Annotated in this window: 98 protein-coding genes and 7 pseudogenes (2 of these 105 cut by a window edge); 26 read left to right on the forward strand and 79 right to left on the reverse strand. The window is 70.6% G+C overall.

Annotated features, from left to right (window positions below; all coding sequences use genetic code 11):
* The 8 genes from ACZ5NH_RS21920 to ACZ5NH_RS21955 all read right to left on the reverse strand — a co-directional run.
* A protein-coding gene (locus ACZ5NH_RS21920; protein ID WP_468777469.1) for a GNAT family N-acetyltransferase crosses the window boundary here: on the reverse strand, positions 1–492 show its 5' portion. Its footprint begins 39 nt before the window's first position; only the first 492 of its 531 coding nucleotides appear in the window; its start codon is at positions 490–492; its stop codon lies off the left edge, out of view.
* A 20-nt stretch (positions 493–512) separates the two neighbouring features.
* Positions 513–1,361, reverse strand: coding sequence for a GNAT family N-acetyltransferase (locus tag ACZ5NH_RS21925; RefSeq protein WP_468777471.1), 849 nt, complete (start codon positions 1,359–1,361; stop codon positions 513–515).
* Between the two features lie 86 nt (positions 1,362–1,447).
* Positions 1,448–1,804 (reverse strand): barstar family protein, encoded by a 357-nt coding sequence (locus ACZ5NH_RS21930; protein ID WP_468777473.1) that lies wholly within the window; start codon positions 1,802–1,804, stop codon positions 1,448–1,450.
* 321 nt (positions 1,805–2,125) lie between these two features.
* Positions 2,126–2,386: a hypothetical protein gene (locus ACZ5NH_RS21935; RefSeq protein WP_451009514.1), complete on the reverse strand. Its 261-nt coding sequence runs from the start codon at positions 2,384–2,386 to the stop codon at positions 2,126–2,128.
* A complete protein-coding gene (locus tag ACZ5NH_RS21940; protein ID WP_468777476.1) occupies positions 2,383–6,732 on the reverse strand; it encodes a DUF6531 domain-containing protein in 4,350 nt (1,449 codons plus the stop codon). The genes ACZ5NH_RS21935 and ACZ5NH_RS21940 overlap by 4 nt, the downstream gene beginning before the upstream one ends.
* Positions 6,729–7,106, reverse strand: a complete 378-nt coding sequence (locus tag ACZ5NH_RS21945; protein ID WP_468777477.1) for a WXG100 family type VII secretion target — start codon at positions 7,104–7,106, stop codon at positions 6,729–6,731. The genes ACZ5NH_RS21940 and ACZ5NH_RS21945 overlap by 4 nt, the downstream gene beginning before the upstream one ends.
* A 104-nt stretch (positions 7,107–7,210) precedes the next feature.
* Positions 7,211–7,408, reverse strand: a complete 198-nt coding sequence (locus tag ACZ5NH_RS21950) for a DUF397 domain-containing protein (RefSeq protein ID WP_468777478.1) — start codon at positions 7,406–7,408, stop codon at positions 7,211–7,213.
* The gene (locus tag ACZ5NH_RS21955; RefSeq protein WP_468777757.1) at positions 7,405–8,259 is read right to left on the reverse strand and encodes a helix-turn-helix domain-containing protein; all 855 of its coding nucleotides are present in this window, start codon (positions 8,257–8,259) and stop codon (positions 7,405–7,407) included. The genes ACZ5NH_RS21950 and ACZ5NH_RS21955 overlap by 4 nt, the downstream gene beginning before the upstream one ends.
* Before the next feature lie 137 nt (positions 8,260–8,396).
* Here ACZ5NH_RS21955 and ACZ5NH_RS21960 point away from each other — a divergent pair, with 137 nt between their 5' ends.
* Complete coding sequence (locus ACZ5NH_RS21960; RefSeq protein ID WP_468777480.1) at positions 8,397–8,816, forward strand: ATP-binding protein; 420 nt, start codon at positions 8,397–8,399, stop codon at positions 8,814–8,816.
* A 25-nt stretch (positions 8,817–8,841) separates the two neighbouring features.
* Here the strand turns inward: ACZ5NH_RS21960 and ispG are convergent, their stop codons facing one another.
* The 3 genes from ispG to dxr form a co-directional block, all read right to left on the reverse strand.
* Positions 8,842–9,999 (reverse strand): flavodoxin-dependent (E)-4-hydroxy-3-methylbut-2-enyl-diphosphate synthase, encoded by a 1,158-nt coding sequence (gene ispG, locus ACZ5NH_RS21965; RefSeq protein WP_388627852.1) that lies wholly within the window; start codon positions 9,997–9,999, stop codon positions 8,842–8,844.
* Positions 10,000–10,169: 170 nt separating this feature from the next.
* The gene (locus tag ACZ5NH_RS21970) at positions 10,170–11,474 is read right to left on the reverse strand and encodes a M50 family metallopeptidase (RefSeq protein ID WP_388627856.1); all 1,305 of its coding nucleotides are present in this window, start codon (positions 11,472–11,474) and stop codon (positions 10,170–10,172) included.
* Positions 11,471–12,742 (reverse strand): 1-deoxy-D-xylulose-5-phosphate reductoisomerase, encoded by a 1,272-nt coding sequence (gene dxr, locus ACZ5NH_RS21975; RefSeq protein ID WP_468777481.1) that lies wholly within the window; start codon positions 12,740–12,742, stop codon positions 11,471–11,473. Before dxr ends, ACZ5NH_RS21970 begins: the two co-directional genes overlap by 4 nt.
* Positions 12,743–12,998: 256 nt before the next feature.
* Here dxr and ACZ5NH_RS21980 point away from each other — a divergent pair, with 256 nt between their 5' ends.
* On the forward strand, positions 12,999–13,466 hold the full coding sequence (locus ACZ5NH_RS21980; RefSeq protein ID WP_468777483.1) for a hypothetical protein: 468 nt from the start codon (positions 12,999–13,001) through the stop codon (positions 13,464–13,466).
* 38 nt (positions 13,467–13,504) lie between these two features.
* On the opposite strand, the gene ACZ5NH_RS21985 is transcribed toward ACZ5NH_RS21980, so the two are convergent.
* Positions 13,505–15,442, reverse strand: coding sequence for an acyl-CoA dehydrogenase family protein (locus tag ACZ5NH_RS21985; RefSeq protein ID WP_468777484.1), 1,938 nt, complete (start codon positions 15,440–15,442; stop codon positions 13,505–13,507).
* Positions 15,443–15,783: 341 nt separating this feature from the next.
* On the opposite strand from ACZ5NH_RS21985, the gene ACZ5NH_RS21990 reads away from it, so the two are divergent.
* The 3 genes and pseudogenes from ACZ5NH_RS21990 (at position 15,784) to ACZ5NH_RS22000 (ending at position 17,825) form a co-directional block, all read left to right on the forward strand.
* Entirely contained in the window at positions 15,784–16,797 is a 1,014-nt protein-coding gene (locus ACZ5NH_RS21990) for a LacI family DNA-binding transcriptional regulator (protein ID WP_468777485.1), read from the forward strand.
* 82 nt (positions 16,798–16,879) lie between these two features.
* Positions 16,880–17,626, forward strand: a pseudogene (locus ACZ5NH_RS21995) (glycoside hydrolase family 31 protein); the annotation flags it as partial.
* Between the two features lie 25 nt (positions 17,627–17,651).
* On the forward strand, positions 17,652–17,825 hold the full coding sequence (locus tag ACZ5NH_RS22000) for a hypothetical protein (RefSeq protein WP_468777487.1): 174 nt from the start codon (positions 17,652–17,654) through the stop codon (positions 17,823–17,825).
* Between the two features lie 65 nt (positions 17,826–17,890).
* Here the strand turns inward: ACZ5NH_RS22000 and ACZ5NH_RS22005 are convergent, their stop codons facing one another.
* Positions 17,891–18,511 (reverse strand): chorismate mutase, encoded by a 621-nt coding sequence (locus ACZ5NH_RS22005; protein WP_468777489.1) that lies wholly within the window; start codon positions 18,509–18,511, stop codon positions 17,891–17,893.
* A gap of 37 nt (positions 18,512–18,548) precedes the next feature.
* Between ACZ5NH_RS22005 and ACZ5NH_RS22010 the strand changes: the two are divergent.
* Positions 18,549–18,923: pseudogene (locus ACZ5NH_RS22010) on the forward strand (carbohydrate-binding protein); the annotation flags it as partial.
* 101 nt (positions 18,924–19,024) lie between these two features.
* Here the strand turns inward: ACZ5NH_RS22010 and ACZ5NH_RS22015 are convergent.
* From ACZ5NH_RS22015 to ACZ5NH_RS22030, 4 genes are all read right to left on the reverse strand, one after another.
* Positions 19,025–20,389 carry a S53 family peptidase gene (locus ACZ5NH_RS22015; RefSeq protein WP_468777490.1) on the reverse strand — a complete coding sequence of 455 codons (1,365 nt, stop codon included), beginning with the start codon at positions 20,387–20,389 and terminating at the stop codon, positions 19,025–19,027.
* A gap of 250 nt (positions 20,390–20,639) precedes the next feature.
* Positions 20,640–22,085, reverse strand: a complete 1,446-nt coding sequence (locus ACZ5NH_RS22020; protein WP_451557851.1) for an aldehyde dehydrogenase family protein — start codon at positions 22,083–22,085, stop codon at positions 20,640–20,642.
* Between the two features lie 161 nt (positions 22,086–22,246).
* Positions 22,247–23,863, reverse strand: coding sequence for a PucR family transcriptional regulator (locus ACZ5NH_RS22025; protein ID WP_468777492.1), 1,617 nt, complete (start codon positions 23,861–23,863; stop codon positions 22,247–22,249).
* 110 nt (positions 23,864–23,973) lie between these two features.
* Positions 23,974–26,400 (reverse strand): ATP/GTP-binding protein, encoded by a 2,427-nt coding sequence (locus ACZ5NH_RS22030; protein WP_468777494.1) that lies wholly within the window; start codon positions 26,398–26,400, stop codon positions 23,974–23,976.
* A 301-nt stretch (positions 26,401–26,701) separates the two neighbouring features.
* Between ACZ5NH_RS22030 and gabT the strand changes: the two genes are divergently transcribed.
* Positions 26,702–28,036 carry a 4-aminobutyrate--2-oxoglutarate transaminase gene (gabT, locus tag ACZ5NH_RS22035; RefSeq protein WP_388627882.1) on the forward strand — a complete coding sequence of 445 codons (1,335 nt, stop codon included), beginning with the start codon at positions 26,702–26,704 and terminating at the stop codon, positions 28,034–28,036.
* Between the two features lie 826 nt (positions 28,037–28,862).
* Positions 28,863–29,129, forward strand: a pseudogene (locus ACZ5NH_RS22040) (phosphatase PAP2 family protein); the annotation flags it as partial.
* Between the two features lie 49 nt (positions 29,130–29,178).
* On the opposite strand, the gene ACZ5NH_RS22045 reads toward ACZ5NH_RS22040, so the two are convergent.
* The 9 genes and pseudogenes from ACZ5NH_RS22045 to ACZ5NH_RS22085 all read right to left on the reverse strand — a co-directional run bounded on the left by ACZ5NH_RS22045 (position 29,179) and on the right by ACZ5NH_RS22085 (position 39,784).
* Positions 29,179–31,026, reverse strand: a complete 1,848-nt coding sequence (locus ACZ5NH_RS22045; RefSeq protein ID WP_468777759.1) for a chitinase — start codon at positions 31,024–31,026, stop codon at positions 29,179–29,181.
* A 96-nt stretch (positions 31,027–31,122) separates the two neighbouring features.
* Positions 31,123–31,568: pseudogene (locus ACZ5NH_RS22050) on the reverse strand (hypothetical protein); the annotation flags it as partial.
* 524 nt (positions 31,569–32,092) lie between these two features.
* Positions 32,093–32,410 carry a hypothetical protein gene (locus tag ACZ5NH_RS22055; protein ID WP_388627888.1) on the reverse strand — a complete coding sequence of 106 codons (318 nt, stop codon included), beginning with the start codon at positions 32,408–32,410 and terminating at the stop codon, positions 32,093–32,095.
* Positions 32,411–32,558: 148 nt separating this feature from the next.
* Positions 32,559–33,989 carry an NAD(P)/FAD-dependent oxidoreductase gene (locus tag ACZ5NH_RS22060; protein WP_468777496.1) on the reverse strand — a complete coding sequence of 477 codons (1,431 nt, stop codon included), beginning with the start codon at positions 33,987–33,989 and terminating at the stop codon, positions 32,559–32,561.
* Positions 33,990–34,011: 22 nt separating this feature from the next.
* The gene (locus ACZ5NH_RS22065; protein ID WP_388627893.1) at positions 34,012–34,812 is read right to left on the reverse strand and encodes an ABC transporter permease; all 801 of its coding nucleotides are present in this window, start codon (positions 34,810–34,812) and stop codon (positions 34,012–34,014) included.
* Complete coding sequence (locus ACZ5NH_RS22070; RefSeq protein WP_451555935.1) at positions 34,813–35,748, reverse strand: ABC transporter permease; 936 nt, start codon at positions 35,746–35,748, stop codon at positions 34,813–34,815.
* Positions 35,748–36,896 carry an ABC transporter ATP-binding protein gene (locus ACZ5NH_RS22075; protein WP_468777498.1) on the reverse strand — a complete coding sequence of 383 codons (1,149 nt, stop codon included), beginning with the start codon at positions 36,894–36,896 and terminating at the stop codon, positions 35,748–35,750. The genes ACZ5NH_RS22070 and ACZ5NH_RS22075 overlap by 1 nt, the downstream gene beginning before the upstream one ends.
* A gap of 8 nt (positions 36,897–36,904) precedes the next feature.
* Complete coding sequence (locus ACZ5NH_RS22080; RefSeq protein WP_468777499.1) at positions 36,905–38,152, reverse strand: ABC transporter substrate-binding protein; 1,248 nt, start codon at positions 38,150–38,152, stop codon at positions 36,905–36,907.
* Between the two features lie 96 nt (positions 38,153–38,248).
* A complete protein-coding gene (locus ACZ5NH_RS22085) occupies positions 38,249–39,784 on the reverse strand; it encodes a gamma-aminobutyraldehyde dehydrogenase (RefSeq protein WP_468777501.1) in 1,536 nt (511 codons plus the stop codon).
* Between the two features lie 210 nt (positions 39,785–39,994).
* Here ACZ5NH_RS22085 and ACZ5NH_RS22090 point away from each other — a divergent pair, with 210 nt between their 5' ends.
* The gene (locus tag ACZ5NH_RS22090; RefSeq protein ID WP_468777503.1) at positions 39,995–40,558 is read left to right on the forward strand and encodes an NADAR family protein; all 564 of its coding nucleotides are present in this window, start codon (positions 39,995–39,997) and stop codon (positions 40,556–40,558) included.
* A 786-nt stretch (positions 40,559–41,344) separates the two neighbouring features.
* Here the strand turns inward: ACZ5NH_RS22090 and ACZ5NH_RS22095 are convergent.
* Both ACZ5NH_RS22095 and ACZ5NH_RS22100 read right to left on the reverse strand, forming a co-directional pair.
* Positions 41,345–41,770 (reverse strand): DUF4190 domain-containing protein, encoded by a 426-nt coding sequence (locus tag ACZ5NH_RS22095; RefSeq protein ID WP_468777504.1) that lies wholly within the window; start codon positions 41,768–41,770, stop codon positions 41,345–41,347.
* A gap of 105 nt (positions 41,771–41,875) precedes the next feature.
* The gene (locus tag ACZ5NH_RS22100) at positions 41,876–42,619 is read right to left on the reverse strand and encodes a DUF4190 domain-containing protein (protein ID WP_468777506.1); all 744 of its coding nucleotides are present in this window, start codon (positions 42,617–42,619) and stop codon (positions 41,876–41,878) included.
* Between the two features lie 286 nt (positions 42,620–42,905).
* On the opposite strand from ACZ5NH_RS22100, the pseudogene ACZ5NH_RS22105 reads away from it, so the two are divergent.
* Positions 42,906–44,028, forward strand: a pseudogene (locus ACZ5NH_RS22105) (adenosine deaminase).
* Between the two features lie 36 nt (positions 44,029–44,064).
* The gene (locus ACZ5NH_RS22110) at positions 44,065–44,775 is read left to right on the forward strand and encodes a glycerophosphodiester phosphodiesterase (RefSeq protein ID WP_468777507.1); all 711 of its coding nucleotides are present in this window, start codon (positions 44,065–44,067) and stop codon (positions 44,773–44,775) included.
* Between the two features lie 133 nt (positions 44,776–44,908).
* On the opposite strand, the gene ACZ5NH_RS22115 is transcribed toward ACZ5NH_RS22110, so the two are convergent.
* Positions 44,909–45,118: a hypothetical protein gene (locus ACZ5NH_RS22115; protein WP_468777508.1), complete on the reverse strand. Its 210-nt coding sequence runs from the start codon at positions 45,116–45,118 to the stop codon at positions 44,909–44,911.
* A 242-nt stretch (positions 45,119–45,360) separates the two neighbouring features.
* Positions 45,361–45,825 (reverse strand): annotated as a pseudogene (locus ACZ5NH_RS22120) (alginate lyase family protein); the annotation flags it as partial.
* Between the two features lie 265 nt (positions 45,826–46,090).
* Here ACZ5NH_RS22120 and ACZ5NH_RS22125 point away from each other — a divergent pair.
* Positions 46,091–47,269: a serine hydrolase domain-containing protein gene (locus ACZ5NH_RS22125; protein ID WP_468777509.1), complete on the forward strand. Its 1,179-nt coding sequence runs from the start codon at positions 46,091–46,093 to the stop codon at positions 47,267–47,269.
* Here the strand turns inward: ACZ5NH_RS22125 and ACZ5NH_RS22130 are convergent.
* On the reverse strand, positions 47,256–47,756 hold the full coding sequence (locus ACZ5NH_RS22130) for a hypothetical protein (protein WP_388627922.1): 501 nt from the start codon (positions 47,754–47,756) through the stop codon (positions 47,256–47,258). The genes ACZ5NH_RS22125 and ACZ5NH_RS22130 overlap by 14 nt on opposite strands.
* Positions 47,757–47,828: 72 nt before the next feature.
* Positions 47,829–53,660 carry a WD40 domain-containing protein gene (locus ACZ5NH_RS22135; protein ID WP_468777510.1) on the reverse strand — a complete coding sequence of 1,944 codons (5,832 nt, stop codon included), beginning with the start codon at positions 53,658–53,660 and terminating at the stop codon, positions 47,829–47,831.
* Between the two features lie 102 nt (positions 53,661–53,762).
* Here ACZ5NH_RS22135 and ACZ5NH_RS22140 point away from each other — a divergent pair, with 102 nt between their 5' ends.
* Positions 53,763–55,046, forward strand: a complete 1,284-nt coding sequence (locus tag ACZ5NH_RS22140; RefSeq protein WP_468777511.1) for an ArsB/NhaD family transporter — start codon at positions 53,763–53,765, stop codon at positions 55,044–55,046.
* Between the two features lie 120 nt (positions 55,047–55,166).
* On the opposite strand, the pseudogene ACZ5NH_RS22145 reads toward ACZ5NH_RS22140, so the two are convergent.
* The 9 genes and pseudogenes from ACZ5NH_RS22145 to ACZ5NH_RS22185 all read right to left on the reverse strand — a co-directional run.
* Positions 55,167–55,526 (reverse strand): annotated as a pseudogene (locus ACZ5NH_RS22145) (helix-turn-helix domain-containing protein); the annotation flags it as partial.
* 57 nt (positions 55,527–55,583) lie between these two features.
* Entirely contained in the window at positions 55,584–56,558 is a 975-nt protein-coding gene (locus ACZ5NH_RS22150; RefSeq protein ID WP_468777512.1) for an inositol monophosphatase family protein, read from the reverse strand.
* Positions 56,542–57,198, reverse strand: a complete 657-nt coding sequence (locus tag ACZ5NH_RS22155) for a hypothetical protein (protein ID WP_468777513.1) — start codon at positions 57,196–57,198, stop codon at positions 56,542–56,544. The genes ACZ5NH_RS22150 and ACZ5NH_RS22155 overlap by 17 nt, the downstream gene beginning before the upstream one ends.
* A gap of 63 nt (positions 57,199–57,261) precedes the next feature.
* Positions 57,262–58,218 (reverse strand): hypothetical protein, encoded by a 957-nt coding sequence (locus ACZ5NH_RS22160; protein WP_388627942.1) that lies wholly within the window; start codon positions 58,216–58,218, stop codon positions 57,262–57,264.
* Positions 58,219–58,368: 150 nt separating this feature from the next.
* Positions 58,369–58,788, reverse strand: a complete 420-nt coding sequence (locus tag ACZ5NH_RS22165) for a hypothetical protein (RefSeq protein ID WP_468777514.1) — start codon at positions 58,786–58,788, stop codon at positions 58,369–58,371.
* A 286-nt stretch (positions 58,789–59,074) separates the two neighbouring features.
* Complete coding sequence (locus tag ACZ5NH_RS22170) at positions 59,075–59,596, reverse strand: hypothetical protein (protein ID WP_451554560.1); 522 nt, start codon at positions 59,594–59,596, stop codon at positions 59,075–59,077.
* A gap of 85 nt (positions 59,597–59,681) precedes the next feature.
* Positions 59,682–61,511 carry an alpha/beta hydrolase gene (locus ACZ5NH_RS22175; RefSeq protein WP_468777515.1) on the reverse strand — a complete coding sequence of 610 codons (1,830 nt, stop codon included), beginning with the start codon at positions 61,509–61,511 and terminating at the stop codon, positions 59,682–59,684.
* Positions 61,512–61,520: 9 nt separating this feature from the next.
* The gene (locus ACZ5NH_RS22180; protein ID WP_468777516.1) at positions 61,521–61,961 is read right to left on the reverse strand and encodes a hypothetical protein; all 441 of its coding nucleotides are present in this window, start codon (positions 61,959–61,961) and stop codon (positions 61,521–61,523) included.
* Positions 61,962–62,376: 415 nt separating this feature from the next.
* Entirely contained in the window at positions 62,377–62,838 is a 462-nt protein-coding gene (locus ACZ5NH_RS22185; protein WP_468777517.1) for a pyridoxamine 5'-phosphate oxidase family protein, read from the reverse strand.
* Between the two features lie 316 nt (positions 62,839–63,154).
* Between ACZ5NH_RS22185 and ACZ5NH_RS22190 the strand changes: the two genes are divergently transcribed.
* Entirely contained in the window at positions 63,155–63,454 is a 300-nt protein-coding gene (locus tag ACZ5NH_RS22190; RefSeq protein ID WP_468777519.1) for a hypothetical protein, read from the forward strand.
* Positions 63,455–63,707: 253 nt separating this feature from the next.
* On the opposite strand, the gene ACZ5NH_RS22195 is transcribed toward ACZ5NH_RS22190, so the two are convergent.
* Entirely contained in the window at positions 63,708–64,901 is a 1,194-nt protein-coding gene (locus ACZ5NH_RS22195) for an ABC transporter substrate-binding protein (RefSeq protein ID WP_468777521.1), read from the reverse strand.
* A gap of 53 nt (positions 64,902–64,954) precedes the next feature.
* Here ACZ5NH_RS22195 and ACZ5NH_RS22200 point away from each other — a divergent pair, with 53 nt between their 5' ends.
* Positions 64,955–65,323, forward strand: a complete 369-nt coding sequence (locus ACZ5NH_RS22200; protein WP_468777523.1) for an aldo/keto reductase — start codon at positions 64,955–64,957, stop codon at positions 65,321–65,323.
* A gap of 88 nt (positions 65,324–65,411) precedes the next feature.
* Here ACZ5NH_RS22200 and ACZ5NH_RS22205 read toward each other — a convergent pair whose 3' ends face one another.
* Complete coding sequence (locus ACZ5NH_RS22205) at positions 65,412–66,851, reverse strand: gamma-aminobutyraldehyde dehydrogenase (RefSeq protein WP_468777525.1); 1,440 nt, start codon at positions 66,849–66,851, stop codon at positions 65,412–65,414.
* A gap of 170 nt (positions 66,852–67,021) precedes the next feature.
* On the opposite strand from ACZ5NH_RS22205, the gene ACZ5NH_RS22210 reads away from it, so the two are divergent.
* The 7 genes from ACZ5NH_RS22210 to ACZ5NH_RS22240 all read left to right on the forward strand — a co-directional run bounded on the left by ACZ5NH_RS22210 (position 67,022) and on the right by ACZ5NH_RS22240 (position 73,806).
* Positions 67,022–67,543, forward strand: a complete 522-nt coding sequence (locus tag ACZ5NH_RS22210; RefSeq protein WP_388627961.1) for an Lrp/AsnC family transcriptional regulator — start codon at positions 67,022–67,024, stop codon at positions 67,541–67,543.
* A gap of 19 nt (positions 67,544–67,562) precedes the next feature.
* Positions 67,563–68,927: an aspartate aminotransferase family protein gene (locus ACZ5NH_RS22215; RefSeq protein WP_468777528.1), complete on the forward strand. Its 1,365-nt coding sequence runs from the start codon at positions 67,563–67,565 to the stop codon at positions 68,925–68,927.
* Between the two features lie 196 nt (positions 68,928–69,123).
* Positions 69,124–69,870, forward strand: coding sequence for an ABC transporter ATP-binding protein (locus ACZ5NH_RS22220; RefSeq protein WP_468777529.1), 747 nt, complete (start codon positions 69,124–69,126; stop codon positions 69,868–69,870).
* Positions 69,852–71,303 carry a hypothetical protein gene (locus ACZ5NH_RS22225; protein WP_468777531.1) on the forward strand — a complete coding sequence of 484 codons (1,452 nt, stop codon included), beginning with the start codon at positions 69,852–69,854 and terminating at the stop codon, positions 71,301–71,303. Before ACZ5NH_RS22220 ends, ACZ5NH_RS22225 begins: the two co-directional genes overlap by 19 nt.
* A gap of 100 nt (positions 71,304–71,403) precedes the next feature.
* Positions 71,404–71,811, forward strand: coding sequence for a VOC family protein (locus ACZ5NH_RS22230; protein WP_388627974.1), 408 nt, complete (start codon positions 71,404–71,406; stop codon positions 71,809–71,811).
* Between the two features lie 16 nt (positions 71,812–71,827).
* Positions 71,828–72,952 carry an LOG family protein gene (locus ACZ5NH_RS22235; protein ID WP_468777533.1) on the forward strand — a complete coding sequence of 375 codons (1,125 nt, stop codon included), beginning with the start codon at positions 71,828–71,830 and terminating at the stop codon, positions 72,950–72,952.
* Between the two features lie 194 nt (positions 72,953–73,146).
* Positions 73,147–73,806 carry an LAETG motif-containing sortase-dependent surface protein gene (locus ACZ5NH_RS22240; protein WP_468777535.1) on the forward strand — a complete coding sequence of 220 codons (660 nt, stop codon included), beginning with the start codon at positions 73,147–73,149 and terminating at the stop codon, positions 73,804–73,806.
* 71 nt (positions 73,807–73,877) lie between these two features.
* Here the strand turns inward: ACZ5NH_RS22240 and ACZ5NH_RS22245 are convergent, their stop codons facing one another.
* From ACZ5NH_RS22245 to ACZ5NH_RS22270, 6 genes are all read right to left on the reverse strand, one after another.
* On the reverse strand, positions 73,878–74,675 hold the full coding sequence (locus tag ACZ5NH_RS22245) for a maleylpyruvate isomerase family mycothiol-dependent enzyme (RefSeq protein ID WP_388627982.1): 798 nt from the start codon (positions 74,673–74,675) through the stop codon (positions 73,878–73,880).
* A gap of 25 nt (positions 74,676–74,700) precedes the next feature.
* The gene (locus ACZ5NH_RS22250) at positions 74,701–75,720 is read right to left on the reverse strand and encodes an ABC transporter ATP-binding protein (protein ID WP_468777536.1); all 1,020 of its coding nucleotides are present in this window, start codon (positions 75,718–75,720) and stop codon (positions 74,701–74,703) included.
* Positions 75,721–75,749: 29 nt separating this feature from the next.
* Positions 75,750–77,351 carry an ABC transporter permease gene (locus ACZ5NH_RS22255; RefSeq protein WP_468777537.1) on the reverse strand — a complete coding sequence of 534 codons (1,602 nt, stop codon included), beginning with the start codon at positions 77,349–77,351 and terminating at the stop codon, positions 75,750–75,752.
* A 47-nt stretch (positions 77,352–77,398) separates the two neighbouring features.
* Entirely contained in the window at positions 77,399–78,484 is a 1,086-nt protein-coding gene (locus tag ACZ5NH_RS22260; protein ID WP_468777538.1) for a thiamine ABC transporter substrate-binding protein, read from the reverse strand.
* 216 nt (positions 78,485–78,700) lie between these two features.
* Positions 78,701–79,807 (reverse strand): dual-specificity RNA methyltransferase RlmN, encoded by a 1,107-nt coding sequence (gene rlmN / locus ACZ5NH_RS22265; protein WP_388627993.1) that lies wholly within the window; start codon positions 79,805–79,807, stop codon positions 78,701–78,703.
* 112 nt (positions 79,808–79,919) lie between these two features.
* Complete coding sequence (locus ACZ5NH_RS22270; protein ID WP_388627995.1) at positions 79,920–80,126, reverse strand: hypothetical protein; 207 nt, start codon at positions 80,124–80,126, stop codon at positions 79,920–79,922.
* Between the two features lie 253 nt (positions 80,127–80,379).
* Between ACZ5NH_RS22270 and ACZ5NH_RS22275 the strand changes: the two genes are divergently transcribed.
* A complete protein-coding gene (locus ACZ5NH_RS22275) occupies positions 80,380–81,036 on the forward strand; it encodes a YceI family protein (protein WP_468777539.1) in 657 nt (218 codons plus the stop codon).
* 21 nt (positions 81,037–81,057) lie between these two features.
* Here ACZ5NH_RS22275 and ACZ5NH_RS22280 read toward each other — a convergent pair whose 3' ends face one another.
* The 6 genes from ACZ5NH_RS22280 to rpsB all read right to left on the reverse strand — a co-directional run bounded on the left by ACZ5NH_RS22280 (position 81,058) and on the right by rpsB (position 86,424).
* A complete protein-coding gene (locus tag ACZ5NH_RS22280) occupies positions 81,058–81,504 on the reverse strand; it encodes an SRPBCC family protein (protein ID WP_388627999.1) in 447 nt (148 codons plus the stop codon).
* Positions 81,505–81,630: 126 nt separating this feature from the next.
* Positions 81,631–82,809: a phosphatidate cytidylyltransferase gene (locus tag ACZ5NH_RS22285; protein ID WP_388628002.1), complete on the reverse strand. Its 1,179-nt coding sequence runs from the start codon at positions 82,807–82,809 to the stop codon at positions 81,631–81,633.
* Positions 82,809–83,366: a ribosome recycling factor gene (gene frr, locus ACZ5NH_RS22290; RefSeq protein ID WP_014675285.1), complete on the reverse strand. Its 558-nt coding sequence runs from the start codon at positions 83,364–83,366 to the stop codon at positions 82,809–82,811. Before frr ends, ACZ5NH_RS22285 begins: the two co-directional genes overlap by 1 nt.
* 175 nt (positions 83,367–83,541) lie before the next feature.
* On the reverse strand, positions 83,542–84,300 hold the full coding sequence (gene pyrH / locus ACZ5NH_RS22295) for a UMP kinase (protein ID WP_228623032.1): 759 nt from the start codon (positions 84,298–84,300) through the stop codon (positions 83,542–83,544).
* Positions 84,301–84,503: 203 nt separating this feature from the next.
* A complete protein-coding gene (gene tsf / locus ACZ5NH_RS22300) occupies positions 84,504–85,340 on the reverse strand; it encodes a translation elongation factor Ts (RefSeq protein ID WP_388628005.1) in 837 nt (278 codons plus the stop codon).
* A 175-nt stretch (positions 85,341–85,515) separates the two neighbouring features.
* Complete coding sequence (gene rpsB, locus ACZ5NH_RS22305) at positions 85,516–86,424, reverse strand: 30S ribosomal protein S2 (RefSeq protein ID WP_468777540.1); 909 nt, start codon at positions 86,422–86,424, stop codon at positions 85,516–85,518.
* 272 nt (positions 86,425–86,696) lie between these two features.
* Between rpsB and ACZ5NH_RS22310 the strand changes: the two genes are divergently transcribed.
* Entirely contained in the window at positions 86,697–87,281 is a 585-nt protein-coding gene (locus ACZ5NH_RS22310; RefSeq protein WP_468777542.1) for a murein hydrolase activator EnvC family protein, read from the forward strand.
* A gap of 55 nt (positions 87,282–87,336) precedes the next feature.
* Here the strand turns inward: ACZ5NH_RS22310 and ACZ5NH_RS22315 are convergent, their stop codons facing one another.
* The 17 genes from ACZ5NH_RS22315 to ACZ5NH_RS22395 all read right to left on the reverse strand — a co-directional run bounded on the left by ACZ5NH_RS22315 (position 87,337) and on the right by ACZ5NH_RS22395 (position 100,569).
* Positions 87,337–87,894, reverse strand: a complete 558-nt coding sequence (locus ACZ5NH_RS22315) for a TetR/AcrR family transcriptional regulator (protein ID WP_388628443.1) — start codon at positions 87,892–87,894, stop codon at positions 87,337–87,339.
* Positions 87,895–87,990: 96 nt separating this feature from the next.
* Positions 87,991–88,833 carry an RNA polymerase sigma factor WhiG gene (gene whiG, locus ACZ5NH_RS22320; protein WP_388628014.1) on the reverse strand — a complete coding sequence of 281 codons (843 nt, stop codon included), beginning with the start codon at positions 88,831–88,833 and terminating at the stop codon, positions 87,991–87,993.
* Positions 88,834–89,154: 321 nt separating this feature from the next.
* A complete protein-coding gene (dprA, locus tag ACZ5NH_RS22325) occupies positions 89,155–90,315 on the reverse strand; it encodes a DNA-processing protein DprA (RefSeq protein WP_468777544.1) in 1,161 nt (386 codons plus the stop codon).
* Entirely contained in the window at positions 90,312–91,937 is a 1,626-nt protein-coding gene (locus ACZ5NH_RS22330) for a YifB family Mg chelatase-like AAA ATPase (protein WP_468777546.1), read from the reverse strand. Before ACZ5NH_RS22330 ends, dprA begins: the two co-directional genes overlap by 4 nt.
* A complete protein-coding gene (locus ACZ5NH_RS22335) occupies positions 91,938–92,300 on the reverse strand; it encodes a YraN family protein (protein WP_388628022.1) in 363 nt (120 codons plus the stop codon). It abuts the gene before it with no gap.
* Between the two features lie 112 nt (positions 92,301–92,412).
* The gene (locus ACZ5NH_RS22340; protein ID WP_003965949.1) at positions 92,413–92,721 is read right to left on the reverse strand and encodes a DUF2469 domain-containing protein; all 309 of its coding nucleotides are present in this window, start codon (positions 92,719–92,721) and stop codon (positions 92,413–92,415) included.
* Positions 92,722–92,777: 56 nt separating this feature from the next.
* Entirely contained in the window at positions 92,778–93,314 is a 537-nt protein-coding gene (locus ACZ5NH_RS22345) for an NUDIX hydrolase (protein ID WP_451553030.1), read from the reverse strand.
* On the reverse strand, positions 93,304–94,089 hold the full coding sequence (lepB, locus tag ACZ5NH_RS22350) for a signal peptidase I (RefSeq protein ID WP_468777549.1): 786 nt from the start codon (positions 94,087–94,089) through the stop codon (positions 93,304–93,306). The genes ACZ5NH_RS22345 and lepB (ACZ5NH_RS22350) overlap by 11 nt, the downstream gene beginning before the upstream one ends.
* 206 nt (positions 94,090–94,295) lie before the next feature.
* Positions 94,296–95,306 (reverse strand): signal peptidase I, encoded by a 1,011-nt coding sequence (gene lepB, locus ACZ5NH_RS22355; protein ID WP_468777551.1) that lies wholly within the window; start codon positions 95,304–95,306, stop codon positions 94,296–94,298.
* A complete protein-coding gene (gene lepB / locus ACZ5NH_RS22360) occupies positions 95,194–96,285 on the reverse strand; it encodes a signal peptidase I (protein WP_451553027.1) in 1,092 nt (363 codons plus the stop codon). The genes lepB (ACZ5NH_RS22355) and lepB (ACZ5NH_RS22360) overlap by 113 nt, the downstream gene beginning before the upstream one ends.
* The gene (gene lepB, locus ACZ5NH_RS22365) at positions 96,278–96,973 is read right to left on the reverse strand and encodes a signal peptidase I (protein ID WP_468777553.1); all 696 of its coding nucleotides are present in this window, start codon (positions 96,971–96,973) and stop codon (positions 96,278–96,280) included. The genes lepB (ACZ5NH_RS22360) and lepB (ACZ5NH_RS22365) overlap by 8 nt, the downstream gene beginning before the upstream one ends.
* A gap of 45 nt (positions 96,974–97,018) precedes the next feature.
* Positions 97,019–97,369, reverse strand: a complete 351-nt coding sequence (rplS, locus tag ACZ5NH_RS22370) for a 50S ribosomal protein L19 (RefSeq protein ID WP_055704359.1) — start codon at positions 97,367–97,369, stop codon at positions 97,019–97,021.
* Between the two features lie 135 nt (positions 97,370–97,504).
* Positions 97,505–98,338, reverse strand: coding sequence for a tRNA (guanosine(37)-N1)-methyltransferase TrmD (gene trmD, locus ACZ5NH_RS22375; RefSeq protein WP_388628038.1), 834 nt, complete (start codon positions 98,336–98,338; stop codon positions 97,505–97,507).
* Complete coding sequence (gene rimM, locus ACZ5NH_RS22380; RefSeq protein WP_451553024.1) at positions 98,338–98,889, reverse strand: ribosome maturation factor RimM; 552 nt, start codon at positions 98,887–98,889, stop codon at positions 98,338–98,340. The genes trmD and rimM overlap by 1 nt, the downstream gene beginning before the upstream one ends.
* 103 nt (positions 98,890–98,992) lie before the next feature.
* Complete coding sequence (locus ACZ5NH_RS22385; protein WP_003973401.1) at positions 98,993–99,232, reverse strand: RNA-binding protein; 240 nt, start codon at positions 99,230–99,232, stop codon at positions 98,993–98,995.
* 5 nt (positions 99,233–99,237) lie between these two features.
* Positions 99,238–99,657 carry a 30S ribosomal protein S16 gene (rpsP, locus tag ACZ5NH_RS22390; protein WP_184970374.1) on the reverse strand — a complete coding sequence of 140 codons (420 nt, stop codon included), beginning with the start codon at positions 99,655–99,657 and terminating at the stop codon, positions 99,238–99,240.
* Positions 99,658–99,972: 315 nt separating this feature from the next.
* Positions 99,973–100,569, reverse strand: coding sequence for a hypothetical protein (locus tag ACZ5NH_RS22395; RefSeq protein ID WP_388628043.1), 597 nt, complete (start codon positions 100,567–100,569; stop codon positions 99,973–99,975).
* Positions 100,570–101,246: 677 nt separating this feature from the next.
* On the opposite strand from ACZ5NH_RS22395, the gene ACZ5NH_RS22400 reads away from it, so the two are divergent.
* Complete coding sequence (locus tag ACZ5NH_RS22400; protein ID WP_468777761.1) at positions 101,247–102,254, forward strand: SAM-dependent methyltransferase; 1,008 nt, start codon at positions 101,247–101,249, stop codon at positions 102,252–102,254.
* A gap of 8 nt (positions 102,255–102,262) precedes the next feature.
* Here the strand turns inward: ACZ5NH_RS22400 and ftsH are convergent, their stop codons facing one another.
* From ftsH to nsdA, 6 genes are all read right to left on the reverse strand, one after another.
* A complete protein-coding gene (gene ftsH / locus ACZ5NH_RS22405; RefSeq protein ID WP_468777556.1) occupies positions 102,263–104,203 on the reverse strand; it encodes an ATP-dependent zinc metalloprotease FtsH in 1,941 nt (646 codons plus the stop codon).
* A 127-nt stretch (positions 104,204–104,330) separates the two neighbouring features.
* Positions 104,331–105,878: a signal recognition particle protein gene (gene ffh / locus ACZ5NH_RS22410; protein WP_388628047.1), complete on the reverse strand. Its 1,548-nt coding sequence runs from the start codon at positions 105,876–105,878 to the stop codon at positions 104,331–104,333.
* Positions 105,879–105,986: 108 nt separating this feature from the next.
* Positions 105,987–108,428, reverse strand: coding sequence for a [protein-PII] uridylyltransferase (locus ACZ5NH_RS22415; RefSeq protein WP_388628049.1), 2,442 nt, complete (start codon positions 108,426–108,428; stop codon positions 105,987–105,989).
* Between the two features lie 29 nt (positions 108,429–108,457).
* Positions 108,458–108,796: a P-II family nitrogen regulator gene (locus tag ACZ5NH_RS22420; protein ID WP_030990174.1), complete on the reverse strand. Its 339-nt coding sequence runs from the start codon at positions 108,794–108,796 to the stop codon at positions 108,458–108,460.
* The gene (locus tag ACZ5NH_RS22425; RefSeq protein WP_468777559.1) at positions 108,793–110,136 is read right to left on the reverse strand and encodes an ammonium transporter; all 1,344 of its coding nucleotides are present in this window, start codon (positions 110,134–110,136) and stop codon (positions 108,793–108,795) included. The genes ACZ5NH_RS22420 and ACZ5NH_RS22425 overlap by 4 nt, the downstream gene beginning before the upstream one ends.
* Before the next feature lie 343 nt (positions 110,137–110,479).
* Positions 110,480–111,958, reverse strand: a complete 1,479-nt coding sequence (gene nsdA, locus ACZ5NH_RS22430) for a transcriptional repressor NsdA (RefSeq protein ID WP_468777561.1) — start codon at positions 111,956–111,958, stop codon at positions 110,480–110,482.
* Positions 111,959–112,415: 457 nt separating this feature from the next.
* On the opposite strand from nsdA, the gene ACZ5NH_RS22435 reads away from it, so the two are divergent.
* Positions 112,416–113,072 (forward strand): bifunctional DNA primase/polymerase, encoded by a 657-nt coding sequence (locus tag ACZ5NH_RS22435; RefSeq protein WP_388628057.1) that lies wholly within the window; start codon positions 112,416–112,418, stop codon positions 113,070–113,072.
* Positions 113,073–113,292: 220 nt separating this feature from the next.
* On the opposite strand, the gene ftsY is transcribed toward ACZ5NH_RS22435, so the two are convergent.
* Position 113,293 carries a 1-nt sliver of a signal recognition particle-docking protein FtsY gene (gene ftsY / locus ACZ5NH_RS22440; RefSeq protein WP_468777564.1) on the reverse strand. The gene runs 1,202 nt beyond the window's last position, so just 1 of its 1,203 coding nucleotides falls inside the window; its start codon lies off the right edge, out of view; only part of the stop codon is in view: it crosses the right edge, with 1 base visible at position 113,293.

Below are 113,293 nucleotides of genomic sequence, written 5' to 3' on the forward strand. Positions count from 1 at the left end.
GTACGGCTTCGGCGCGCTCGGGAAGTGGACCTGGCGGGCGAGGTCGACATAGCCGAGGGAGAAGTACAGACCGCGGGCGGGACTGTCGGTGTCGATCGCGGAGAGGATCGAGCGGGGCTCGGCGGCGGTGTCGGTGATCGCGGTGATCAGGCGGCGCCCGATGCCCCGGTTCTGGTGACGGGGGTGGACGTGCAGTTCCGTGATCACGAAGGAGTCGTCCAGCCAGAAGTCGTTGCGGGTGGCGCGGAGGTACGGCTCCACCACGGTGGACCACCAGTGGGTGCGTGAGTTCGGCATGCCGTAGACGAAGCCGACGAGGTGACCGCCGACGGTGGCGCCGAGAGCCCGCGCTCCCGGGAACTGCATATGGCGCTGGACGATCTGCCGGCGTACGGCGACCTCGTCGGGGCCGAGTCCGAAGGCTACGGCCTGGACGGCCAGGGCCTCGTCGACGCGGGCAACGAGGTCCAGGGGGCCGATCACGAGGTCCATGCCGGGAGCGTACAGCGGCTTCAGAACAGGACGCTCATGAAGGCGCCGACCTCCTGGAAGCCCACGCGGCGGTACGTCCTTCTCGCCGCCGTGTTGAAGTCGTTCACGTACAGGCTGACGACCGGGGCCACGTCGGCGAGGGCATAGCGCAGGACCGCCGCCATGCCGGGGGCGGCCAGGCCCCTCCCCCGGTACTCGGGGGCCACCCAGACGCCCTGGATCTGGCAGGCGTGGCTGGTCGCCGCGCCGATCTCCGCCTTGAAGACGACCTTGCCGTGCTCGTCGAGGCGGGCGAAGGAGCGGCCGGAGCCGACGAGTTCGGCGACGCGGGCCTGGTAGAGCAGGCCGCCGTCACCGGCCATCGGCGATACGCCGACCTCCTCGGTGAACATCGCCACGCAGGCCGGCATGATCGCTTCCATCTCGTCCTTGCGGACGCGGCGGACATAGGGGTCGGCGGCGATGTCGGCGGGCATGCGGTCGGTGACCATCAGCGGCTGGTGGGCGCGCACCTCGCGGGCGGGGCCCCAGTGGGGTTCCAGCAGGCGCCACAGCGAGGCGGTGGCTTCGGCGGGCCCGACGATCGAGGAGCAGCGGCGGCCGGCCCTTCTCGCCCGGTCCGCGAAGGCGCGGATGGCGCGGGGGGTGGCGCAGACCGGGACCAGGTTGGCGCCCGCGTAGCACAGGGACGTGAGCATGCCGTCCTCGTACCAGCCCCACATCTCGCCGCCGAGCCGCCAGGGGTCGAGGCCCGCGACCTGCACCCGGGAGGTCACGAAGGCGTTCGCGACCGGCTCGCGGCCGAGGACGGCGAGCGCGGCGTCAAGGTCGCTCGGTTCGAGCACCCGTGAGGTGGTCTGGGTCAACACGTGCGGGGCCTCACCCTGGGGTTCTGCTGGTCCCGGCACTGTACCTCGTGCGATTGTGCGGCGCCTCGGGGTGACGAAAGGGGGACCTACCTGCGAGGAAGCTCTCGGCGCGGCTCTTCCTGGGCCTCTGGCTGGACCTTGGGCCGGACCTCGGGTGGACACAGCAGTACGGCACCGAAGGTGATCTTCTCCTGTCTCGGCAGCTCGGGTTTCCCCGCCCAGAACGTCACGGCGTCGTCCGGGGCGCGCCAGAGGATCCCGCGCTCCTCCGGGGCTTCCGAGAGAACGGCATCGGCGTCATCGATGGTGACGAGGAAGTGTGAGGCCTTGAGCCAGTGGAGATCGCACAGGCAGTCCCGCAGGGCGTCCCAGATCCAGCCGAAGTAGCCGGGGAGGCGCAGCGCCTCGTGGAACTGGGTGAGCACTCCGTCGGAGTCGCGCATCGCCCGGCCCTGCATTCAGGCCGAGTGGATCAGGCCGGTGGGGGCCGTTTTTGCGGACCAGCCGCAGTTCGTGCTGGGTTCCATGGTCGCCGCCCCATGGACCATTGACTCAGGCTGTGCCGCAGCTTGATGCAATTCGTGGGCCCTGCCTGACCGACCCATGGAATTACACGTCACCCCGTACACGGTTCCGTCCGCGAGCAAGTGAAAATTCGTTCGAGCCTGTGTCAGCCCAGTTCGGAATCGTCTCTCAGTCTTTGCCTCGCGTCGCAGGAGATCCGAATGAGGGACGGTCAGGCAGCTAGCCGTAGGTGCAGCAGGTCATGCGTCAATGCCCCGAAGCCGCCGCGCGATGTCGATGTCCCGCTGGAGTGCGCTGAGCCGAGGCGGCTCTCGGCTGGCGTCGAGGACGACGACATGCAGCCGATCTCCGACCTGGGGTGGTGCGGTGCTTTGATCCCACCAGGAAGGATGCTTCACCTGATCGATGAATCCGGTCTCACCGCCGGCGTCGACCTTTGCCCCCACAGGGGCCACCGCGACCACGGTCACGTCAAGCTCCTGATGATTGCGGAACGTCATTTCGGTCCTCCGAATATGGAAACCCAACTGCGCCCCCGGGTCAGTTCGTTGAACCGATCCAGCTTTTCCACCGGAATTTCGAACTCCAGGCGAGGCGCCCCATTGGGGCCGTTGTAGTCGTGAATCTTCGCATGCTCGCCGAATTCCTCAAGGAACGACGGATCCATGTCATATTTAACCATCCCCTTGGCGAAGTTGGCGCCTGTCGGCCCGGCGTACTCCGCTGCGACGGCCCGTTCACCAAAGTAGATCTTCCCGTCGGACATGATGCCGCCGCCGATGTCCACCCCAGGCTGGTGGTTGGCCGGATTCGGGCCGTTATCGAGTTCGTATTCCGCATGCGCTCCCTTCGGGGTCCGGTAGATCGCAATGTAGTCCGGCGCCAGCCCCAGGTAGTCCGTCCACGACAGGGGGTTTGGCACATACGTAGAGGAGTTGGGCGCCGGTGCGAGGCCGAGGGGGTCGGGGGTGAGGTACCGGGCGGTTTCAGGGTCGTAGTGCCGGAAGTAGTTGTAGTGGAGACCGGTCTCGGGGTCGTAGTACTGGCCCGGGAAGCGGAGGGGTGTGTAGGTGGTGCTGTTTGCCGCCCATGCCGTTGTTCCCCAGAGCGTGCTGCGGGTGCGCCAGGCGATCTCGCCCTGTTCGTCAATGAGTTCGTTGGGGGTGCCGACGAGGTCGGTGACGATGGCGAAAAAGCGGGAGTCGATCTCGTCCTGCGGGGCTTCGGCCGGTGTGATGCGTTCCGTCTGGGTCAGGGGGCGTAGGCCCTGGTGGTCCCAGGTGAGGGTGACCGGGTTGGGGAGGGCTGCAGAGGTGGTGGTCTGTTCACAGAGAGTTGTGCCGTCCCAGGTGAAGTCCACCCTTTCCAGGACCGTTTCGCCGTCCGAAGCGAGGCGGAGTTTTGCTGTGCGGCGGCCCAGGGGGTCGTAGGTGTACTGCCAGCGGGTGCCGTCCGGGGTGGTCACTGATGCCAGACGGTCCTCGGCGCCCCACTCGTAGCGCCAGGTGTCCGGCTTCCTCGACAGGCGGGTTTTCTGGCGGAGGGTGATGCGGCCCAGGGCGTCGTGTTCGTAGCGGACGGTGCCGGCTCGGGTGATGCGGGTGCCCGTGTAGGTGCGGGGACCCGTTGCCTCCGTGCCCGGGTGGTTCGTCGGCCAGGTCGCTTCTGTTTGGTTGCCTGCCTCGTCGTAGGCGTAGCGTTCCGACCAGTTCGCCGCGTGGACCGCTGTCACCCTGCCTGTCGCGTCCAGGTCGAAGTGGCGGGTGCCTGAGAGGTGGTCGTCGATACCGATGACGTTGCCGTCGGCTCGGTAGGTGTAGGCCCTGCTTTGCAGCATGCGGCCCTCGGCGCCGGTCACCGACTGGGTGGTCAGGCGGCCAAGGGGGTCGAAGGTGTGGGCCAGGGTGATGGTTTCGCCTATGTGGCGAGTCAGTTCGCGGCCCGCCTCGTCGTAGGCGAAGTCGATCGTGCGGCCGTTGGTGGTCAGCTGGGTGCGGTTGCCCGCAGCGTCGTACGACCATGTGGAGACGGCACCTGTCGATGTCGTGCGGCCGGTGCGGCGGCCCAGGGTGTCGTAGGCGTACGTCACCGTGCGGCCGTTGACCGTCTCCGAGTGCAGGCGGCCGTAGCGGTCGCGCAGCAGGCTCAGTGTGGTGCCGTCCGGGCCCGTGGCCTGGGCGAGGTTGTCGGTGAAGTCGTAGGCGTAGGTGGTGACGGCGCCTGCGGCGTTCTTCGTGGTGATGCGGCCCAGGGCGTCGCGTTCGAAGGCCGTCACCTCGCCGAGAGCGTTCCGGCGGGAGACCAGGCGGCCGGCGGCGTCGTGCTCGTACGTCAGCGTGCGGTCGTCGAAGTCCGTCTCCGACAGCAGGCGGCCAGCGCCGTCGTAGGCGTACTCCCACGTCAGGCCCTGGGGGTTCGTCACCTTCGTCAGGCGCAGTTCCGCGTCGTGGGCGAATTCGTAGCGGACGCCGTCCGGGCCCGTGCGGGCCGACAGGAGGTCGAAGTGGGTGTACTCGAAGTGAGTGACGCCGCCGAGGGGGTCGGTGTGGCTGGTGCAGTTGCCCTCACCGTCGTACGTCCAGCTCTCCGACGTGCCGTCCGGGGCCGTGCGGCGGGCCAGGTGGCCTTCCACCGTCCATTCCAGGTGGGTCGTCGCGCCCGTCGGGTCCGTGATCGCGACTGGGCGGCCGAAGGCGTCCCGTGTGTAACGGGTCACCGCGCCGAGTGGGTCGGTGACCTCGATCGGCAGGCCCGCGCGGTTGCAGAGCACCCTGGTCGTGTGGCCCAGCGGATCCGTGACCGATGTCAGGTGGCCGGCCTGCGTGTAGGTGAAGTGCGTTGCCTGGGACGCCGGGTCCGTCATCGACGTGCGGTTGCCCCGTTCGTCGTACGCACGGCGGTGGGTGTTGCCGTCGGTGCCGGTCACCTTCACCGGCAGACCCAGGTCGTTGTACTCCGCTCTCGCCTCCCGGCCGTCCGGGCGGATGACCGAGAGCAGGTTGCCCTCGTCGTCGTAGCGGAACGTCGTCGTGTGGCCCAGGGGGTCCGTCGTGGACAGCAGGCGGTTGTAGCGGTCGCGGGTGAAGTGGGTGGCCGCGCCCAGCGGGTCCATCTCCGTGACGACCTGGCTGTTGGCGTTGATCAGGTAGCGGCGGGTGTGGCCCTCGCCCGTCACCGTGGTGGTGACGCGGTGGCCGGTCGCCGGGTCCGTCTCGTCGTACGACAGACGCAGGGCCATGTGGCCGTGGGAGCCGCTCTCGGCGATGCAGCGGTCCCGGTCGTCGTACTCGTACGTGTAGCTGCGATTGTTCGTGTCCGTCCAGGACACCACCCGGGCGCGGTCGTCGTACCCGAAACGCAGGGGCAGGCCCGAGGAGTTGATGACCTCCGTCAGGTGGCCTTCGGGTGAGTAGGCGTAGCGCTTGATCTCCTGGTCCGTGCCGTCGGGCGCCGCGCCCGCCAGGTGCAGGGCCGTGACCCGGTCGCCGGACGTGGTGATCTTCAGGCGGTAGCCGCCGGAGGAGACGATCGCCAGCGGGGTGCCCTCGGCGTCGTGCTCGAAGGTCAGCCAGTTGCCGTTGCGGTCGTCCATCTGTTCCAGGACCGCGCGGTCCTCGCCCTGGTCGGCGAAGTGCCACACCCGGCCCGAGCGGGGGTCCGTGACCGTGTAACCGCCCTCCACCCGGGCCAGCGGCCAGCGGTTGCTGCCGTGGGTGGGGAGCGTGGGGGCGCCGGGCTGGGGGTGGGGGTAGCTCAGGAGGAGGCCGTCCTCCGTGACGAAGATGACGCCCTCGGTGTCGATCGCCAGGTGCTGGTCGACCGTCGAGGACCAGGACGGGCCGAACCAGTGGCCCAGGCGGTAGCCGGACTCCACGCGGCGCGTGAAGACCAGGGGCAGGGTGCCGGGCAGGGTGATGTCGGTCTGCGGCAGGTACATCTTGCCGGTGACCAGGTCCACCGGGTCGGTGTTGTCGTCCTGGACCTTGTTGCCCGGGTTCTCCGCCACGCCCTCCGGGTCCTCGCCCGCGGCCTGGCGGGCCGTGCTCCGCGCGTCACCCGCCGCCACGTCACCCAGCCCGTCCAGCTCACTGGGCAGCGCCCGGGCGCCGGGGATCGAGATGCCGTCGAACAGGGCTCCGAAGCCGCCCGCCTCACCTGCGACCTTGGCCATGGCGCCGGCGCCGCCGAACATGCCGCCGAAGACCATGCCGGACGTCGCCGCGTCGCTCGCCTCGTCCAGGCTGAAGCCCTTGCTCTCGCCGGTGGCGATGGCGACCGGCTGGCTGACCGCCAGGTCCACGGTGACCGACTCCACGCCGCCTATCGCGGCCGTTGCCAGGGTCGTACCCGCGATCGTGGCGATCTCTGTGGAGACCTCGATGCCCAGGGTCCCGGCCAGTTCCACGATGCCCGCCGTGGCCGCCGCCGCCGCGCCCTCGGAGATACCGGCCGTGAAAATGGCCAGCGCGGTGCCCGCGACGATGGTCGCGCCCACGATCTCCAGCTCGTGCTCCAGGCGCGTGACCGCCTTGTGCACGGCGTCGGCGTACTTGTCGAGCGCCTTGGCCATGTCCCGGGCGGCGTCGGCCATGTCCTTCAGCCAGCCGTGCCCGTTGTAGTAGTAGCGGCGCCAGAACGGGTCGTCGAAGGCGGAGATCGCCTCGCCCTTGTTGTCCTCGATGATGTGCCGCGCCGTCTTGTTCGCCGCGGACAGCACGTTCTCGATGTCGTCGGCGAAGGCCCGCCAGGCCTTGGCCGCCTCCCGCAGTCCGTGCTCGTCGGCCGCCGGCCACCACATGCCGGTCATGTCCTGGACGATCTGCTTCGCCTTGTCGGCCGCGCTCACTTCGGCTGGCCCCCGCCCTGCCCGTGGCCCTGCACATGGATCCGGCTGAACATCGAGCGGACCAGCTGCTCGTTGTCGATGTGGCCGTCCGCCATGTCGCTCATCGCCTCATGGATGCTGGCCAGGCCCTGGGCGAGGATGTCCGCCGCGTGCTCGATCTTCGTGACGTTCGGGCCGTACGCCTGGTGGAACTCCGTGCCCTGCTTGTCGTCGCCCCACGGCGAACCCGCCGCCGCGAGCGCCGTCTTGAGCTTGTTCAGCGCCTTGGTGAGATCCTGGCTGTGCGTCTGGAAATGCGGAGCCGTCTGCTTCAGATCAGCGATCTTGATATCGAGTATCTTGCCGTCGCCGCCGCTGCCGCCCTGGTCACCCATGGTGCCGCGTCCCTCCCCGTCAGCCTGCACATCAGCCCGAAAACACTAGTAGGCAAGACGAGTTCGCAATCGGGACCGGCACCAAAGGGACGGTAAAGCTCCGCTCAAGATTGGACAAGATCGAGGAACGCCTGCCAGGCAGCCGGGGGCAGGGCGAGGGTGGGGGCCGTGGCGGGGTTCTGCTTGGAGTCTCGTACGTGGATGGTGGTGGGGCTGGTGGCGACCTCTACGCATTCGCCGCCCTCGCCGTCGCTGTAGCTGCTCTTGAACCACACCAACTCGGTCGGCTCTTCGACGTTCATGTCTCTCCCAGCAACTTCTCTACGAGGGCCAGTGATTCGCGCGGGGACAGGGCCTGCGCCCGTAGGAGACCGTAGCGCTCCTCCAGTTCCCTGACCGTCGAGCGATCGATGAAGAGGCGGCTGCTCTTGTATGCCTCCACGTACGCGATCCTGCGCCCGTTCGTCGTCTCGATCAAGGTGAATCGTCCGGAGAGGGCCGCATGCTCCTCGCGAGCGTCCGGCATTACCTGGATCTCCACGTTGGTCCGTTGACCGATGAGCAGGATCTGCTCCAACTGGCCCCGCACTACCTCCCGTCCACCCAGCCCTTTCCGTAGAACCGCCTCTTCCATCACGAAGCTGATGGTGGGCATCGGCCTCCGCCCGAAGATCTCCTGACGAGCCAACCGGGCCGTCACGCGCTGTTCGATCGTCACCTCATCCAGCGGGGGACGCCGGACGGTGAAGACCGCCCGCGCGTAGTCCTCGGTCTGCAGCAGACCGGGCACGGTCTGCACGGCGAAGAAGTGCAACGCGACAGCCTTCTTCTCCAGCGCCGCCGCATCTTGGAAGAACGCCGGGTACTGCGCTTTCTCCATCTCCTGGATGAAATCGACCAGCACCCCCTGCGCGCCCAGCACCTCATCAGCGTGCCTGATGAACCTCGCCGATGGAATGCGCCTCCCCTGCTCGAACGACGCGATGGTCGCCGCCGAGTACCCGGTACGGGAACCGAGTTCGGCGCGTTCCATGCCCGCCTGAGTCCGCAGCCGCTTCAACAACCGCCCGAAGATGAGCGGAACAGCCGAATCGGTCCCGGACTCGCCCGCCGGCTCCGTCACTTCAGGCTCCGCCTGCGCTTCCTCGCTCACATCCACCCCCCAATTCCCTCGCGCCACCGCCGGTCACGGCGCGCCCGTGTACAGCGGCACCCCTCGCTCGTACAACGCGTGTTGGTCAAGGTGCGGCCGCTGTTCAACGTTACTGAGCGTGCGCGAGCGTAAGCGGCATGACGTCGGAAATCTCCACCCGCGAATTCGCCATGCGCTTCACCTCCACCCCACGCGGCGCACGCCTCGCCCGGCGGCTCGTCTCGCTCCGGCTGGACGAGTGGGGGCACGCCTACGACGGCCCCGTGAACGAAGCCGTCACACTCATCGCCGCCGAACTCGTGGCGAATGCGGTCCGGCACGGGCACGTACCCGGGCGGGACTTCCGTCTCCGGCTCACCGAGTCGTCCGGCACCCTGCGCCTGGAGGTCTCCGACACCCGTACCGAGCGGCTGCCCGAGCTGCGGGTCCCGACCGGCGAGTCCGGGCGAGGGCTGGTCCTGGTCGGGGCGCTCGCCGACAAGTGGGGCGTCACGCCGCTACAGCCCGGCAAGTCCGTCTGGGCGGAGGTATGGCTGAGTCCCGCCACCCAGGGGTGACGGGACTCACGAAAGCAGGCAAAGATCAGCCGGCCACCGACACCGACGGCTCGCCGGAGGCCACGCCGTCCTCCTCCATCTGCTCGGCCAGCTTCATGGCCTCCTCGATGAGGGTCTCCACGATCTTGGACTCGGGGACCGTCTTGATGACCTCGCCCTTGACGAAGATCTGGCCCTTACCGTTGCCAGAGGCGACACCGAGGTCGGCCTCGCGGGCCTCGCCCGGGCCGTTCACCACACAGCCCATGACGGCCACCCGCAGCGGGACCTCCATGCCCGTGAGGCCCGCCGTGACCTCCTCGGCCAGCTTGTAGACGTCCACCTGGGCCCGGCCGCAGGACGGGCAGGAGACGATCTCCAGGCCGCGCTGGCGCAGGCCGAGGGACTGCAGGATCTGGAGGCCGACCTTGACCTCCTCGACGGGGGGAGCCGACAGGGACACGCGGATGGTGTCGCCGATGCCCTGCGAGAGCAGCGCGCCGAACGCCACCGCCGACTTGATCGTGCCCTGGAAGGCCGGGCCCGCCTCCGTCACACCGAGGTGGAGCGGGTATTCGCACTGCTCGGCGAGCTGGCGGTAGGCCTCGATCATGACGACCGGGTCGTTGTGCTTGACGGAGATCTTGATGTCCCGGAAGTCGTGCTCCTCGAAGAGGGACGCCTCCCACAGGGCCGACTCGACCAGGGCCTCCGGGGTCGCCTTGCCGTACTTCTGGAGCAGGCGCTTGTCCAGGGAGCCGGCGTTCACACCGATGCGGATCGGGGTGCCGTGGTCCTTGGCGGCCTTGGCGATCTCCTTGACCTTGTCGTCGAACTGCTTGATGTTGCCGGGGTTCACACGGACCGCCGCGCAACCCGCCTCGATGGCGGCGAAGACGTACTTGGGCTGGAAGTGGATGTCCGCAATCACCGGGATCTGGGACTTCTTCGCGATGGTCGCCAGGGCGTCCGCGTCGTCCTGGGTCGGGCACGCCACGCGCACGATCTGGCAGCCGGACGCCGTCAGCTCGGCGATCTGCTGGAGGGTGGCGCCGATGTCCGACGTACGGGTCGTGGTCATCGACTGGACCGAGACGGGCGCGTCTCCGCCGACCGCCACGCTTCCGACCTGGATCTGCCGGCTCTTCCGGCGCTCGGCGAGCTTGGTCGGAACGGACGGCATGCCGAGAGAAATCGCAGTCATCTGCTGTGCAACCCCAAGTCGTGGATCAAGGTCCGGTCCCGTCTACGGGCGGGCTCCAGGCTTCGAGATTACGGTACGGGCCCAGGCGCCAGCACATCCCACCCGGTAAACACACCCGATGGAATGCGGCCCGGAACACCGGGTTCCGGGCCGCCTCCAACGCCGTATGGCTAAGAGATTTTCACGGGGTTAACGACATCCGCCACCAGGACCAAGATCGTAAAGCAGACGAAGATCCCCGCCACCACATACGCCACCGGCATCAACTTCGCCACGTCGAACGGACCGGGGTCCGGGCGGCGCAGCACCCGGGCGACGTTGCGTCGCAGGGCCTCCCACAGGGCGCCCGCGATGTGGCCGCCGTCGAGCGGGAGCAGCGGGAGCATGTTGAACAGGAACAGGGAGAGGTTGAAGCCGGCGAGCAGCATCACGAACATCGCCACCTGCTGGGAGGCGGGGATGTTCAGGGTGGCGATGTCGCCGGTGATGCGGGCCGCGCCGATGATGCCCACCGGGGAGTCCGGCTGACGCGGGGCGTTGCCCAAGGCGGCGTCCCACAGGGCCGGGATCTTGGCGGGCAGGGCGGCGAGGGAGTCGACGGCGTCGCCGACCCGGTCGGTCATCCAGGTGACGGACTGGCCGAGGTCCTGGTGGACGACGCCGGTGGCGGCGCTGAAGCCGAGGAAGCCGGCCTTGACGTACTTGCCCTGGACGTACTGGCCGCTGGAGTCCTTCTTGGCGACCAGGTTGGTGGCGATCCTGGCGTGCAGGGTGAGCTGCTTGCCGTCGCGCTGGACGACGATCGGGACGGTCTTGCCGGCGCTGTCCCGGATCAGGTCCGAGAGGGTGTTCCAGTCCTGGGTCGGCTTGCCGTCGAAGGAGACGATCTTGTCGCGCTTCTTCATGCCGGCGGCCTGGGCCGGGGAGGCCGGGTCGGACTTCTTGCAGCTGTCGCGGTTCTCGCTCTGGGCGATGACGCAGGGCGAGACGGAGGAGACGGTGGTGGTCTGCTGCTGGATGCCGAAGCCCATCAGGACCGTGAAGAACAGGGCGATCGCGAGGATCAGGTTCATGAACGGGCCCGCGAACATGACGATCACGCGCTTCCAGGGCTTGCGCGTGTAGAACATGCGCGTCTCGTCGCCGGGCTGGAGCTCCTCGAAGGCGGCCGAGCGGGCGTCCTCGATCATGCCGCGCCACGGGGAGGTGGAGCGGGCGGAGACGCGGCCCTGGTCGTCGGGCGGGAACATGCCGATCATGCGGATGTAGCCGCCGAGCGGGACCGCCTTGATGCCGTACTCGGTCTCGCCCTTCTTCCGCGACCAGATGGTCGGGCCGAAGCCGACCATGTACTGCGGCACGCGGATGCCGAAGAGCTTGGCCGTGGACAGGTGCCCCAGCTCGTGCCACGCGATCGAGACGAGCAGGCCGACCGCGAAGACCAGTATGCCGAGGATGAACATCAAGGTCGTCATGCACGCGCCTCCGCGGTCGCCGTCGTGGCTGTGAGTTCGCGGGCCCGGGCGCGTGCCCAGGCCTCCGCTTCGAGGACGTCCGACACGGTGAGTGAAGTTCCCGCGGCCGGGGTGCCGTGCTCCTCGACCACCCCGGTGACGGTCTCCATGATGCCGTTGAAGGGCAGTGCGCCGTTGCGGAAGGCCTCGACGCACTCCTCGTTGGCCGCATTGAACACCGCGGGGGCCGTGCCCGCGAGCTGCCCCACGTGCCGGGCGAGGTTCACCGAGGGGAAGGCCTCGTTGTCCAGCGGGAAGAACTCCCAGGTGGAGGCCTTGCTCCAGTCGAAGGCGGGCGCCGCGTCGGGGACGCGTTCGGGCCAGCCCAGACCGATGGCGATGGGCCCGCGCATGTCGGGGGGCGTCGCCTGGGCGATCGTGGATCCGTCGGTGAACTCGACCATCGAGTGGACATACGACTGGGGATGCACGACCACCTCAATGCGGTCGAAGGGAATGTCGTAGAGGAGGTGTGCCTCGATGACCTCCAGGCCCTTGTTGACGAGGGTCGCGGAGTTGATCGTGATCACGGGGCCCATCGCCCAGGTGGGGTGGGCGAGGGCGTCCTCGACGGTCACCCGGGCCAGGTCGGCCTTCGTACGGCCGCGGAAGGGCCCTCCGGACGCCGTGACGACCAGCTTGCGTACGTCGGCCCGCGTACCGGCGGCCAGTGCCTGGAAGAGGGCGGCGTGCTCGGAGTCGACCGGGATGATCTGTCCGGGCTTGGCGAGCGCCTTGACCAGCGGTCCGCCGACGATCAGGGACTCCTTGTTGGCGAGCGCCAGGGTGCGGCCGGCCTCCAGGGCGGCGAGGGTGGGCGCGAGGCCGATGGAGCCGGTGATGCCGTTCAGCACGGTGTGGCAGTCGGAGGCGGCGACCTGGGTGGCCGCGTCCGGTCCGGCGAGGATCTCGGGGAGCGGCTCGCCGGGGCCGTACTCGGCGGCGAGCGCCTCGCGCAGGGCCGGTACGGCGTCCTCGCGGGCGACCGCGACGGTCCGTACGCGCAGCCGGCGGGCCTGCTCGGCGAGGAGGGCGATGCGGCCGCCGTTCGCGGACAGGGCGGTGACCCGGAACCGGTCGGGGTGGCGCAGCACGAGGTCGATGGCCTGGGTGCCGATGGATCCGGTGGAGCCGAGGATCACCACGTCCTTGGGGCCGTCGCCCGCGAGAGGGTCGTAGACGAGGTGGGGATCGGCGAGGGGTGCCGGATGGGCGGGGCTGTCGGTCATCCCCCCATTGTTGCCCCAACCGGTGACGGCACGGACACGGCGTCCCTCGCGCGGGTGTGTCCGTACTCTTCGTCACTGTTTGCGATGGTTCTCCTGATCTGCGGTCACCGTGAAGATCGGGGTCCGTCCGGTCGGGATCAACCCGTTGGGACGCAACCATGGGAAATCGCGCGCACGCGGTGGCCGTCGATGGCATCCTTCCGGTGCAGCCCGTCATGGAGGGCGAAAGAGGGGGAGTACCACCATCATGAATCGCATGCGCGCGACCGCGGCCGTCCTGGCCACTGCCGGAATGCTGACCGCTGCTCAACTCGGTCTCGCCGGAGCGGCGTCGGCCACCACGCAGACGCCGCAGAGTTCCGGTTGCCCGGTCGACCTGGTCTATCCGAGCAGCTTCTACATCAACTCGCAGGGCTGGGTGACCAACGGGGGGTTGTACTTCGGCATCAAGAACAAGAGCACGACGAAGAGCTTCAAGAAGGTCAGCTTCACGGTCACGGACGTGAAGAACATCCGTTTCGGCTCGGCCAAGGCCACGGGTGGCAAGGTCACGCACAAGACGTCGACGACGGTGACCGTCTACACGGGCACGCTGAACACGAAGGCGAGCCTCGGGGTGAAGGTGCAGACGCATCTGCTCAACACCCACACCTACAAGGCGAAGTTCACCCTGCACGGCTCGGGCTGGACGTGCGCCGTGGACCAGGGCACCTGGGGCAACTGAACGGCCCCAGGCGCCCGGTCGGCGGGCGGGAGGGCGGCTCAGTCCCCGAAGGGGCGACGCTCGCTCTCCCGCTTGGACGCTCCAGGGGTCGCGTCGGCGATCCACGGGCCGTCTCCGGACAGGTCGACGACGCCTTCCTCCAGCCAGGTGTAGGACCCGGCGAGCACGCCCTTGACCACCTTGCGGTCGAGGGCGTCGGTGTTGGTCCACAGCCGGTCGAAGAGTTCCTCCACGCGGATGCGGGACTGCCGGCAGAAGGCGTCGGCCAACTGGTAGGCCTCGCGGCCGTGTTCGCCCCGGCTGCGCAGCAGCTCGGCCCGGACGCAGGACGCGCTCATCGCGAACAGTTCGGCGCCGATGTCCACGATCCGCCCGAGGAAGCCCTGCTTGGTCTCCATCCGGCCCTGCCAGCGGGACATGGCGTAGAAGGTGGAGCGGGCCAGTTTGCGGGCGGTGCGCTCGACATAGCGCAGATGCCCGGACAGGTCGATGCCGTGCTTGAACTGGCCGTAGGACGTGGGGAGTTGTCCGGGTCCGGCGACCAGTTTGGGCAGCCACTTGGCGTAGAAGACGCTGGCGTTGGCGCCCGCTTTCGCCTTGTCGCTCAGGGACTTTTCGGGGTCGATGAGGTCACCGGCGACGGAGAGGTGGGCGTCGACGGCCTCGCGGGCGATCAGCAGGTGCATGATCTCCGTGGAGCCCTCGAAAATGCGGTTGATGCGCAGGTCGCGCAGGATCTGCTCGGCCGGGACGCCGCGCTCGCCGCGCGCCTTCAGCGACTCGGCGGTCTCGTAGCCGCGGCCGCCGCGGATCTGGACCAGTTCGTCGGCCATCTTCCAGGCCATCTCGGAGCCGTAGAGCTTGGCGAGGGCGGCCTCGATGCGGATGTCGTTGCGGTCCTCGTCGGCCATCTGGGAGGACAGGTCGAGTACGGCTTCGAGGGCGAAGGTCGTCGCCGCGATGAAGCTGATCTTGGAGCCGACGGCCTCGTGCAGTGCGACCGGCTTGCCCCACTGCTCGCGCTCCGCCGACCATTCGCGGGCGATCTTCAGGCACCACTTGCCGGCGCCCGCACACATCGCCGGCAGTGAGAGCCTGCCGGTGTTCAGGGTGGTGAGCGCGATCTTCAGCCCCGCGCCCTCCGGGCCGATCCGGTTGGCGGCCGGGACCCGGACCTGGTGGAAGCGGGTGACGCCGTTCTCGATGCCGCGCAGGCCCATGAAGGCGTTGCGGTTCTCGACGGTGATGCCCTCCGCGGTCGCCTCCACGACGAACGCGGTGATGCCGCCCTTGTGCCCCTCGGACTTCGGCACGCGTGCCATGACGACGAGCAGGTCGGCCACCACCCCGTTGGTGGTCCACAGTTTCACTCCGTCGAGTACGTAGTCGTCGCCGTCGGGTACGGCCGTGGTGGCGAGGCGGGCGGGGTCGGAGCCGACGTCCGGCTCGGTGAGGAGGAAGGCGGAGATGTCGGTGCGGGCGCAGCGGGGCAGGAAGGCGTCCTTCTGCTCCTGGGTGCCGAAGATCTTCAGCGGCTGGGGTACGCCGATCGACTGGTGGGCGGAGAGCAGGGCGCCGACGGCGGGGCTGGCGGAGCCGACCAGGGCGAGGGCCTTGTTGTAGTAGAGCTGGGTGAGGCCGAGGCCGCCGTACTTGGGGTCGATCTTCATGCCGAGGGCGCCGAGTTCCTTGAGGCCGGTGACGACCTCGTCGGGGATGCGGGCCTCGCGCTCGATGCGGGCGGAGTCGATCGTGGACTCGCAGAAGGCGCGGAGCTTGGCGAGGAACTCCTCGCCGCGCCGGACGCTCTCGGGGTCCGGGAGCGGATGGGGGTGGATGAGGTCGAGCCGGAAGCGCCCGAGGAACAGTTCCTTGGCGAAGCTGGGCTTGTGCCAGTCCTGCTGCCGGGCGGCCTCCGCCACCCGGCGTGCCTCGCGCTCGGTGACGGTGGTGCGTGACTTGGTGGGGGCGGACATTGAGGCTCACCTCGCCGCGAAGAGGGACGATTCGGACCGTTCGTTACCGACCAGTGCTACTGGATCGTTGGTACCCGAAACGGGCCGACCCCACCACCCCTCGCGCGGCCATCCGGCCGAAAGCCCGGCCGGAGACCCGTCACGCGGGTGCGTACTGGTGCTCCGGAGCGCGCCCCTTTGCGCCGCCCGGGAAGAGGTGTCGAGGCGCTTCGACAGCCCATGGACACCCCGCCCCGGCTGAAGCTAGCGTCAATCTCGCCCTCACTCACCCCCCGTCAGCACTACCACCCCCCGTCAGCACTACGCGGTAGTCGAAGCGCTTCACCAGGCTTGGAGCACGGATGGTCACCCTCGCCGAGGTCGCGCAGCACGCCGGAGTCTCGGCGAGCACGGTGAGCTATGTCCTCAGCGGCAAGCGGTCCATCTCCGCGACCACCCGGCAGCGCGTCGAGCAGAGCATCCGGGAACTGGGCTACCACCCGAACGCCGGCGCCCGCGCCCTGGCCGGCAAGCGGTCGAACATCATCGCGCTGATGATCCCGCTGCGCACCGACATGTATGTGCCGGTGATGATGGAGATCGCCATTGCGGTGGCCACCACCGCTCGCATCCATGGCTACGACGTCCTGCTGCTCACCGGAGAGGAGGGCCCCGACGCGGTGCGCCGGGTGACCGGCAGCGGTCTCGCCGACGCGATGATCCTGATGGACGTCGAGCTGGAGGACGAGCGGCTGCCGCTGCTCAGGCAGACCGATCAGCCCTGGGTGCTGATCGGCCTGCCGGCCGATACGGCGGGTCTGACCTGTGTGGACCTGGACTGGACGGCGACCGGCGCGCTGTGCGTGGAGCACCTGGCGGGGCTCGGTCACCGTGACATCGCTGTCATAGGCGAGGCCCCGGCCGTCTACGAGCGCCACACCGGTTTCGCCGAGCGCACCCTGGACGGACTGCGCTCCCGGGCCCGCGAGGCGGGCGTACGGCTGCTGCACCGCCCGTGCGACGGCGGCTATGACGCGATGGCCGTGACGCTGGCCCGGATCCTCGACGAGCGCCCGGCGACGACCGGGTTCGTGGTGCAGAACGAGTCGGCGGTGGAGCCGCTGCTCGCGCTGCTGCGCCAGCAGGGCCGGGCCGTGCCGGAGGACGTGTCCGTGGTCGCGATCTGCCCGGACCAGGTCGCCGTGCAGGCCTCGGTGCGGCTGACCTCGGTCGCCATCCCGGCGCAGGAGATGGGCCGGTACGCGGTCGAGCATCTGGTGGCCAAGCTGGACGGACGGGGCGGCGACGAGGTCGTGCTGCTCGCGCCCGAGCTGACGGTACGGGCGAGTTCGGGACCGGCACCGGCCGCCTCCTGACCGCACCTTCCCGTGCTCCGGTGCGTCCGGGGCATCCCTCTGCCTGCCTTGTCCCTGTCCCGCACTCCTTCAGGAGCATGCAGTGAACCAGCCTGCCGTCACGCAGCCCAAGGTCTCCCTCGCCCAGTCCTTCCCCACCACCGGCACCTTCCGTGAGCGGGACCGGGCGCTGGAGTGAAGCGGCCGTCAGAAGACGGCGCGGATCGAGCCGCGGGGTCCGGACGCGGTCCGGGTGCGCGCCCGGCTCGGCGGCCCGGTGCTGGACGGGCTGCCGGGCGCGCTCCTCGACCCCCCGCCCGCCCAGGACGCCACGGTCGGGATCGGTGCCGGTGCGGCGCGGCTCACGGTCGGCGCGCTGACCGTCGAGGTGAGCGCCGAGGGCATGCTCCGCTTTCTGCGCACCGAGGACCGTACGGAGCTGCTCGCCGAGGAGCCGGCCCACTTCTGGTGGCCCGGGTCGCGGCTCCACACGGCGGTCGGCAACGGCCACCACCGCCTGGAGCAGCGCTTCGCCGCGTACGAGGGCGAGCGGCTGTACGGCCTCGGCCAGCACCAGCACGGACGCCTGGACCAGAAGGGCCTGGTGCTGGACCTGGTGCTGGACCTGGTGCAGCGCAACGCCGAGGTGAGCGTCCCGGTGCTGGTGTCCAGCCGGGGCTACACCCTGCTGTGGAACAACCCGGCGATCGGCCGGGGGGAACTGGCGGGCAACGGCACCCGCCGGGTCGCGGACTCGGCCCGGCAGATCGACTACTGGATCACGGCGGGCACCCCGGCCGACGGCCAGCGCGCCTACAGCACGGTCACCGGCCGCTCCCCCATGCTCCCCGGGCCGGGATCTGCTGGTCGCCCCGGTGCCGACCGCCGGCGCGACGGCCCGGACGGCCCACCTTCCGGCGGGCGCGCGCTGGACGGACGCGTGGACGGGTGAGACGTACGAGGGCGGTACGGCGGTGACGGTGGACGCGCCGCTGGACCGCATCCCGCTGTTCCTGCGGGACGGGGCGGAACTGCCCATCGCACAGTGAGGAGCGAGTGAGCGCGGAAGGGAGCCGGTTCCGGCGTGGGCCCGGCCCCCTGTCGTCCTGGTGGGTCAGTAGGCGCAGACCGACCGCAGGGACCGGGCCAGCGCCTTGGTGTGCAGGTGGTCCAGGTCCTGGTCGTGGCGCACCTGAAGGGCGGCCAGGACGAGTTCCGGACGACAGGCGAGGGCCGTACGGTCCGCCGTCGTGTCGGCGATGGCCTGGACGAGGGCCGTGTTGATGCGGTTGATCCGCTGGCGGACCACGCTCAGGTCGGGCCGGGTGGTGGGGGCCTGCTCCGGGTGGTCGGTCCAGAGCTGGAACAGGCCGCGCTGCACGAGTTTGTTCGCCTCGATCTGGTCGCGGAAGATCGCCCGGACCTCGTCGGGGTCGGCACCGAGCTGTACGGCCTGGGCGGCCACGGAGTCGAGAACCTGCTGTTCGCGGGCGGGGTCGTCGATGGGGCTGTCGGTGCCCCATTTCGCGGCGGCCACCAGGTCGGCGGTGGCCAGCCGCTCGGCGGACAGCTCGGCGACGGGGTGCAGGGCGCTCGGGTCGGGGACCGACGCGGTGTACGCCGGGGCGGCGGGCCGGGAAGCGGGAGCCGCGACCGCGGTCGCCGTCGTGGTGAGCAGGACGGCCGCGGTCGCGACGGTGGCCAGCAGAGGGCGCAGGGTAGTGGTGTTTCGCATGCCCACCATCAAACCGCACCCGGCCGGGTCAACTGCTGCTGGAGCTCTCGCTGTTGACGGTGAAGCCCAGCTGCATACGACCGTGCACCTCGACGGCACGCGCCCGGCCCCGCGCTCGGTCGTGAACGCGGCTTGAGGGCGGCCGACTTCGACGAGCAGTCCGGCATCGCGATCGTGGACCGGACCAGGGCAGCGGGCGACGCGGTGACACCGGCGCACGGCAAAAACGGCCGAACTGGTCTACCGCGCCTGCGACTTCAGTGCCGGGGTGAGCGAGGTGAGGGCGCAGGTGGCGGGCGAGGGTGTACTGGAGGTGTCCCTGGGCGCCGGCCTCGCCGCCGGCGGTGTGCACGACGTCCGCCTCGGACTGCGCGGCCCGCTTCGGCTCGCGCACGTCGGTTTCTCCGGTTGAGGGTCCGGAGGAGACCGGCGACGGGAAGGGGCCCGGCACCGAAAGGCAGCGGTGCCGGGCCCCTTCTGCGGGACGTTCAGCCTCTGTGGAGACGGCCGCCGTCAGTGCTTGCCGGCGAAAGCCTGCACGAGGCGCAGGGCGTCCAGCGTGCCCACACCGGTGGCCATGTCGTAGCCGTTGACGGCCTTGTAGCCCTTGACGCCCTGGTAGCTGTTGTCCGTGCCGTCGTTGACGTCGACGATGCCCGGGTTCTTGTGCTTCAGCAGGGTGTAGAGGGCCGGGTTGATGTCGCCCACGCGGTGGCCGGCCGCCTGGTCGGCGAGCGCGACGATGCCCGAGAACAGCGGGCTGGCCTCGCTGGTGCCGCCGGAGACGTCCCAGCCGGTGGCGGTCGGGTCGTAGCTGGAGTACACCCAGGCACCGCCGTTGACCGCGGCGGCCATCGAGATGTCCGGGGTGCCGCGGCGGGTGCCGACGACGTTCTTCACCCCGTCCTGGAAGGACGGGCGGGTGAACACGTGGGACTGGCCGCCGCCACCCGCGCCGTAGTCGTTGTAGACGCTGTCCGGCTTGACGCGCTCGCCCTTGTCGTTCAGGTGGAGCTGGGTGCCGCCGATGGAGGTGACCAGCGGGTCGGACGACGGCCAGGAGTTGACGGGCTTGTTGTAGTACGTCTTGCCGTCCGTCTTCAGGTCGGTGGCGCCGCCGTCACCGGAGGAGGCGAGCACGGTCACGTGCTTGCGCTGTGCCGCCTCGAAGGCGTACCGGAGCTTCTTGATGCTGGAGAAGTCGCCCTTGTCGAAGCCCGGGAAGGTGTTCTCCGTGGCGCCGAAGCTCTGGCTGATGACGTCGCCGACACCCTGGTCGATCAGGTGCTTCTCGGCGGACATCATCTCCGGCAGACCGGTGGTGCCCTCGGTCTCGGCGACCGCCGTCTCCACCAGGACGATCTTGGCGCCGGGCGCGACGGCGTGGGCCATCTCGACGTCCAGCGTGGTCTCGCCGGCCCAGCCCGTCATGTCGGAGTTCTTGGGGTCGAACTTCGGGACGTTGCCCCACTTGACGACCTTGACCTTGGTGCTGGGCAGCCCGAACTGCTTGCTGTAGACGTCCAGGTCGTGCTGGACGGTCGGGGACCCGAAGGAGTCGACGATGACGATCGTCCGCCCCTTGCCGGTGATGCCCTTCTTGTACAGCGGGTTGAGGTTGTACGCCGTCCTGTACTGGAGCGGGTTGTAGCAGTTGATGTGCCATTTCGCCTGGCACTGGGCGATGGGCAGGGGGCTGGCCACGCCGTGGACCAGGGTGTGCCCCGTGATGGCCGGCTGCGCGAAGGTGTGCGGTACGCCGGCGGGCGCGGCGGCGATGGTGGTGCCGGCCGAGGAAATGGTCGCCAGCCCTGCGGCGACGAGTGCGGCGGTGGCGGCGGACGCCGCGAGGCCGCGCCCGGTTCGGGCTATGTGCATGTGGTCCCCTGAGTGATCCGGAGACGTCCTGGACAGGACGAACCTGAGCAGGACGAAGTGGTCAGGCGCATCCCATCGGGTGAGTCATGGACAGATCAAGACTCAGGGCAGGACTCTTGAACCGCCGATGCCGAATCCTTTACCAGGGGACAGGAAACAGGGACAGGAAACAAGGGGCGGGAAACGTGAACGGCCGGTGCCCCCGCACAGTGGGCACCGGCCGTTCTGTTTCCGACCTGTCCGTGGCAGGTCAGAGCGCGAGGCCGGTCAGGACCAGCACGCGCTCGTAGGTGTAGTCCTCCATCGCGAACCGCACGCCTTCGCGGCCCACGCCGGACTGCTTGGCGCCGCCGTACGGCATCTGGTCGGCGCGGTAGGACGGGACGTCGCCGATCACCACGCCGCCGACCTCCAGGGCGCGGTGGGCGCGGAAGGCGACCTGCAGGTCATGGGTGAACACGCCCGCCTGGAGGCCGTACTTGGAGTTGTTGACCGCGGCGAAGGCCGCCGCCTCGCCGTCCACCTTCTGCACGGTGAGGACGGGCCCGAAGACCTCCTCGCAGGCGAGGGTGACGTCCGCCGGTACGTCGGTGAGGACGGTCGGCGCGTACGAGGCGCCGTCGCGGTCGCCGCCGGTGTGCAGCGTGGCGCCGGCCTCGACCGCCTCCTTCACCCAGGACTCCACACGCTTGGCCGCGTCCTCGCTGACCAGCGGGCCGACGTCCGTCTTGGCGTCGGACGGGTCACCGGTGACCTGGGCCTCGACGGCGGCGACGATACGCGGCAGCAGGCGGTCGTACACCGACGCGTCGGCGATCACGCGCTGCACGGAGATGCAGGACTGGCCGCCCTGGTAGTTGGAGAAGGTCGCGATGCGGGTTGCGGCCCAGTCCAGGTCGGCGTCGGAGGCGTAGTCGCCGAGGACGACCGCGGCTCCGTTGCCGCCCAGCTCCAGCGTGCAGTGCTTGCGCGGCACCGAGTCCATGATCGCGTAGCCGACCTTGTCGGAACCGGTGAAGGAGATGACCGGCAGGCGCTCGTCCTGGACCAGGGCGGGCATGCGGTCGTTGGACACCGGCAGGACCGACCAGGAACCTGCCGGCAGGTCGGTCTCGGCCAGCAGCTCGCCCAGGATCAGGCCGGAGAGCGGGGTGGCCGGGGCGGGCTTGAGCACGATCGGCGCGCCGACGGCGATCGCCGGGGCGACCTTGTGGGCGCACAGGTTCAGCGGGAAGTTGAACGGCGCGATGCCGAGCACGACACCCTTCGGGAAGCGGCGGGTCAGCGCCAGCCGGCCCTGGCCGCCGGCGTCGGTGTCCAGCCGCTGGGCCTCGCCGCCGTTGAACCGCCGGGCCTCCTCGGCGGCGAACCGGAACACGGAGACGGCACGGCCGACCTCGCCCCGGGCCCACTTGATGGGCTTGCCGTTCTCGGCGGAGATCAGCTGGGCGATCTCCTCGGTGCGCTCGGCCAGCCGCTTGCTGACGTGGTCGAGGGCGGCGGCGCGCACGTGGGCCGGGGTGGCGGCGAACTCGTCCCGCACGGCGTACGCGGCGGCCACGGCCTCCTCGACCTGGGCGTCGCTCGGCACGCTGACCTTGCCGACGAGCCGGCCGTCCCACGGGGAGGTGACGTCGAAGCTGTCCTCGCCGGTGACCTGGCGGCCGGCGAGCCAGAAGGCGTGGGTGGAAGTCATTGCGAGTCCCGGCCCTTCCGCGTTGGAGGTGTGCTTGGCTTTCGTGGTCCACGGTAGGGCGGGCCCGGCCGGGGGTCGCTTGTCCGAGTCGTAGCAGTAGCCGGGCCGCGCACTACTGTTTGGACTACTCGCCGCAGATCTGTTTCGACTATCTGTTTCGACTACTCGGGGCTGGTCGCCTTCAGCGCGAGCCACAGCTCCATGCGGACGTCGGGATCGTCCAGGGAACGCCCGAGGATCTCCTCGACCCGCCGCATCCGGTAGCGGAGCGTGTGCCGGTGCACCCCCAGGTCCGCGGCGGCGGCGTCCCACTGCCCGTGCCGCGACAGCCACGCCCGCAGCGAGGCGACCAGATCCCCCCGCCCCGTCGCGTCGTGCTCGTGCAGCGCCCGCAGCAACCCGTCGGCGAACGCCTTCACCGCGTCGTCGGCCAGCAACGGGAGCACGGACCCCGCGGCCAACTGCTCGTGCTCCACCAGCACCCGCCCCCGCCGCCGCGCCACCGACAGCGCCTGCTCGGCCTGCTTGTAGGCGGCCGCGGCGGCGATCGGCCCGGCCGGCGCGGACAGTCCGACCACCAGCTCCTCCTCGTCACCCCCGGCCTGCTCGGGCACCGCCCGCGCGGCCTCCAGCGCCGCCGTGTGACTCGTGCAGGCGGCCACCGCCGCGCCTCCGTCGGTGACGAGCACCACCAGCCGCTCCCCCTCGGGCACGACCAGCACGGCCTCGCCGGAGCGCGCGGCGGCCGACTCCACGCTCTCCGTCAGCCCGCCCAGCGGATCGCCGCCCGGGCCGGCGGTGGGTGCGGAGGCGTGCGCCCGAGCGGCGGATCCCGGCACCGACTCGGCGACGATCACCCGGAACGGCGCGTCGAGCAGGCCGCCGTACAGGTCCCCGGCGACGGCCCGGGCGTGGTCGGGCTCTCCGGCGAGGAGCATGCGCAGCACCGCCGTGCCGATGCGTTGCTCGGCCGCGTGCAGGGACCGGGAGCGTTCGGTGGTGAGGGTGAGCAGGGCGATGGCGGAGTGCACGGCGTAGCGTTCGGCGGTGCCGAGGGCCGCGGCGGTGCCCACGGCGAGTGCGGCGCGCGGCCGCCGTCCGGTGCCCAGGGAGTGCAGCTCGACCCGGTCCTCGTGCTCGGGTCCGCCGACGACGGACGACGCCGGCGCGGGCCGCTCCCGCAGCCGCTCGACATCCGCCGTCAGCCGGGCGGCGCGCCGCCCGGCCCACTCGGGCGCGGCGGCGACGACGGAGCCGGAGGCGTCGTACAGGGCGGCCCATCCGTCGACCTGCCCGGCGAGCGCGCCGAGCAGCCCCTCGGGGCCGGCGTTGAGGGCCTGCTTGGTCAGCTCACGCTGGGCGGCGAACCCTGCCGTGACGGCCCGGTACTGATCGGCGGCGATGGCGGCGGACACGGCCTTGCTGATGGCGAGGAAGGGGGTGCGGCGGGGGACCTCCAGCAGCGGCAGCCCCTCCTGCCGGCAGGCGTCGACGAGGGCCGCCGGGATGTCCTCGTAATTGACCCCGACGGCGAACCCGAGCCCCACGACACCGGCCCCGGCCAGCCGCTTCACATACCGCTGCATGGCCTCCGGGTCCTCGGCGTCCAGCTTGAGCGCGGTGATCAGCAGCAGCTCACCGCCCTCCATGTACGGCACGGGGTCGGCCAGCTCGCTGACGTGGGCCCAGCGCACGGGCACGTCGAGACGGTCCTCGCCCGCGCGCACGGTCAGCTTCAGCGCGGAGTGGTGGACGAGCGAGGCGAGGGTGGGGGGCATGGGGCCTTCAGGTGACGGGATCCGCGGTCCATCCGGATGGGATCATTTGGCCGATCCGTATGAACGACCTACACCGATTCTGCCTCACCGTAACGATCCCCCGCCGCCGTTCACCCCCTCAGATCCACCAACAACGGCGGCGCGTGCTCCCCCCGCACACTCGTCAACGACACCACCGCATGCCCCGCGGGCACCCCATGAGCCAACTCGGACGCCGACCAACGCTCACGTTCCACCTGCCGGACGGTGACGGCCTCGGTCGTCACCGCCTTGCCGGTCACCAGCTTGCGCAGGGCATGGATGGCGCGTGTCATCGGCTGGTCCGCGAAGACGGTGTGCCGGGCCACGTCCCGGGTCTCCACCCACTGAGTGCCCCAGGCGTCCGCGAACCTGCCGCCGTCCCATGTGGTCACCCCGGAGAACGCCATATGGCAGCCGACGGCCGCGTACAGCGGCCCGTGCAGCGCCTCAGGTACATCGCCGACCGTGCGCAGGGCGAGCACCACGCCCGCGTTGCGGGAGCGCAGGCGCTGGATACGGCGGACGGACTCGGCGGTCACCGCGCCGGTGGCATCGTCCAGGACGAGGCAGGTGAAGTGGGTCCGTTCACCTGCCGAGGCCACCGCGCCGAACTGAGCGAGGAGCAGCCGGGTGACGATCCGGGACGCCTCCTCGTGTCCGCGGTCGGGCAGGTCGATACGGACGCGCAACGGATGATGGGCGACGGCGCGCAACGAGAACGGCCGGGCGCTTGCGCCGTCCCCGCCGAAGAACTCGGCGAACGCCGGCCGGTCCAGTACGGCGAGCCGGTCGGCCAGGACCGGCCCGGGATCGCCGGCGCTGCCCGACTGGCGGGCACGCGCCTCGAGTTCGCGGCGCATCACGGCGTGCTGGTCCCCGGCGAGCGCGTCACGCAGCGCGGCCAGGGCCGAGGAATCGCCTTCGAGGAGCTCCCGCAACACGGGCAGGGTCGGAAAGCGTCCGTAGGCCGCCCGGTATGGGCCGAGGAGCTGGGCGAGCGCGGTGACCGAGCGCTGACCGCTCACGGTGTCCAGGTCGCCCGCCAGCCCCTCCGCCAGGAAGGCGGCCGCCTCGTCGGGGTCGTCGGAGTCCGCGTACGGGTCGAGGTCGTGCACGGACCCCGGGTCGCCGAGGCGTACGACCACGTCGTAGGCCGAGTCGGGTCCCAGCGGGGTGCCGGCCGCGCACACAGCCACGACGGCGCACTGTCCGGCCAGTGCCTGCAGGCCGAGCGTCTCCACGACGGGCCGGATCAGGTGGCGTGTCTTGCCGGAGCCCGAGGGTCCGACGGCGAGCAGCGAGGTGCCCAGGGTGTCCGGCGCGAGTGCCGCGCCGGCGCCGCCGTAGGCGAGCGGGGTGCGTTCTCCCGCCACCCACTGCCCGATGCGCACCTGCCCGGCGAGCAGATCATGCCGCGCGGCCCGGCCAGGCAGGTCGCGGTCCCCGGAGGGGTGGGTCCAGGCGGCGGCGCCCTCGCGCAGGACGGTGTCGGTGAAGGAGGACAGTCGGGCCCGGGCACGCGCCACGGCCCACATGTGGCCGACCCTGGCGCAGTCCACGTCGTTCATCCGGCCGGCCTCGACCTCGGCGGCCAGCACGTCCGCGGCCCCGTGCTGACCGGCCTCACGCAGTTCGGGCCACTGCGACGGCCGCCGGTCCACGGCCGGTTCCGCGGCCGCGGCCGTCCTGGCCCGCGCCCGCGCGCCGAGCGCCTCCTTCGCGAGGGGCCACCAGCCGCCGATCCGGGCGAACGGCCACAGCACCAGCAGGCTGATGAGCGTGTACAGCCCGTCCGTGAGCAGCTTCGACGCGAACACGCCGTAGTCGCCGCCGTTGAGCAGGACGATCAGGGAGAACAGCGGATCCTGGACGGGCAGGGCGTCCCAGCCGAGACCGAACCAGCTCGGGAAGACGAAGGCCAGCGCGATCAGCGCGCCGAGAGCCGCGACGAGGGCGCGAGCGGGTTGTTCGCGCCGGGTGACGAAGTGCCGGATGACGTCGGACCAGCTGCCCAGGCGCGCCATGGCGTAGACGAGGATCGCAAAGAAGACACCGTCGGCGACCGTCTTGACCTCGTGACCCTGGTAGCCCTTCGGTGATGTGGTGCCGGGCCACCACCAGTCGCCGGGAGTGAGCAGCTTGAGGATGGTCCACTGGTAAGGGAGGCCGCCGTGCCGCCACAGTGACCACAGAAGCAGTCCCGCGGCCAGGGGGACGACGAAGCCGACGATGGTGACCGGGGCCAGGCGCTGTCCCTGGCGTGCGGTCGCGGGCCGGCGGTAGCCGAAGCGCCAGATACCGGGCTCGACGGACGGGCGCGGCTCGTCGAGCCATTCGGCGAGGGGCGAGCGGGGATGCCGTGGATCGGGGGCGTACCCCGGCTGGGCGGCCGTCGGCGGCACACCGGGTGGCATCGGTGGCATGGGTGGTGTGGCGCTGTCCTCGCGTGGTGCCGCTGGGCGGGGTACAGGATTCGCATGCGTGCCGCGTGCGTCGCGCGTGCCGTCGCTGTCCATCGCCCTTGCCCCCTGACCAGCCGTTCCGTCCACCATCAGCGAGCAATCTAACGCCCCGGCAAGGGGAGTTCACCGCTTACGCGGCCGAGAGCACCCGCCGACCGGGCGTGCCCCGGCCACGCGGCTATGTCCATCACGGACAACCGGGGTGACCGACAACGCCCACATGGAGCATGCCCACCCCCCGCCCCCGGCCCTAGCCTGCGAAGAAAGAGTAGGTAAGCGGCCGAAAACTCACCGCCCGGGACTGTCCGGGACACCAGATCAGACCGCTCGGTACGCAAGATCATCAGGAGCCCCCATGACCGCACTTCCGCAGGAGCGCCGCGTCGTCACCGCCATCCCCGGCCCGAAGTCGCAGGAGCTGCAGGCCCGCCGTACCGCCGCGGTCGCGCAGGGCGTGGGCTCCGTGCTGCCGGTCTTCACCCAGCGCGCGGGCGGCGGGATCATCGAGGACGTCGACGGCAACCGGCTCATCGACTTCGGGTCCGGTATCGCCGTGACCTCCGTCGGTGCCTCCGCCGAGGCCGTCGTCCGGCGCGCGAGCGCCCAGCTCGCCGACTTCACCCACACCTGTTTCATGGTCACCCCGTACGAGGGGTACGTGGAGGTCGCGGAGGCGCTCGCCGAGCTGACGCCCGGTGACCACGCCAAGAAGTCCGCGCTGTTCAACTCCGGCGCCGAGGCCGTCGAGAACGCCGTCAAGATCGCGCGTGCCTACACCAAGCGGCAGGCGGTGGTCGTGTTCGACCACGGGTACCACGGCCGGACCAACCTGACCATGGCGCTCACCGCCAAGAACATGCCGTACAAGCACGGGTTCGGGCCGTTCGCGCCCGAGGTGTACCGGGTGCCGGTGGCGTACGCGTACCGCTGGCCGACCGGGCCGGAGAACGCCGGTCCCGAGGCCGCCGCGCAGGCCATCGACCAGATCACCAAGCAGGTCGGCCCGGACAACGTGGCCGCGATCATCATCGAGCCGGTGCTCGGTGAGGGCGGCTTCATCGAGCCGGCCAAGGGCTTCCTCCCGGCGATCCGGCAGTTCGCCGCCGACAACGGGATCGTCTTCGTCGCCGACGAGATCCAGAGCGGCTTCTGCCGGACCGGACAGTGGTTCGCGTGCGAGGACGAGGGGATCGTTCCCGACCTGATCACGACCGCCAAGGGCATCGCCGGTGGGCTTCCGCTCGCCGCCGTGACCGGGCGCGCCGAGATCATGGACGCCGCGCACGCCGGTGGCCTCGGTGGTACGTACGGCGGTAACCCCGTCGCCTGCGCGGGTGCGCTCGGCGCCATCGAGACCATGAAGGAGCTCGACCTCAACGGCAAGGCCAAGCGCATCGAGGAGATCATGAAGGGTCGCCTCACCGCCATGGCCGAGAAGTTCGACGTCATCGGTGACGTGCGTGGGCGCGGCGCGATGATCGCCATCGAGCTGGTCAAGGACCGCACCACCAAGGAGCCGAACCCGGAGGCCACCGCCGCCCTCGCCAAGGCCTGCCACGCCGAGGGTCTGCTGGTCCTGACCTGCGGCACCTACGGCAACGTGCTGCGCTTCCTGCCCCCGCTGGTGATCGGCGAGGACCTCCTGAACGAGGGTCTCGACATCATCGAGCAGGCCTTCGCCCGCATCTGAGGCCGCGCCTCCGAGCGACTGGTCCGCCCCTCTGAGCGGTACCTGCGGCAGGCCGTGTGAAGAAGGTGTGCGAGGTGGATGGCGGGAGCCGATTCCGTCTGCCCAAGCGGCCCGGGCTGCCGTAGGTTCTAACCAGATGAGAGATACACCCCGCCCACAGGGGACTGTGGGCGATCTCAGGCCGGGGCCTCCCCAGCTTCGACCTGGTCGTGCCCTCGCGCACACAACCGGCGCCTGACGGCTCCGGGATCTCCTCACCGATCGGACGGTCGCCGCCCCAAACCCCCCGGGGCGCGCGACGTTCCGATCCGGACGGCCGCCTCGGAACGCCCCCCCTGTTCCGGGGCGGCCGACCTCCTTCCTTCTTCCGTGAACACCGGTCCGTGAACATCGAAGGGCCCCGACCGCTCCTGCCGAGTGGTCGGGGCCCCTTCGCATGGGCTCGTGACTCCGGAATGGAACCGGCACGAAACTGCAGAATTTCATCCTGCAGGACCATGTGACACGCTCAGGAAACGGAAGCGGACCTGCGAAGCTGGGCACCGTGTCGTCCTCAACCCGCCGCTGCCTGCTCCTCGGTGTCCCGGCCGTCCTCCTCGTCCTGATCACCTGGCAGGTCGTCAGCCACGGCCCGCTGCTGCACCCGGACGCCCGGCTCAGCCGGGCCCTCGTCCACCCGGACCGGTTCTCCGGGCTGCTCTCCCATCTGGGGGACATCCAGGTCGCGGGCCTGGTCCTCGTCACCACGCTCGGCCACGTCGCCGGCCGGGGCCGCACGGCCGGTACGGCGCGGTGGTGGCTGCCGCCCGCCGCGGCAGCCGTCGCGATGGCGCTGGTCCCGGCGATCGTCGTACCGCTCAAGGACTGGACCGCGCGGCCGGGGACCCCCGTGGTGCCCCCGACCGTCGGCTATTTCCCCTCCGGGCACACGGCCACGGCGGCGGTCGCCTACGGCTCCGCGACCCTGCTGCTGCTCCCCTGGCTCCGGTCGGCCGTCACCCGCCGGCTCCTGGTGGCCGGCTGCACGCTGCTGGTCCTCGGGGTGTCGTACGGCCTGGTCCGCCACGGCTATCACTGGCCGCTGGACGTGGTGGCCAGCTGGTGCCTGTCCACCGTGCTGCTGACCACCCTGAGCCTGGTCGTCAGCCGAAGTACGCGTCGAAGGTGTTCTGGAACTCCCAGTTCGAGTAGCGGTCCCAGTTCACCGACCACGTCATCAGACCGCGCAGCGCGGGCCAGGTCCCATGAGTCGGATAGGAGCCGCAGTTCGTCCTCTTCGTCAGGCAGTCCAGAGTCCTGGTGACCTCGGAGGGGGCCACATAGCCGTTGCCCGCGTTCGTGGACGCCGGCATGCCGATCGCCACCTGGTCGGGGCGCAGCGGCGGGAAGACGTTGTTCGAGTCGCCCGCGACCGGGAAGCCGGTGAGCAGCATGTCGGTCATGGCGATGTGGAAGTCGGCGCCGCCCATGGAGTGGTACTGGTTGTCCAGGCCCATGATCGGCCCGGAGTTGTAGTCCTGGACGTGCAGCAGCGTGAGGTCGTCGCGCAGCGCGTAGATGACCGGGAGGTACGCCCCGCAGCGCGGGTCCTGACCGCCCCACTTGCCGGTGCCGTAGTACTGGTAGCCCATCTGCACGAAGAACGTCTCCGGTGCCATCGAGAGCACGAACTTCGACCCGTACTTCGCCCTCAGGGTCTTCAGGGCGGAGATGAGGTTGACGATCGCGGGGGTCGTCGGGTTCTTGAAGTCGGTGTCGCTCGTGTCCAGGGACAAGGAGTGGCCCTCGAAGTCGATGTCGAGGCCGTCGAGGCCGTAGGTGTCGATGATGTTCGAGACCGAGGAGACGAAGGTGTCCCGGGCGGCGGTGGTCGTGAGCTGGACCTGGCCGTTCTGGCCGCCGATCGAGATCAGCACCTTCTTGCCGGCCGCCTGCTTGGCCTTGATCGCGGCCTTGAAGTCGGCGTCGCTCTCCACGTTCGGGCACTCGGTGACCGGGCAGCGGTGGAAGCGGATGTCTCCCGAGGTGGGCGAGGTGGGTTCACCGAAGGCCAGGTCGACGACGTTCCAGCTGTCGGGTACGTCGGCCAGGCGGGTGTAGCCGGAGCCGTTGGCGAAGCTCGCGTGCAGGTAGCCGACGAGGGCGTGGGTGGGCAGGTCGGCGGAGCCGCCGGTGCCGGTGCCCGCGCTGGTGGTGGCGGTGACGACGGCGGACTTCGCGGACTCACCGGCGTCGTTGCTCGCGGTGACCTGGAAGCCGTACGCGGTCGAACCGGACAGCCCGGTCACGGTGGCCGAAGTGCCGCTCGCCGTCTGGGACTTGGTCCCGTCGCGGTAGACGGTGTAGCTCGTGGCGCCGCTGACCGCCGACCAGGACAGGGTCACGGAGGACGAGGTGACCGCGGTGGTCTTCAGGCCGGTGGGCGCATTGGGCGGCTGTCCGGCGCCGCTGCCGCCTGGCCCGACGAGGGAGATGTCGTCGGCGTAGTACGTGCCCGTCCCGTACCAGCCGTGCGTGTAGACGGTGACCCGCGTGGTGGTCGCGCCGGTGGTGAAGGTGGTGGTCAGCTTCTGCCAGTCGGGGGCGGACTGGGTCCAGGTGGAGACGTCGGTGGTGCCGGTGCCGTTCGCGCCGAGGTAGACATACGAGCCACGGACGTAACCGGACAGCGTGTACTGCGCGTTGGGCTGGACGGTCACCGTCTGCGTGCACTGGGCGTCGTCACTGCCGGCCGGGGTCGCCCGCAGCGCGGAACTGCCGCTGTGCACGGGCGAGTCGACCGTCGTACCCGCCGTGCAGGTCCAGCCGTCGAGACCGGACTCGAATCCGCCGTTCCGGGCGATGTCCGCGTCGGCCGCGCGGGCGGCCGACGAGAGCGCGGTGATGCCGGGCACGGTCAGCAGGGCGGCCGTGAGCAGGGCGAGGACGGATCTGGGACGTCGTGCGCGCGGGGGGCGCGGGCCGCGTAGGGCAAGGGGGGCGCGTTCCACAAGGACCTCCGGTTCGGGGGGCGTTGGAGGGTGGAGCGCACTCAACTTGGTCCAGACCAATCCCGTTGTCAAGGTTTCCGGACGCCATCCGTCCCCGTCCCCTCCCCCGGCCAGCCATGCCGCCGCCTCGTGCATCGCCGGCTCCCGCAGCGCGGGGTCGGTCAGCGTGCCCGAGCATCCGGCGGCACCAGTCGGCGCACGCCACGGGTCGCCCGGCCGGAATACGGCACGACGATCCAGGTGCCGGATCCGGCGGTGCGGACGCCGGTGCCGATCCAGCGGGCCGCGGTGCCGGGCGGCACGAAGAACCCGACCCGGTCGTCGCCGAAGTCGACGAGTACCGGGCCGGGCCGGTCGAGCACACGGGTGAGCACGTCCAGGGTCGAATGACCGAGGCCGCCCGGCAGCATCTGCAAGTCCCAGGCCCGGCCGGCGGGTCGCAGCACGACCCCGAGGGGACTGCGCTCCCATTCCCAGCGGCAGGCAGCGGGGTCCGGTGGGACGGATGCCAGCCATTCGACAACCGTCTTCGCCCCAGTCATGAGAAGGCCTCCCTCTCTCTCGGAGCTCAGCGGCGCACAGCCCCCGACGGTGTGACGCCTGGAGACGGCCGGTACGACGGCATGGCGATGCACCCCCTCCCCGTGAGCGACGGCGTTCCCCCGGTCGCAGAGTGATGGGCGCGAGAGAGACGGGTCTGGTCAGGTACCCGTCACGCGCGGAGTGAGGCCAATGACGATCAGGGATGGCTGATTTACGACACCCAGCTGCTTCGAGCCACCGCGATCTTGCCTGGCGCACTCACGACACTCGCAGGGCACCTGCTCCCCCACCAGGGCGTCCGCTGCTGGTTCAAGTGGCCCGAGCACGATGCAGGGTGCCTCCTCCACGTCCGGAGAAGGCACCCTGCATGCTCTGAGCGCCGGCTTGCGGTCCGGGATCACCTACCGTCGGCCGGCATGTCAGTGGTGGTGTCAGCCGCGGTGGCCACGGTCGTGGCCCCAGGAGACGCCGTCGACGAAGCGGCCGCGGTCGTTGCGCAGGGCCGCGGTGTCACTGCAACGGCCTAGTCGTAGTTCGGGCCCCAGTCGTACACCCAGTAGTAGCAGTGGTGATCGTGGTCCCAGTAGTAGTGCCAGTGGTCGTGGTGCTCCCAGTGGTCCCCGTCGTGGTCGTCCCAGTAGTCCCCGTCGTGATGGTCGTGCCGGGGAGTCATGGAGACCGCGGACGCCGGGTGCATCGGCGCCGCCGTGGCGGCCGCCGCCGGCAGCATGACGCCTCCGGCGACGACGGCGGCGGAGGCCACCGCCGTCGCCAGGCCGGCCAGGCGGCGCCTGGACCGGCTGTCGTCGTGCTTGCGGGTGACGCGAGTGATGAGACTCATGATCTTCTCCTGCTGATCCGGTGTGTCGAAGTCGGTGCCTCCCGGTGAGGCCCGTGCTTCCAGTACGCCGGATCGCGGGAGCCGGGTCATGCTCCGTAATCTCGGGGCTTGACGCAGCCATGAGGACCGGGTAGAAGCCAGGCCTGCCTCAGCTGTCGAAGCCCAGCCCCAGCCGGTCCATCGTCCGCAGCCACAGATTGCGGCGGCCACCGTGCGCGTCCGCGCGGGCCAGGGACCACTTGGTGAGGGCGATCCCGGTCCAGGCGAACGGCTCGGGCGGGAACGGCAGCGGCTTCTTGCGGACCATCTCCAGCTCGGTCCGCTCGGTGCGCTCCCCGTCCAGCAGGTCGAGCATCACGTCCGCGCCGAAGCGGGTCGCGCCGACGCCCAGGCCGGTGTACCCGGCCGCGTACGCGACCTTCCCCTGGTGCGCCGTGCCGAAGAAAGCCGAGAAGCGCGAGCAGGTGTCGATCGCGCCGCCCCAGGCGTGGGTGAAGCGGACGCCCTCCAGCTGCGGGAAGCAGGTGAAGAAGTGGCCGGCGAGCTTGGCGTACGTCTCCGGCCGGTCGTCGTACTCGGCGCGCACCCGGCCGCCGTAATGGTGGATCGCGTCGTAGCCGCCCCACAGGATGCGGTTGTCGGCGGAGAGGCGGAAGTAGTGGAACTGGTTGGCCGAGTCGCCGAGTCCCTGCCGGTTCTTCCAGCCGATCGACTCCAGTTGCGCGTCGCTCAGCGGCTCGGTCATCAGCGCGTAGTCGTAGACCGGGACGGTGTAGGAGCGCACGCGGCGCAGCAGACTGGGGAAAATGTTGGTGCCGAGCGCGACCCTGCGGGCGCGGACCGCGCCGTACGGCGTGCGTACGGCCATGCCGGCGCCGTACGGCTTCAGGGTCAGTGCGGGCGTGTGCTCGTACACCCGCACCCCGAGCTTCAGGCACGCCTTCTTCAGGCCCCAGGCCAGCTTCGCCGGGTGCAGCATCGCCACGCCCCGGCGGTCCCACAGGCCGGCCTCGAAGGTGGGCGAGTTCACCTGCTCGCGCACGGCGTCGGCGTCCAGGAACTCGATGCCGTCCGCGAGCCCCTTCTCCGCCAGCTCCCGGTGCCAGTCCTTCAGTTCCCAGGCCTGGTAGGTCTCGGTGGCGACGTCGATCTCGCCGGTGCGCTCGAAGTCGCAGTCGATGCCGTGCCGGGCGAGCGCGGCCTCGATCTCGTCGAGGTTGCGCCGGCCCAGCTCCTCCAGTTTCTGGATCTCGTAGGGCCAGCGGGTGAGGCCGTTGGGCAGGCCGTGGGTGAGGGAGGCGGCACAGAAACCGCCGTTGCGGCCGGAGGCGGCCCAGCCCACCTCGCGGCCTTCCAGCAGGACCACGTCGCGCTGCGGGTCGCGCTCCTTGGCGTTCAGCGCGGTCCACAGCCCGCTGTAGCCGCCGCCGACGACCAGCAGGTCGCAGGTGTCGGTGCCGGTGAGGGCGGGCTCCGCGGGTGGCTTGCCGGGGTCTTCCAGCCAGTACGGGACCGGCTGGGCTTCGGAGAGAGAGGCGATCCAGTTGTCTTTGCCACGACTCATGGCGCTTGGGGCCATGATTTCAACTCCCTACAGAGGCCTATGCCTTTTGCTTGTTACGGCTGTTGCCGACGAGCATCGAGAACAGCGTGATGAGGACGGCGACGAGGAACATGGCCGTACCGATGACATTGATCTGGACGGGCGTGCCGCGCTGCGCCGAACCCCACACGAACATCGGGAAGGTGACGGTCGAGCCGGCGTTGAAGTTCGTGATGATGAAGTCGTCGAAGGACAGCGCGAACGACAGCAGCGCACCCGCGGCGATGCCCGGTGCCGCGATGGGCAGGGTGACCCGCAGGAAGGTCTGCACGGGGCCGGCGTACAGGTCCCGGGCGGCCTCCTCCAGGCGCGGGTCCATCGACATCACACGCGCCTTGACCGCGGTGACGACGAAGCTGAGGCAGAACATGATGTGGGCGATGAGGATCGTCCAGAATCCCAACTGAGCACCCATGTTGAGGAACAGGGTGAGCAGCGAGGCGGCCATGACGACCTCGGGCATCGCCATCGGCAGGAAGATCAGCGAGTTGACGGCGCCGCGGGCCCGGAAGCGGTACCGGACCAGCGCGAAGGCGATCATCGTGCCGAGCAGGGTGGCGCCGACCGTCGCCCACACGGCGATCTGGAGGCTGATGGACAGCGAGCCGCACATGTCGGCGACGCCGCACGGCTGCTTCCAGGCGTCCAGGGAGAACTGCTGCCACTGGTAGTTGAAGCGCCCCTTCGGCTTGTTGAAGGAGAACACCGTCACGATGACGTTGGGCAGCAGCAGGTACGCGAGTGTCAGGGTTCCCGCGATGACGACGAGATGGCGCTTGAGCCAGTTGACGAAGGGCATTTAGACCAGGTCCTCCGTCCCGGACCGGCGGATGTAGATCGTGACCATGGCCAGGATGGCGGCCATGAGGATGAAGGACAGCGCCGCGGCGGTCGGGTAGTCCAGGATCCGCAGGAACTGCGTCTGGATGACGTTGCCGATCATGCGGGTGTCGGTGGAGCCGAGCAGTTCGGAGTTGACGTAGTCGCCGGCCGCCGGGATGAAGGTCAGCAGCGTGCCGGAGACCACGCCCGGCATCGACAGCGGGAAGGTGACCTTGCGGAAGGTGGTCCAGGGCTTGGCGTACAGGTCGCCGGCCGCCTCGTGCAGCCGTCCGTCGATCCGCTCCAGCGAGGTGTACAGCGGCAGGATCATGAACGGCAGGAAGTTGTACGTCAGTCCGCACACCACCGCGAGCGGTGTGGCGAGGACGCGGTCGCCGGCCGTCCAGCCGAGCCAGCCGGTGAGGTCCAGCAGGTGCAGCGAGTTCAGGGTGTGCACCACCGGGCCGTTGTCGGCGAGGATCGTCTTCCAGGCCAGGGTGCGGATCAGGAAGCTGGTGAAGAACGGCGCGATCACCAGGACCATGATCAGGTTCCGCCAGCGGCCCGCGCGGAACGCGATCAGATAGGCCAGCGGGTAGCCGAGCAGCAGGCACAGGACCGTGGCGCCGGCCGCGTAGAAGACGGACCGCAGGAACTGCGGCCAGTACTCGCTGAACGCGTCCCAGTAGGTGGCGAAGTGCCAGGTGACCTTGTAGCCCTGCTCCAGGGAGCCCTGCTGCACGGAGGTGGAGGCCTGGTAGATCATCGGCAGCGCGAAGAAGACGATCAGCCAGAGGATGCCGGGCAGCAGCAGCCAGTACGGGGTGAACCGGCCGCGCTTGCGCGGGGGCTTCTGCTCCGGTGCGGTGGGCGCGAGGGGCGGTGGCGCCTCGGCTTCGGTGAGCGTCGTCATCAGGCGGCCGCCTCTTCCTCGGTGCCCGCGTCGATGTCCTGGGTGGCGTCCAGGCCGAAGGTGTGTGCCGGGCTCCAGTGCAGGACGACGTCGGCGCCGGGCACGAGCCGGCCGTCGCGCTCGACGTTCTGGACGTACACCGAGAGTTCGTCGCAGACCGGGCTGTCGATCACGTACTGGGTGGAGACGCCGATGAAGCTCGCGTCGGCTATCTTGCCGGTCAGCCGGTTGCGGCCCTCGGGGATGTCCCCCGCGTCGTCGGCGTGCGTGAGGGAGATCTTCTCCGGGCGGATGCCGACCAGCACCTTGCCGCCGGCCGTCGCCGGGGCCGAACACCGCGCCATGGGCAGCACCAGCTTGCCGTCGCCCGCCTTGAGCACGATGTCGTCGCCGTTCTTCGTGTCGACCTCGGCCTCGATGAGGTTGGAGGTGCCGAGGAAGTTGGCGACGAAGGTGGTGTTCGGGTTCTCGTACAGGTCGGTCGGGGAGCCGAGTTGCTCGACTCGGCCCGCGTTCATCACGGCGACCGTGTCGGCCATGGTCATGGCCTCCTCCTGGTCGTGCGTGACATGGACGAAGGTGATGCCGACCTCGGTCTGGATGCGCTTGAGCTCCAGCTGCATCTGGCGGCGCAGCTTGAGGTCGAGGGCGCCGAGCGGCTCGTCGAGGAGGAGCACCTTGGGGTGGTTGATGAGGGCGCGGGCGACGGCGACACGCTGCTGCTGGCCGCCCGAGAGCTGGTGCGGTTTCTTGCGCGCCTGCTCGCCGAGCTGGACCAGCTCCAGCATCTCCTCGACCTGCTTCTTCACGCTCTTGATGCCGCGCCGGCGCAGGCCGAAGGCGACGTTCTCGAAGATGTCGAGGTGCGGGAAGAGGGCGTAGGACTGGAAGACCGTGTTCACCGGCCGTTTGTACGACGGCAGATGGGTCACTTCCTGGTCGCCGAGGTGCACGGTGCCGGAGGAAGGTTCCTCCAGGCCGGCGATCATGCGCAGGGTGGTGGTCTTGCCGCAACCGGAGGCGCCCAGCAGGGCGAAGAAGGAGCCCTGCGGCACGGTCAGGTCCAGCGGGTGTACGGCGGTGAAGGCGCCGTAGGTCTTGGAGATACCGGAGAGGCGGACGTCGCCGCTGTTGTCTGGTGTCGTCATCGTCGTCGTCACGCCCCTGTGAGCTTCGAGAACTTCTGCTGGTAGGCCGTCTCTTCCTTCTGCGTCAGCGCGCGGAAGGCATGGGACCTCGCCTGCATGGCCTTGTCGGGAAGGATCAGCGGGTTGCTCGCCGCCGATTTGTCGATCTTCGCAAGATAGGGCTGCACTCCCCCGACGGGGCTCACGTAGTTGACGTACGCGGCGAGCTCGGCGGCCGGCTCGGGCTCGTAGAAGAAGTCGATGAGCCGCTCGGCGTTCGTCTTGTGGCGCGCCTTGTTGGGGATCAGCATGTTGTCGGTCGACGTCATGTAGCCGCTCTCGGGGATGACGTAGCCGACGTCCGGGTTGTCCGCCTGGAGCTGGACGATGTCGCCGCCCCAGGCCACACACGCGGCGAAGTCGCCCTTGGTGAGGTCCGAGGTGTAGTCGTTGCCGGTGAAACGGCGGATCTGGCCCTTGTCGACGGCCTTCTGCAGGCGGGCGATCACCGCGTCGTAGTCGTCGTCGGTGAACTTCGCCGGGTCCTTGCCCATGTCGAGCATGGTCATGCCGATGCTGTCGCGCATCTCGGTCAGGAAGCCGACGCGGCCCTTGAGCTTGGGATTGTCGAGCAGGTCGGAGACCGACTTCACCTCGATGCCGTCAAGCGCCTTCTTGTTGTAGGCGATGACGGTCGAGATGCCCTGCCAGGGGTAGGAGTACGCCCGGCCCGGGTCCCAGTCGGGGGCGCGGAACTGGTCCGACAGGTTGGCGAAGGCGTGCGGCAGGTTGGCCGGGTCCAGTTTCTGGACGTACCCGAGGCGGATCATGCGGGCGGCCAGCCAGTCGGTGAGCACGACGAGGTCACGGCCGGTGTCCTGGCCGGCCGCGAGCTCCGGCTGGATCTTGCCGAAGAACTCGTCGTTGTCGTTGATGTCCTCGGTGTACTTGACCTGGATGCCGGTCCGCTTGGCGAAGGCGTCGAGCGTGGGGTGCCGCTTCGTCTTGTCGTCCACGTCGATGTACTCGGGCCAGTTGGAGAAGTTGACGACCTTCTCCGTGGCCGAGTGGTCGTCGGCGGACACGCCTCCTTGGGTCTTCGTCGCCGCGGGGATGCCGCAGGCGCTCAGCGCCCCGAGTCCGCCGACCGTGAGCGCGCCGCCCGCGGAGGCGCGCAACAGCGACCGGCGGGTCATCGCGGCCCGGCCATTGCGGAAGCTGCGCCGTATGGCGGCCAGTTCGACCGGTGTGAAGCGGTCGGGCTCGTACTGCTCCATGCGCATGGTGCCCTTTCGGGAGGAATGGGTGGTCGGCCTGGTCGAGGGCCGGAACGTCACACCCGGCGGCGGCCGGCTCCTGCTGATGTCCGGTTGCTACCGGTCCCCGAAGATCGTGCGGTGCCAGTCCTTCCTGGCCACCGCGGTGTTGTCGAACATTACGTGCTTGACCTGCGTGTACTCCTCGAAGGAGTACGCCGACATGTCCTTGCCGAAGCCGGATGCCTTGTATCCCCCGTGCGGCATCTCGCTGATGATCGGGATGTGGTCGTTGATCCACACACAGCCCGCCTTGATCTCCCGGGTGGCCCGGCCCGCGCGGTACACGTTGGTGCTCCACGCGGAGGCCGCGAGGCCGTACGGGGTGTCGTTGGCCAGCCGGATGCCCTCGTCGTCGCTGTCGAAGGGCAGGACGACCAGGACCGGGCCGAAGATCTCGGACTGGACGATCTCGCTGTCCTGGGCGGCGTCCGCGATCAGGGTCGGCCGGTAGTAGGCGCCCTGCTCCAGGTCGCCCTTCGGGGCCTCGCCGCCGGTCACCACGCGCGCGTAGGCGCGCGCCCGGTCCACGAAGCCGGCGACCCGGTCCCGCTGGACGTGCGAGATGAGCGGCCCGAGGTCGGTGCCGGGTGCGAAGGGATCGCCGAGCCGCACGCTCTCCATCAGGGCGGCGGTCTGCTCCACGAAGGCCTCGTACAGCGGCCGCTGCACGTACGCGCGCGTGGCGGCAGTGCAGTCCTGCCCGGTGTTGATGAGCGCACCGGCGACGGCACCGTGGACGGCGGCCTCCAGATCGGCGTCGTCGAAGACGACGAAGGGAGCCTTGCCGCCCAACTCCAGGTGGATGCGCTTGACGGTGGCGGTGGCCACCTCGGCGACACGCCTGCCGACGGCGGTGGACCCGGTGAAGGAGGTCATGGCGACATGCGGGTGGCCGACCAGGTGCTCCCCCGCCTCCCTCCCGGTCCCGGTCACGATGTTGACGACACCGTCGGGGAGGCCGGCGTCCGTGGCGGCCTGGGCGAACAGCAGCGAGGTGAGCGGGGTCAGCTCGGCGGGCTTCAGCACGATGGTGTTGCCGGCGGCGATCGCCGGGAGGATCTTCCAGGCGGCCATCTGGAGGGGGTAGTTCCAGGGCGCGATCGACCCGACGACACCGATCGGCTCGCGCCGGACGTACGACGTGTGGTCCCCGGAGTACTCACCGGCGGACTGCCCCTGCAGGTGCCGGGCGGCGCCCGCGAAGAAGGCGGTGTTGTCGATGGTCCCCGGCACGTCGAACTCACGGGTGAGCTTCAGCGGCTTGCCGCACTGCAGGGACTCGGCGCGGGCGAAATCCTCCGCGCGGTCGGCGAGCACGGCGGCGAACCTGTGCAGGGCGTCGGAGCGCTCGCCTGGCGTGGCCGAGGCCCAGCCGGGGAAGGCCTCGCGCGCGGCGGCGACGGCCGCGTCGACGTCGTCGGTGCCGGCCAGCTCGTAGGTGTACACCTCCGCGCCGGTGGCGGGGTCGACCACGGTGTGGGTGCGGCCCGAGGTGCCCTTCGTCGGCCGGCCCGCGATGAACTGCGCGCCCTCGGCGAATCGCTCCTCGGCGGGGAATCGTTCCGGGGTGGCGGTGCCCGGGTTGTGCATGTCGCTCTCCTCCGCCGTTTCGCCCCGTCCCGGGGGGTGGGTGGCGTAGCTCCAGCTCGATTTGAGTGCCGATCCTGACAGAGCAATAGGACTCCAACAAGTGATTCCGTTGTTGCCTTTTGGTTACGCGACGGAATCTGTCGACCAGGTGTCGAGTCAGGACGGAAAAGGGCGGACGGAGTGTCAGTGGTGCGTGCCAGACTCGCGTGCATGGGAAAGATCGACGGGGTGGAATCCCTGATCAGAGAGGTCCGGGCGGGGTCTCGGATCAAGTACCTCCACTTCTGGGGGCACCGGCCGAGGCCGGACGGCAGGCTCGGGGCGAGCTGTCTGAGCCAGTGGTGGTCCTCACCGTTCGTGGTGGACGGGGTCGAGTACGCGACGGCCGAGCACTGGATGATGGCCGGCAAGGCGCGGCTGTTCGGGGACGCGGAGGCGGAGCGCCGGGTGCTCGCCGCGGGACATCCCGCCGAGGCGAAGAAGGCGGGGCGGCTGGTCCGGGGTTTCGACGACGCGGTGTGGGAGCGGGAGCGCTTCCGGATCGTGGTCGAGGGCAGCGTGCACAAGTTCGCGTCGGACGACGATCTGCGCGGGTTCCTGCTGGGCACGGGCGACCGGGTGCTGGTGGAGGCGAGCCCGGTGGACCGTATATGGGGCATCGGCCTCGCGGCGGACGACGAGGCGGCCTCGGACCCGGAGCGCTGGCGGGGGCCGAACCTGCTGGGCTTCGCGCTGATGGAGGCACGCGAGCGGTTGTCGGGGACCGGGGTGTGACGGGGGCCGGGGCGCTGCAGCGGACTGGGGCATGAAGGAGGCCAGGGCGCTGCGGGGGGCTGGGGTCCTGCTGCGGGCTTGAGCGCTGCAGCTAGCCGGGGCCCGCTGCGGGCCGGAGCCTTGTGGTGGGCCTGGTCTGAGGGGGTCAGGGCCCTGCGACTGGCCGGGGCCGTGCGTTGGACCTGAGCGCTGGAGTGGGCGGGGCCGTACGTCGGGCCTGAGCGCTGCGACGGGCCAGGGGCCAGCTGCGGGCCGGGGTCCGAGGGGCCAGGGGCCAGCTGCGGGCCGGGGTCCGAGGGGCCAGGGAGCTGCAGCGGGTTGGGGCCCTGCGCAGGCCGGAGCCCTGCGTGGGGCCGGAGCCCTGGAGTGGGCCGGGGCCCTACGTCGGGCCGGAGCCCTGCGTCAGGCCGGGCTCTGAGGGGAGCCGGAGCCCTGGAGTGAGCGGGGCCGTACGTCGGGCCTGAGCGCTGCGACGGGCCAGGGGCCAGCTGCGGGCCGGGGTCCGAGGGGCCAGGGCCCTGCGACGGGCCAGGCCCCAGCTGCGGGCCGGAGCCCTGCGTCGGCCCGGGGCCCGCTGCGGGCCGGAGCCCTGTGATGGGCCGGGGGCTGAGGAGGCCAGGGCCCTGCGTCGGGCCGGGGCCGTGCGTCGGGCCTGAGCGCTGCGACTGGCCGGGGTCCTGCTGCGGGCCGGGGCCCTGTGCCGGGCCGGGGGCTGAGGGGGCCTGCCCTGACGGGCGGCCCCCCGTGGTCGGCCCCTGTCCGTCGCGGCGCCAGGGCCGGGCGGTGTCACGTGCCGGCGCTGAACATGCTGGCGAAGAACAGGAAGACCAGCAGCGGCAGCAGCACGGTGGCGATGATGCCGCAGACGAGACCGGCGGTCGCCGCGCCCCTGTTGGTGGCCTCACCCCGATTGGCCTTACCCCGGCCGATGGCACCGAAGATGATGGCCAGGATGCCCAGGATCATCCCGAGGATCTCCATGGCGATGGTGAGGCTGCAGACCACGCCGATGATGCCCAGCACCAGTCCCGCGGTGCCCATGCCGTTGCTCGGCTGCATCGGCATCCCATAGCCGGGGGCCTGCGGATACGCCGCAGGCGGCGCGGCCGGGTAGGACGGCGGCCCCGACTGGGGGTAGCCGTAGCCGGGCCCCGGCGGCTGCTGCGGAGCCGGCTGTCCGAAACCACCGGCTTCTGGGTTGATGTTGGACATGAAGCGGTTTCCCCTCCGTTGACGATCAAGGCATCCTAATGGCGCACACGGGAGGAGGGGGCGGGTTCCGGCCGACGGGTGCCGCAAGCCCACGGCCCGGCGGACTCACCGGTCGGCGGCCACCGTCACCGAGACGCCGCGGGCGGAGTTGTCGTCGTAGGGGCCGGAGTGCGTGTCATGGATGGCGGCGGTGATGCCGATCGCGAGCAGGACGATCACGACGATGCCGAGCACGATGCCGATGATGCCCATGATCAGACCCGCCTGGGCCTGACCGTGATTGGTGGCCTCGCCGCGATCGGCCCGCCGGCGGCCCTTGATACCGAAGACCACCGCGAGGATGCCCAGTACCACCGAGACGACGCCGTACATGCAGAACAGGCACAGGGAGAGGATGCCGAGCACCATCGCCGCGGTGCCCATGCCGTTCTGCGGGGCCATCGGCATGCCGGGCCAGCCGTAGCCCGCGGGGTAGCCGGGGTAGCCGTAGCCGCCGGAAGCGGGCGGTACGGGTATGCCGGGTCCCGAGGGCGCGATCGGCGGGGGCGGTACCGCCTCGCCGCCCAGCGGGGCCGTACCAGGCACACCGAATCCGGAGGCGGCCGGCGGTGGGAAACCGGGAGGAGCCGCGGGCGCGGTGAAGCCGGGGGCAGCCGCGGGCGGGGCGAAGGCGTCGCTCTGCAGGGAGGTCATGGTCGCCTGGTCGTGCACGGACGGCGGCTGCACGGGAGGCCGATCCTGCGGCTCCGGCTGCTGCTTCTCCAGCGAAGTGCGGTGCTCGGGCGGCGCCCACGGGTTGTGGTCGCCCCCCGGGACGCCACTCGGCTGCGCTCCGTCGCTCACTGGCATGTCCCCCTCGATCGTTCGTGCCGCCATGCTAAGGCCTCGCCGCCGCGCCCCCGCGGCCCGGCCCCACCAAGGTCACCAGAGCCCCGACGCCGGACCCCGGCAGGCACATCCACAGACATCCACAGACAGCACCTCCGCCACGTGACCGACCCGCCGACCGGGCGCCCCCGCCCCGATCACCCCACGCCCCCACCCCTCGGACCACACCCGGCGCTGGCACCGGCCCTCCGCTGGGCGGTCCGCACTCGCCGCACACCTACGATGTCGTCCGTACCACGATCAGCCGATCACCCGCGCCGCACCCGCACCGGGCCGCCGGCGCCCTGCTCGGGGAGGACCCCATGACCGACAGTTCCGTACCCGCCGTCGGCACGGCCGACCGCGATCTGCGGACCTTCATCGCCGGACTGCCCAAGGCCGAACTGCACGTGCACCACGTCGGCTCCGCCTCCCCGCGCATCGTCTCGGAACTGGCCGCCCGGCACCCCGACTCCAAGGTGCCGACGGACCCCGAGGCCCTCGCCGACTACTTCACCTTCACCGACTTCGCGCACTTCATCGACGTATATCTGTCGGTCGTCGATCTCATCCGCACCCCCGAGGACATCCGGCTGCTGACCTATGAGGTCGCCCGCGACCTGGCGAGGCAGCAGGTGCGCTACGCCGAGCTGACCGTCACCCCCTTCTCCTCCACCCGGCGCGGCATCGACGAGCTGGGCTTCATGGCGGCGATCGAGGACGCCCGCAAGTCGGCCGAGGCCGAGTTCGGGACCGTACTGCGCTGGTGCTTCGACATTCCCGGCGAGGCGGGGCTGGAGTCCGCCGAGGAGACGGCACGGCTGGCCACCGACGACCGGATCCGGCCGGAGGGACTGGTGTCGTTCGGGCTCGGCGGGCCCGAGATCGGCGTGCCCCGGCCGCAGTTCAAGCCGTACTTCGACCGGGCCATAGCCGCCGGTCTGCACTCGGTCCCGCACGCCGGCGAGACGACGGGCCCGGACACCGTGTGGGACGCGCTCAACGAACTGCGCGCCGAACGCATCGGGCACGGCACCAGCTCCGCGCAGGACCCGAAGCTGCTCGCCCATCTCGCCGAGCGGCGCATCCCGCTGGAGGTCTGCCCGACCTCGAACATCGCCACCCGCGCGGTTCGCACCCTGGACGAGCACCCGATCAAGGAATTCACCCGGGCCGGGGTGCTGGTGACGATCAACTCCGACGACCCGCCGATGTTCGGCACCGACCTCAACAACGAGTACGCGGTGGCCGCCCGGCTGCTCGACCTGGACGAGCGGGGCCTCGCCGACCTCGCGAAGAACGCCGTGGAGGCGTCGTTCCTGGACGCCGCCGGCAAGGCCCGGATCGCGGCGGAGATCGACACGTACACCAGTACCTGGCTCGTCTCCTGACACGGCCCACAAGGGGGCGCCCCCACAATGGGGGTCATGCAGACCGTGACCGCCGTGGCCCATCGCGGCGACCCCTACCGTGTCCGTGAGAACACCATCGACTCGCTGCGTTCTGCGCTCGACCGGGGCGCGGACGCGGTCGAGATCGACGTACGGCTCACCCGCGACGGCGTCCCCGTGCTGCTGCACGACGAGACGCTGGAGCGGCTGTGGGAACTCGGCCGGCCGCTCGGCGCGCTGTCCGCGGAGGAGGTGCGCGGGCTCACGGCGGGCGGTGTGCCGACGCTGGCGGAGACGCTGGCCGCGACCGGCGACTGCCGGGTGATGGTGGACCTGTGCGGGCGGGTCGAGCGGCGGATGGTGGACCGGGTCATGGACGTGGTCCGGCAGGGCGGGGCCCAGGACCGCGTCTACTACTGCGCGGGCGCGGAGGCGATGCTCGCCGTCCGCGCCGCCGACCCGGCCGCCGAGATCGCGCTGACCTGGACGAGCCTCGCCCCGCCCCGGCCCGCGCTGCTGGACGTGGTCCGCCCGCGCTGGCTCAACTACCGCTTCGCCCTGGTGAGCCGGGAGCTGGCGGCGCGGGTCCACCACGACGGCTATCTGCTGTCCGTCTGGACCCCGGACACCCGCCGTTCGATGAGCCGCCTGCTGGACCTGGGCGTCGACTCGATCACCACGAACCGGGTCGACGTCCTGCACGCCCTGCGCAACGGCGGCGGCATCGGCGGCACGGGCAGCCGTTAGCAACCGGCGATCCCCATGGTTTGGAGGATGCCGTGCTGGCTTGGCTCTCGCTCAGCACACCTCGACCGGCCCCTCCCTCAGCGCGCCCGCACCCCGACTCGCCGCCCAGCGTCGGGATGGCCGCGCAGGAGCACTACACCCGTGAGCGCTGAGGCACCGTCGACGCGTCGGCCGGGGTGGCTCGGGTGAGGTACTGCGGGACGGGCGCGGAGTCCTTGCCGGTGTCGCGGACCAGGCCGTAGCGGATGGCGCCCTGGGCGGGACCGGTCGTGAGGTCCTTCTCGACCGCGGCCCAGGTCGTCGGGAACACGCTCAGGCCGTAGTCGGCGCCGCGTTCGTTCACGGTGAGGGTGACGGTCCCGTCGAGGTGGAAGTACTCGTTCTGCCACATCTGCTGGGTGCCGGGGGCAGCACGTCGTAGCCGGCGGACGGGTTGCCCATGCCGGTGACGGCGGGGTCGGTGCCGAGGGGGTCGTCCATGCGGCGGCCGCCGCTCGAGGCCACGTGGAAGAGCTTGCCCCTCAGGCCGGTCCAGGCCGGCATGACCAGGCTCCCGGACCGGTACTGCGGCGAGATCTGCCAGTCCGACCAGGCGTTGAGGACGGCGACCGCGGTGTCGCCGTTGGCCCTGGTGCCGCCGATCCGCCAACGCAGGGCGTTCTGGTGGGCGGCGTGGATGTCGTTGTAGAGGATGCGGTAGTCCTGCCCGGAACCCGTTCCGCGGTAGCCGGTGGCCTGCGGGCGGGCCTGCCAGGTGCTCTGCGCGTGCGGATTGGCGGTGAGCCGCTGCCGGCCGGCCGGCCAGGGGCCCCGGCCCGCGGCGACGCGGACCTTGGCGCGGTGCAGGTCGCCGGCGTTGTGCAGCATGCCGGGGCGGGCGAACGCCCCCTGCTTCGCCGGCGCGGTCTGGGCCGCGTCGGCCCCGGCGCCGGAGAACGCGGCGATCCCACCGCCGAGGGCTCCGGCCGCCGCGAGCCCGCCGCCGAGAGTGAACAGGCCCCGGCGGCTGAGGCGGTGCTTGTTGGCGCGCTTGTGGGTGGGGGTGGGCATGTGGGGTGGCTCCGTGCGTGAGGAAACAGTGGCGTACGCGGAGACGGGACGGAGAGGGCGGCGATAACAGTTTTTTGCCCGACGGCGATCCGCCCGCCTCTCCCGTAGGGGCGATCCCGTACAACCCACCTACCGCCGAGGGGATTTGCCAAGGGTGACACAAGGGTCGGGCACCCTCCTCGGCGACGATCCGGGCGAGGGCGCGGCGCCAGAGGATGATCACGTCTCTTCACCGCCGCAACTCGAAGTCCTCAAGGAGCCCCGCATGCGCCACGCCAGCCGCTCGACCCTCCTGGCCGCCGGTCTCGTCCTCGCCCTGGGCGCCGGCCCGCTGGCCGCACCCGCGTTCGCCGTACCCGCCTCCGCCGCGCCCGCTCCGGTGGCCGGGAGGGCCGCGTCGGCGGGCACGGACGCCGACGCGCTGCGCGCCGCGCTCGCCGGGCTGCCCGATGCGGACGCCACCGCGGCGCTGGTCCGGGTCGGCGGCAGCGACGGCGGCTGGCGAGGCAGTGCGGGCGTGCACGACCTGGCGAGCGGCCGGGCGGCGGACCCGGACGCCGTCTTCCGGGCCGGTTCGACCACCAAGGTGGTGACGGCGGCAACCGTGCTGCGCCTGGCGGCCGAAGGCCGGGTCGACCTGGACACCCCGGTCCAGCACTACCTCCCCGGACTGCTCACCCCGGCCTTCAAGCCCGTCTCCGTACGGCAGTTGCTCAACCACACCAGCGGCATCCAGGCGGGCGACGGCTGGGGCGACGACTTCCAGGACCAGTACGCGCACCGCTTCGACACCCTCACCCCTGCCCAGGTGGTGGCCTCGGCGGTGGCGAAGGGCCCGGAGTTCGACCCGGGCGACCGCCAGGACTACCTGAACATCAACTACACGGTCCTCGGCATGCTGATCGAGAAGGTGACCGGGCACTCGTACGCCGAAGAGGCCACCCGGCTGGTCCTGCGCCCTGCCGGCATGCATCGCACGTACTTCCCGGGGACCGACCCGTGCATCCACGGCCCGCACAACCACGGCTACCAGAAGGTGACCCGCGCCGACGGGACCGTGGAGTTCGTGGACGTCACGGAGTGGAACCAGTCCGACCGCTGGGCCGCCGGCGACATGATCTCCACGACCGGGGACCTGGAACGGCTGGTCACGGCACTGTTCCGAGGCCGGATCGTGCCCGAGCCGCAACTGCGGGAGATGTTCACGGTACCGAAGGTCAAGGAGGGCGAGGCGAGCTACGCCGCCGGGCTGCAGCGGTTCGTGTACGAGGGCAGGGTGTACTGGGTCAAGTCCGGTGCCCGCTACGGCTACAGCACCGCGATCGCCGCGACCCGGGACCTGAGCCGCACCCTCGTGTACTCAGTGAACTCGACCGACGCCAAGGGAGAGGAGACGAACCCGGTGGCCCAGCGGATCGTGCTGGCGGCCCTCAAGCAGCCGTGAGCGCCTCCAGCCGCTTGATCTTCCGCCGTACGACGTACAGCGGAACGGCCCCGAACACCCCGAAGGACATGTCGATCAGCGACCACCAGAAGGGGATGCCCCGGATCGGTCCGCACACCAGGGCGAGCGGGACGATCCCGGCGCAGGCGATCATCGCGAACTCGACGACCCAGATGTTGCGGACCGGGTCGCGGTACGGCCCGTAGAAGGCGACGGCGATGACCAGGTGGGCGAAGGCCAGCCAGTCGGTGCCGTAGAGCAGGAACGGGTAGTCGGCGTCGGCGGTGTCGAGCCCGTCCCGCACCCGGGAGATCCAGGCCATCAGCCCGGGCAGTCGGTCCGGCACGGACAGGGCGCGCAACGCGCTCTCGGTCCAGCGCAGTTCGTGCACCAGGGGGAAGGCGGTGGCCCCGCTGAGGACGAGGCACACCACGAAGGAGACCAGCCAGACGCGAATGCCCTTGAGCAGGGCGGCTCTGTCGCTCATGGGAGGAGCGTACGCCCAGATTTGAACGCGTTCAAAAAGACCCCTCCACTCCCTCCCCTCCTCCCCCCTCCCCTACTCCAGCGGGTCGTCCAGCGGCACCTGCCACATGCCCGGCAGATGACCGTCCAGCTCGCCCGGTTCGAAGCGGCACATGCCGACCGCGTGCCAGAACTCGCCGGTGACGTCTCCCTCGTACTTGTAGCCGCCGGACGCGGACAGCGCCGCCCAGCCGCCGGGCATGCCGACCAGGGTGACCCGCAGGGTGGCCGGGCCGTCGGCGGGCACGTTCCACAGCCGTACGGTGCCGTCCTCGCCGCCACTGGCCAGCAGCGAGCCGTCGGGGCTGAAGGCCACGGCGAGGATCCGGCCGGTGTGGCCCCTCAGCCGAGCCGTCTCCCGGCCGGTGTCCGGGTTCCACAGGCGGACGGTCCGGTCGTCGCCCGCCGTCGCCAGCAGCGGCCTCGACGGATGCACCGCCGCCGTCCAGAGCTTGCCGGTGTGGCCGGTGAGACGGTGGCCGATCTCGCCGTTCCGCCAGATCACCGCCGTACCGTCCCAGGAGGCGCTGGCCAGCCAGGAGCCGTCGGGCGCGAAGGCCACGGCGTACACCCGGTCGTCGTGGCCGGCGAGTTCGGCGGTGATGCGGCGGCCGTCCATGTCCCAGATCCGCAGCTTGCGGTCGTCGCAGCCGGTGGCCAGGGCCGTGCCCTCGGACCGGAAGGCGATCGCGCGGACCCGGCCGTAGTGCTCGGTGATGGTGGCGACATGCGCCCCGGTGGCGCGATACCACAGTCGGACCGTGTCGTCGTCGTTGGCCGTGGCCAGGAGTTCGCCGTCGGCGCTGAACGCCTCCGCCCACACATGGTCGGTCTCGACGTCCAGTTCGCGCTGGTACTCGCCGGTGGCCGCGTTCCACAGATAGAGGTCGCCGTCACTGCTCGCGGTGGCCAGCAGGGGCCCGGCCGGGCCGAACGCCGCCGACACCAGGCGGTCGCTCTGGCCGGTGAGTTCCCGCAGCCGGCGGCCGGAGGTGGCGTCCCACACGCGGACCACGCCGTCGTTGCCGCCCGCCGCCAGCATCGAGCCGTCGGCGCTGAAGGACAGCGTGCCGACGCGCCGCCCGTGGCCGCGCAGGATGCGCCGGCCCTGGCCGGTGGCCGGCTCCCACAGCCGTACGACACCCTCGTTGCCGCCGGTCACCAGCAGCGCGCCGGGGCCCTGGACGGGTGTGTCGCCGTGCGGACGGAACTTGCACACCCACACCGAGCCGCGGTGCTCGGCGGGCTGCCGGTGCAGCGGCGCCGCGACCGGGTCGGCCTCCGGGTCGACCCCCCACACCCGGACCACCCCGGCGCTGTCCCCGGCGGCGAGCAGCCCCCCGTCGGGGTCGAACAGCACCTGGTACACGGCCCCGCGGCAGCCACCGAGCAGCCCGGCACAGCGCCCGCCGGCCAGGTCCCACAGCCGTACCTCCCCTTCGGTGTCCCCGGTGACCAGCAGGGCGCCGCCGGGGTGGAAGTCCAGGGTGTAGACCCGGCCGGAGTGCCCGGTGAACTCGTGCCGCGGGGTGCCGGTGGCGAGGTCCCACACCCGGACCGTGCCGCCGTCCCGGTCGTCGCCCTGGTCGGTGGTGGCCAGCAGGGTGCCGTCCGGGCTGAACCGCGCCCGGTACACCGCGCCGCGGTGGCCGGGCAGTTCGCCGGTCCGCCGCCCGCTCTCCAGGTCCCACAGGCGTACGGCGCCGGAGGCGTCCCCGGTGACCAGGATGCTGTCACCCGGCCCGAACGCCACGGTGTAGACGGGCGCGCAGTGGCCGGGCAGCCGGTGCAGCGGGGTGCCCGAGGCGGTGTCCCAGACGGTGACCACGCCGTCGGCGTCGCCGGTGGCCAGCAGGGCGCCCTCGGCGTCGAGGACGACCGGCCAGACGCCGTCGGCGTGGATCTCCAGCCGGTGCGGGCAGCGGCCGGAGACCGGGTCCCACAGGCGTACGGTGCCGTCGGAGCTGCCGGTGGCCAGGACGCGGCCGCGGAACTTGACGGCGTAGACCCGGCCGGTGTGGCCCTGCAGGGTGCGCAGCGGGATGCCGGTGGCGGCCTCGCAGACCAGGACGCCGCCGTCCTCGCTGCCGACGGCGAGCAGTTCGCCGTCGGGGCTGTAGGAGATGGGTTCGGGCAGCCGGCTGGTGCGCATGTCGAAGCCGTACGGCACACCGACCGCGGAGGGCCGGAAGCCGGAGTCGACGGCCATGCCGGGCGCGATCGCCGCGGTGGCCAGCTCGGGGCTGCGGTCCAGGGGGCCGGTGGTCGCCGCGATCAGCGCCGCCCGCCGCCACCGGCCGCCCTCGACCCGGGCACCGGTCAGGTCGGTGCCGATCAGCCGGGCCCTCCTGAGGTCGGCGCCGCGCAGGTCGGCGCCGGTCAGATCGGCGCCGTCGAGCCGGGCGCCGACCAGGCGGGCGCCGCGCAGCACGGCGCCGGAGAGGTTGGCGCCGACCAGCCGGGCGTCGGTGAGGTCGGCGCGGGTGAGGTCCACGCCGGAGAAGTCGCGGTGGGACAGGTCCTCCCCGGCCAGGGCGGCGCCGCGCAGATCGGTGTGGGCGGGCACGCGGAGCCGGCTGAGGATCTTCACGGCGTTGGCGCGGGCGGCGTCCGCCGCGGTGTCCGAGGAGGTCCCGGACAGCTCCCGCTCGGCCCACGCCTGGCAGATCCGGTGGTCGGCGAGGTCGCACAGGAACTCCACGGCGAGCTGGCTGAGTTGGCGCCGGCCGAGCAGACCGCTGTCGCCGTCGGTGATCCTGCGGGCGCACTCCCGGGCGACCAGCCATTCCACCACCGAGCCGTGGATGAACCGGAACACACCGTCGTCGCTGCGCACCAGCAGGCTGCCGGAGCCGATGGCGTGGGCGGTCTGCGGCACCGACAGCCGGGCGTCCGCGAGCCCGGTCAGGGTCTCGGCGACATCGGTCAGCTCGTCGAGCCGCAGCGAGTCCTGGCCGCTCTCCCACAGCCGCAGGGCGAGCGCGGTGACCGCGTCCCACAGCTGGCCCAGGCTGAGCCCGGGCGCCCGGCCGGGGCTGCCGCTGCCGCGCTGCGCCTCGAAGCCCAGCCAGGCGGTGAGCACCTCCTCGTACAGCCCGGCGGGACTGAGTGCGCGCCCGGCGCCGGCGACCGCGCGCAGCCGGTCGTCGTCCAGGTCGGCGACGAAACCGAGCAACCGTGGGTTGCGGCACAGGGCGAGCAGGTCGGGGATGGCGTCCAGCAGCCGGATCCGGTGGTCGGCGGCGCGGTCGTCGCCGTCGTAGCGGTTGACCAGGTAGGCGCGGATCTGCCGCGGGCTGAACTCCTGGACGGCCAGCACCCGGCGGTGCGGGAGCAGCCCGACGCGTTCGCCGAGCGCGGTGAGCACCTGGCCCTGGGAGCGGAAGTGCTGGGTACGGCTGGACACCACGATCTTGGCGCTGTCCACGGCGGAGTCCAGCAGCACCTGCAGCCGCTCGGCGGCGCGGTCGTACGTCACCTGGTTCACGAGTTCGTCGAAGCCGTCGAAGAGCAGCACGATCCGCCCCTGCTGGAGCATGTAGCGGAAGGCCCGCAGATCGATGTTGTCGACACCGTGGGCGGCGAGGTGCGCGGCGACGAGACCCTCGAACGAATAGGCCCGGTCCAGGGCGTTCAGCTCGATCAACAGCGGGACGAGGTGCGGCAGTTCGCCGGGGATCCGGCGGGCCAGCTCGCGCAGCGCGAAGGTCTTGCCGTGCCCGAAGTCGCCGAGGAGCAGCAGGAAGCGCCCCTGGTCCGAGTCGAGCAGCCGCAGCATCTCGTCGACCAGCCCGTCGCGGTCCTCGGCGTCGAGACGCTCCACCTCCCGGTACCGCTGCGGCAGATACATACCCGGGGGATAGCGGGGATCGGTGCGCAGCCGCTCGCTCTGCCCGGCGACATAGCCGCGCAGGTCCAGCAGCCCCTGGAACTCGGTGAAGCTGCGCACCCGCACGCCCCGCCGGCGGGCCGCGTCGCGCAGCTCCCGGGCGGGCGGCGGCCCGTCGTGCACGAGTTCGGCCTCCGCCTCGGCGTCGGCGGCGTGCACGAGGGCCACGAACCGGTCGACGTCCTGCGCGGTCGGGGTGCCGGCGTGGACCGCCACCCGCTGCTGCCGCACGAAGCCCGACTGGCTCCAGGTGACGAGCAGTTGCGGCACCGGCCCGTCCACCGGGCGGATCTGGGCGCCCTCGTGCCGGGTGCGGCAGACCTCGGCGACCCGGGCGAGCAGTATCTCGGCGGGGGTCTGCACGGCGCGCGGCTCGGGCTCGGCGGCGGGCACGGGAGTGCCGTCGCGGTCGTCGGCGGGCGCTGCCTGAACGCCGAAGGCCCGGTCGGCCCGCCGCCACTGGACCGCCCGACGCCGCGGCTCCCCCGGCCCCCGCCAGACGGCCAGCCCCTCCCGGCCGACCCGCACCAGCTGGTGCGCACCGGGCCGCCCGGCGCCGATCACCGGCACCTCGCCGGAGGCGGTGGCCAGGTCGGGCAGCGACGCGCCGGGCTCGGCGGGACCGTGCAGGAGCAGATGCAGCCGCGGCCCGGTCAGCCGGGTCAGCACATCGGTGTCCCGTAGCGGACCGGCGCCGTCCAGGGCGGCCGTCCCGGCGCGGCGCACACCGGGGGCGGCCACACGGGCGGCACCCGGCGAGTGCCGCACCACCCCGATCCTCAGCCACCCCTCGGTCTCATGGGACCGCAGCGCCTGCGCGAACCAGGCGGCCTGCTCTCGCCCGACCATCCCGTACTGGTCGTCGCGCCGATGGCTGTACGCCATGGAGGAGTTGAGCCCCGCGACCACGGTGTGCAGCTCCGGCACGGGAAAGAGGGTCCACGGCTGGTCGCTGTCGAAGACGACGTCGAGCCCCTGGTACAGCTCCTGGAACAGCCGGGCGAAGTGCCGCCACTTGGGCCAGTACGGCGGTCGGGGCGGCATCTCGTCGGCCTCGCACGTGCTGAAGTAGGCCTGGCAGGCGGCCTGGTTGACGTCCTGGCCGCCGGGGACGAGGGCGACCCGGTGCGGTTCCAGCCCGAGCAGCGCCCGCAGCCCGGTGAGAAAGGCGAGGGCCTGCTCGAACTCGCGCCGGCTGCCGGAGGCGGTGAGATCCCCGGTGACGACCAGCAGATCGGGCGAGGGCGCGCCGGAGTCCGCCAGCTCGACCAGATCGCCCCAGATGGCCGCCTGCAGCTCGGCGGGCTCCTGCCCCCGGCCGAAGGCGGGCCCCGCCAGCTGGAGCACGGTGACCGCGTCCTGCTCGCGGACCGCTCCCGACACCCGCGGGTACGACGGCGGCGCGGCGGGTCTACGGCGCCCCGCCCACCCGGGCCCGCCCAGCGGCCGCCCGGGACTCGGCGCCGCCGGGGCGACTGCCGCGGGACGGCCGTTCGCACCCCCCGGGTAACCGGGCGCCAGGCTGGGCCGGGCCCGCCCGTCGAGGGCCTGCCGGACCCGCGCGAGCAGCAGCTCCCGGGCCGCCGCCGGATCGGTGACCGGCACCAGGTCCACATACGTGATGGTGGCGAGCAGCCCCTCCACGGGGATGTCCTCGACCCGCACGGTGATCAGCCGCCGCTCCGGCGCGTCCGGGTCGGCGCGCAGGGCGGCCTGCCACTCCATCCGCCCGTACCGCGACCGCTCGTAGTTCCTGGACAGTACGGCGATGACGGCGGCGGACTCGCTCACGCCCCGGTCCATGAAGTCGACGAAGTTCGTGCCCGGCACGAAGTCCCAGGCCTGCAGGACCGTCCGGTACCCGGCCTCCTCCAGCATCCAGGCGATCCAGGACGCCCAGCGTTCGTCGGCGGGTGAGTAGCTGATGAAGAAGTCCAATGGCCCGGTGTCCCCCGGGATGTTCTGTCGAGCCACCATGTATTGAATGATGCCGTGAAAAGAGAGGCGAACACCGGTCGTTTCCAGGCGTTCGACAGCGCCCTGGTCACAGCGCCGCACAAACGTGCGACCCTTCCAACCGTGCGTGCCTTATTGCTGCGTCTGCATGTCCTCGACCGGGTGGCGATCGGTCTGCTGGCGACCGGACTGCTGTGCGTGGCCACGGGACTGCTTCCGACGGGTTCCGCGTCCGACGCGATGACCCGTATCGCCCCACTGCTGGCCTTCCTCGGCACGGTCATCGTGCTGGCCGAACTGACCAGCGGGGCCGGGGTGTTCGATGTGATCGCGGCACGGGTGGCGCGGGCGGGGAGGGGCAGCTATCCGCTGTTGTTCCTGCTGTGCGTGCTGTTCGCGTCGGTCACGACGATCGCCCTCAACCTCGATACGACGGCCGTCCTGCTGACTCCGGTGATGCTGGCGCTCGCCTCCCGGGTGGGCATCGCGCCGGTGCCGCTGGCGATGACGACGGTATGGCTCGCCAACACGGCGAGCCTGCTCCTACCGGTGTCCAACCTGACGAACCTGCTGGCCGCCAACCGGGTCGCGCTGTCCCCGCTGGGCCTGGCGGGCCGGATGTGGGCACCGCAACTCGCTGCGCTGGCCGTGACGATGGCTTGTTTGTGGCTGTTCTTCTGGCGGCGGGGGCGGCGTGGGGGGCCGGTGGTGGACGGGTCCGGATTGATGCCGGACATGGCGGTGTCGGGCCCGGGTGCGGCACGAGCGGCGGACGTACGGGCGGACACCGCCGACCGCTATGTTCCGCCCGCTGTGCACCGCCCCGCCGACCCGGTGCTGTTCCGGGCCTGCGCACTCGCCTGCGCCGGCTTTCTGCTGGCCATCCTGGTGGCCGACGTGCCGCTGTGGATGGCGTCCGGCACGGCGGCGCTGGTCGCCGTGGTCGCGTTCGGGGTACGGCAGCGGTCCGCACTCAGGCTGTCGCTCGTACCCTGGCGGCTGCTGGTGATGGTGCCGGGCATGTTCCTGGTGGTCGAGACGTTCGACGCGCACGGGCTGCACCATCTGCTGGCCTCGGCGGTCGGCACCGACGGCGGCACACTCGGCCTGTTCCGTGCGGCGGCGGTCGGCGGCGGCCTGTCCAACGCCCTCAACAACCTGCCGGTCTATCTGGCCGGGGAGGCGGCCGTCCCCGTGGGCAACCACGACCAGCTCCTTGCCCTGTTGGTCGGCACGAACGCCGGGCCGGTGATCACACCATGGGCGTCCCTGGCCACGCTGCTCTGGTACGAGCGGTGCCATGCGTACGGCGTCCGGGTGCCGGTCCGCCGGTTGATGGGGACCGGCGCGGTACTGGCGGCGTGCGCGGTGGCGGCGGCGGTGGCTGCGCTGGCCGTGACGCGCTAGCCGTTCGCCTGCAGGGCACCGAGGAACGCCGACCAGGCGGGTGACGAGCAGACTGTCACGCTTCACATCGCGCTTCGCCGGGTGACCGGAACTGAGCACCTCGCGGGCGTAATCCGGCGTCTGGAGGAAACCAGGCACCAGCACACCCGCGTACTGCTTGACGGCCACGGCCTGACTCTCCAGCTCTGCGGCCTCTGCGAAGTGCTCCGCCACCTTCCTGCCGTCCAGCGCCGGCAGGAACCGCTCGAAGAACCCATCCGTGGCGAGCTCCCGGTCCAGCCGCCGCGCGTCCTCCGCATCCGGCCTCCGCCGCTCCGCCTCGATATGGGCGATGTGTGTGCGGGACATCGCGACACGTTGGCCCAACTCCTCCTGCGTGAGACCCGCCGCCTCCCTCCGTCCCTGAGTTCCTCCCCGTACCGCACCCGCGAGATCGGATTGTCCTCGATGGCCACCCTTCACCTGTGCATCGATCGCCATGGATAGTGAAAGGCGCTGCAATGCACGACGAAGAAGACGGCTACGTCGGGGTGTTCCTCACGCTGAGGGTCTCCCGGGACGTTGGCCGGACGTGGGGGCCCAGGGTGACGTACCGGCCGTCGAAGAACGCCGCGCCGTTGGGCCTGTCGGGGCGGTTTCCGCCGTGTGAGTGTCCTCGGTGCCGGGAGAAAAAGGGCTGACGAGGTCGAGGAGGTGCGGCAGGAGTTCCGGGCGCCCGGCGACGAAGGAGCGCCCGGTGTCCGGGCCGCCGTAACCGCCGCCGAACTCCGCGCCGTCGAGGTGCCGTAGGGAGATGCCGGCCTCGCGGGCGAGCAGCGCACCGGCGGGCAGGTCGATCGCCTCCGCGCGGTAGCCGACGAAGCCGTCGATGTCGCCCCGGGCCAGCATCGCCCAGGCCACCAGTGGTGCCCAGAGCTGGAGCAGGCGCCGGGAGCGGAGTTCGAGGGCGTGCCTGAGGGAGCAGGCGAGGGGGTCGTCGCGGGAGACGGCGTGACCCTGGGTCCAGGCCAGCAACGGACCTGCGGCGGCGAGCGGGCGGCCATGCGCGGGGGCGGCGAGCCGTCCGGTCGGACCGTGGGCCCCACCGCCCCGCAGCGCGGACCACGTACGGCCGGTCATCGGGTCGTGGACGACCCCCACCACCGGCGTGTCATCGACACACAACGCGATGCCGACGACGTACACGGCCAGCCCGATCACCACGTTGTTGCTGCCGTCGAGCGGATCGATCAGCCAGGTGCGGCCCCCGCCGTCCCCCACCAGTTCACCGGACTCCTCCGCGAGGATCCGGTCGCGCGGGAAGCGGTCCCGGATCCGTCCGACCACCAGTCGCTCAGCGGCCACGTCCAAGTCCGTGACCACGTCCCCGAGTTGGCCCTTGGGCCGGGCGGCGAAGCCGTCGGGAAAGCGGGACCGCAGCAGCGCCCCGGCCTCCTCGGCGGCGCCGACGGCGATACGGTGCTCGGCGTCGTAACCGGCCGGCGAGGACCGGGGGTCAGGGTTCGGGCTCATGGATCCTCCTGAGGGCGGCCCGAGCGATCCGGGCGGTCTGGGTCGCGTCGCAGGTCCGGCGGACCATGCGGTGCCCCGGGGCGGACGGCGGGCCCAGGGAGAGGTCCACCCGGCCGGGCAGGGTCCGGCCCAGGACCAGGGTGGCGGTGGGGCGGCCTTCCGGCACCACACTGGTGTGGAATTCACCCGCCGGGAGGGCGTAGCTCTGACCCCGCGCACTGGTCTGGCGCACGCCGGACCGGCAGCGCACCAGCCGTTCGGTGGGCCGTAGTTCGTCCACGCCGGACGGGTCGCTGAGCACTTCGAAGACCCGGTGGGTGGGGTCGCCGGGGTCGTCGTCGATGTACACCCGCCGGTTGTCGAGTTGCCCGTACAGCACGGTGCTCGTCAAGTCCCAGCTGTGGCAGTGCACTTGGGGTACGGAGTCGTCGGGCTGCGCCTCCGGTGTGCCGAAGACGTGGACGCAGACACCGTCGGCGCCGTCGCGCAGGATGGGCAGGCAGACGAACCCCAGTGGATGGCGTACCGCGCGCAGGGTGCGGCGGCCGGAGACGATCAGGTCGAGTTCCGATGCGGCGTGTCGTGTCAGCTCGGCGGTGGCGTACCGCCGGGCGGCCCGTTCCAGGGCCGGGTAGTCCATGGTCCTTCCCCCTCGGTCACCCTGGGTCCCCTTGGTTCCCCGTGGCCGGAACACGGCGCTCGCTCACCTGCGGTACGGGTTCTCCGCGCGCAGCGCCTTGTCGATGATGTCGCCGACGTCCCGGTCGGTGAAGCTCGGCGGAAGCGGCAGGCCGAGCCGGTCGAGCAGGCGTCTGACCTCGTCGACGGTCGGTTCGTCGGCGAGCGGGACGGCCTCGCGCAGGTCGAGCTTGACGGCCTGTTCCCGGCTCTGGTGCAGCTCGGTGACGTAGTAGTCGTAGAGCGGGCGGTCGTGCTCCACGCAGAGGCCGACCCGGCTGGGGTCGTCCTGGGTGATGATCAGGCAGCTGTCCGAGAGGTCGAACCGCAACGCCGGTGCGACGGAGGACAGATGGACGTCGACCTCCAGGGTGTCCAGCCGCTGCCGGTGCCAGCTCGCGGCGACGACGGTGGCGTACGCCTCCTTGCGGGTGCGCTCGACGGTCCACTCGGCGTCACCGGGGCCGGAACCGAAGGTGCTGCGGAACCGCGCGTAGGCGGCGCACACCTGCTCGTCGGCGGGATTGACGATGTCGATCTTCATGCTGAGGGAGCGCCGCTGCCGCTGTGCCTCCAGCACGCACTCGGGCAGCGTGACCGCGCGCAGGTAGGTACCGGTGCCGCCCTTGAACACCCAGCGGGTGGTGGTGCGCCGGGCCCGCTCGTGCGCGAGGGCGACCTCGGCGCCGGAGAGGGTGCGCACCATCGCCAGGTCCTCGATGGCCCGGCTCGTCCCGGCGGTCGCGGCGCGGATGTCGGCCATGCGGCGGCGACGTTCGGTGAGGGAGCCGTACACCAGCGCCGCGAGCACCAGCAGGGTGGCGCCCGAGACGATGTTGGTGTCCATGTTCTGATTGAGGACGTCCATCAGCCCGACGACGAGGGCGACGGCGATCGCGACGATCCCGTCCGCGTTCCGGACCGCCCAGGCGATCGCATCCTCCAGCCGGCGCCCGGCTCCCTGCGGTGTACTGCTCGTCACGTCCACCCTCCCCCGACGGTGGCTTCCATCGTAGGAGCAAGGGGACATCCTCAACCATGCGTCAATCAGCCGTCGCCGTCGCGGCCGTGAGATCGGCGCTCGGCCGACCCCCGGCTGTCGTCATTGCCGGGCGCCGCCGGGGCCCGCCTCTCAGGACAGGTCGTCGCGTCCCAGCCAGGCCGGCTTGACCGGCACTCCGTCCGGGTACCGCTCCACCTGGTCGACGTGACCGACCTGCTCCTCCGCTGCGGCATCGGGCCCGCTCGGGGCGTCCACCGGTTCCGGGACGACGGGCGCGGCGGAGTCCTCCAGCAGCTCCGCCACCGTGAACCGGGTGGCGAAGGACTGCCACGCCCCGTCGACGACGAGCAGGAACCCGTCCCCGTCCCGAAGAAGCCGACGGCGCCTGGGACTTCTGGGGTGCTCGGGGGAGTAGCTCCGAGCCCGCCGCTCCAACTCCGCGAGTGCGTCGGCACGAGACCCGGAGACATGCGCGATCACGTCGGCCTCGATGTGCTTACGGTCGCCGGCACTCCTGGTCGTCTCTACGACCAGCCCCCATATCGTCATGTTCCCCGCCCCGTGCAGGTTCCCTGGCCCGGCCAAGGATGACTGATGAACCTCGACGAATACACCGCCGACGGGACCGATCCGGCTCAGCACCTGATCGTCCGCCAGCAGTCGGACTCGTAGAGCCAGACGGTGACGTGGTCCTGTGCCACACGGACCTCGACCCACGACCCGTCGACGCCTTCCGGCAGTGGTGGGTCGGGATGCACTGCCTCTACTTTGACCAACACCCCGCCATCATCGTCGATGGACTTACCAAACACCTTCGCCGGGATAAGACGCTCTATCAGAAGTGTTGGACCTTCTGACCATCCGGGACCTTGTAGCAGCCGGACACGACGGTCAGGCTCAGCTTTGGTGGATCGTTCTTGAGCATCTGAACGATGTTTACGCCGACCTTCTTCTTGTCGTTGTCTGCGGTCAGGTTGACGTTTTTGTTCTTGCTGGTGTCCGGACCGTATTCGACGATCTTCCAGCCATGTTTCGGAAGTTCCGTCTTGAGGTTCTTCATCGCCTTTTCGAGGTCGCTCGCCGAGGCCGGGTAGAAACTCCACGGATGGAAGATCTGGAAGTACTTGTCCCGGTCTTTCCCCGAGCACTCCGAGACCCCTGACTGACTGTCGGATGCCTTTCCCTTGACACCGATCAGGTCGTATATGCCACTGGATACTTTTTCTGTGGCATTGGCGGCATCCATTGAGGTGCTCGTGCCGACGATCCGGGTTTCATCGGAGTTCATACTGCATCCCGTGAGAGTGATGAGTGCAAGGGGCGCGGCGAGCACAAAGGTGCTCAGCTTGTCCTTCATAGCAGGGGGCCTTATTCCGTCGGGCTGGGCTACTGGTCGGTCATCGCGTCATCGCCTACATACCGGCACCTGTATATCGGCACTCCTATTTTTCGAACGGCGTCTTCGGTGTATACGGCCTGGTCGGCTCCGGTGCCGCCTTCACGTCGTCGTATTTCCCGACGACTACCAGGGCCTGGTTTTTCAGGCTCAGGGAGTGCTCGTTCCAGTAGGCACTATGGCCCTCAGTGTCGGTGGCCATCTGGTTGGCGCCGAAGCTCGAATCGGCAGGAATTTCACGCCCGAAACCTCCGCCATGAATCATGCGGCCGAGCTCTGGCACCGGGTCCCCGTCGGCGTACTCGTTCCACACATGCCCCTTCGGGACGTCCAGTTGATCGGCGTTGGAAACCTCCACGCCGGGACTGCCCGCGAAGACGATGTCGTTGGCGTGGAGATCCCCGGTCTGGGCCGCGGCGCCCACGAGGCTCGATCCGTACGAGTGGCCGATCACGGTACGGTGCGCTGCCGAATCGCCGGAATGCGATGCGTCGAGTCCATCGAGGAATTTATCGAAGGCCGGTGCGCCATCGTATGCGTAGTGGGTGAAAGTCGCGTCTTTTACGACGTCGTTAGGTGCGTCGTAGCCGAGCCAGGTGATTGTGGAGACGGATTTCCCATCCGCTTCGTCGTGAGCTGCATGCCAGACATTGACCATCCGATCGACGTTCCCCCCAATGCTGTCCAAATCGGAGGTCGTACCGGGCACATAGACCGCCTGGTGATCCGCGGTGTCCGGGTTCCCGTTGGCGATGATCGCGCGGCCGTCTCCGTCGGCACTGAAGCCCAGTAGGTACGCCTCGGGTAGCCCTTTGGTTCCCGTCGCGTCGAAACGGTCCTGTATCGCGTTCATGCCGCCAATCCCTTTGTGCATCTTCTCCCGTTCGGCTTCCCATTCCTCCCAGGCCGGGTTTGTCTCCTTGCCCTGCTTCACCCCGGTGTGGAGGTTGATATGGTCCTGGTACCGCGGGGGCTCAGGGTGATCCTTCAACCAGGCGTCGTATTTGACCTGTGCGACACCGTGCGCCTCGGAGAGCACTGTCCGGTTGGCCTCATCCCGAACCGTCGCAGGGAGTCCGTCGAGCGCGCCAACCGAGTCGGGACGCATGGAGATCCACGCGGCCTGCTGCTCCGGGCTGAGCCCCTTCCACCACTTCGCGTTGTCCGCCGGTTTGCCGTTCTTGGGCGGCTGCGGCAGCGAGTCGAGGTACTCCTTGCCCGCGTCACGCACGCCGCTCGTGTCCGAGGACGCGTCGGCAAGGTCCTTGTCGGAGACGGTGAGATCATCGTCCGCCTTCAGCGCCCGCAGCTTCGGCGCCCACTTCTCGTCGGACTCCGTCGCCTCCTTGAGGGCGCCGGCGATCTCATCCGCGTACTCCAGTGCGAGGCGGTGGTTCGGGTTGGGGTCGAGGTTGGCGGACTGACGGCTCACTGCCGCGACCATGCCATCGAACAGGCCGCCCGCCGTGCCGTTGACCGTGCCGCCCCCGGGAACCTTTCCGTCCGTATCCTTCTCCCCGCCCGCCGGATAGGTGATCGAGCCGTCGGCGTTCACGGTGAGCTTCGCCGCCTGCGCGCCGTCGATGGCCGCTTGCAGCTTCTTCTTGGCCGCTTCGATCTCGTACGAGAACGCCTCGAGAGCCGTACTGACCAGTCCGCATTCGATCTGGATGTAGTGGAAGTCCTTCCCCAGCTCCGACAGTTGGCCGATCGCCGCGGTCGCGGCCTCACCCTTGAGAGAGTTCCTCATGGCCACGGAGATCTCGTTCTCGATGCGGTCCTTGACCGCGCTGGCCATGTCACTGGTGCTGCCGTATCCGTCGGCCGCGTCCAGAAACTCTTTGGGGTCGAGCGCCTTCAGGGTTGCAAGGTCCATGACTTCTGGTTACCGCCCCTTGTCCTGTCCGCCGACCGCCGGCGTATCCGCGTAGTCCACCTTGAGGTTGCCGATCTCGGCCTTGACGGACTCATCGGTCTTCAACAGGTCGTTGCCGACTTTGTCCAGCAGGTCCGAGAGCCTTCCGCAGCGCCCGCTCACAGCCTTGACGTAGCGATCCCACGAGTCGTGGACTTCCTTCTGAGCCCCGGACGTCTGGCAGCCGGTCTCCGTGGCAAGGCCCTTCTGCCCGTCCGTCAGCTTTCCGAGCGCTGTGGTGATGGAGCCGCTGAGCGAACCGACGGCTTGGCCTGCCTTGGACCAAGCCGGCTTATTCGACACCAGAGTGCCGGATCCTCCCGGGTCCGACGGCACATGGTTCAACTGCATATGGGCACCATGCCCGTTGGCCGCGGCTGCTTTGAGCTGGTCCCACTCGTCCCACGCCATGCGTGTTTCCTCCCCCGTGTCCGCAGTACCGCCATGCGGTGATCGACTCATACCGTAGCCGGGCGATCGCCGTACCGCATCGGCGTCAGTCGCCACGGCGTCTGAGTATCCGTACTCATGTGTGTGGCTAGCGCGGCCGTATTGGCTGTCGCGCCCTCAACCCTGCGGACGCCCATACGGGACTGCCTGCAAGCACGAACGCACCTGTGTTCGCTGCCCGATGCTACGGACCGACCCTGGCCAGCGGCAGTTCTCATCTTCCTCGCGCATACCCGTGGCGTACGCACTGACAACGGCCAACACAATGAGTTGGCCTGGTGCTGGCCATTGAGCTCGCGAACGCTGTGATTGCGCTGGCCTGGTACTCCAGCTGTAGATCGTGATCCGAGAGAGGCGCGTCGGCGAGGGACGGTCGTTATTCCAGCCACATCCCGTCGCGCATGATGACTCTCCCGCGCAGTTCCGGCTCGCCGCGCCAAGCGCGCACAGTCCTCGGGACCACGCGTACATACAGAAAGGAACCCTCTTCCACGCGTGGATCCCACCCGAACTTGTCGGCGAACGCCTCCGCTGCCTCTCCGGTCACCTCCTGGTCCGGGAAGCACTCCGCCTCCCCCTGGAGGAGCACCACGTCGAAGGTGTCCGGTAGCGCCAGGCGCACGCGCGGCTCTTTACAAACGTTCCGCGCAGTCACGGAGGTGGGGCTGGTGCACATCCACACTGCTCGCCCGTCCCACAGGAACCACAGCGGCACCTGGTGCGGCCCGTGATCAGGGTGAGCCGTCGACACCCATACATCCCGCTCGGTAACGAGCCGCTCCAGAGCGTCGCGTATACGCTCCGCCGTCTGGCGACGAACGATTCCCGTGGTCTCCATGAGGACCGACCCTAGCCAAGCAGGCGCGAAGCGCGCCTGGGGCGCAGGACCTACTCCCAGCGATGAACCCCTCAGTTTTTGGCTCGGAGCGACCAACTTCGGTGCTCAGAGTGGCTGGCGGAGGTACTCAGTCACACTTGCCTCCGGTAATGGCCGGCTCTCGCTCCTGATGGCTGCGTCGCCAGGCGGAGGGCGGTGTGCGTGTTCATCGGCGCGGACGAGGGGAAGGCGTGGGCCACCGCCGGCCGGGCGTGCCAACCCAACGCACCGCCGGTTGTGCAGCACCGCTCACCGACCACGCCTACGGAGGCCCGTCATGGGCACCATCGTCCTGTCCGGGACCGTCGTCCTGGTCGTCCTGGGATTCGGAAACCACGTCTGGTGGCTCGTCGCAGTCGCCGTCCTCTTCCTCTACACGCACTGCGGACGAGGCGCGTCCTCGCCTTCCTCAACCAGCGAAGGAGCGTCGTCCGGGGCGGCACCGGCGACGTACAAGGCCTACCGCGACCGCCGCGACCAGCAGGCCAGGCTGGAGCGCCGGTACCGCCGCGAGCGCCCGCTGGCCTCCCGTCGCCAGGAGCCGAATCCGAAGGTGGCGGGGGTCGTCCATCGATAGATTGAGCCGGGGACGTACATGCCCATTCGGAGGTCGGGGGGTATGAAGGTGCGGCAGATGAAGGTCACCGTGACCGCCGGAAACGGCCGGTTCGATCCGGACGCCGCCGAACGCGTCACGGCCCCCACGCCTTGATCATTCCTACGAGCCTAGGGTGCCGAGCGCCGCGTGGAGCATCCGCTCGACTCGCAGTGCCAACCATTCCTCTTTTGTGCCAACTAAAAATCCTCGTCACACCGACAACGAGACCCGGCTACAACCCCACGATCTTGTTCCATCGCTTCGCGAACTCCACCCGCTCCGTGGAGGTGATGTCCCGGGCGATCACCAGGCGCTTGCGCATGGCGGAGTCCGGGAAGATCAGGGGGTTGTCGGCGAGGGACGCGGTGTCCTTGTCCTTCGAGGAGGCCAGGACGTCCTGGGCGGCGGGCACGGGGCAGACGTAGTTGACCCAGGCGGCGAGCTCCGCGGCGACCGCGGGGTCGTAGTAGTAGTCGATCAGGCGCTCGGCGTTGGCCTTGTGGCGGGCCCGGTTGGGGATCATCAGGGAGTCCGACCACAGCTCGGCGCCCTCCTCGGGGACGACGAAGCGGATGTCGCGGTTGTCGGCCTGGAGCTGGATGACGTCGCCGGAGTAGGCCTGGCAGGCCAGGACATCCCCGCTGACCAGGTCCTTGGTGTAGTCGTTGCCGGTGAAGCGGCGGATCTGGCCGCGGTGGACCTCGCGCTCCACCTCGTCGCAGACGGTTTGGAAGTCGTCCGCCGTCCACTGGGTGATGTCCACGCCGTTGCCCTGCATGAGGAGGGCGAAGGACTCGTCCAGGCCGGAGAGGAGGGTCACGCGGCCCTTGAGGTCGCTCGCCCAGAGGTCCTTGACGTGCCGGATCTCGCGGCCCAGCTTCTTGCGGTTGTACGCGATGCCGGTGATGCCCGACTGCCACGGCACCGAGAACCGGCGGCCCTTGTCGAAGGCGGGCGAACGGAGCAGCGGGTCCAGGTACTTCGCCACGTTCGGCTGGTGGGCCCGGTCCATCTCCTGGACCCAGCCGAGCCGCACGAACCGGGCGCACATCCAGTCGCTGATGACGATCAGGTCGCGGCCGGTGGACTGATGGTTCATCAGCGCCGGGCTGATCTTGCCGAAGAACTCGTCGTTGTCGTTGATCTCCTCGACGTAGTCCACGGAGATCCCGGTGCGCTTCTCGAACGCCTCCAGCGTGGGCCGCCGGTTGGGGTTGTGGTCGTCGGTGTCGATGTACAACGGCCAGTTCGCCCACGTCAGTTTCCTGTCGCCCACGGACTCGTCGGCGACGGCCCGGTCACCGGGCGCGACATAGGCGGCGGGCACCCCACAGCCGGCCAGGGCACCGAGCGCGGCGGTACCGCCGAGTGCGCGCAGGAGGGAGCGGCGGGACATCGGCGACGTACGAGAGGAAGTCTGGGGCATCCCGGAAGGATGCCGTCCCGCTGCACGGACCGGCAATCGACGCTGCGTCGAGCGTGCCCCCGGCTGTCCGACACCTTGTCGATCAGCGCCGGTCACACACCGTCCGGTCCCCAGCTGCCGACCAGTCCCAGGGCCTCGCCCGCCTCCGTCTCCGGCGCCGGGAGATAGCCGACTGGCGCCGCACCCACCCGGACTTCACGACGAACCTGGACACCAACCTCCGCACGGTGGACCGGCTCCGGGCGGTCGCGGACGCGCACGGTACGACGGTGGGGGCGGTGGCGATCGCCTGGGTGCTGGCCCGCAGGGGCGTCACGGGGGCGATCGCAGGAGCACGGCGGCCGGAGCAGACGGCGGACTGGGAGCGGGCGGCCACCCTCCAACTCACCGAGCAGGAGCTGGAGTTCGTAGCAGCAGAGTGACACAGCGCGGCCCCGGACGGGAACGTGCACCCGTCCGGGGCCGCGCCCCACGCACCTGCAGCCGAAAGTCGGCCGAACCGGCGGAACTCTACTCGCCCAGGGACGTCATCACGTGCTTGATCCGCGTGTAGTCCTCGAAGCCGTACGCCGACAGGTCCTTGCCGTACCCGGACTTCTTGAAGCCGCCGTGCGGCATCTCCGCGACCAGCGGGATGTGGGTGTTGATCCACACGCAGCCGAAGTCGAGCTTCTTGGACATGCGCATGGCGCGGGCGTGGTCCTTGGTCCACACCGAGGAGGCGAGGGCGTACTCCACGCCGTTGGCCCACCCCACGGCCTGGTTCTCGTCGGAGAAGGACTGGACGGTGATGACCGGGCCGAAGACCTCCTTCTGGATGATCTCGTCGTCCTGCTTGACGCCGGAGACGACGGTCGGCGCGAAGAAGTAGCCCTTGTCGCCGACCCGCTTGCCGCCGGCCTCCACGCGCGCGTGCGCGGGCAGCCGCTCGATGAAGCCCTCGACCTGCTTGAGCTGGTTGGGGTTGTTGAGCGGGCCGAAGAGGACGTCCTCGTCGTCCGGCTGACCGGTCTTGGTGTCCTCGGCGGCCTTGGCCAGCGCGGCCACGAACTCGTCGTGGATCGACTCGTGGACGAGGACGCGGCAGGCGGCCGTACAGTCCTGGCCGGCGTTGAAGAAGCCCGCCACGGAGATGTCCTCGACGGCCTTGGCGATGTCGGTGTCCTCGAAGACGACGACCGGGGCCTTGCCGCCGAGCTCCAGGTGGACCCGCTTGAGGTCCTTCGACGCCGACTCGGCCACCGACATGCCGGCGCGGACCGAGCCGGTGATCGAGGCCATCGCCGGGGTGTCGTGCTCGACCATCAGCCGACCGGTCTCACGGTCGCCGCAGACGACGTTGAAGACGCCCTTGGGCAGGACCGAGCCGATGATGTCGGCGATCAGGACGGTGGAGGCCGGGGTGGTGTCCGAGGGCTTGAGGACCACGGTGTTGCCGGCCGCGATCGCGGGGGCGAACTTCCACACGGCCATCATCATCGGGTAGTTCCAGGGCGCGACCTGCGCGCAGACGCCGACCGGCTCACGGCGGATGATCGAGGTCATCCCCTCCATGTACTCGCCGGCCGAGCGGCCCTCCAGCATCCGCGCCGCGCCCGCGAAGAAGCGGATCTGGTCGACCATCGGCGGGATCTCCTCGGAGCGGGTGAGCCCGATCGGCTTGCCCGTGTTCTCCACCTCGGCCGCGATCAGTTCCTCGGCGCGCTCCTCGAACGCGTCCGCGATCTTGAGGAGGGCCTTCTGCCGCTCGGCGGGGGTGGTGTCGCGCCAGGCAGGGAAGGCGCGGGCGGCGGCCTCCATCGCGGCGTCCACGTCCGCCGTGCCGGACAGCGGCGCGGTCGCGTACGCCTCGCCCGTCGCCGGGTTGACCACCTCGGTGGTCCGTCCGTCGGCGGCGTCCCGGAACTCACCGTCGATGTAGTTGCGCAGACGACGCAGCTCGGTGCTCACTGCCGGCCTCCTGATCTGGTTCTTTCCGTCCACTCACTGAGACACCCACCCTAGCCGCCGCGCCCACGTTTTCAACACCCCCGGCGCCACGACTTCTGCGAAATCCGCACGACCAGGAGTCTTAAACAACGAATTTCATCGATCGGGGCTTGCGAAACTGTCGAGACCTCGTGCACAGTGAGGCCGTGGCCAGTCGAAGCGCAGACCAGAGGGACTCCACCCGCGAGTCCAGGAACGGCGGCACCCCCCAATTGGATGCCGTCTCCCTCGCCATCATCCAGCAGCTCCAGGAGGACGGCCGCAGACCGTACGCCGCGATCGGCAAGGCGGTCGGGCTCTCCGAGGCGGCCGTGCGCCAGCGCGTCCAGAAGCTGCTGGACCAGGGCGTGATGCAGATCGTCGCCGTCACGGACCCGCTCACCGTGGGCTTCCGCCGGCAGGCGATGGTCGGGATCAACGTCGAGGGCGATGTCGAGTCGATCGCGGACGCGCTGACCGACATGTCGGAAGTCGAGTACGTGGTGATGACCGCGGGCTCGTTCGACATCCTCGCCGAGATCGTCTGCGAGGACGACGACCACCTGCTGGACGTCATCAACAAACGCATCCGGTCCCTGCCCGGAGTGCGCTCCACCGAAAGCTTCGTCTACCTGAAGCTGAAGAAGCAGACCTACATGTGGGGAACCCGATAACCGTGAGGACCCGATAACCGTGAGCACCAAGGACCTCAGCCGCACCGCGTACGACCACCTGTGGATGCACTTCACCCGCATGTCCTCGTACGAGAACTCCCCGGTCCCGACCATCGTCCGGGGTGAGGGCACCTACATCTACGACGACAAGGGCAAGCGCTACCTCGACGGTCTCGCGGGTCTGTTCGTGGTCCAGGCCGGTCACGGCCGTACGGAACTCGCCGAGACCGCGTTCAAGCAGGCCCAGGAGCTGGCCTTCTTCCCGGTGTGGTCCTACGCCCACCCGAAGGCCGTCGAGCTGGCCGAGCGCCTCGCCGACTACGCCCCGGGCGACTTGAACAAGGTCTTCTTCACCACCGGCGGCGGCGAGGCCGTCGAGACGGCCTGGAAGCTCGCCAAGCAGTACTTCAAGCTCAAGGGCAAGCCGACCAAGTACAAGGTCATCTCCCGCGCGGTCGCCTACCACGGCACCCCACAGGGCGCCCTGTCCATCACGGGTCTGCCCGCCCTGAAGGCGCCGTTCGAGCCGCTCGTCCCGGGCGCGCACAAGGTGCCGAACACCAACATCTACCGCGCGCCGATCTTCGGTGACGACCCGGAGGCCTTCGGCCGCTGGGCCGCCGACCAGATAGAGCAGCAGATCCTCTTCGAGGGACCGGACACCGTCGCCGCGGTCTTCCTGGAGCCGGTGCAGAACGCCGGCGGCTGCTTCCCGCCGCCGCCCGGGTACTTCCAGCGCGTGCGCGAGATCTGCGACAAGTACGACGTGCTGCTCGTGTCGGACGAGGTCATCTGCGCCTTCGGCCGCCTCGGCACCATGTTCGCCTGCGACAAGTTCGGCTACGTCCCGGACATGATCACCTGCGCCAAGGGCATGACCTCGGGCTACTCCCCGATCGGCGCCTGCATCATCTCCGACAAGCTCGCCGAGCCGTTCTACAAGGGCGACAACACCTTCCTGCACGGCTACACCTTCGGTGGCCACCCGGTCTCCGCCGCGGTGGGTCTGGCCAACCTCGACCTGTTCGAGCGCGAGGGCCTGAACCAGCACGTGCTGGACAACGAGGGCGCCTTCCTGCAGACCCTGCAGAAGCTGCACGACCTGCCGATCGTCGGCGACGTCCGCGGCAACGGCTTCTTCTACGGCATCGAGCTGGTGAAGGACAAGAACACCAAGGAGTCCTTCAACGAGGAGGAGACCGAGCGCGTCCTGTACGGCTTCCTCTCCAAGGCGCTGTTCGACAACGGCCTGTACTGCCGTGCCGACGACCGCGGCGACCCGGTCGTCCAGCTCGCCCCGCCGCTGATCTCCAACCAGGAGACCTTCGACGAGATCGAGCAGATCCTGCGCGCGACGCTGACGGAGGCGTGGACCAAGCTCTGAGCCTGATTCCTCCGATCAGCTGATCTACCCCGGCCCCGGTGCCGTCCGTTCGAGTGAGAACGGCGGCCCGGGGCCGTGTGCTGTCCGGCCTCCCGGCGACGGCTGCCTAGCGTGCCAGTGACCGATCGGCCCAGCCTTCGTTCCCCCACACGAGGGATGAGGCACGGGAAAACGGATCAGAACGAGGTGTACGCCCATGGAGGCCGAGGCCCCGCCGGACAACGACGTGCTCTGGGCACGCTCCCTGCACTTCAGGCACCCCGACGGCTCCCCGGGACTCGCCGGGATCTCGCTCGGCGTGCGCGTGGGCGAGATCCTCGCCGTCACCGGCCCGCGCGGCAGCGGCAAGACGACCCTGCTGCGCTGTCTGTCCGGCCTGGTGCCGGTGGGCGGCGGCGAGGTGTGGTTCAACAGCACACCCCTGCACACCCTGGGCCCGATGCGCCGGGAACGGCTGCGCCGGAACCACTTCGGCTGGATCGACCCGGCGCCGGTGCTGGTCCCCGAGCTGAACGCCTGGGAGAACGCCGCGCTCCCCCTGATGCTGCGCGGCGCCGGCCGCCGTAGGGCCAAGGTCGCCGCGCTGGAATGGCTGGAACGGCTCGACGTCGGCGACCGGGCCCGCAACCGCCCGCGCGAACTCCGGCAGGCCGAGCGCCAGCGCGTGGCCATCGCCCGGGCGCTGGCCACGGCCCCCACGATCCTCTTCGCCGACGAGCCCACGGCTCCGCTGCACCGCGCCGACCGCACCCATGTGCTGCGCACGCTCACCTCGGCCGCCCGCTCGCACGGCATCACCGTGGTCCTCGCCACACACGACTCCGACACCGCCGCCCTCGCCGACCGCACCGTGGCCCTGCTGGACGGCCGGCGTGTCAGCACCGTGCACCTGCCCGAGGCCCCCGAGACGGAAGGCCGCGCCGCGTGGTCCCTCTCCGTCTGACGGGGGCGGCCGGGCCCGCCGTCCAGCTGCGCCGCCTGCTGGTGGCCGCGGCGGCCGGCGGCACCGGCTTCCTCCTGCTCGCCTGCCTCGGCTACGCCGTGAACCACCCGGAGCACGCGGACGCCGCCGCGCTGCGGCTCGCCTGGTGCGCGGTGCCGCTCGCCGCGACCGTGTACTTCGCGCTGGCCGTCGCCCGCACCGACCCCGGCACCCGGCCGCGCACGGGGCTGTCCGCCGTGGGCCTCGGTCCGGCGCGTCTGATGGCGGTCTCCGCGCTGACCACGGCGCTGTCCTGCACCCTGGGCTCGCTGCTGGCCGCGGTGGCCTTCCTCCATCTGCGCGGCGACCTCACCGCCGCGCCCTTCGGCGGCGCGGCGGGGGACTTCCTGGCCGCGGGCAAACACCTCCCGGTCCCGGCGGCCCTGACCCTGCTGGGCCTGGTCCCGGCCCTCGCCTCGACCACGGTGGCCCTGACCCTCCGCCCGAAAGACCCCCGCCCCGCCACCCCGCTCCTGTCCGGATACGGCCGCTTCGGGGCGTACGGCTACTCGATGGCCCGGGAGACCTTCGGGGCGTACGGGAGATTCGGGGCGCGCGGGCGACCGGGGACCGATGGTCCTCGGGACAAGCACGGGGCGACGGCCGACGACGAACAGGCCGGAGGCACCCACGACGACGAGCGGCCCGGTCGTCAGGCGGCGGGCGCACGCGACGACGACGCGCAATCCCATCCGCACCCCGCGGGCCGTCGTGCCTCCGGGACGGCACAGGCGGACGCGGGCGACAGCCACACAGCGCCGGGCGGCGAACCCGACCCCGAGCCTCCCACCCAGGACGGGGGCTGGGCCGACAGCGCCACCCAACCCCCCAAAGAGGCCCCCGTCGGCCTCCCCTGGGGCGTCGCCCTCCTCGCCACCGGGCTCGCGGTCCAGGCCTACGCCGACCACGCGCACGCCGCCCTGCTCCTCGGCCGGCTCCTCACCGCGGCCGGCCTGGTGCTGGCCGGCCCCGGCCTGACCCACCTGTGCGGCCGGCTCCTGCAGTGCACCCGCCCCGGCGCCGTCCGCCTCCTGGCCGGACGGGTCCTCATGACGGAGGCCACCCGCATCGGCCGCCCCCTCGGCGTCGTCTGCGCGGTCGCGTCCGCCGGCTACGCCATGGCCACGCTGCACTCCGGCCCGGCGCCGGCGTTCGGCCCGCTGACCACCCTCGGCGCGCTCCTCGTCACCGGCTGCACGGTCGCCACCCTCCTCACCGCGGCCGTGGAGACGCGCCAGTGCCGGGCCGACACGACCGCCGCGCTGCTCCGGCTCGGTGCCCCGGCCGCGATGCTGCGCGCGGCCGCGACCCTGCGCGCGGCGGCCCTGCTGGCGCTGTTCGGCCCGCTGACCCTGGCCGTCGCCGCCCTGGCCGCTCTCCCCGTGGACCGGTGAAAAAAGATCCGCGGCGACCGATGAGTTCTCCCGGGGCCCCCGGTCTACCCACCGAACACACTGACCCTGCACGAGCGAACCGCCCCGGGAGAGACACCTCATGTACCAGCAGATGATCTTCGTGAACCTGCCCGTGAACGACCTCGACGCCTCGAAGAAGTTCTTCACGGACCTCGGCTACACGATCAACCCGCAGTTCAGCGACGAGAAGGCCGCCTCCGTGGTGATCAGCGACACCATCGTCGCGATGCTGCTCACCAAGCCGTTCTACGCGACCTTCACCGAGAAGGAGATCGCCGACGCCTCGAAGACCAGTGAGGTGCTGGTCGCGCTGAGCGCCGAGAGCCGCGAGAAGGTGGACGAACTGGTGGACAAGGCCCTCGCGTCGGGCGCCACCCCGAGCGGCCAGACCCAGGACCTCGGCTTCATGTACGGCCGCGCCTTCGACGACCTCGACGGCCACACCTGGGAGGTCATCTGGATGGACCCGGCGGCGGTCCAGGGCTGACACCTAGCATGGGCGGGTGCATCCGACACCCGCCCAGCCGAACCGTGCCGCCCGCGACCGTGAGATCGAGTCCCTCGCCGAGTTCGACGAGGTCGTCGCCGAGCACGGCACACTCGCCCGATACCGAGTCCAGGCCGTCGATCTGACGAACCGTACGGACGTCCTGCTCAGCACCGACACGACCGGCGCCGTCTTCCTCGGCTGTCCCATGGACGCCGAGGCGGCGACCGGGGTCCGCGCCTCCGGGGCCCTGGTGTTCCCGCCGGTCCCGGGGCTGCCGTTCGACCCGTACCGCGGTTTCGTCTACGCGCCCGGCGAACTCTTCGACTCGCTCGACGAGGGCTACGAGGCGACTCCGGACGCCCAGGCCTACGCCTGGTTCCAGCGGACCAGGGCCGACGGCGACATCTTCGCCTCGATGCTCCGCTCGGTCCACGACGACGCCGTCTCCGACGCCCTCGACGAACTCCTGGTCGGCGCCCGGGTGGTGGGCGTCATGGGCGGCCACGCCATGGAGCGCGGTACGGCCGCGTACGCCGGCGCCGCCCGGCTCGGCCGGGAACTGACCCGTGCCGGGTTCACGGTCGCCACCGGCGGCGGTCCCGGCGCGATGGAGGCGGCGAACCTCGGCGCGTACGCAGCACCCTTCGCGGACGAGATGCTGGACGACGCGCTCCGGCTCCTCGCCAAGGCGCCCTCGTTCCGGCCCTCCGTCACCGACTGGGCGCGCGCCGCCTTCGAGGTCCGCGAGCGCTGGCCCGGCGGCGGCACGTCGGTGGGCATCCCCACCTGGTTCTACGGCCACGAGCCGCCCAACGCCTTCGCCGCGCACATAGCCAAGTACTTCGCCAACGCCACCCGCGAGGACGGCCTGCTGGCCCGCTCGAACGCCGGGGTGGTCTTCCTGCCGGGCGCCGCCGGGACCGTACAGGAGATCTTCGACAACGCGACGCCGAACTACTACGAGTCGCGGGGCGAGCCGACGCCGATGGTGCTCGTCGACGAGGCGCACTGGACACGGGAGTTGCCGGCCTGGCAACTTCTGCGGGCACTCGCCCGGGACCGGTCGATGGAGTCCCGTATCACCCTCGTTGACCGGATCGAGCAGGCTCCGGGCGCGATCAAACGTCTCGGTGTGTAATAAGCAGGCAAAGCCAACGGCCGTTGACGGCATATGCGTTGACACTGCTTATGGAGCGCTTATAGACCTGTGAGCCTCTTGGGGGTGGTGGGGCACTCACCTCATCCGGTGCCTCAACGCCTCCTGAACCCCCCGCAGTTGCACTCTGTAAAGGACAAACGTTGTCCATAACTCACCGTGGCGTACGTCGTTCCGTGCGCGCTCTGGGTGTTGTCTCCGCTTCCGCCGCGGTCGTGCTGGGTCTGTCCGGCTCGGCGTTCGCGTGCAACATCCAGGACTTCAAGGCCGAAGCCAAGTGCGACGGCCAAAAGGGCGTCATCGTCGTCACCGACACCGACGGCTACGGCACTCCGGCCCAGGTCACCGTGTTCCTCGAGAGCAACGGTGGCATCGAGACCCAGGTGGGCAAGCAGGAGGTCAAGGGCTCGGCCGAGGGCACTCCGGTCACCTTCTCCGAGGACTGGAAGCCGAACGCGACCTACCGCATCCACATCAAGGCGGCCAACATCCTCGACGCGGACATCAAGGAGAACTTGGTGACCCCGTCCACCGCCTGCAAGACCGAGAGTTCCACCCCGGCCCCGCCGGCCTCCTCGACGCCGAAGCCGTCGCCGTCGACGTCCGCCCCGGCCGAGTCGGCGACCCCGACCCCGTCGGCCTCCGGATCCAGCTCCGCTCCGGCGGACACGTCCGGCAACGCACCGTCCCCGGCGGCCGGTGACTCGAACCTCGCCGAGACCGGTGCCAACTCCAACACCGGCCTGATCGCCGGCATCGCGGGCGCGCTGGTCGTCGTCGGCGGTGGCGCGGTCTGGTTCGGCATGCGCCGTCGTGGCGCCCGCGGCAACGGCTGACGCCCTTCCGCATCAGGTATTGGCGCCGCGGCCCGTCCCCCTATCCCCAGGGGACGGGCCGCGGTCGTGTGTCAGCCGAAGGTGGCCTGCTTCCGCCAGAACTCCATGAGCTCACGCTCGCCGAGGACCTCAAGGCCGGGGGCGTCCAGCGGCAGCCGGTTGTAGAAGGCGAGCAGCACGGAGGTGAGCGGGCCGCGCAGGGCGACCGTGGCCTTCTCGTGGCCGCGCCGCCAGCCGATGCCGTCCTCGCCCAGCTCGATGAGCCACTCGGCGTTCAGCTCCGGGCCGGTGTCGGTGGCGTGCAGGTGGATGCTGCGACCCGGGCCGCGCAGCTCCGTGGCCCACTCCCGCACCCCGGCGCGCTGCACCCACTCCACGAGCTGCAACCACTCGTCCAGCGCGTCGGCGGCGACCTCGGGCGCCACCTCGTAGGGCGCCCCGACGGTGAGCGCGGCGTCCGCGCGGTGAACGGTGATCTCATGGGTCATCCGGCGGGCCCAGAACGCGCTCGTGGACATGCCCGTCCAGGACCACACCTTGGCGTCGGGACCGGCCTCGCGCAGCGCCCCGACGACCAGCTCGCCGGCCTCCGCGAGCCATGCGTCGAGGGCTGCCGCGTCCCCCTCGGCCTCCGGTCCCCCGCCGAGCGGCACCTGCTCGTGCGGGACCATCTCCTGGGCCCGGGTCCGGACGAGTGTGGCCACCCAGCGCAGTGCGCCGCCCATGTGCCGTACGAGCCGTTCCAGCGTCCACTCGGGGCAGGTCGGCACGGTGGCCGCCAGATCCGCACCCGAGGTCACCAGCGCCCTGAACTGGCCGACCTGGAGTGCGATTTCATCGCAGTAGCGATCGTGTGCGAGCAATGTCATGCCCCTCACCCTAGGGGCCCGACGATCAGCCGAGGACGACCGTTTCGGTCGCGTCGAACTCCACACCGACCGACGCGCCGACCTCCGGGGCCTCCCGCAGCGCGCAGGCCGCCTCCAGGCGCGGCCCGTCCGCGGGCTGGAGGTGGACGGCCACATGGGTGCCCTTGAAGGTGCGCGCGGTCACCGTGCACGACAGTCCGGCGTCGGCCGCCACGAGCCGTACCCCGGCGGGCCGGACGAGCAGGGTGCGCGCGCCCTGCGGGGAGCCGTCGGGGACCGGCAGCTTGCCCCAGGGGCTGTCGGCGGCCGTCCCCGCGACGGTCGCCTCGGCCACGTTGTCGAAGCCGAGGAAGCGGGCCACGAACGCGTCGGCGGGCCGCTGCCACACCTCCAGCGGGGTGCCGGACTGCGCGATCCGCCCGTCCCGCATCACCACCACCCGGTCGGCCAGCGCGAACGCCTCGCCCTGGTCGTGGGTCACGGCGAGCACGGTCGTACCCAACCGGCCGAACAGCTCCCGCAGTTCGACCACCAGGCGTTCCCGGAGCGAGCGGTCGAGCTGGCCGAGCGGTTCGTCCAGCATGAGCAGCCGGGGCCGGGGCGCGAGCGCGCGGGCGAGGGCCACGCGCTGCTGCTCGCCGCCGGACAGGGAGGCCACGGCCCGCCGGGCGGCCCCGGGCAGCCCGACCAGGTCCAGCAACTGCCCCACCTCGGCGGCCCGTTCGCCCTTGGCTACGCCGTGCATGCGCAGCCCGAACGCCACGTTCGCGCCGACGTCCCGCTGCGGGAAGAGCTGGTGGTCCTGGAACATCAGGCCCACGCCCCGCCGGTGCGCGGGCACACCCGACTGGTCGCGGCCGTCGAGCAGCACCCGCCCGCCGGACAGCGACTGGAGCCCGGCGACCGCCCGCAGCAGGGTCGACTTCCCACTGCCGCTCGGCCCGAGCACACACACCACCTCGTGCTCGGCGACGTCGAGAGCGACCGCGTCGAGCACGGCCCGCCCGCCGAAGCGCACGGTCGCGGCATCGAGGCTCAGCAGCATCCAGAACTCCTCAGTCCGGCCGGCATCGTCTAGAACTCCCCCGTCCGGTCGGTGCGCAGCCGCTCCAGGAGCAGCAGCGCGGCGGCGCACACCACCATCAGAATGGTCGAAAGGGCCATGGCCTGGCCGTAGTTGAGGTCTCCGGGGCGGCTGAGCAACCGGGCCACGGCGACCGGAAGCGTGGGGTTGTCGGGCCGGGCGATGAACACGGTCGCCCCGAACTCGCCGAGCGAGACGGCGAACGCGAACCCGGCCGCGACCAGCAGCGCCCGCCGCACCAGCGGCAGGTCCACCTCCCGCCACACCCGCCAGGGCGAGGCCCCGAGCACGGCGGCGGCCTCCCGGAGCCGTACGTCCACCGCGCGCAGCACGGGCAGCATGGTCCGTACCACGAAGGGAGCGCCGACCAGCGCCTGCGCGAGCGGGACGAGGATCCAGGACTGCCTGAGGTCCAGCGGCGGCTTGTCCAGGGCGATCAGGAAGCCGAAGCCGACGGTCACGGCGGAGACGCCGAGCGGCAGCATCAGCAGCGCGTCGAAGCCCCGGACCAGTCGTCCGGCATCCCGGCGGGCCAGCGCGGCGGCGGCGAGACCTCCGATGACCACGGCGATGGCAGTGGCGGCGACGGCGTACTGCAGCGAGGTCCACACCGCGTGCACGGGCGCCACCAGGAACGTACCGCCGTCGGAGTTCGTCAGCGCCCGGTAGTAGCCGAGGTCCGGCGCGTCCAGGGAGCGGCGGACCAGGACGGCGAGGGGCAGGACGAGCAGCAGCGCGATGGTGACGAGGACGCCGGCGAGCAGGGCCCACTGCCCGGCGCCGCGCGGGCGGCGGGCGGTCGCCCTCGGGTCGACCAGCCGCAGGGCGGTCTCCCGGCGCCGTACCGTCCAGGCGTGCACGGCGAGGATCGCGCCGACCGCGACGAACTGGACGAGGGTGAGGACAGCGGCCGTGGAAAGATCAAAGACCTCGGAGGTCTGCCGGTAGATCTCCACTTCGAGGGTGGAGAAGGTGGGGCCGCCGAGGATCTGGACGACGCCGAAGGAGGTGAAGGTGAACAGGAACACCATCAGCGCGGCGGCGGCCACGGCGGGCGCGAGCGCCGGGAGGGTGACCTTCCGCCAGGCGCCGAGCGGAGACGCGCCGAGCATGCGGGCGGCCTCCTCCTGCCGGGGGTCGAGCTGGGACCACAGCCCGCCGACGGTCCGTACGACGACCGCGTAGTTGAAGAAGACGTGGGCCAGCAGGATCGCCCACACCGTGGTGTCCAGCCGTACGCCCCACAGGTCGTCCAGCAGGCCGCCGTGCCCGACGAGAGCGAGGAACGCGCTGCCGACGACGACGGTCGGCAGCACGAACGGGACCGTGACGACGGCCCGCAGCACCTGCTTGCCCGGGAAGTCGAGCCGGGCGAAGACATGGGCGGCGGGCAGCGCGAGCAGCAGGGTGAGCGCGGTGGACGCGAGCGCCTGCCAGGTGGTGAACCACAGCACGTGCCGGATGTCCGGCCGCGTGACCACGTCCGCGAGCCGCCCGAACTGCCAGACGCCGTCGGCCTTCAGCCCGCGCGCGACGATCGCGGCCACGGGCCAGGCGAAGAACAGCGCGAAGAACGCGACGGGCAGGGCCATCAGCCCGAGCCGCGCCGCGCTCCCGCGCCAGTCCCTCCTGCGAGGGGCTACTTCAGTACGAGCGAGGTCCACGACCTGACCCACTGGTCACGGTTGGCGGCGATCTTGCCGGGGGCCATGGTCTCGGGGTGCTCGGCGGCCTTGCCGTACTCGGTGAACTCGGCGGGCACCTTCGCACCGTCGACCACCGGGTAGACGAACATGTTCAGCGGCATGTCCTCCTGGAACTCCTTGGAGACCAGGAAGTCGATGAACGCCTTGGCACCCTTGGGGTTCTGGGCGTTGCTGAGCAGCCCGGCGAACTCGATCTGCCGGAAGCAGGTCCCGTACGACACCCCGGTCGGGGCGGTGCTGGGCCGCTTCTTGGCGTAGATGACCTCGGCGGGCGGCGAGGACGCGTACGACACGACGAGCGGCCGGTCACCGCCGGCCTTCCTGCCCTCCGACGAACCGGAGAACTCCTGGTAGTAGGCCTGCTCCCAGCCGTCGACGACCTTGACGCCGTTGTCCTTGAGCTTCTTCCAGTAGTCCTGCCAGCTGTTGTCGCCGAACTGGGCGGCGCTGCCGAGCAGGAAGCCGAGGCCGGGCGAGGAGGTGGCGGCGTTCTCGGTGACCAGCAGGTTCTTGTACTCGGGCTTGGCGAGGTCGGCGAAGGACTGCGGCGGGGTCAGCTTGTGCTTGCTGAAGTAGGCCTTGTCGTAGTTGACGCAGATGTCGCCGTAGTCGATCGGCGTGACCCGGTGCTTGTCCTTGTCGAGCTGGTAGGCGGCGCCGGTCTTGTCGAGGCCCTTGGCGGTGTACGGCTGGAAGAGGCCGTTGTCGAGGGCGCGGGACAGCAGGGTGTTGTCGACGCCGAAGAAGACGTCGCCCTGCGGGTTGTCCTTGGTCAGGATCGCCTTGTTGACGGCCTGCCCGGCGTCGCCGTCCTTGAGGACCTGGACCTTGTACCCGGTCTTCTTCTCGAAGTCCTGGAGCACGTTCTTGGACACTGCCCACGAGTCATGGCTGACGAGGGTCACGGTCTTGGCGCCTGTGGACGACTTGGCGTGTGCCGACGCGTGCGTCGATCCGCACGCGGACAGCGTGATCAGGCCGAGCCCGACCGCCACGGCCACGAAGGTCTTGTTGTGCACTGGATGTCCTCCTGGGGTTGGCCAGGAAGAGACGCGGCCCCGCCCGGGCCTTTGTGGAAAGGACCCGGGCAGGGCGCAACAGCTCGAGTGATGACCGAACTTCCTACCCAGAATGACCTGGGCGAGGTTCAGAGGGTCTGCGGCCCTGTCCGCCGCACTCTCAGCGCTGTGGCGCTCCCCTGTCGGAATATGAAAATGTGATGGACGGTGGCCAGATTACCGCTCGGTGGCCGCCAGCTGACCACAGGCCCCGTCGATCTCCTGGCCCCGGGTGTCCCGGATGGTGACGGGCACACCATGGGCGGCGATGGCCTCCACGAACGCCTTCTCGTCCTCGGGCCGCGAGGCGGTCCACTTCGAGCCCGGAGTCGGGTTCAGCGGAATGAGGTTGACGTGCACGGGCTTGCCCTTGAGCAGCCGGCCCAGCCGGTCCCCTCGCCAGGCCTGGTCATTGATGTCGCGGATGAGCGCGTACTCGATCGACAGCCGGCGCCCGCTCTTCTCGACGTACTCGAACCCGGCGTCCAGCACCTCGCGCACCTTCCAGCGCGTGTTCACCGGGACGAGGGTGTCGCGCAGCTCGTCGTCGGGGGCGTGCAGGGAGATCGCGAGCCGGCACTTGAAGCCCTCGTCGGCGAACCGGTGGATGGCCGGCACGAGCCCGACAGTGGACACGGTGATCCCGCGCTGGGAGAGCCCCAGCCCGTCGGGGGCGGGATCGGTGAGCGCCCTGATGGCACCGACCACGCGCTTGTAGTTGGCGAGCGGCTCCCCCATGCCCATGAAGACGATGTTGGAGAGCCGAGCAGGTCCACCCGGCACCTCGCCGTCCCTCAGCGCCCGCATCCCGTCCACGATCTGGTGGACGATCTCCGCGGTGGACAGATTCCGGTCGAGCCCCGCCTGCCCGGTCGCACAGAACGGGCAGTTCATCCCACACCCCGCCTGCGAGCTGATGCACATGGTGACCCGGTCCGGGTACCGCATCAGCACGGACTCGACGAGGGTCCCGTCGAACAGCCGCCAGAGCGTCTTGCGGGTGGTCCCCTCGTCGGTCGACAGATGCCGGACGACGGTCATCAGCTCGGGGAACAGCGCTTCCTGGAGCTTGGCACGCGATCCGGCGGGGATGTCGGTCCACTGCTCCGGGTCGTGCGCGTACCGCGCGAAGTAGTGCTGCGAGAGCTGCTTGGCGCGGAACGGCTTCTCCCCGATCTCGGCCACCGCGTCCTTGCGCTCGGCGGGCGTGAGATCGGCAAGATGCCGCGGCGGCTTCTGGGCTCCGCGCGGGGCGACGAAAGTGAGTTCTCCGGGCTTAGGCATGGCTGTACCAGTGTCGCAGATCCAATCGGGTGACCTGCGGGTGTCGCCTGCTACGACTACAGGAGGAGGGCTCAGCCGAGCGTGGCTGAGCCCTCCTGGTCCGATGCGCCACTCAGAGGCAGGGGACGTTGGCGAAGCCCGGGTAATAGAAGCGCCCGGCCGGACCAGCGCTGTGGATGCAGCGGTCGAGGCTGGGGCTCTGGGGTTTCGGGCTCGCGGTGGCGGCGGTCGCGGTCGGGGCGACGAGGAGGGTCGCCCCCAGGATCATTGCCGCCACCGCCGATTTCTTGCCCGGCAGATGCCTCCGGAACGTCTTCATTGCCGCCCTCCTTCGGGCCGAGACGGGAGCGCCGCGCGGTTCACAGGGCGACGGTTCGGCGCTCGTGATTCCGCCTATCGTCATATGCCGCAGACATGACGTCAATACCCAAATCGGAACACTCGGACTAAAAGGGGATTGCGGTCGGCACGGGACGGTCGCCGTTACTACGACCTGTGAAGTTCTGCCGGGGAACGGTCGGGTTTCCTGATCGGGCCTTGTCCGGCCCACTGCGCTGCCGTAACCACGAGCCATGAACCTTTTCGGCCGCAACTCCTTCCACCGGCGCGCGCAGCAGTCCGCCACGCCCGTGGCGACCGCCGGCCCGGCGGCCGGTGCCACCGGTACCGCCGTTCTTCCCGATCCCGGGCTGGCGGCCCTCACCGGCGAATGGCTGATCGATCCCGCCCACAGCAGGATCGGGTTCTCCGTGCGGCACGCGATGGTGACGACGGTGCGGGGCGCGTTCACCGAGTACGAGAGCCGTCTGTACTTCGACGGCCGCGAGCCGACCCGCTCCCGGGCCGACATCGTGCTGTACACGGCCAGCGTCGACACGGGTGTCGAGCAGCGCGACGCGCATGTGGTGGGCCGGCAGTTCCTGGACGCCGGGGCGCACCCGCGGATGACCTTCACGAGCACGTCCGTACAGCTCGCGGGCGAGGACGTCTACCGCATGACCGGCGATCTCACGATCAAGGACACCACCCGCCCCGTCGACCTGGAACTCACCTACATCGGTCATGTCATCGACGCGTTCGGTGACGAGCGGGTCGGCTTCGACGGCACCACCACCATCAACCGCTCCGACTGGGGACTGACCTACGAGGCCCGGCTGGCCCAGGGCGGGACCATGGTGAGCGAGAAGGTCCGCCTCCAGTTCGACATCGCCGCGATCCGGGCCAGGTGAGCACTCCCCCCGGCTGGCCGGCTAGATCGCGGCGTGCTCCAGCCGCTCCTTGAGCAGCCGCTCGTTCTCCGGGAGTTCCCGGCGGACCTGGGGGCGTACGACGAGAGGGATCAGCACCCTGCCGAGGCCGTGGCCCTCGAAGTCCAGGTCCATGGTCACGCGGGTACGGCCGTCGGGGAGCGGGACGACCTCGCCGTGCACCCGGCCCCGGACCGGGCCCTCAGTGCCCTGCATGCTCCAGGAGCGCGGCGGTTCGAACTCGGTGACCCGCATGGTCGTCGGGACGTCGCGGCGGCCGACATGGCGGGTGATCCGGATCCGGGACCCGAGTCCGAAGGGGCTGTCGTCGAGCTGCTCGACCGACACCGCGCTCTTCTGCCACTCCGGCAGGTGGGACGGGTCGCTGAGGTACGCCCAGACATCGCCCGGACTCCGGTCGACATCGATCTCTTCATGGAAGGCGGACATGAGGCCCTCCTTTCCCGGACAGAGGGCTCTACCCTCCAGATCGTCCCACTTCAGGAGCCGTACGACCAATGCCGACGGGCCCCGCCCTGCGCACAGGACGGGGCCCGGAAGCCGTACGACACATCCTCACGCGGAGCCGACGAAGAGCACCAGCAGGAGCCAGACCACCGGGGCCGTCGGGAGCAGGGAGTCGAGGCGGTCCATGATGCCGCCGTGGCCGGGGAGCAAGGTGCCCATGTCCTTGATGCCCAGGTCGCGCTTGATCATGGATTCGCCGAGGTCGCCCAGCGTGGCGCTGGCCGCGACCGCGAGGCCCAGCAGCAGGCCCTGCCACCAGGTGCCGTCGTCGATCAGGAACTGCATGCACAGCGCGCCCGCGACCATCGCGAACAGCACCGCGCCCGCCAGGCCCTCGCGGGTCTTGCCGGGGCTGATGCGCGGGGCCAGCTTGTGCTTGCCGAACCGCCAGCCGACCGCGTAGGCGCCGGTGTCGCTGACGACCGTCAGGAGGAGGAAGGTGAGGACCCGCCAGGGGCCGTCGGACGCGGTCAGCATCATCGCCACGAACGTGGCCAGGAACGGCACATAGAACGCCGCGAAGACGCCCGCCGTGACGTCCTTGAGATAGCCCTCCGGCGACTCCGTCATGCGCCAGACCAGGACGGCCAGGGCGGTCAGCGCCATGGCGACCCAGGCGCCCTCGGCGCCGCGGACGTACCCCGCCACCACCATCGCCGCTCCGCCCACCGCGAGCGGCACCAGCGGCGCCTTGATGTCCTTGCGCTCCCGCAGCCTGCTGGTCAGCTCCCACAGGCCGACGACGACCGCGACCGCGACGACCCCGACGAACACGGCCTTCTTGATGAAGAGGGAGGCGACGATCACCACACCGAGCCCGATCCCGACGCCTATGGCCGCGCTCAGGTCACGGCCCGCGCTCTTCTTCTGCGGCGCTGGGGCCGGCTGGTGGGCGTCGGGCATGGGCTCCGGATTCTGGTTCTCGGCCGGGAGGGTGCGGGCCTGCGGGGGCTCGGGACGGAACTCGTCGTGGAATTCCTGGAACAGGGGGCCGCTCCGGCGAGCGGCCCCCCGGTCGCCGCCCTGGTCTCCGCCGTACGCGTGTGCGCCGTACGCGGGGTCCTCGGGCACGATGGGCATGGGGCGAGTCTGCTGCGGCTCAGGCGCATCGTACGCGGGACCCGCCGGGACGGCCCCCGGGACAGGCTGGGCGGGCCCGCCCTCGGTGGGCCCCCAGTACCCGGCCTGGCCCGCCGATGGCGGCGCCCCCCAGGAAGAGTCGCTCATCAGACTTCGAGCAGCTCCGCTTCCTTGTGCTTCAGGAGCTCGTCGACCTGGGCGACGTACTTCGCCGTGGTGTCGTCCAGCTCCTTCTCCGCGCGGCGGCCCTCGTCCTCGCCGACCTCGCCGTCCTTGATCAGCTTGTCGATGGCGTCCTTGGCCTTGCGGCGCACGGACCGGATGGAGACCTTCGCGTCCTCACCCTTGCCCTTGGCGACCTTGATGTACTCGCGGCGGCGCTCCTCGGTCAGCTCGGGGAACACCACCCGGATGATGTTGCCGTCATTGCTGGGGTTGACGCCCAGGTCGGAGTCGCGGATCGCCTGCTCGATGTTGCGCAGCGCGCTCTTGTCGAACGGGGTCACGACCGCCATGCGCGGCTCCGGCACGGAGAACGAGGCCAGCTGGTTGATCGGCGTCGGGGCACCGTAGTAGTCGGCAACGATCTTGTTGAACATCGCCGGGTGCGCACGGCCGGTGCGGATCGCGGCGAAGTCCTCCTTGGCGACCACGACGGCCTTCTCCATCTTCTCCTCGGCCTCGAGGAGGGTCTCTTCGATCACCACTTGCTCCTGCGTGTCTTGAGTAAGGCCCGGCTGCGGTTCCTTTGGCGGGCGGCGGCCGGCTGCGTCGCGTCTTCTTCCTGCACGGTTCCCGACCGGCAGGACATTGTCCATCCCCCGGCCAGGGTCCGGCCCCCTTACGGGGCCGCGCGCCACCGGCCGGGTTGCTGCCGGGTCAGTCCCGGCTGCCCTGGTCACCCACCAGCGTGCCGATCTTCTCACCCTTGACGGCACGGGCGATATTGCCCTCCGCGAGGAGTTCGAAGACGAGGATCGGGAGCTTGTTGTCGCGGCAGAGCGTGATGGCGGTGGCGTCGGCGACCTTGAGGTCGCGGGTGATGACCTCGCCGTAGCCGAGGGCGTCGAACTTGACGGCGTCGGGGTTGGTCTTGGGGTCGGAGTCGTAGACCCCGTCCACGCCGTTCTTGCCCATGAGCAGCGCCTCGGCGTCGATCTCCAGGGCGCGCTGGGCGGCGGTGGTGTCGGTGGAGAAGTACGGCATGCCCATACCGGCGCCGAAGATGACCACGCGGCCCTTCTCCAGGTGCCGCACGGCGCGCAGCGGGATGTACGGCTCGGCGACCTGTCCCATGGTGATGGCGGTCTGCACCCGGCTGTCGATGCCCTCCTTCTCCAGGAAGTCCTGGAGGGCGAGGCAGTTCATCACGGTGCCGAGCATGCCCATGTAGTCGGAGCGGGCGCGGTCCATGCCGCGCTGCTGGAGTTCGGCGCCGCGGAAGAAGTTGCCGCCGCCGATGACGACCGCGACCTGGGCCCCGTCGCGCACGACGGCCGCGATCTCGCGGGCGATCTTGTGCACCACGTCCGGGTCCACGCCCAGGCCCCCGCCGCCGGAGAAGGCCTCTCCGGACAGCTTCAGCAGAAACCGGCCGCGTACTTTGCCGTCGTCGCTCTTCTGGGCCTTGGTGGTCATGGAGATCCCGCCTCTTTCACGTGTTGCACATACGAAGAAGACCATTGCCGGTGGGGTCGCTTTTCGCTCCCATACGCGGCAATGGCCTCCTCGTCAGATCTGCTGCCGTCCGCCCCACCCCGGGGTGTGGCGGTGTGCGCGGACGACTGCTGTCGACCCTACCGAGAATTTCCCGCGGGTCGCGCGTCGATCGCGGAACGGGCTCAGATGCCGACCTTGATGCGCGAGAAGCGCTTCAGGGTGACACCGGCCTCGTCCAGCACCTTCTGGACCGACTTCTTGTTGTCGAGCGCGTACGGCTGGCCGAGCAGCGTGGCGTCCTTGAAGAAGCCGTTGAGACGACCCTCGACGATCTTGGCGATCGCGGCCTCGGGCTTGCCCTCGGCGCGGGTGGTCTCCTCGGCGATGCGCCGCTCGGACTCGACGACGTCGGCCGGCACGTCCTCCTTGGCCAGGTACTTCGGCGCGAAGGCGGCGATGTGCTGGGCGACGCCCTTGGCGACCTCGACGTTCGGCTTGTCGAGCTCGACCAGGACACCGATCTGCGGGGGCAGGTCGGGCATGGTGCGGTGCATGTAAGCGAGCACGAAGCCGTCGGCGAACTGCGCGAAGCGGTCCAGGACGATCTTCTCGCCGAGGTTGGCGTTGGCCTCGTCCACGAACGCCTGGACGGTCTTGCCGGGCTCGATCTCGGAGGCGAGCAGGGCCTCGAGGTCGGCCGGGGAGGTCGCGGCGACGTGCTCGGCGATCTTCTTGGCGACGGCCTGGAACTTCTCGCCCTTGGCGACGAAGTCGGTCTCGCACTTCAGCTCGACCAGGACGCCGGAGGAGTTGTCGTCGGCGATGATGGAGACCACGGCGCCGTTCTCGGCGGAGCGGCCCTCGCGCTTGGCGACGCCCTTCTGGCCCTTGATGCGCAGCGCCTCGACGGCCTTGTCGACGTTGCCCTCGGCCTCGTCCAGCGCCTTCTTGCAGTCCATCATGCCGGCGCCGGTGAGCTCACGGAGCTTCTTGACGTCGGCGGCGGTGTAGTTCGCCATGAGTCTGTGAGTCTTTCTCGAAGTCTGGGAGATCTGGAGATCCGCACGGTGTGCGTCCCACATGTAGACGCGGGTTGCGTACGTCGTGCGGACCTACGGGTGAACAGCGGGGGTGGACTTCACCGCGCCGAAGGCGCTGTCGGTGGCAGTACCGCCCCCGCTGTCAACGCGTGCGTCAGGCCTGCTCGCCCTCGGCGGCCGGAGCCTCGGCAGCCGGAGCCTCGGCAGCGGGGGCCTCGGCAGCGGGGGCCTCGGCGGCGGGGGCCTCGGCAGCGGGGGCCTCGGCCGGCTTCTCGGCCTCGTCGGCCTTCTTCTCACCCTCGAGCAGGTCGCGCTCCCACTCGGCGAGCGGCTCGCCCGCGGCCTTCTCGCCCTTCTCGCCGGTGGCGACGCCGGAGCGGGCGATGAGGCCCTCGGCGACGGCGTCGGCGATCACACGGGTGAGCAGGGTGACGGAGCGGATCGCGTCGTCGTTGCCCGGGATCTTGTAGTCGACCTCGTCGGGGTCACAGTTGGTGTCGAGGATCGCGACGACCGGAATGTTCAGCTTCCGGGCCTCACCGACGGCGATGTGCTCCTTCTTGGTGTCCACGATCCAGACGGCGCTCGGCACCTTCTGCATCTCGCGGATACCACCGAGGGTCTTCTCCAGCTTGGCCTTCTCGCGCGAGAGCACGAGAAGCTCCTTCTTGGTCAGACCGGACGCGGCGACGTCCTCGAAGTCGATCTGCTCGAGCTCCTTGAGGCGCTGCAGACGCTTGTAGACGGTCGAGAAGTTGGTGAGCATGCCGCCCAGCCAGCGCTGGTTGACGTAGGGCATGCCGACGCGGGTGGCCTGCTCGGCGATGGCCTCCTGCGCCTGCTTCTTGGTGCCGACGAACATGACCGTGCCGCCGTGGGCGACGGTCTCCTTGACGAACTCGTAGGCGCGGTCGATGTACGACAGCGACTGGAGCAGGTCGATGATGTAGATGCCGTTGCGCTCGGTGAAGATGAAGCGCTTCATCTTCGGGTTCCAGCGACGGGTCTGGTGACCGAAGTGGACGCCGCTCTCCAGCAGCTCCCGCATCGTGACGACGGCCATGGCCGTATCTCCTTGAGTTTCTCGGTTGTGCCGCGGATGCCGGACGGCTCCCGCGCCTAACGCCCGCGACGCGCCTTGCCGCGAAGGACCGAGAGGCGCTGACACCGACCGCTTGACGGCCTGGTGTCGGGGCGTGCGAAGTCGACCCGGTGACCCGGATCGCCAGAAGAAGTGTACGGGACCGCCGGGGCACCGGGTGACGCCGCTGTCCACAACCGGTGGGTTGTCCACAGACTCCGGCCGTGATCGGCGGGGTGCGGGACGGTTGTCGCATGCGAGAAGCGATGCGATATGTCCTGCTGCCGACGGTTCTGCTCCTCTGCCTGGCGCTGGCCGCCCTGGCGCCCTGCCGGTCCTGGGCGGACACCCCGCCTCCGGCCCCCGCACCGCCCCCTCAGGCCCCGGTCCCGGCCATCGCGCGGACCTGGCCGGTGGGCGTCCGGCCCTTGGTGTTACGGGGCTGGGAGCCACCGGCGACGGTGTACGGCCCCGGTCACCGGGGCGTGGACCTGGCGGCGCCGGCCGGTTCTCCCGTACGAGCGGTCGCACCGGGCCGGGTGTCCTTCGCGGGGCGCGTGGCGGGGAAGGGGGTGGTCTCCGTGGAGCTGACGGGCACGGATCTTCGTACGACGTACGAGCCGGTGAGCGCGTTGGTGCGGAAGGGGGACGAGGTGAGGGCGGGTGAGACGGTGGGCACGGTGGAGGCGACGGCTTCCCACTGCGCCGCTTGGTGCGTCCACTGGGGCCTGCGCCGAGGGAGGACCTACCTGGACCCTCTGTCCCTGCTACCGCCGTGGCTCCTGCACAGGGGGCCACCGAGGCTGCTGCCGGTGCTGGGGGTGCCGCTGCCGTCGTAGGGGCACCCCGCGAGCGCGGGCGAGCGACTCCGCCCCCGCCCGGCGGCAGCCGGCGTCAGCCCTTCACACCCCGCAACACCATGGCCACCGCGGCGTCCGTCACCACCGCGGGATCCTCCGCCGCCCCCAGCTCGATCCGCCGCACGGCCGCGTCCACAACCCCCTGCAGCAACATCGCCGCCAGCCGAGGCTGCTCATGCCCCATCTCCCCGAGCGCCTCGGCGATCATCGCGACGAGCCCGCCGTGCGCCGCCCGGATCCTCTCCCGCGCCCCGGCGTCCAGCTCACTCGCGGAGATGGCGACGACCGCCCGGTGCCGCCGGTCCCCCACCAGCGCCAGCTGCTGCCGTACATACGCCTCGACCTTGCCCTCGGCGGACTCGGCCCGCTCCATCGCGGCCGCCACCTCCGCCGCCCACAGCGGAAAGTCGACCTCGCACAGCTCCTCGACCACGGCGGCCCGAGACCGGAAGTACTCGTACACGGACGACCGCGCCAGCCCGGTCCGCTCGGCCAGCGCGGGAAACGTCAGCGCTTCCGTCCCGCCCTCGGACAGCAACGACCGAGCCGCGTCCAGCAGGGCGGCTCGCTGCATCGACCGGTGCTCGGCCACGGAGGCCGCTCGAATCCTTGGCACGTCAACCACTTTACGGACGCCCCCAGCCGAACGGGAGCCACTCGCCGCGACGCCACCGACGTGCCGCCGGCCTCAGCGCCCGAAGCTCGCCAGCTTGGCCCGCAGCTGCAGCACGGACTTGGTGTGGATCTGGCTGACCCGGCTCTCGGTGACCCCGAGCACGTTGCCGATCTCGGCGAGCGTGAGCCCCTCGTAGTAGTACAGCGTCACCACGGTCTTCTCCCGCTCGGGCAGTGTGTTGATCGCCCGGGCCAGGAAACGGCGCAACTCCCGGTCCTCGGCCACCTCCACGGGATTGTCCGCGGCGGTGTCCTCCAGCGTGTCCATGAGGCTGAGCCGGTCCCCGCCCTCGCTGCCGACGTGCAGCAGCTCCTCCAGCGCGACCACGTTGGCCAGGGACAACTGGCTGAACACGGCGTGCAGTTCGTCGACCTCCATGCCCAGCTCGCCGGCCACCTCGCCCTCGGTCGGGGTGCGCCGCAGCCGCGCCTCCAGGGTGGCGTAGGCCCGCTCCACGTTCCGCGCCTTCTGCCGCACCGACCGCGGGATCCAGTCCAGCGCCCGCAGCTCGTCGATCATGGCGCCCCGGATCCGGGTGATCGCGTACGTCTCGAACTTGATCTCCCGGTCGATGTCGAACTTCTCGATCGCGTCGATCAGCCCGAAGACGCCCGAGGAGACGAAGTCGGCCTGCTCGACGTTGGGCGGCAGACCGACACTCACCCGGCCCGCGACGTATTTCACGAGCGGCGAGTAGTGCAGGATCAGCTGCTCCCGCAGCCGGTCGTCCCCCGTCGCCTTGTACGACCGCCACAGCTCGTCGAGCGTCGAGGGAGCGGGCGGCCGCACGCTGCCACCGTCGCGGGCGGCTGGGGGGATCGCCGCCCGGTCGGACCCGGAGGTGTGCTGGGGCATTCGTCGCCTTGTGCCGTTCTGCCGTGAAGTGCTGTGAAGTGCTGCGAAGTGAGAGGAGCTGGGGTTCGGGGGGCGATGTGGGCTGCCTGGGTGAGCTGTCGGTCTGGTGTCGAGTTGGCGCGATCTGTGTCGGCGCCTTCGTGAGCGTAGCGTGACTGAGGTGTCGCGGTGTGCGAACAGTGCGGCTCCACCCGTGCGCGGGGCGCTCTCGGCGGTGTCGCGCGCTGGTTCCGCGGTTCGCTCTGCGTGACCGGCCGGGGCGTCAACTCCGGGAAACCTCAAGGGCGTCGGAGGTTCCCCCGGACGGCCGAACACGCTCGGTCAGCACGGACCGCGACCGGTGCGGACCGACATCACCGCCTGGCGTGTCAACTTCCAGCCATCGCCGTGTCGTTCGACGTAACCAAGTGCGCGGAGTTCGTACAGTCTCGCGATCGCCTCGTCCCGGGTGGTCGGCGTGCCGAGCGCGATCTCCTCCGCGGTGGCCGCGCGATGGCCCGGCAGGGCGGCGAGGACGGAGCGGGCGGCGGGTTCCAGCAGGTCGCGCGGCAGCACGGGCCCGCGCCGGGCCGGCGCCAGTTCACCCATGTCACCCACCAGTTCGACGACCTCCGCGGCGTCGGTGACCAGGGCGGCCTCTCCGCGCAGCAGTTCGTGCACGCCGGCGGAGAGGGCGCTGGTGACGGGGCCGGGCACGCCCATGGTGAAGCGGCCGAGGCGCGCCGCGGCCCGCGCGGTGGCCAGCGAGCCGCTGCGGCAGGCGGCCTCCACGACGACGGTGCCTCTGGTGAGGGCGGCGATGACACGGTTGCGGAGGATGAACCGGGTGGGCGTCGGATGGTCGCCCGGGGGCAGCTCGCCCACGACCAGTCCCTGCTCCGCGATCCGGCTGATCAGGGCGGCGTGGCCGCGCGGATACGGCCGGTCGACGCCGCAGGCCAGGACGGCGACGGTGGCTCCGCGGGCGGCGAGGGCGCCTCGGTGGGCGGCGCCGTCGATGCCGTACGCGCCGCCCGAGACCACGACCCAGCCCCGCTCGGCGAGGCCGCCGGCGAGGGTGGCGGCGACATGGGTGCCGTACTCGGTGCAGGCCCGCGCACCCACCACGGCGACGGACCGGAGCGCCCACATCCGCAGACTGGCCCGACCGCGCACCCACAGCCCGATCGGCCGGGCATCCCCCAGATCATCGAGCTGTCCGGGCCACTCGGCGTCCCCGGGCCCCACGAACCGCGCCCCGGCCTCCCCGGCCACCGCGAGATCCCGCTCCGGCTCGGCCCGCCGGGCCCGCGCGACCAGCCCGGCCCACCGCACCTCGCTCACCCCCGGCAGGGCCGGCACCCCGTCCCGCAGCCGCCGCACCACCTCCCGCACCCCGAACTCCCGAACCCACCGCCCACCGGCCTCGTCCCCCGGCTCGATCACCCGGCAGAGAAGGACCCGCCCGAGCAACTCGTCTCCGAGGGCCTCGCCCGTGGTCATGTCAGGGCCCCGATGGCCATCGGCACCCCTCGTGGCACCCCGGTGCGCAGTTGCAGGGCCAGGGCGACGTCGGTGGCGTCCGGGCGGTCGTGTCCGACGAGGTCGGCGACCGTCCAGGCGACGCGCAGCACCCGGTCGATGCCGCGGGCGGTGAGCACGCCCCGCTCGAGGTTGCGCTCGGCCTCGTCCATCGCACCGGCGACGGGGTGGTAGCGGCTGCGCAGCTCGCGGCCGGGGACCTCGCTGTTGGTGCGCCAGGGGGTTCCGGCGAGGCGGGCCGCCGTGCGCTCGCGGGCCCGCCGTACCCGCTCGGCCACGGTCGCCGTGGACTCGCCCCGGGCCCCCGGTTCGACGAGCTGGGCCCGGGTGACCGGATCGACCTCGACACGCAGGTCCACCCGGTCCAGCAGCGGACCGGAGAGCCGGGTCTGGTAGCGGCGGATCGCCGAGGGCGGGCACTCGCACAGGGAGTCGCGCTGCGAGAAGCGTCCACAGGGGCAGGGGTTGGCCGCCAGCACCATGAGGAAGCGGGCCGGGAACCGGACGACGCCCGCGCTGCGTGCGATCACGACATGGCCCGACTCCAGCGGCTGTCGCAGGGCGTCGAGGGTCTGGCTGTGGAACTCGGGCGCCTCGTCCAGGAACAGCACGCCGCGATGGGCGAGGGAGACCGCCCCGGGCCGTGCGATGCCGGGGCCTCCGCCGACGAGGGACTGCATCGTGGCCGAGTGGTGCGGGGCGCAGTAGGGAGCCACGTCGATGAGCGGCTTGCCCGGCGGCAGCAGCCCGGCCACCGAATGCACCGCCGTGACCTCCAGCGATTCCTCCCTGGTGAGCCGGGGAAGGACGGCGGGCAGCCGCTCGGCGAGCATGGTCTTGCCCGCGCCGGGCGGACCCTCCAGGAACAGGTGGTGCCCGCCGGCGGCGGCCACCTCCACGGCCGTACGGGCCGAGGTCTGGCCCACGACGTCCGCCAGGTCGTGATCGTGTTCGTGCTGTGCGGTGCCGACACTGTGCATGCCGGTGGCCGCGCCCGTGCCCGGCACGCGCAGACCGGCCAGGAGAGGGTCGGGACGGCCCTGCTCGTCCGGTTCCTCCTCGGGGACGGGCTCGTCGGTGAGCACCGCGATGAGCTGGCGCAGACTGCGGACGCCGAGCACGGAGACGCCGGGGACCAGCGCGGCCTCGGCGGCCGCGCACTCGGGTACGACCACTTGCTCGTAGCCGGCGTCGGCCGCCGCGAGCACGGCCGGCAGTGTGCCGCGGACCGGTCGGACCCGGCCGTCCAGGCCCAGCTCCCCGATCATGACGATGTCCGCGAGGACACGCGGATCGATCCGCTCGGCGGCGCCGAGCACCGCACAGGCGACGGCCAGGTCGAAGCCGGAGCCGGCTTTGGGTACCGAGGCCGGGCTGAGTCCGACGGTGAGCTTCTTCTGCGGCCACTCGCCGCCCGAGTTCACCACCGCCGCCCGGACCCGGTCCCTGCTCTCCGTCAGGCTCTTGTCCGGGAGGCCGACCAGGGTGAAGGCGGCGACGCCCGGTTCGAGGTCGGCCTGGACCTCGACGACCACTCCCTCGACGCCGACCAGGGCCACCGAGCAGGTGCGGGCGAACCCCATTCAGGCCACCCCCCGTGCGTGCTCGACGGACGGGGCGCCGCGGTGGGGCAGCAGGACGCCGATCAGGTCGATGCGGACGCCGCCCGGCGGTGCCCCTCCGTGGGCGTGGATCCAGTGCTCGGCCAGCTCGCGCAGCCGGGCCGCCTTCTCGGGGGTCACCGCGGCCATGGGGTGTTCGTAGTCGCCGCCCCTGCGGGTCTTCACCTCGCAGACGACGAGTGCGTCACCGTCTCGCGCGATGATGTCGATCTCGCCGGAACGGCCGCAGCGCCAGTTGCGCTCCAGGATCGTCATTCCAGTCGCGGCGAGCCGCCGGGCGGCCAAGTCCTCGCCGTACTTGCCGAGTGCTTCTCGTGCGTTCATGTCGGCACCACCTCCGGCGCCAACCGTCACGCATCCCGCCCCAAGATGTTGATCTTGGTGGAAAACTCAGCGGTTGTGGAAAACCCTGTCCCCCACAGGGAACCGGCAGCCGTCACCCGCCCGGCAGCTCCAGGTCGCTCTTGTTCAGCTCCTCGATGTTCACATCCTTGAACGTGAGGACCCGCACTTGCTTCACGAAGCGCGCCGGCCGGTACATGTCCCACACCCAGGCATCAGCCATCGACACCTCGAAAAACACCTCTCCCTGCACCGAGTGCACCTGCATCTCGTAGTCGTTGGTGAGGTAGAAACGACGCTCGGTCTCGATCACGTATTTGAACAGACCGACGACATCTCGGTACTCCCGGTAGAGCTTCAGCTCCATCTCGGTCTCGTACTTCTCGAGGTCCTCGGCGCTCATGGCATGTTCCCCTTCAGCCGTGCGATCCCCCCATTGTGCGCCAGTCCGACGGGCCCTCAGACGATTTCCGCATCGAGGGTCACAGGACTGGCCGGAGGACCTTCGTCGAGCAGCCTGCGCAGCAGCTCGGCGAGTCTGGTCGGATACACCGTCTCATGTGCCCGGGTCAGTTCCTGACACGTCCACCAACGCGCCCCGGCGACACTGCGCCGCTCCAGCTCCGTCAGCCCCTGCGCCGCGGTGGCCGTCTGCGTCGTACGGGCCAGGTAGTACCACTCGTCCTGGTCCCACCGGCGGCCCGCGAACGGGAAGGAGCACATGCGGCGCCACAGCACCGGGCCGAGTTGGACGTCGGTGATGCCGGTCTCCTCGGCGAGTTCCCTGAGCGCGGCCTCCTCGCGCGTCTCGGCGCCCTCCAGACCGCCGCCGGGGGTGAACCACCAGTCGTCGGCCGGATCGTCCGGCTCATGGCCGTGCAGGAGCAGGATGCGGTCCTCCGGGTCGAGGAGGACCACCCGGGCCACCTTGCGCAGCCCGCCCTCGTACGACTCCCCGTACGAGTCCTCGCCGGTCCGCGTGGTCTCAGCGGACACCGGCCGCCTCCGGGCGGGCGCTACGCGCGCGGGAGCGGCCCATGCGACTCGCGATCGGGCCGTAGGCGCCGCCGGCCAGCACCAGGACGGCGCCGGCGGCGATCAGCAGCTCGATCGTGGACAGAGGACCCGGCTGCGAGAGGGTACCGAGGGCCTCGAAGCCGGTGGGGCGCTTCAGCGAGCCCTTCCAGGGCCAGACGACCGCGTCCACGCGGGCGTTCACGGCGTCGCGGGAGACCGTGCCCTTGGCCGCGTCGGTGAGGTGGGCCGTGGAGTCCAGGGAGCCCTGGCGCTCGTCACCGAGGAGGAACAGCCGGCCCTCGGGGACCGTCACCGTCGGGAAGTTCTGGATCTCGGCCAGGCTGCCCTTGGGCAGATAGGGCTCGTCGATCTGCTTGCCGTTGACGGTCAGCTTGCCGTTCGTGCAGCAGGAGACGGTGTCGCCGCCGACCGCGACCACCCGCTTGACCACCTTGGCGCTTGTGACCCAGCTCTTGTCCGTGAAGACGACGACGTCACCGCGCTTCACCTGACCGCCGTCGACCTTCTGCGCCAGCACCCGGTCGCCGGCGTCGATCGTGGGCGTCATCGAGCTGGTCGGCACGGTGTACGGCCGGTACGTCACCGCCGCCCAGGCGAATCCACCGAGGAACAGCACCAGGCCCAGTGCCACGGCCACCGAAGACAGCCGCTGTCCGAGCCGGCTGCCGCCGGGCTGTGCCGTGCCTGTCCCGCCGCTGCGCGGGGCCGTACGCGTCGTGCTCTCGCCACCCATGGACCCGCACCCTACCCGGCAGTACCGGGCAGGGGCAGCCCCCGTTCCAGGACCGCCGCAGGACCGGCGGCAAGGGCCCGGCAGGCGCCGGACTCACAGGTTCCGGATGCCTGGGGCAGATCGGCCCGTACGAAGGGCTCAGCGGCTCGGGAACGCCGCCGCTGCCGTCCTCGGCGTACACGAGCCGACCGCCGGGACCTCTGCGGTCACCTGCTGCCCGCGGCCGTCTTCTGCTCGGCCTTGGACTCCAGCCGGTCCGCGCGCCGGCGCCGCCACACCGCCAGCGGCAGCACCGCGACGATGGCCACGCCCTGCGGGGCCACCGTCAGGGCCGCGGACGCCGAGGACTGGTCGCTGATGCCGGGCTGGTCGAAGGTGTCCGGGATCGGCAGGGTGCCCCAGTGGTTGATCGGCCAGGCCTTGACGATCGCGCGGCCCACGACGTCGCTGACCGGGACCATGCCGTGGTGCTTGTCGGACTGGTTGTAGCGAGAGTCGCGGGAGTTCTGGCGGTGGTCGCCCATCACCCAGATGTAGCCCTGAGGCACCGTCACCTTGAACTGGCCGCCCGTCTCGTCATCGGTGCACGGCGTGTTGCCGGGGTAGACGTACGGCTCGTTCAGCGCATGGCCGTTGACCAGCAGCGGGCCGGTGCCCTTGCACTGGATCGTGTCGCCGCCGACGCCGATCACCCGCTTGATGAGGTCCTTCTCGTTGGCGGACGGCATCAGGCCGATCCAGCTGAGGACCTGCTGCACGGCGTTCGGGCTCGCTGCCGGTTCGCCCGCCAGCCAGTCGTCCGGGTCGTGGAAGACCACGACCTCGCCGCGCTCGGGCTTGGAGCCGAACCACGGGGTGAGCTTGTCGACCAGGACGCGGTCGCCCACCTGGAGGGTGTCCTGCATCGAGGCTGACGGGATCGAGAAAGCCTGCACCAGGAACGTCTTGATCAACAGCGCCAGAACGAGCGCGATCACGACGAGGATCGGCAGCTCCTTCCAGAAGGAGCGGGGCTTCCTCGGCCGGTCCGCCGCCTCGCCCGCACCCGCGCCCTCGGCCCTCGGCCGCTGCTCGTCGTCCGGCGCGCTCTCGTCGCCCGCCGCGTCATTCTCGGAAGTCATGGCGCCGTTCGGCACGGGGGTGTTCGCTTCCACGGGGTGCCCGCGGTGCTCCTCGCCGTCGTGCCCCGACCGTGCGCCAACCGCCACATCCCCCACGCCAACTCCTTACTCTGTGCCGCCGCCTGCACCACATACGACGCAGGCCCACCACTCCCATAACGAGCGGGAGTTCCGCAGGGGTCGGGAGCTGGGTCGTTCCGTTCGGATTCTCGGAGGCAACCCTATGCGACAGCGGGGTACCGGCGGTCGCACCAGACGGGGAGTCGGCCACGCTTGCGAAGGTTTTAGGTTCCTGAAGGCGTGTCCAGTGGCCGATCGGCCAGCCGATGGCGACGGCCCGGCCGACGACGGATTTCTCGGACACCGTTCCGCCGTACGGGGTGTCCTGGTGGAAACGGGAGTCCGCGGAGTTGCCCCGGTGGTCGCCCATGACCCACAACCGGCCCTTGGGAACGGTGATGTCGAAGGGCTGGGCGGACGGAGCGTCACCCGGATAGATGTAGTCCCCCTCGGTGAGCGGCACCCCGTTGACGGTGACCCGGCCCTGCTTGTCACAGCACTTGACGTGGTCGCCACCGACCCCGATGACCCGCTTGATCAGGTCCTTCTCGTTGTCGGAGGGCAGCAGCCCGATGAAGGTGAGGCCCTCCTTGAGTTGCTTGACGACGACCGGGTCGTGCTTCTTGGCCGTCTGCTCGTCGGCCAGCCAGCCGCCCGGGTCGTGGAAGACGACGACGTCCCCGCGCTGCGGCTTGGAGCCGAACCACGGGGTGAGCTTGTCGACCAGGACGCGGTCGCCGATCCGGATCGTCTGCTCCATCGAGCCGGACGGGATCACGAACGCCTGGACGAGGAAGGTCTTCAGCACGAGGGCTATGAGGACGGCGACACCGGCCAGAAGAGGGATCTCCCGAACGGCTGAACGCCGGCGCTTGCGTTTGACCTTGCGCTGGAGTTTCCGCCGCTCCGCGCGCGTGCGGCCGCCGCCGGGCGCGGAGGTGCGGCGCGATCCGGTGGGCAGCAGATTGTCGGCGGGGCTGCCGGGCGCCCCGCGCGGTTTGCCGCGGTTACCCATGCGCGCCCTCCGGGCCGGGCACGCGCGCGTAGGCGGAGGGCCGCGTCAGGTGCTTCCAGTGGTCGTACGGCCACAGGATCCAGTCGGCGCGGCCGATGACGTCGCCGACCGGGATCATGCCGCCGCCGGGCGAGCCGAGATGGTCGCGGGAGTCGCTGGAGTCGCTGCGGTGGTCGCCGAGGACGAACAGACGGCCGACGGGAACGACGACGTCGAAGGGCACGCTGGAGGCGCTGTCCCCGGGATGGAGGAACGCCGACTCGTCGACGGCGCGGCCGTTCACCTCGATCCTCCCCTGCTTGTCACAGCAGACCACATGGTCTCCCCCCACACCGACCACGCGCTTGATGTAGTCGGCGTCCCCGAAATATCCCGTACCGTCGAACACGATCACGTCGCCGCGCTGCGGCTGGGCACCGAAACGGTACGCCAACTTATTTACGAGAACGCGGTCCCCGATCCTCAAGCCCTGTTCCATGGATCCGCTCGGAATCTGGAACGGTTGCACCACGAAAGTGTTGAGCACGAGCAAAAACGCCAGGCAGAGGAAGAGCGTGAGGGTGATCCGGCCGCCCGGCAGCCAGTCGGCGATCCGCGCCACCAACGCGAAACGCGACCGTCCCTCCGGGCCCGGGGAATCCGGGTGGGAGGAGCGGTCGCGTTCCGTCGGCTGTGCTTCGGTGTCCATCGGGGCGAGATGCTATCCCGCCCGGCCATGGGCTCCGGAGAGTGCTCAGCTCTCGCGCTTCTCCTTGATCTTCGCGGCCTTGCCGCGCAGGTCACGGAGGTAGTACAGCTTGGCGCGACGCACGTCACCGCGGGTGACGAGCTCGATCTTCTCGACGATCGGGGTGTGCACCGGGAAGGTGCGCTCGACGCCGACGGAGAACGAGACCTTGCGGACCGTGAAGGTCTCGCGGACACCGGAGCCCTGGCGACGGATCACAACGCCCTTGAACTGCTGCACACGGGAGCGGTTGCCCTCGATGACGCGGACGTGGACGTTGACGGTGTCACCCGGGCGGAAGGCGGGGATGTCGCTGCGCAGCGACGCGGCGTCGACGGAGTCGAGCAGGTGAGACATTTCGTCTGCTTTCTTCGCTGATGCCACAGGTCATCAACGGAAACTAGGAGTTTGCACGAAGCCGTGTGCGGGTCGGGGCGGGCGTCGTGTCCCCCTGTGGCAGGGGCGCACGCCGGACGGGCGCACAACAGCGGTCTATTCTTCCATGCCCTCGGCCCGCCGCCAAAATCGGCCGTACGGGTGGCCTTCCGGGTCCGGTTCCCAGCCCAGGATGGAGAGCATCTCGCGGTCCTTCTTGTCGAAGGCCTTGGGGTCACAGCGCTCGATCAGGTCGGGCCGGTTGGCGGTCGTACGCCTGAGGGCCTCGTCGCGGCGCCAGCGGGCGATCTTCCCGTGGTGGCCGCTGAGCAGCACGTCCGGGATGTCCCGGCCGCGCCAGACGGGCGGCTTGGTGTAGACGGGACCTTCCAGGAGGCTCGCCATCGCGCCCGGCGCGAAGGAGTCGTCGCGGTGCGACTCGGCGTTGCCGAGGACGCCGGGCAGCAGCCGGGCGACGGCCTCCGTGATGACCAGGACGGCCGCCTCGCCGCCGGCCAGCACATAGTCGCCGATGGAGACCTCGTAGACGGGCACGCGCGTGGCGTACTCGTCCATGACGCGCCGGTCGATGCCCTCGTAGCGGGCCGGTGTGAAGATCAGCCAGGGGCGCTCGGAGAGCTCCACGGCCAGCTCCTGGGTGAAGGGGCGGCCGCTGGGGGTGGGGACGATCAGCGCGGGGGCCTGGGCGCCGGTCTCGTAGCCGTCGGCGAGGATCGTGTCCAGGGCGTCTCCCCAGGGCTCGGTCTTCATGACCATGCCGGGGCCGCCGCCGTAGGGCGTGTCGTCGACGGTGTTGTGGCGGTCGTACGTCCAGGCGCGCAGATCGTGGACCTGGACATCGAGCTGCCCACGCGCGCGTGCCTTGCCGACGAGGGAGACGTTCAGCGGGTCCAGGTACTCGGGGAAGATCGTGACGACGTCGAGGCGCATTACGACTCTTCCCCGGTGTCGCGGGGGGACGCGATCTCCGCGCGGTCGTCGATCAGACCGGGCGGCGGGGCGATGACCGCCTTCTGCTCCTCCAGGTCGATCTCGGTGACGATCTCCTCCACGAAGGGGATCATGACCTCGGTCCCGTCGGGGCGCTCGACGATGAACAGGTCCTGGGAGGGCAGGTGCGAGATCTCGGTGATCCGGCCGACCTCCGTCCCGTCCTCGGTGACCACGTCCAGGTCGATGAGCTGGTGGTCGTAGTACTCGTCCTCGCCCTCGGGCAGCTCCTCCGGGTCGACCTCGGCGATCAGGAGGGTGTTGCGCAGGGCCTCGGCGGCGTTGCGGTCGGTGACGCCCTCGAAGCGCAGGAGGAGGCGGCCGCTGTGGACGCGCCCCGTCTCGATGGTCAGCGGTCCCGCGGAGGCGGGGTCCGTGGCGAGTACGGCGCCGGGCGCGAGCCTGAGTTCCGGCTCGTCGGTGCGTACCTCGACGGTGACCTCGCCCTTGATGCCATGGGCACGGCCGATCCGTGCGACTACCAGCTGCACGTGTCCAATTCTCCTGTCATCTCCTGCCGGCGTCCTGCTCATACGACTGCGGGCCGGGGACGGCCATTGGCCCTCCCCGGCCCGAGCCGGTTGCGATGAAGCGTCAGCGGACGTGGTCCACGTCGACGAGGTCGACGCGGACACCGCGACCGCCGATGGCGCCCACGACGGTGCGCAGGGCACGCGCGGTGCGGCCGTTGCGGCCGATCACCTTGCCGAGGTCGTCCGGGTGGACCCGGACCTCGAGCACGCGCCCGCGGCGCAGGTTGCGCGAGGCGACCTGCACATCGTCAGGGTTGTCGACGATGCCCTTCACGAGGTGCTCAAGCGCCTCTTCGAGCATGCTGCTCAGGCCTCGGTCGACTCGGACTCGGCGGCCGCCTCGTCCTTCTTCTCAGCCTTCTTCTTCTGGGTGATCGCCTCACCCTTGCCCTCGTCGTCACCGCCGAGAGCCTCGAACGACGGACGCGCGGCCTTCGGCTCGGCGACGAGCAGCGGCGCCGGGGCGGGCTCGCCCTTGAACTTCTGCCAGTCGCCGGTCTTCTTCAGGATGGCGAGCACGGGCTCGGTCGGCTGCGCGCCGACACCCAGCCAGTACGCCACGCGGTCGGCGTCCACCTCGATGACCGACGGGTTGTAGGTCGGGTGGTACTTGCCGATCTCCTCGATGGCCCGGCCGTCACGGCGGGTACGGGAGTCGGCGACGACGATGCGGTAGTGAGGCGAACGGATCTTGCCCAGACGCTTCAGCTTGATCTTGACTGCCACGGGAGTGGGTTCTCCTGGATTTGACGTGGTTGGGCACGGCGAGCTGCCGCGTGGGGTTGCGGTACCCGAGTGCCCGATGGACGCGTCAGCCGGAGGAGAGAGGGGTCCTGTGCGGCTGTCGAGTACAGCTAGCCATTGTGCCACACCCTGTGGGTCGCTCCCGGCCGAGGGTGGGTCGATGAGCTTCGGCTTCGGGCATGCCTGGCAGGCACCCGGCGTGGAGGTGAGGTCACGTCGGGTGCGCTGCCCGGTACCGCGCGGTCGCCGTCCGCAGCCCCGGCACCCACGAGATGCCGGTACTTCCGCGGCTCGCGATCATGCGGCTCCCGCGACCTCCGGGATTCTGAACGGCTTGCCGCAGCCGCCGCAGACGATGGGCGCCTGGGCCAGGACCGAGGGGACCACGCGGACGTTGCGACCGCAGTCGCAGACCGCCTTGACCCGGACACCGCCGCCGGAGGAGCCGTGCCGGGCGGCCGGGCCGCGGAAGCTGCGGGTGGTGTCCGAGGAGGTCGCCGCCGTGTGGGCCTTCAGGGCGCGCTGCAGCCGCTCCATGGTCGGGCGGTAGCGCCGCTTGGCCTCGGGGTTGAGCGTGACCAGCGAGAAACCGCTGCTCGGGTGCGGCTCCTCGGGGTGGTCGAGGCCCAGCTCCTCGGCGATCGCGAGGAAACGGCGGTTGTGGTAGCGGCCGGCGCGGGAGGTGTCGCGGATCCCACGGGCGGCGGCGATGCCGTGGACTGCCTCATGGAGCAGTCGCTCGAAGGAGAGCTCGTGTCCGCAGGCGGACGACGACTCTCCGATCAGGGATTCTGGCGCGGCAAGGTCCGGCAGCTCGGGGTGGTACCGCTGAATGTCGGCCCACGCCTGCGCCAGCTCTGCGGCGAGAACAGGGGGTGTCTGTGTCGTGCTCACGTAATGACAACGAGCGGGGGCTCGAATGTGTTCCTATTCCGGGGCATCCCAAATAATTTGCACGTACCAGTCAGTTGCCGCTGATGCGTCCGGACGAGGGCGGGTGCGCTGATCTGCGGAGAAGCCGCACAGCTCATACCAAGCTGGTGCGTAGTCCGCGCTACGCCCACCCGTCGCCCACCACCGCCCTCGAACGAGGCCCTGCGGGCCGCCCGCTGGCTTGGTGTCCAGACCCCGGCGCAGGGGTGGTCGGCTGTTGCGCAAGAGACGTTTCGGCCGCTCTCGTCGTGAAGTCTCACTCCGGTCAGCGTCAGCGACGCGCGTGGCGTTACCGTCCGCCGTCCGACCCCCGGCACCGGCTCGTTCCCCCGGAGCGGACACCGTACGGCCATCCAGATTGCCGGGACGTGAAATCTCGCCACACCCGCGCCCGGAGCCCAAGCAGGGCCCCACGACCCCTGGACGGGGCAGCTAGCCGGGAGTTACCTGGCATACGTGGGAAGTGCGCGCGCACGGCACGGGGGCCACGCAACCGGGCACAGCGGTGAACTCTCGGCGGATTGGGGCGCTTACCTATGACACCTACGCTCGTGCGGCAGCACATGCCTCACGCGGATTCCGCACCCCGCGTGGACCTGTGCGCACGCGCGCGTGACTGGTCCGAGATCCAGGAGCGGATGCTGGTGCCGCTCTACGAAGCCGTCTACGAACGGCTCGAAGTGGGCCCCGCCACCCGGCTGCTGGGCTTGCGCTGCGGCGCCGGGCTCGCGCTGCTGCTGGCGGCCGGCAGAGGTGCCGGCGTCACCGGTGTCGACGCCGCCTCGCCCGAGCGGCTCGCCCTCGCCCGCGAACGCCTGCTGCCGGGCGCCTCGCGCGGCACCGACGGGAACGCCTTCGGCCGGCCCGGGGAGCACGGCGGCAGTCGTGGCGGGCCGGGTTTCCCCGGCGGACCCGGTACGCCAGGGGGCAGCGGTGACGGCCCCGGTCGGGCCGGGACGCGGAACGGAGGCGGCGGTGAGCGCGGGGTCCCCGGTGCACACCGCGCCGGTGAGCCCGCCGAGTCCGGTGCACGCGGCGACGCCGGGCGCGCTCCGCACGGCGACGGCAGGGCGCGCGGCGCGAGCGGCGGGCCACGCGCGCGTGCCGTGCAGCTCGTCGCGGGTTCACCACGGGACGCGGCCGGGGTGGAGACCGCCGCCTACACCCTGGTGACCGTCTTCGAGCCGATCGGGTGTCTCGCGGGCGACTCCGAGGGGCTCGGTGAGCTGCTGGCGGAGGCGCTGCCGCTGGCGGCGCGCGGGGCCGCGGTGGTGCTGGCCGGCTGGGGTCCGCCGGAGCGCTGCGCCACCTCCTCGGTGCTGCGGGTGGCGACCAAACTGGCCGATCCGCTGCGCAGCGCGCGCAGCTGGCGGCCCGCCCTGCGCGACGACCTGGAGGAGGTCGCCCAGCGGGCGGGGCTGAAGCCGGACGGCTCGGGGCGGGTGGCCTGTCCGTTCGGGTACGCCGATGTCGACAGCGCCGTACGGGGGCTGCTGTCGACCGGTCTGTTCGACGCGGCGATCGCGGCGACGGACGCCAAGCAGGTCGACAAGGAGCTGACGGAGGCCCTGCACCCGTACCGGCGCCCGGACGGGACCGTGTGGATGCCGAACGTCTTCCGTTACCTCGTCGCGCGCGTGCCCTAGCGAGCCTTTCAGACCTCGCTGTCCTTGGTGAGGCGCGTGATCCCGGCGATCCGGTACGCGTCCGCCTCCTCCAGCGTCTCGTTCTCCAGCAGCGCCTGCGCGAGGGCGTCCAACTGGCCGCGGTGGTCGCGGAGTTTGCGGCACGCCTCCTCGTAGCACTCGTCCACGATCCGGCGCATCTCGGCGTCGATCACATCGAGGGTCTGCGGGGCGGCGGAGAGGCCGTAGGCCTGCTGGGCATCGCTCGGGAGGGCGGACAGGCGGCCCACCCGCTCACTCATGCCCCAGCGGGCCACCATCCCGCGCGCGATGTTGGTGACCTGTTCGAGGTCGTTCTCCGCACCCGTGGTGACCACTCCGTAGACGACCTCCTCGGCCGCCATCCCGCCCAGGGCGCCGATGATGCGACCGCGCAGGTACTCCTCCGAGTGGGCGTACCGCTCCACCTCGGGCGTGGACATGGTCACGCCGAGAGCCCGGCCGCGCGGCACGATGGTGATCTTGCGGACCGGGTCGGCGCCGGGCTGCAGCATGCCCAGGAGGGCGTGGCCGCTCTCGTGGTAGGCGGTGCGCCGGCGGTCCTCCTCGGGCATCACGAGGGTGCGCTCGGCCCCCAGCTGGACCTTCTCCAGCGCCTCGGACATGTCCGAGGCGGTCACCTGCTCCTGCTTGCGCTTCACCGCGAGCAGCGCGGCCTCGTTGGCGAGATTCGCCAGATCCGCGCCCGTCATGCCCGGGGTGACACGGGCCAGCTGGGTCAGGTCGACGTCGGGCGCGAGCGGGATGTCCCGGGTGTGGATGCGCAGGATCGACTCGCGCCCGGCCCGGTCCGGCGGGGCCACGTTGACCACCCGGTCGAAGCGGCCGGGACGGGTCAGGGCCGGGTCCAGGATGTCCGCGCGGTTGGTCGCGGCGACGACGATCACGCCCTCCGCGCCCGAGAAGCCGTCCATTTCCGTCAGGATCTGGTTCAGCGTCTGCTCGCGCTCGTCGTGCCCGCTCATGGAAGCGCCGCCGGCGCGCGCCCGGCCGATGGTGTCGATCTCGTCGATGAAGATGATCGACGGCGCCACCTTCCGGGCCTCGGCGAAGAGTTCGCGGACGCGGGACGCGCCGACGCCGACGATCATCTCGATGAACTCGGACGCCGAGGCGGAGAAGAAGGGCACGCCGGCCTCGCCCGCGACCGCGCGTGCGAGCAGGGTCTTGCCGGTGCCGGGCGGGCCTGCGAGCAGCACACCGCGGGGCAGCTTCGCGCCCATCCGGCGGTAGACGTCGGGGTGCTCCAGGAAGTCGACGACGTCGTCCAGTTCGCCCTTGACCTCGTCGATGCCGGCCACGTCCGCGAAGGTCGTGCGCTCGGTGCCCGGCCGCAGCCCGACCGGTTTGGGCGGCGCCCGGCGGCCGAAGAGGCCGCCCATGCCGGGCAGGGCCCCGCCGAGCCGCCGCGCGAAGAAGATCCACACCACGACCAGGACCGCGATCGGGATCAGGGACATCAGCACGTTGGCCAGGAGGCTGCGCTCCTGCACGACCGGCCGCGCGGTCACCGTCACCCCGTGGCTGGTCAGGTTCTGCCAGAGCCTGTCGTTCGCGAAGGCCGGGCGCTGCGTCTTGAACCTGGTGTACTTCCCGCCGCCCTCGGGGTTGGCCTGCGCGGTCCTGAGCTGGCCCTGGATCGCGTCGCCCTTGGAGTAGATCTTCGCGACGTTGCCGGCGCCGACCTGCCGGCTGAACTCGGTGTACGAGATGGTCGGCTGGTTGCCCTGGCCGAGATAGTTCAGTCCGACATAGGCCAGCAGGAAGACGATCACCGCGGTGACGAGCAGCCCCCACCACTTTCCGCCGCGGATCCGTCCGCCGCCGGGCCGCCGGGGCGATTCGTCGGGGGTGCCCTCGGTGCGCCACGGTTGATCAGGAGTCTTGCGTGGTGGCGCCGCATCGCTCATATCTGGACGTTAAGGCATACGGCGGACCTCGGCACGCGCTGAGGGCGCCCCCCTCGGCGGGGGGCGCCCTCAAGGACGTACGAACCGGCGCTCAGCCGATGAACGCGATGACCGTGTGGCTCGGGACTCAGCCCATGAACTTCTTGAACTCGTCCGGCAGCTCGAAGTCCTGACCGCCCTGCTGCGGCAGCCCGAAGGCGCCGCCCTGTGCGGCGGCCTCGCGGCGCTGGGCCTCCTCCAGCTCCTGCTGCTTGCGCTTCATCGGGTTGCCGGAGCGCTGCTTGCCCTTGGCCTTCTTCTGCTGCTTCTTCTGCCGGCCGGGACCGCCGCCCATGCCCGGGATCCCGGGCATGCCCGGCATGCCGCCGCCCTGGGCCATGCGGGACATCATCTTGCGGGCCTCGAAGAACCGCTCGACCAGGTTCTTCACCGCGCCGACCTCGACACCCGAACCCTTGGCGATACGGGCGCGGCGGGAGCCGTTGATGATCGTCGGGTCCTGGCGCTCGCCCGGGGTCATCGACTTGATGATCGCGGCGGTGCGGTCGACGTCCCGCTCGTCGATGTTCTGGATCTGGTCCTTGATCTGGCCCATGCCCGGGAGCATGCCGAGCAGCTTGGAGATGGAGCCCATCTTCCGGACCTGCTCCATCTGGGCCAGGAAGTCGTCCAGGGTGAAGTCCTGGCCCTTCTTGGACGCCAGCTTCGAGGCCATCTTGGCGGCCTCTTCCTGGCTGAAGGTCTTCTCCGCCTGCTCGATCAGGGTGAGCAGGTCACCCAGGTCGAGGATGCGGGAGGCCATCCGGTCCGGGTGGAAGGCGTCGAAGTCGTCGAGCTTCTCGCCGTTCGACGCGAACATGATCGGCTTGCCGGTGATCTGCCGGATCGACAGGGCGGCACCACCGCGGGCGTCACCGTCGAGCTTGGAGAGCACCACGCCGTCGAAGCCGACGCCGTCGCGGAAGGCCTCGGCGGTGTTGACGGCGTCCTGACCGATCATCGCGTCGACGACGAACAGGATCTCGTCCGGGGAGACGGCGTCGCGGATGTCCGCGGCCTGCTGCATCATCTCGGCGTCGATGCCGAGGCGGCCGGCGGTGTCCACGATCACGATGTCGTGGACCTTGGACTTCGCGAAGTCGATGGAGTCCTTGGCGACCTTGACCGGGTCACCGATGCCGTTGCCCGGCTCCGGCGCGTAGACGGCGACGCCGGCGCGCTCGGCGACGACGCTCAGCTGGTTGACGGCGTTCGGGCGCTGGAGGTCGGCGGCGACCAGCAGCGGCGAGTGGCCCTGCTCCTTGAGCCACTTGGCGAGCTTGCCCGCCAGGGTGGTCTTACCGGCACCCTGCAGACCCGCCAGCATGATCACGGTGGGCGGCTGCTTGGCGAAGCGCAGCCGCCGGGTCTCGCCGCCGAGGATGGTGACGAGTTCGTCGTTGACGATCTTCAGAACCTGCTGGGCCGGGTTCAGCGCCCTGGAGACCTCGGCGCCGAGCGCCCGCTCCTTGACGTTCTTGATGAAGGTCCGGACGACTGGGAGGGCGACGTCCGCTTCGAGGAGCGCGATACGGATCTCGCGCGCCGTGGCGTCGATGTCCGCCTCGCTGAGGCGCCCCTTGCCGCGGAGATTCTTGAAAGTCGCGCTGAGGCGGTCGGAGAGGGTATCGAACACGGTGGCGTCGGTCCTCGAGGTCGGAGTCAGTTCGGGCTGCCCTCCAGGGTATCCGGCCCCGCAAGCAAATCGTCCCCGCCTGCTCTGTTCGCGACCAGGGACACACGGTCACGCCCGCAGCGTCTCCTCCAGGACCCGTGCCAGCGACCCGGCGTCCGCTCCCGGCAGCGGCTCGCCCGCGCCGGTCGTGACGTAGAAGGCGTCCACCGCGTTGGAACCCAGCGTCGACACATGCATGCTCCGCACCCGCACCCCCGCCTTCTCCAGGGCCATCCCGATCCGGTACAGCAGGCCCGGGGCGTCCTGGGCACGGACCTCGATCACCGTGGCGTGGTGGGAGGCCGCCGGAGCGACGGTCACCCTCGGCGGCGGGGCCACCCAGCCGCGGCGCCTCGGATAGGCCGCGTCCCGTTCGGCGAGCCGGCCGGCGATGTCCAGGGTGGCATCCAGGGCGCGGACGAGGTCGGCGCGCAGCCGGGTGGCCTGCGGCAGGGAGCCGTACTCGGCGGCGACCCGCCAGTTGAGCAGCAGCACCGAGCCGTCGTCGACGTCGTCGGGCAGGCGCAGGGCGCGCAGCTCGGCCGTGCGGACGGTGAGCCGGTGCACGGCGAGGACACCGGCGACGGCGGGCAGGACGGCGGGCTGGTCGGGTACGGCGATGACCAGCTCGACGCCGAGGGGTTCCTGGGCGGACTCCTCCTCGGTGACCGGTTCCCGCTGGGCGCGCAGTGCGAGCACCGGACCGCCCGTACGGTACGCCTCGATCGCCAGCCGTTCGTGCTCGGCCGTGGGCGCGGCGGGCTCCGGCTCGTCGGGGGCGTCGCCGGCGAGCACCGCGGAGACCCGCCGGACCAGGTCGGCGACGAGCGAGCCGCGCCAGGAGGACCAGGCCGCGGGGCCGGTGGCGAGGGCGTCGGCCTCGGTCAGGGCGTGCAGCAGCTCCAGGGTGCTCTGGGTGCCGACCGCCTCGGCGACCGAGCGGACGGTGGCCGGGTCGTCCAGGTCGCGGCGGGTGGCCGTCTCGATCAGCAGCAGGTGATGGCGGACCAGGGCGGACAGCACGCCCACGTCCGCGCGGTCGAAGCCGATCCGGGCCGCCACGTCCTTGGCGATGATCTCGCCGGCCACCGAGTGGTCGCCGGGCCAGCCCTTGCCGATGTCGTGCAGCAGGGCGGCGACCAGGAGGAGGTCCGGGCGGCTGACCCGACGGGTCAGTTCGGAGGCGCGCACGGCCGTCTCGATCAGGTGCCGATCGACCGTCCACATATGGACGGCGTTGCGCTGCGGGCGGCAGCGGACCCGTTCCCAGTCCGGCAGCAGGCGGCTGATCAGGCCCTCCGCCTCCAGTGCCTCCCAGACGTCGACCGTCGGCCGGCCGGAGCCGAGCAGCGTCACCAGCTGCTCACGGGCCTCGGCGGGCCAGGGCGTGGGCAGAGGGCGCGCGGTGGCGGCCATGCGCCGTACGGCGTGCAGGGAGAGCGGGAGGCCGGCCTGCGCGGCGGCGGCCGCGGCGCGCAGGGGGAGCACGGGGTCGCGTTCGGGGCGTGCGGCGCGGGCGAGCACCACCTCGCCGTCCTGCTCCACCACGCCCTCGGCGAGTGGGGAGCGCTCGGCGACGGGCTTTCCCCCGCCCAGCATGGCGCGCAGGCGGGGACGGACGGCGCGCGAGCGCAGCACGCGCCCCACCTCGCGCCAGGTGACGTCGCTGGCGTACGAGATGACCCGCGCCGCCTCGTAGACCTGCCGTAGCAGGGTGTCCGCGTCCAGCAGGCCCAGCTCGGCCGCGACCTGGTCCTGCTCCTGGAGCGCGAGCCGGTCGGTGGCCCGGCCGGTGGCCAGGTGCAGCGCGTCCCGTACGTCGAGCAGCCGGCGGCGGGCGTCCGCGAGGCCCTCGCGGGGGGCGTCGGCGAGCCAGGAGGCGGCTACGGCGCGCAGGGCGGTGGCGTCCCGCAGGCCGCCGCGGGCCTCCTTGAGGTCGGGTTCCAGCAGGTACTGCAGCTCGCCCTGGCGCTCGGCGCGCTCGGCGCAGAGTTCCTGGAGTTCGGGGAGGCGTTTGGGGGCCTGGTTGCGCCAGTCGGCGAGGACGGCCGTACGCAGGCCGGCGGTGAGGCCCAGGTCGCCGGCCAGGTGGCGGGCGTCCAGGAGGCCGAGTTGGACTTTCAAATCCTCCCCGGCGGTCCTGCGGGCCTCCGCCGGGGTGCGCACGGAGTGGTCGAGGGCGAGGCCCAGGTCCCAGATCGGATACCACAGGCGGTCGGCCAGCGCGGCGACCGCCTTGGGGTCACTGCCGTCGTGCAGCAGGAGCAGGTCGAGGTCGCTGCGCGGGGAGAGCTCGCCGCGGCCGTAGCCGCCGACGGCGACCAGACAGGCGCCCGGGAATCCCTCGGCGGCCGCCTTGAACAGCCCGGCGAGCCAGTCGTCGGTCAGTTCCGCGAGGGCGGCACGGCGCGGCGGCCCGGACCGCGCCCCCTCGGTGAGGAGGCGCAGCCGGGCCGCCGCGTAGCCGCTGGGTCCCGAGTCCTCTGCCATCCGCTCGTCCGTTCCCGTCACCCAGCGACTCCCGTTCTCGAAAGTTGAGGTCAGAGCGCGTCCGGACCGCGCTCGCCGGTGCGGACCCGTACGGCCGTCTCGACCGGCAGGGACCAGACCTTGCCGTCACCGATCTTGCCGGTGCGGGCCGCCTTGACGATGACCTCGATCAGCTGCTCGGCGTCGTCGTCCTCGGCCAGGACCTCTATGCGGATCTTCGGGACCAGGTCGACGGTGTACTCGGCACCGCGGTAGACCTCGGTGTGGCCCCGCTGACGACCGTAACCGCTGGCCTCGGTGACCGTCAGGCCGTGCACGCCGAAGGCCTGCAGGGCCTCCTTGATCTCATCCAGCCGGTGGGGCTTGACGACGGCGGTGATGAGCTTCATGCGTCCACCTTCTTGGTCTGCGTGGCGGCCAGGGCCGGGGCGTGGGCGACGGAGCCGATGACACCGCCGCCGGTGCCGCTGAAGTCGTAGGCGGTCTCGGCGTGCTCGGCCTGGTCGATGCCCGAGATCTCCTCGTCCTCGGTGACCCGCATGCCGATCGTCTTGTCGAGCAGGAAGGCGAGGACCGCGGAGACGATCAGCGAGTACGCGAGGACCGCGCCGACACCGGCGCACTGCTTCCACAGCTGGGTGAAGGAGTGGTCGCCGTAGAAGACACCGGTCGCGGTGGACTGGCCCTTGCCGGTGGCGAAGAAGCCGATCAGCAGGGAGCCGATGATGCCGCCGACCATGTGGACGCCGACGACGTCGAGGGAGTCGTCGTAGCCGAACCTGAACTTCAGGCCCACGGCCGCGGCGCAGGCGACACCGGCGATGGCGCCGACGGCGATCGCGCCGAGCGGGGAGACCGCGCCGCCGGACGGGGTGATCGCGACCAGGCCGGCGACCGCGCCGGAGGCGGCGCCCAGCGTGGTGAACGCGCCGTGCCGGATCTTCTCGTAGGCGAGCCAGGCCAGCATGGCGGCGGCGGTGGCGACCTGCGTGTTGACGAACATCAGCGCGCCGACGCCGTCGTCGTTGCCGAGCCAGGAGCCCGCGTTGAAGCCGAACCAGCCGAACCACAGGAGCCCGGCACCGAGCATGACCAGCGGGAGGCTGTGCGGGCGCATCGGGTCCTTCTTGAAGCCGACGCGCTTGCCGATGACGAGGATGACACCGAGCGCCGCCGCACCCGCGTTGATGTGGACCGCCGTACCACCCGCGAAGTCGATCACGCCGAGCTTGTAGGCCCAGCCGTCGGCGCCCCAGACCCAGTGGGCGACCGGAACGTAGACGAGCGTGAGCCACAGGGCGATGAAGAGCGACCAGGCCGAGAACTTGACGCGGTCCGCGAGGGCGCCGCTTATCAGGGCCGGGGTGATGATCGCGAACATCATCTGGAAGACCATGAACACGAAGATCGGGATGGTGTAGCCGGGCCAGAGTTCCGTCAGACCGATCTTGCGCAGGCCGAACCAGTCGGAGTCCCAGCCGATGAGGCCGTTGTTCGTGCCGAAGGCGAGGGAGAAGCCGTAGAGCACCCACAGAATGGTGACGATGCCCATGCTGATGAAGCTCATCATCAGCATGTTCAGGGTGCTCTTGACGCGGACCATGCCCCCGTAGAAGAAGGCAAGACCCGGCGTCATGATCAGCACCAGGGCGGAAGCGATCAGCATGAAGCCTGTGTTGGCGGACGACAGCTTGGGTGCGTCCGCCGCAAGCATGATGGCTGGAGCCATCGGCGTCTCCTCGTCGGTTGGTACGGCCCCGTGCGGGCGGTGCCTGAGCGGTCCGGCGGGTCGTGGGGTGTGGGCCGGTTATGCGCCATGAGATTGGCGCAGCGCGGTTTCGGTGGAAGCCCCTCGTTGTTTCGCCGGGGTGACGAAGGCGCCCTGCTTGTTACGCCTGGATGAACCGCCGGATTCGCGGCTTGCCGATCGTTATCGTGACGCAACCAACGCCGGCGGGCCTGCCGTGACACAGGCCGGCCGCGGCGGGGCCTCTCCGATGACCTGGCGTGGGGGAGCCGAGTCGGGCAGTTCGGGAGGACCGGCCGCGGCCGGGGCGGGGGAGCCGGGTGTGTCAGACCGCTTCGGCGGTTTCCGGCAGGTCGGCGGCGAGCTGATCGGTGAGGTCGACGACGACGGCGAGATCGCCGTAGTCCCGTACGGCCGTGTCGACCGTCTTTCGAATACGAGTGTTCACACGCTCAGAGCGGACCTTCTTGGCGATCTCCATGGCCTGGGCGGCATAGTCAGTGCTCCGCTCGGGCTCACGCTGGAGCAGGTGCACGGTGGCCATGCCGATCAGGTTCAGCGCGTACGACCGCTGGTGCTCGCCGTCCTCCGCGAACTTCTCCACCGCCTTCCGCATCAGCGGCTCGGCGAGGGAGGCGTAGGTGGGGCTGCGTCCGGCGACGTAGGCGAGGTCGCGGAAGGAGTGGGAGTTCTCGCCGTACAGCTCGGCCTCGGAGAAGAAGCGGATCCAGTCGGGGTCCGGCTCGTCCCACTCGTCGGCCTCGGCGAAGGTGTCCTCGGCCATGCGGACCGCGCGCTTGGTCTTGCCGGGCTGGCCCATGTTGGCGTACGCGCGGGCCTCCATCGCATACAGCATGGACTGGGTGCGCGGGCTCGCGCAGTCCCGGCTGCCGTACTGGGCGAGGTGGATCAGCTCCAGGGCGTCGTCGGGCCGGCCGAGATGGATCATCTGGCGGCTCATGCTGGAGAGGATGTACGAGCCGAGGGGCTTGTCGCCGGCCTCCTTGGCCGCGTGCAGGGCGAGGACGAAGTACTTCTGCGCGGTCGGCTGGAGTCCCACGTCGTACGACATCCAGCCGGCCAGTTCGGCGAGCTCGGCGGCGACCTTGAAGAGCTTGCGGGTGGTGGCCTCGGGCTGGGGTTCCTGGAGCAGGTCGGTGACCTCGTGCAACTGGCCGACGACCGCCTTGCGGCGCAGGCCGCCGCCGCACTGGGCGTCCCACTGCCGGAACATGCGCGTGGTGGACTCCAGCAGATCCAGTTCGGGCTCGGACAGCCGGCCGGGCCTGCGGGTGTCGAGGACGGGCTCCGGCTCGACGGCGACCGGGGACCCGGGGCTCGGGACGAGCCAGCGCTGCATGGGCTCGATGAGGGAGGGGCCGGCGGACAGCGCCAGCGAGGTGCCGAGGAAGCCGCGCCGGGCCAGCATCAGGTCGCTGCGCGAGAACTCGCTGAGCAGGGCGACCGTCTGCGGGGCCGTCCAGGGCAGGTCGACTCCCGACGCGGAGGGCGACTGGCGGGCGGCGCGCAGGCCGAGGTCCTCGACGGAGACCACACAGCCGAAGCGTTCGGAGAACAGCTCCGAGAGGATGCGCGGGATCGGCTCGCGCGGGTTCTCCCCGTCCAGCCAGCGGCGCACGCGCGAGGTGTCGGTGGAGATGTGGTTGGCGCCCAGCTGGCGCGCCCGGCGGTTCACCTGGCGGGCCAACTCGCCCTTGGACCAGCCGCTGCGCACGAACCACGAGCCGAGCAGCTCATTGGGGCGCCTGTCAGCGTTCGCTCCACTACCGCCGTTGCCGCTCACTGGAACGCCCCCATCCCTGAGACCACTTGTCGTCGAGTGGGCCAAGCCTTATCAGAATGCCGGTAAATACGGCCTCTTGTCCGCCGGTTCTCACCCTTCGAACGAGCTGGCGACTCGCCTCCGGCATACCCATCCATGCATATGCCGACCGGACTCGCGCACTCACAGTAATCCTACGATCACCCGCCCAACCACCGGGATCCCGGAAACGCCACCATTCGCCACCCCTTCGAATGAACTCACGGTCGGCCGTACGCGATTCACTTGACATAGGACGGCCGGAAGTGGGCGGAGTGAAGCACGCGGGGGCGCGAATACCCCGATGCGCCACCCGTTGCACCTCAAGGCGCCGCCTTGTCCGCGCGTCGACCGGGGAAGGCGGAGCCGTAGCGTTACGTTCCGCTTCCGTCTCGTTCCGTGTCGTAACCACCGGCGCGCTGGACCCGTTGGAGGGGGCATGGGCTTCACGATCGGCGGCATTCGCGAGATCCGCTCCGGCACGCGCCGGCGCGGCCGTGCGTCGGAGTGCACCGCTGTCGCCGAGTTCACCGGGTTGTGGGGCTGGGACGTGGTGCCGGGAGCGCGGGCCGCGGCGGGCGTCTGCTCGTGCGGACACGCCGACTGCCCGGCGCCGGGGGCGCATCCGCTGGACTTCGCGCCCCAGGTGCCGGCCGGGGCCACGCTGGACGAGGTGAGCAAGGCGTGGTCGGAGTTCCCGGGTGCCGCGGCGATGCTTCCGGTGGGCCGGGCGTTCGACGTCGTCGAGGTCTCCGAGGCCGCCGGGCGCCGCGCCCTGGCCCGCCTGGAGCGGATGGGACTCCCCCTCGGTCCGGTGACCGCGACCCCGGACGGCCGCGCCCACTTCTTCGTCGCGCCCGGCGCCGCCGCGGAGCTCCCCCGGCTGCTGTACCGCATGGGCTGGGACGACCCCTCGGCCCTGGACCTGCGCGGCCTCGGCCCCGGCACGCACATCACCGCGCCGCCCTCCGACCGGGGCGGCCTGGGCCCGGTCCGCTGGCTGCGCCCACCCGCACTGGACTCGGCGACCCGCCCTCCGGCGGCCCGCCTGCTGCTGGGCACGCTGGCGTACGTGGCACACCGGTCGCGGGCGTAGACCAGTCGCATCGTCCACGAACGCCTCCAGCTCGGCCTCGGCCCGGTGCGGTCCTAGTTCTCCCCTGCCCCCGATCACAGCAACCATCAATTGAGACACCACGACGGCGAGCAACCACGTCCGCGAAAGCGGCGCCGGCTTAGGCGCAAAAGCAGCAGCGCCCGACCCAACTGCACCTTGGGGCGGGCGCTTCCTGTCAGCTACCGGGTTCGGTGACCAGT

This window comes from Streptomyces sp. NPDC031426 (assembly GCF_055581585.1).

Coding starts and splice junctions, on each gene's coding strand:
- ACZ5NH_RS21930 (WP_468777473.1), bottom strand. CDS start 1,804: ATGCGCGACTCCGACGGAGTGCTCACCCAGTTCCACGAGGCGCTGCGC.
- ACZ5NH_RS21935 (WP_451009514.1), bottom strand. CDS start 2,386: ATGACGTTCCGCAATCATCAGGAGCTTGACGTGACCGTGGTCGCGGTG.
- ACZ5NH_RS21945 (WP_468777477.1), bottom strand. CDS start 7,106: ATGGGTGACCAGGGCGGCAGCGGCGGCGACGGCAAGATACTCGATATC.
- ACZ5NH_RS21950 (WP_468777478.1), bottom strand. CDS start 7,408: ATGAACGTCGAAGAGCCGACCGAGTTGGTGTGGTTCAAGAGCAGCTAC.
- ACZ5NH_RS21960 (WP_468777480.1), top strand. CDS start 8,397: ATGACGTCGGAAATCTCCACCCGCGAATTCGCCATGCGCTTCACCTCC.
- ispG (WP_388627852.1), bottom strand. CDS start 9,999: ATGACTGCGATTTCTCTCGGCATGCCGTCCGTTCCGACCAAGCTCGCC.
- ACZ5NH_RS21970 (WP_388627856.1), bottom strand. CDS start 11,474: ATGACGACCTTGATGTTCATCCTCGGCATACTGGTCTTCGCGGTCGGC.
- dxr (WP_468777481.1), bottom strand. CDS start 12,742: ATGACCGACAGCCCCGCCCATCCGGCACCCCTCGCCGATCCCCACCTC.
- ACZ5NH_RS21980 (WP_468777483.1), top strand. CDS start 12,999: ATGCGCGCGACCGCGGCCGTCCTGGCCACTGCCGGAATGCTGACCGCT.
- ACZ5NH_RS21985 (WP_468777484.1), bottom strand. CDS start 15,442: ATGTCCGCCCCCACCAAGTCACGCACCACCGTCACCGAGCGCGAGGCA.
- ACZ5NH_RS21990 (WP_468777485.1), top strand. CDS start 15,784: ATGGTCACCCTCGCCGAGGTCGCGCAGCACGCCGGAGTCTCGGCGAGC.
- ACZ5NH_RS22005 (WP_468777489.1), bottom strand. CDS start 18,511: ATGCGAAACACCACTACCCTGCGCCCTCTGCTGGCCACCGTCGCGACC.
- ACZ5NH_RS22015 (WP_468777490.1), bottom strand. CDS start 20,389: ATGCACATAGCCCGAACCGGGCGCGGCCTCGCGGCGTCCGCCGCCACC.
- ACZ5NH_RS22020 (WP_451557851.1), bottom strand. CDS start 22,085: ATGACTTCCACCCACGCCTTCTGGCTCGCCGGCCGCCAGGTCACCGGC.
- ACZ5NH_RS22025 (WP_468777492.1), bottom strand. CDS start 23,863: ATGCCCCCCACCCTCGCCTCGCTCGTCCACCACTCCGCGCTGAAGCTG.
- ACZ5NH_RS22030 (WP_468777494.1), bottom strand. CDS start 26,400: ATGGACAGCGACGGCACGCGCGACGCACGCGGCACGCATGCGAATCCT.
- gabT (WP_388627882.1), top strand. CDS start 26,702: ATGACCGCACTTCCGCAGGAGCGCCGCGTCGTCACCGCCATCCCCGGC.
- ACZ5NH_RS22055 (WP_388627888.1), bottom strand. CDS start 32,410: ATGAGTCTCATCACTCGCGTCACCCGCAAGCACGACGACAGCCGGTCC.
- ACZ5NH_RS22060 (WP_468777496.1), bottom strand. CDS start 33,989: ATGGCCCCAAGCGCCATGAGTCGTGGCAAAGACAACTGGATCGCCTCT.
- ACZ5NH_RS22065 (WP_388627893.1), bottom strand. CDS start 34,812: ATGCCCTTCGTCAACTGGCTCAAGCGCCATCTCGTCGTCATCGCGGGA.
- ACZ5NH_RS22070 (WP_451555935.1), bottom strand. CDS start 35,748: ATGACGACGCTCACCGAAGCCGAGGCGCCACCGCCCCTCGCGCCCACC.
- ACZ5NH_RS22075 (WP_468777498.1), bottom strand. CDS start 36,896: ATGACGACACCAGACAACAGCGGCGACGTCCGCCTCTCCGGTATCTCC.
- ACZ5NH_RS22080 (WP_468777499.1), bottom strand. CDS start 38,152: ATGGAGCAGTACGAGCCCGACCGCTTCACACCGGTCGAACTGGCCGCC.
- ACZ5NH_RS22085 (WP_468777501.1), bottom strand. CDS start 39,784: ATGCACAACCCGGGCACCGCCACCCCGGAACGATTCCCCGCCGAGGAG.
- ACZ5NH_RS22090 (WP_468777503.1), top strand. CDS start 39,995: ATGGGAAAGATCGACGGGGTGGAATCCCTGATCAGAGAGGTCCGGGCG.
- ACZ5NH_RS22095 (WP_468777504.1), bottom strand. CDS start 41,770: ATGTCCAACATCAACCCAGAAGCCGGTGGTTTCGGACAGCCGGCTCCG.
- ACZ5NH_RS22100 (WP_468777506.1), bottom strand. CDS start 42,619: ATGCCAGTGAGCGACGGAGCGCAGCCGAGTGGCGTCCCGGGGGGCGAC.
- ACZ5NH_RS22110 (WP_468777507.1), top strand. CDS start 44,065: ATGCAGACCGTGACCGCCGTGGCCCATCGCGGCGACCCCTACCGTGTC.
- ACZ5NH_RS22125 (WP_468777509.1), top strand. CDS start 46,091: ATGCGCCACGCCAGCCGCTCGACCCTCCTGGCCGCCGGTCTCGTCCTC.
- ACZ5NH_RS22130 (WP_388627922.1), bottom strand. CDS start 47,756: ATGAGCGACAGAGCCGCCCTGCTCAAGGGCATTCGCGTCTGGCTGGTC.
- ACZ5NH_RS22135 (WP_468777510.1), bottom strand. CDS start 53,660: ATGGTGGCTCGACAGAACATCCCGGGGGACACCGGGCCATTGGACTTC.
- ACZ5NH_RS22150 (WP_468777512.1), bottom strand. CDS start 56,558: ATGAGCCCGAACCCTGACCCCCGGTCCTCGCCGGCCGGTTACGACGCC.
- ACZ5NH_RS22155 (WP_468777513.1), bottom strand. CDS start 57,198: ATGGACTACCCGGCCCTGGAACGGGCCGCCCGGCGGTACGCCACCGCC.
- ACZ5NH_RS22165 (WP_468777514.1), bottom strand. CDS start 58,788: ATGACGATATGGGGGCTGGTCGTAGAGACGACCAGGAGTGCCGGCGAC.
- ACZ5NH_RS22170 (WP_451554560.1), bottom strand. CDS start 59,596: ATGAAGGACAAGCTGAGCACCTTTGTGCTCGCCGCGCCCCTTGCACTC.
- ACZ5NH_RS22175 (WP_468777515.1), bottom strand. CDS start 61,511: ATGGACCTTGCAACCCTGAAGGCGCTCGACCCCAAAGAGTTTCTGGAC.
- ACZ5NH_RS22180 (WP_468777516.1), bottom strand. CDS start 61,961: ATGGCGTGGGACGAGTGGGACCAGCTCAAAGCAGCCGCGGCCAACGGG.
- ACZ5NH_RS22185 (WP_468777517.1), bottom strand. CDS start 62,838: ATGGAGACCACGGGAATCGTTCGTCGCCAGACGGCGGAGCGTATACGC.
- ACZ5NH_RS22190 (WP_468777519.1), top strand. CDS start 63,155: ATGGGCACCATCGTCCTGTCCGGGACCGTCGTCCTGGTCGTCCTGGGA.
- ACZ5NH_RS22195 (WP_468777521.1), bottom strand. CDS start 64,901: ATGCCCCAGACTTCCTCTCGTACGTCGCCGATGTCCCGCCGCTCCCTC.
- ACZ5NH_RS22220 (WP_468777529.1), top strand. CDS start 69,124: ATGGAGGCCGAGGCCCCGCCGGACAACGACGTGCTCTGGGCACGCTCC.
- ACZ5NH_RS22230 (WP_388627974.1), top strand. CDS start 71,404: ATGTACCAGCAGATGATCTTCGTGAACCTGCCCGTGAACGACCTCGAC.
- ACZ5NH_RS22245 (WP_388627982.1), bottom strand. CDS start 74,675: ATGACATTGCTCGCACACGATCGCTACTGCGATGAAATCGCACTCCAG.
- ACZ5NH_RS22250 (WP_468777536.1), bottom strand. CDS start 75,720: ATGCTGCTGAGCCTCGATGCCGCGACCGTGCGCTTCGGCGGGCGGGCC.
- ACZ5NH_RS22255 (WP_468777537.1), bottom strand. CDS start 77,351: ATGGCCCTGCCCGTCGCGTTCTTCGCGCTGTTCTTCGCCTGGCCCGTG.
- rlmN (WP_388627993.1), bottom strand. CDS start 79,807: ATGCCTAAGCCCGGAGAACTCACTTTCGTCGCCCCGCGCGGAGCCCAG.
- ACZ5NH_RS22270 (WP_388627995.1), bottom strand. CDS start 80,126: ATGAAGACGTTCCGGAGGCATCTGCCGGGCAAGAAATCGGCGGTGGCG.
- ACZ5NH_RS22275 (WP_468777539.1), top strand. CDS start 80,380: ATGAACCTTTTCGGCCGCAACTCCTTCCACCGGCGCGCGCAGCAGTCC.
- ACZ5NH_RS22280 (WP_388627999.1), bottom strand. CDS start 81,504: ATGTCCGCCTTCCATGAAGAGATCGATGTCGACCGGAGTCCGGGCGAT.
- ACZ5NH_RS22285 (WP_388628002.1), bottom strand. CDS start 82,809: ATGAGCGACTCTTCCTGGGGGGCGCCGCCATCGGCGGGCCAGGCCGGG.
- pyrH (WP_228623032.1), bottom strand. CDS start 84,300: ATGACCACCAAGGCCCAGAAGAGCGACGACGGCAAAGTACGCGGCCGG.
- tsf (WP_388628005.1), bottom strand. CDS start 85,340: ATGGCGAACTACACCGCCGCCGACGTCAAGAAGCTCCGTGAGCTCACC.
- rpsB (WP_468777540.1), bottom strand. CDS start 86,424: ATGGCCGTCGTCACGATGCGGGAGCTGCTGGAGAGCGGCGTCCACTTC.
- ACZ5NH_RS22310 (WP_468777542.1), top strand. CDS start 86,697: ATGCGAGAAGCGATGCGATATGTCCTGCTGCCGACGGTTCTGCTCCTC.
- whiG (WP_388628014.1), bottom strand. CDS start 88,833: ATGCCCCAGCACACCTCCGGGTCCGACCGGGCGGCGATCCCCCCAGCC.
- dprA (WP_468777544.1), bottom strand. CDS start 90,315: ATGACCACGGGCGAGGCCCTCGGAGACGAGTTGCTCGGGCGGGTCCTT.
- ACZ5NH_RS22330 (WP_468777546.1), bottom strand. CDS start 91,937: ATGGGGTTCGCCCGCACCTGCTCGGTGGCCCTGGTCGGCGTCGAGGGA.
- ACZ5NH_RS22335 (WP_388628022.1), bottom strand. CDS start 92,300: ATGAACGCACGAGAAGCACTCGGCAAGTACGGCGAGGACTTGGCCGCC.
- ACZ5NH_RS22340 (WP_003965949.1), bottom strand. CDS start 92,721: ATGAGCGCCGAGGACCTCGAGAAGTACGAGACCGAGATGGAGCTGAAG.
- lepB (WP_468777549.1), bottom strand. CDS start 94,089: ATGGGTGGCGAGAGCACGACGCGTACGGCCCCGCGCAGCGGCGGGACA.
- lepB (WP_451553027.1), bottom strand. CDS start 96,285: ATGGGTAACCGCGGCAAACCGCGCGGGGCGCCCGGCAGCCCCGCCGAC.
- lepB (WP_468777553.1), bottom strand. CDS start 96,973: ATGGACACCGAAGCACAGCCGACGGAACGCGACCGCTCCTCCCACCCG.
- rplS (WP_055704359.1), bottom strand. CDS start 97,369: ATGTCTCACCTGCTCGACTCCGTCGACGCCGCGTCGCTGCGCAGCGAC.
- trmD (WP_388628038.1), bottom strand. CDS start 98,338: ATGCGCCTCGACGTCGTCACGATCTTCCCCGAGTACCTGGACCCGCTG.
- ACZ5NH_RS22385 (WP_003973401.1), bottom strand. CDS start 99,232: ATGCTCGAAGAGGCGCTTGAGCACCTCGTGAAGGGCATCGTCGACAAC.
- ACZ5NH_RS22400 (WP_468777761.1), top strand. CDS start 101,247: ATGCTGGTGCCGCTCTACGAAGCCGTCTACGAACGGCTCGAAGTGGGC.
- ftsH (WP_468777556.1), bottom strand. CDS start 104,203: ATGAGCGATGCGGCGCCACCACGCAAGACTCCTGATCAACCGTGGCGC.
- ACZ5NH_RS22420 (WP_030990174.1), bottom strand. CDS start 108,796: ATGAAGCTCATCACCGCCGTCGTCAAGCCCCACCGGCTGGATGAGATC.
- ACZ5NH_RS22425 (WP_468777559.1), bottom strand. CDS start 110,136: ATGGCTCCAGCCATCATGCTTGCGGCGGACGCACCCAAGCTGTCGTCC.
- ACZ5NH_RS22435 (WP_388628057.1), top strand. CDS start 112,416: ATGGGCTTCACGATCGGCGGCATTCGCGAGATCCGCTCCGGCACGCGC.